At 51.5% G+C, this 115,343-nt stretch carries 63 protein-coding genes, 1 tRNA gene and 1 pseudogene (2 of these 65 running past the window's edge); 33 read left to right on the top strand and 32 right to left on the bottom strand.

Annotated elements, in window-relative coordinates:
- The 3 genes from P8N76_15305 to P8N76_15295 form a co-directional block, all read right to left on the bottom strand.
- On the bottom strand, positions 1-246 hold the 5' portion of the coding sequence (locus P8N76_15305; protein ID MDG2383034.1) for a reverse transcriptase domain-containing protein. Its footprint begins 1,218 nt before the window's first position; only the first 246 of its 1,464 coding nucleotides appear in the window; it begins with the start codon at positions 244-246; the stop codon falls past the left edge of the window.
- Between the two features lie 644 nt (positions 247-890).
- Positions 891-2,345, bottom strand: coding sequence for a sulfatase-like hydrolase/transferase (locus tag P8N76_15300; protein MDG2383033.1), 1,455 nt, complete (start codon positions 2,343-2,345; stop codon positions 891-893).
- A gap of 245 nt (positions 2,346-2,590) precedes the next feature.
- Complete coding sequence (locus tag P8N76_15295; GenBank protein ID MDG2383032.1) at positions 2,591-3,892, bottom strand: YiiX/YebB-like N1pC/P60 family cysteine hydrolase; 1,302 nt, start codon at positions 3,890-3,892, stop codon at positions 2,591-2,593.
- Positions 3,893-4,439: 547 nt separating this feature from the next.
- Between P8N76_15295 and katG the strand changes: the two genes are divergently transcribed.
- The 6 genes from katG to P8N76_15265 all read left to right on the top strand — a co-directional run bounded on the left by katG (position 4,440) and on the right by P8N76_15265 (position 16,489).
- Positions 4,440-6,638: a catalase/peroxidase HPI gene (gene katG, locus P8N76_15290; GenBank protein ID MDG2383031.1), complete on the top strand. Its 2,199-nt coding sequence runs from the start codon at positions 4,440-4,442 to the stop codon at positions 6,636-6,638.
- Positions 6,639-7,004: 366 nt separating this feature from the next.
- The gene (locus P8N76_15285; protein ID MDG2383030.1) at positions 7,005-10,076 is read left to right on the top strand and encodes a DUF1080 domain-containing protein; all 3,072 of its coding nucleotides are present in this window, start codon (positions 7,005-7,007) and stop codon (positions 10,074-10,076) included.
- Between the two features lie 55 nt (positions 10,077-10,131).
- A complete protein-coding gene (locus P8N76_15280) occupies positions 10,132-10,335 on the top strand; it encodes a hypothetical protein (protein MDG2383029.1) in 204 nt (67 codons plus the stop codon).
- A gap of 217 nt (positions 10,336-10,552) precedes the next feature.
- On the top strand, positions 10,553-13,540 hold the full coding sequence (locus tag P8N76_15275) for a PSD1 and planctomycete cytochrome C domain-containing protein (GenBank protein ID MDG2383028.1): 2,988 nt from the start codon (positions 10,553-10,555) through the stop codon (positions 13,538-13,540).
- Between the two features lie 26 nt (positions 13,541-13,566).
- Positions 13,567-15,006: a DUF1501 domain-containing protein gene (locus P8N76_15270; GenBank protein ID MDG2383027.1), complete on the top strand. Its 1,440-nt coding sequence runs from the start codon at positions 13,567-13,569 to the stop codon at positions 15,004-15,006.
- Between the two features lie 199 nt (positions 15,007-15,205).
- A complete protein-coding gene (locus P8N76_15265) occupies positions 15,206-16,489 on the top strand; it encodes a hypothetical protein (protein MDG2383026.1) in 1,284 nt (427 codons plus the stop codon).
- Between the two features lie 131 nt (positions 16,490-16,620).
- Here P8N76_15265 and P8N76_15260 read toward each other — a convergent pair whose 3' ends face one another.
- Positions 16,621-16,959, bottom strand: a complete 339-nt coding sequence (locus P8N76_15260) for a hypothetical protein (GenBank protein MDG2383025.1) — start codon at positions 16,957-16,959, stop codon at positions 16,621-16,623.
- Positions 16,960-17,219: 260 nt separating this feature from the next.
- Between P8N76_15260 and P8N76_15255 the strand changes: the two genes are divergently transcribed.
- Positions 17,220-18,383, top strand: a complete 1,164-nt coding sequence (locus tag P8N76_15255; protein ID MDG2383024.1) for an alpha/beta hydrolase family protein — start codon at positions 17,220-17,222, stop codon at positions 18,381-18,383.
- Positions 18,384-18,399: 16 nt separating this feature from the next.
- Here P8N76_15255 and P8N76_15250 read toward each other — a convergent pair whose 3' ends face one another.
- The 3 genes from P8N76_15250 to P8N76_15240 all read right to left on the bottom strand — a co-directional run bounded on the left by P8N76_15250 (position 18,400) and on the right by P8N76_15240 (position 26,599).
- Entirely contained in the window at positions 18,400-21,360 is a 2,961-nt protein-coding gene (locus P8N76_15250; GenBank protein ID MDG2383023.1) for a DUF1588 domain-containing protein, read from the bottom strand.
- Positions 21,361-21,368: 8 nt separating this feature from the next.
- On the bottom strand, positions 21,369-22,682 hold the full coding sequence (locus P8N76_15245; GenBank protein MDG2383022.1) for a DUF1552 domain-containing protein: 1,314 nt from the start codon (positions 22,680-22,682) through the stop codon (positions 21,369-21,371).
- A gap of 434 nt (positions 22,683-23,116) precedes the next feature.
- Positions 23,117-26,599 carry a hypothetical protein gene (locus P8N76_15240; protein ID MDG2383021.1) on the bottom strand — a complete coding sequence of 1,161 codons (3,483 nt, stop codon included), beginning with the start codon at positions 26,597-26,599 and terminating at the stop codon, positions 23,117-23,119.
- 63 nt (positions 26,600-26,662) lie between these two features.
- On the opposite strand from P8N76_15240, the gene P8N76_15235 reads away from it, so the two are divergent.
- The gene (locus P8N76_15235; GenBank protein MDG2383020.1) at positions 26,663-26,893 is read left to right on the top strand and encodes a hypothetical protein; all 231 of its coding nucleotides are present in this window, start codon (positions 26,663-26,665) and stop codon (positions 26,891-26,893) included.
- Here the strand turns inward: P8N76_15235 and P8N76_15230 are convergent.
- Positions 26,890-28,374 carry a hypothetical protein gene (locus P8N76_15230; GenBank protein MDG2383019.1) on the bottom strand — a complete coding sequence of 495 codons (1,485 nt, stop codon included), beginning with the start codon at positions 28,372-28,374 and terminating at the stop codon, positions 26,890-26,892. The two genes, P8N76_15235 and P8N76_15230, sit on opposite strands and share 4 nt — an antisense overlap.
- A 525-nt stretch (positions 28,375-28,899) precedes the next feature.
- On the opposite strand from P8N76_15230, the gene P8N76_15225 reads away from it, so the two are divergent.
- A complete protein-coding gene (locus tag P8N76_15225; GenBank protein MDG2383018.1) occupies positions 28,900-29,949 on the top strand; it encodes a cupin-like domain-containing protein in 1,050 nt (349 codons plus the stop codon).
- A 292-nt stretch (positions 29,950-30,241) separates the two neighbouring features.
- On the opposite strand, the gene P8N76_15220 is transcribed toward P8N76_15225, so the two are convergent.
- Complete coding sequence (locus tag P8N76_15220; GenBank protein ID MDG2383017.1) at positions 30,242-31,558, bottom strand: hypothetical protein; 1,317 nt, start codon at positions 31,556-31,558, stop codon at positions 30,242-30,244.
- A 491-nt stretch (positions 31,559-32,049) separates the two neighbouring features.
- Between P8N76_15220 and P8N76_15215 the strand changes: the two genes are divergently transcribed.
- From P8N76_15215 to P8N76_15200, 4 genes are all read left to right on the top strand, one after another.
- Positions 32,050-33,150 (top strand): hypothetical protein, encoded by a 1,101-nt coding sequence (locus P8N76_15215; GenBank protein MDG2383016.1) that lies wholly within the window; start codon positions 32,050-32,052, stop codon positions 33,148-33,150.
- Positions 33,151-33,862: 712 nt separating this feature from the next.
- Positions 33,863-34,084: an ankyrin repeat domain-containing protein gene (locus P8N76_15210; GenBank protein ID MDG2383015.1), complete on the top strand. Its 222-nt coding sequence runs from the start codon at positions 33,863-33,865 to the stop codon at positions 34,082-34,084.
- Positions 34,085-34,684: 600 nt separating this feature from the next.
- Positions 34,685-36,328: a radical SAM protein gene (locus tag P8N76_15205; protein ID MDG2383014.1), complete on the top strand. Its 1,644-nt coding sequence runs from the start codon at positions 34,685-34,687 to the stop codon at positions 36,326-36,328.
- Between the two features lie 139 nt (positions 36,329-36,467).
- Positions 36,468-42,881 (top strand): SDR family NAD(P)-dependent oxidoreductase, encoded by a 6,414-nt coding sequence (locus tag P8N76_15200; protein ID MDG2383013.1) that lies wholly within the window; start codon positions 36,468-36,470, stop codon positions 42,879-42,881.
- Here P8N76_15200 and P8N76_15195 read toward each other — a convergent pair.
- The gene (locus tag P8N76_15195; GenBank protein MDG2383012.1) at positions 42,874-43,620 is read right to left on the bottom strand and encodes a thioesterase domain-containing protein; all 747 of its coding nucleotides are present in this window, start codon (positions 43,618-43,620) and stop codon (positions 42,874-42,876) included. The two genes, P8N76_15200 and P8N76_15195, sit on opposite strands and share 8 nt — an antisense overlap.
- A 178-nt stretch (positions 43,621-43,798) precedes the next feature.
- On the opposite strand from P8N76_15195, the gene P8N76_15190 reads away from it, so the two are divergent.
- Positions 43,799-44,803, top strand: a complete 1,005-nt coding sequence (locus P8N76_15190; protein MDG2383011.1) for a hypothetical protein — start codon at positions 43,799-43,801, stop codon at positions 44,801-44,803.
- 55 nt (positions 44,804-44,858) lie between these two features.
- Here the strand turns inward: P8N76_15190 and P8N76_15185 are convergent, their stop codons facing one another.
- Complete coding sequence (locus P8N76_15185; GenBank protein MDG2383010.1) at positions 44,859-46,463, bottom strand: sulfatase; 1,605 nt, start codon at positions 46,461-46,463, stop codon at positions 44,859-44,861.
- Between the two features lie 414 nt (positions 46,464-46,877).
- Here P8N76_15185 and P8N76_15180 point away from each other — a divergent pair, with 414 nt between their 5' ends.
- On the top strand, positions 46,878-47,054 hold the full coding sequence (locus tag P8N76_15180) for a hypothetical protein (protein ID MDG2383009.1): 177 nt from the start codon (positions 46,878-46,880) through the stop codon (positions 47,052-47,054).
- Between the two features lie 550 nt (positions 47,055-47,604).
- Positions 47,605-49,599 carry a hypothetical protein gene (locus tag P8N76_15175; protein ID MDG2383008.1) on the top strand — a complete coding sequence of 665 codons (1,995 nt, stop codon included), beginning with the start codon at positions 47,605-47,607 and terminating at the stop codon, positions 49,597-49,599.
- On the opposite strand, the gene P8N76_15170 is transcribed toward P8N76_15175, so the two are convergent.
- Positions 49,555-50,895, bottom strand: a complete 1,341-nt coding sequence (locus P8N76_15170; protein ID MDG2383007.1) for a sulfatase-like hydrolase/transferase — start codon at positions 50,893-50,895, stop codon at positions 49,555-49,557. The two genes, P8N76_15175 and P8N76_15170, sit on opposite strands and share 45 nt — an antisense overlap.
- A gap of 561 nt (positions 50,896-51,456) precedes the next feature.
- On the opposite strand from P8N76_15170, the gene P8N76_15165 reads away from it, so the two are divergent.
- The gene (locus tag P8N76_15165; GenBank protein MDG2383006.1) at positions 51,457-62,262 is read left to right on the top strand and encodes an amino acid adenylation domain-containing protein; all 10,806 of its coding nucleotides are present in this window, start codon (positions 51,457-51,459) and stop codon (positions 62,260-62,262) included.
- Positions 62,263-62,513: 251 nt separating this feature from the next.
- Here P8N76_15165 and P8N76_15160 read toward each other — a convergent pair whose 3' ends face one another.
- The 3 genes from P8N76_15160 to P8N76_15150 form a co-directional block, all read right to left on the bottom strand.
- Complete coding sequence (locus P8N76_15160) at positions 62,514-63,389, bottom strand: hypothetical protein (protein ID MDG2383005.1); 876 nt, start codon at positions 63,387-63,389, stop codon at positions 62,514-62,516.
- Between the two features lie 283 nt (positions 63,390-63,672).
- A complete protein-coding gene (locus P8N76_15155) occupies positions 63,673-65,034 on the bottom strand; it encodes a tetratricopeptide repeat protein (protein ID MDG2383004.1) in 1,362 nt (453 codons plus the stop codon).
- Positions 65,035-65,434: 400 nt separating this feature from the next.
- Entirely contained in the window at positions 65,435-66,373 is a 939-nt protein-coding gene (locus tag P8N76_15150; protein MDG2383003.1) for a cobalamin-binding protein, read from the bottom strand.
- A gap of 485 nt (positions 66,374-66,858) precedes the next feature.
- On the opposite strand from P8N76_15150, the gene P8N76_15145 reads away from it, so the two are divergent.
- From P8N76_15145 to P8N76_15135, 3 genes are all read left to right on the top strand, one after another.
- Positions 66,859-67,584, top strand: coding sequence for an aquaporin (locus P8N76_15145; protein MDG2383002.1), 726 nt, complete (start codon positions 66,859-66,861; stop codon positions 67,582-67,584).
- Positions 67,585-67,668: 84 nt separating this feature from the next.
- Positions 67,669-69,189, top strand: coding sequence for a sodium:solute symporter (locus tag P8N76_15140; protein ID MDG2383001.1), 1,521 nt, complete (start codon positions 67,669-67,671; stop codon positions 69,187-69,189).
- 47 nt (positions 69,190-69,236) lie between these two features.
- Positions 69,237-70,325 carry a DUF1343 domain-containing protein gene (locus P8N76_15135; protein ID MDG2383000.1) on the top strand — a complete coding sequence of 363 codons (1,089 nt, stop codon included), beginning with the start codon at positions 69,237-69,239 and terminating at the stop codon, positions 70,323-70,325.
- 71 nt (positions 70,326-70,396) lie between these two features.
- On the opposite strand, the gene P8N76_15130 is transcribed toward P8N76_15135, so the two are convergent.
- Entirely contained in the window at positions 70,397-70,762 is a 366-nt protein-coding gene (locus P8N76_15130) for a TerB family tellurite resistance protein (GenBank protein ID MDG2382999.1), read from the bottom strand.
- A gap of 330 nt (positions 70,763-71,092) precedes the next feature.
- On the opposite strand from P8N76_15130, the gene P8N76_15125 reads away from it, so the two are divergent.
- The 4 genes from P8N76_15125 (at position 71,093) to P8N76_15110 (ending at position 76,340) form a co-directional block, all read left to right on the top strand.
- Entirely contained in the window at positions 71,093-71,923 is an 831-nt protein-coding gene (locus P8N76_15125; protein ID MDG2382998.1) for a site-2 protease family protein, read from the top strand.
- A gap of 780 nt (positions 71,924-72,703) precedes the next feature.
- Positions 72,704-73,678, top strand: a complete 975-nt coding sequence (locus P8N76_15120) for a diacylglycerol kinase family protein (GenBank protein MDG2382997.1) — start codon at positions 72,704-72,706, stop codon at positions 73,676-73,678.
- 105 nt (positions 73,679-73,783) lie between these two features.
- Positions 73,784-74,605, top strand: a complete 822-nt coding sequence (gene kdsA, locus P8N76_15115) for a 3-deoxy-8-phosphooctulonate synthase (protein MDG2382996.1) — start codon at positions 73,784-73,786, stop codon at positions 74,603-74,605.
- Positions 74,606-74,627: 22 nt separating this feature from the next.
- Positions 74,628-76,340: a hypothetical protein gene (locus P8N76_15110; protein MDG2382995.1), complete on the top strand. Its 1,713-nt coding sequence runs from the start codon at positions 74,628-74,630 to the stop codon at positions 76,338-76,340.
- Here P8N76_15110 and P8N76_15105 read toward each other — a convergent pair.
- A pseudogene (locus P8N76_15105) lies at positions 76,323-77,113 on the bottom strand (phosphoribosylaminoimidazolesuccinocarboxamide synthase). The gene P8N76_15110 and the pseudogene P8N76_15105 sit on opposite strands and share 18 nt — an antisense overlap.
- Before the next feature lie 297 nt (positions 77,114-77,410).
- On the opposite strand from P8N76_15105, the gene P8N76_15100 reads away from it, so the two are divergent.
- The gene (locus P8N76_15100; GenBank protein MDG2382994.1) at positions 77,411-78,829 is read left to right on the top strand and encodes a hypothetical protein; all 1,419 of its coding nucleotides are present in this window, start codon (positions 77,411-77,413) and stop codon (positions 78,827-78,829) included.
- A 17-nt stretch (positions 78,830-78,846) separates the two neighbouring features.
- Here the strand turns inward: P8N76_15100 and P8N76_15095 are convergent, their stop codons facing one another.
- Positions 78,847-80,823 carry a hypothetical protein gene (locus P8N76_15095; protein ID MDG2382993.1) on the bottom strand — a complete coding sequence of 659 codons (1,977 nt, stop codon included), beginning with the start codon at positions 80,821-80,823 and terminating at the stop codon, positions 78,847-78,849.
- Between the two features lie 242 nt (positions 80,824-81,065).
- Between P8N76_15095 and P8N76_15090 the strand changes: the two genes are divergently transcribed.
- Positions 81,066-82,529 carry an HD domain-containing protein gene (locus P8N76_15090; protein ID MDG2382992.1) on the top strand — a complete coding sequence of 488 codons (1,464 nt, stop codon included), beginning with the start codon at positions 81,066-81,068 and terminating at the stop codon, positions 82,527-82,529.
- Between the two features lie 146 nt (positions 82,530-82,675).
- Positions 82,676-84,106, top strand: a complete 1,431-nt coding sequence (gene purB, locus P8N76_15085; protein MDG2382991.1) for an adenylosuccinate lyase — start codon at positions 82,676-82,678, stop codon at positions 84,104-84,106.
- 95 nt (positions 84,107-84,201) lie between these two features.
- On the opposite strand, the gene P8N76_15080 is transcribed toward purB, so the two are convergent.
- Both P8N76_15080 and P8N76_15075 read right to left on the bottom strand, forming a co-directional pair.
- Positions 84,202-84,933 (bottom strand): hypothetical protein, encoded by a 732-nt coding sequence (locus tag P8N76_15080; GenBank protein MDG2382990.1) that lies wholly within the window; start codon positions 84,931-84,933, stop codon positions 84,202-84,204.
- Between the two features lie 81 nt (positions 84,934-85,014).
- The gene (locus tag P8N76_15075) at positions 85,015-86,499 is read right to left on the bottom strand and encodes a hypothetical protein (protein MDG2382989.1); all 1,485 of its coding nucleotides are present in this window, start codon (positions 86,497-86,499) and stop codon (positions 85,015-85,017) included.
- 428 nt (positions 86,500-86,927) lie between these two features.
- On the opposite strand from P8N76_15075, the gene sthA reads away from it, so the two are divergent.
- A complete protein-coding gene (sthA, locus tag P8N76_15070) occupies positions 86,928-88,349 on the top strand; it encodes a Si-specific NAD(P)(+) transhydrogenase (GenBank protein ID MDG2382988.1) in 1,422 nt (473 codons plus the stop codon).
- An 886-nt stretch (positions 88,350-89,235) separates the two neighbouring features.
- Here sthA and P8N76_15065 read toward each other — a convergent pair.
- Together P8N76_15065 and P8N76_15060 are read right to left on the bottom strand one after the other, a co-directional pair.
- Positions 89,236-89,541, bottom strand: a complete 306-nt coding sequence (locus P8N76_15065; GenBank protein ID MDG2382987.1) for a hypothetical protein — start codon at positions 89,539-89,541, stop codon at positions 89,236-89,238.
- Positions 89,542-91,021: 1,480 nt separating this feature from the next.
- Complete coding sequence (locus P8N76_15060) at positions 91,022-91,819, bottom strand: SDR family oxidoreductase (GenBank protein ID MDG2382986.1); 798 nt, start codon at positions 91,817-91,819, stop codon at positions 91,022-91,024.
- Between the two features lie 440 nt (positions 91,820-92,259).
- Between P8N76_15060 and P8N76_15055 the strand changes: the two genes are divergently transcribed.
- Complete coding sequence (locus P8N76_15055; protein MDG2382985.1) at positions 92,260-93,027, top strand: NAD-dependent protein deacylase; 768 nt, start codon at positions 92,260-92,262, stop codon at positions 93,025-93,027.
- Positions 93,028-93,099: 72 nt separating this feature from the next.
- Here the strand turns inward: P8N76_15055 and P8N76_15050 are convergent, their stop codons facing one another.
- From P8N76_15050 to P8N76_15040, 3 genes are all read right to left on the bottom strand, one after another.
- The gene (locus P8N76_15050; GenBank protein ID MDG2382984.1) at positions 93,100-94,527 is read right to left on the bottom strand and encodes a DUF1501 domain-containing protein; all 1,428 of its coding nucleotides are present in this window, start codon (positions 94,525-94,527) and stop codon (positions 93,100-93,102) included.
- Positions 94,528-94,542: 15 nt separating this feature from the next.
- A complete protein-coding gene (locus P8N76_15045) occupies positions 94,543-97,386 on the bottom strand; it encodes a DUF1553 domain-containing protein (protein ID MDG2382983.1) in 2,844 nt (947 codons plus the stop codon).
- A gap of 438 nt (positions 97,387-97,824) precedes the next feature.
- Positions 97,825-97,898: transfer RNA gene (locus P8N76_15040), tRNA-Val, on the bottom strand.
- 1,055 nt (positions 97,899-98,953) lie between these two features.
- On the opposite strand from P8N76_15040, the gene P8N76_15035 reads away from it, so the two are divergent.
- Positions 98,954-100,687, top strand: a complete 1,734-nt coding sequence (locus P8N76_15035) for a PEP-CTERM sorting domain-containing protein (protein ID MDG2382982.1) — start codon at positions 98,954-98,956, stop codon at positions 100,685-100,687.
- A gap of 84 nt (positions 100,688-100,771) precedes the next feature.
- Here the strand turns inward: P8N76_15035 and tatA are convergent, their stop codons facing one another.
- On the bottom strand, positions 100,772-101,080 hold the full coding sequence (tatA, locus tag P8N76_15030) for a twin-arginine translocase TatA/TatE family subunit (GenBank protein ID MDG2382981.1): 309 nt from the start codon (positions 101,078-101,080) through the stop codon (positions 100,772-100,774).
- A 78-nt stretch (positions 101,081-101,158) separates the two neighbouring features.
- The gene (locus tag P8N76_15025) at positions 101,159-101,389 is read right to left on the bottom strand and encodes a twin-arginine translocase TatA/TatE family subunit (GenBank protein MDG2382980.1); all 231 of its coding nucleotides are present in this window, start codon (positions 101,387-101,389) and stop codon (positions 101,159-101,161) included.
- A gap of 407 nt (positions 101,390-101,796) precedes the next feature.
- Here P8N76_15025 and P8N76_15020 point away from each other — a divergent pair, with 407 nt between their 5' ends.
- The 3 genes from P8N76_15020 to P8N76_15010 all read left to right on the top strand — a co-directional run bounded on the left by P8N76_15020 (position 101,797) and on the right by P8N76_15010 (position 108,077).
- Positions 101,797-103,671 carry an alpha-amylase family glycosyl hydrolase gene (locus P8N76_15020; protein ID MDG2382979.1) on the top strand — a complete coding sequence of 625 codons (1,875 nt, stop codon included), beginning with the start codon at positions 101,797-101,799 and terminating at the stop codon, positions 103,669-103,671.
- Positions 103,672-103,794: 123 nt separating this feature from the next.
- A complete protein-coding gene (locus P8N76_15015; GenBank protein MDG2382978.1) occupies positions 103,795-106,665 on the top strand; it encodes a DUF1553 domain-containing protein in 2,871 nt (956 codons plus the stop codon).
- A gap of 17 nt (positions 106,666-106,682) precedes the next feature.
- Positions 106,683-108,077, top strand: coding sequence for a DUF1501 domain-containing protein (locus P8N76_15010; GenBank protein ID MDG2382977.1), 1,395 nt, complete (start codon positions 106,683-106,685; stop codon positions 108,075-108,077).
- Positions 108,078-108,113: 36 nt separating this feature from the next.
- Here the strand turns inward: P8N76_15010 and P8N76_15005 are convergent, their stop codons facing one another.
- From P8N76_15005 to P8N76_14985, 5 genes are all read right to left on the bottom strand, one after another.
- Positions 108,114-110,057 carry a hypothetical protein gene (locus P8N76_15005; GenBank protein MDG2382976.1) on the bottom strand — a complete coding sequence of 648 codons (1,944 nt, stop codon included), beginning with the start codon at positions 110,055-110,057 and terminating at the stop codon, positions 108,114-108,116.
- Between the two features lie 20 nt (positions 110,058-110,077).
- Positions 110,078-110,488, bottom strand: coding sequence for a biopolymer transporter ExbD (locus tag P8N76_15000; GenBank protein MDG2382975.1), 411 nt, complete (start codon positions 110,486-110,488; stop codon positions 110,078-110,080).
- Positions 110,489-110,498: 10 nt separating this feature from the next.
- Positions 110,499-111,326, bottom strand: coding sequence for a MotA/TolQ/ExbB proton channel family protein (locus tag P8N76_14995; GenBank protein MDG2382974.1), 828 nt, complete (start codon positions 111,324-111,326; stop codon positions 110,499-110,501).
- 29 nt (positions 111,327-111,355) lie between these two features.
- Positions 111,356-114,181 carry a tetratricopeptide repeat protein gene (locus P8N76_14990; GenBank protein MDG2382973.1) on the bottom strand — a complete coding sequence of 942 codons (2,826 nt, stop codon included), beginning with the start codon at positions 114,179-114,181 and terminating at the stop codon, positions 111,356-111,358.
- 621 nt (positions 114,182-114,802) lie between these two features.
- Positions 114,803-115,343: the 3' portion of a TIGR04282 family arsenosugar biosynthesis glycosyltransferase gene (locus tag P8N76_14985; protein ID MDG2382972.1), read on the bottom strand. 143 nt of this gene lie beyond the right edge of the window; 541 of the gene's 684 nt are visible here — the last part of the coding sequence; its start codon lies beyond the right edge, outside the window; its stop codon occupies positions 114,803-114,805.

Here is a 115,343-nt window from a genome sequence, read left to right as displayed (position 1 = left end):
GATGCCTTCTCGCGCCTGGAAAGATCGATCCACGAGCCGACGATGCACTCGGTTCAGGTTCCGATGCCCCGACCTGGCAAAGTCATAAAGAGTTCCTCCATCATGGGAACGCGATAACGCGGCACGCCAACGAAAGAGCGGCTTCGTATAGGTCTTTAAAGCTGCGCGATAAAGATCGATTTCGCTGTAAATCGATGCGAACGTCGCCTTGCGCCGTGAGTAGGGAAGTGAGAAATCAAGTTTCATGCCGACCTCTTGTCCTGATCAAGACAGATGATCTTTTGCACGTGGGCAGTGACAGCCCTGTGCAAAACGGCAGCAGTTTGCCTCTTGGAAAACGGTGTCGTTCATCCGACACGACGTCGATTCAAGACGGAATTGACATCATGTCTGGATTTTGCCACGGCTGACCTCGAAGACGACGCTGACATCGTAACCCATCACGGCACCAAGGTCACCTTTCATCTCCTATTCTTCCCGTAAGTAAAATCAAGCGGATCGGCAGGGCCGTTGTAAAAGCGGGAGAATAGCTAGAAAAGGAGAGGGGAGATCGCCGCGTTTCAATGGAAGGTGGTTGTTGAGGATTATTGCCTGTCGGACGAGTTGATTCAGTGTGATCCTCTAAGATTTGGTCACCGCGACATGATCAGCCGACCATTCATGATCACGGCTCGACGGTAAATTAGTGGCGGCAGATTTAATTTGGGGGGTGGATCAGCGGGAGCTGTCTGGCTTGGGCCCTGACGCGGAGGGGCGACGAGCGAAAGAGTGGGTGGCCTGCGTAAAACGAGGGGGTTAGCAATTGTATGGCAGGGGGCCTCGATCGCTGATCAGCTTCATCCCTACGGTATTTGGAAGCATTGAGCCAGGAAATCCCAGATTCGTTTCCTTTAGTTGTTCGCTGGCAAACGGTTTTCGGTATCCGCTTGAACGTCGTTTGCAAAAGCCCACCCAAAACCGGTGGGAATAATGGGAGGAAGATTTCGGATGCGTTTCGGTAGGGGTGCGACCGGTGGGAGAGTTTCTGCCCAGCCCGAATGCTGTTGTTTCATCGTTGCTACGACGCTCGGAAATTCAGCGGCGACGTCGTGCTCTTCCCGCGGGTCAGACTGTAAATTGAAGAGTTGCCATCCGAGCTGTTTGTGGTGGTACAGCCTCCAGTCCTTCCAGCGAACAGCGATCAATCTTCGGCGGGGTGCGTCGGTTGGGTCATTGTTCATCCAGAAGAGGAACTCGTGGGCATCACCTGTTTTCTCGCCTGTGAGAAATGGCAGTAGATTCACCCCGTCAAGATGTTCGGGTGGCACGACATTGATCGTGCCAGCGATTGTGGTGTAGTAGTCGAGTGTGCAGGTCATGCCCTGATAGGTTTTTCCTTGCGGCAAGACGGTTGGCATGGATAAAATTGTGGGGACGCGTACCCAGCCCTCCTGCTGCGTCCCCTTGCCTTTGCCTCCACGATATGGGGTCGATGTTCCGCCTTCTCCCCCATTCGCTCCGTTATCGCTAGAGAAAATGATCAACGTATTCTCTCGTAGCTGATGTTTCTCGAGCACTGCAAGAAGTTTTCCGACTTGATCATCGACGGAGACGATCGCACCGGCTAGCTTTTTGCGTTTCCCAATCGCGGTCGTGCGCTCGGTGAGTCGAGCTGGCGTTTCTGCATTCGAGGAGTGTACGGCTTCTGGTGAGAAATAAAGGAAGAAAGGTTTTTCTTTGTTGCGCTCGATGAAGCTGACCATCTGATCCCCATTAACATCGGTCAGCCAAGCTTCCTTTCCGTCTTCAGTGATGCAGATGTATTTGGACGCATCTTTCTTCTGTTTGCGATTCTTGTTCTGTTCGCGAATTTGGCTGTATTGTTTTTGGGGCGGTTTCTTGGCGACTTCCATAAAGCCTTGCGTGAGGGGTCCTTGAGACCGTGATCCAAGGTCCCACTTGCCGATCTGGCCGGTGGTGTATCCCTGGTTGCGCATAAACTCAGCGAGGGTTGGCTTGTCTTCCGGGATGGGCAAGCCACGAGACATGCCGTATTTGCCAAACCTTTGACCGTACATTCCCATCATCAAACTGCAGCGACTTGGGCAGCAGGGCGGATTTGTGATATACGACGCGGTTGATACAACACCCTCGTTGGCCAAGCGATCAAGGTTGGGTGTGGGAATGTCCGTGCTGCCGTAAGGACCCGTGTCGCCAAACCCCAGGTCATCGATAAACAACAGCACCACATTAGGACGCGATCGGGTGACTTGTCCTGGCGATTTGGCCGGAAGTCCCCCAATGATCCACAACCCTGCGATCAAGAAGCAAAGGTGTCGTGTTTGTCGAATCTTGGGGTGGGTCATCTGCCTATTACCTCGTGTGGACTTTTGTGTGCCTGATATGCCAAGATCATCCTGCCAACAACAACTGGGGTCCGCGAACATGTAGTTTATCGCAAAGCTGCAGTGAACCGATGTTTCAAGATCGGTGACGAGTAGTTTTAATTCGTCGTTGTGTGGCTGGTTTACGCCGTGAAAGGTGGCGGACGCGTTTGGGTTTCTAGCGAAGTCAGCTGGGTGAGAGGCTCAGTGAGTCAACCTACGACGCTTTAGCGATCTGTGATCGTATTTCTGAGTAGTTCATCAACTGGTTTACCGCGAAGTAATTGCGGAGTCAGCGTGTTGCTGTAGGCCGTAATCGTCCGAAAAGATTTGTTGGCAAGGGCTAGTCTGAGCAGATCTTCTGCCGAGAGCGTTTCTCGCCCAGCACGTCGTGTTAATTCGAAATGCATGCTTCCGAGGCCTTCGTAACTTCGATACACGACCTCGGTGCAGACCAATCGATCAGCACGCGTGAAGTCAAAGTCAAAATCATAGGGTTTGCCGACATGGGAACGGGCTCGCACGATGGCGGTGTTAATTGTTGTGGCGTCAAGCTGGGGTCGAATCACAGAGATTGCATCATTGCTGAACGGAGAGGTTATGTCGCGTTCCATGACTCCGTCCTTCAAGGACTCGACAACACGTTGATCACCCACATACATGGCGGCATGCGGCCAATAACCGGGCAGGAAATAATTGGTGATTGCATATTCTTTACGAGTAATTATCACGTCACCGGGCCTCAGGACGCTTAAGATTTGCTCGCCAATTGGCTTTGGAATCGTTGGGACATGGTTGGGTTTGGTGCTGAGATTCGATACGACACGTGAGCCCAGTTCTTGGATTGCATAGACCGCCCGGGAGGCATTGCCGATCACGAGTCGGTCACGAGCCTCTCGACCCAATTCTGTTGCTCGAGCTTTGAGATAACGTGTTGTACCAACATCGGTTGCCGTACGTTTCGTATCAATTAATTTGAGGATAGAGGCTAGTTCGGAGCGATTGTTCGCCAGATCCCAGAGCAGTTTTTGATTCTCCTCGAAGAATTGGTTAGCGTTCTTGATGTGCAATGCATTACCAGGATCGGTGAGGGAAAGCTGGATTTGGTCAAAAGTTCCAGCCGGTATCCGGAAGTCATCAAACGCTTCGTTTAGCTTTCGTCGCACTAATTCATTTTTTCCGAATAGTCGGCGCAGCGATTGGGCTGCATCGACCAAGACGAGTGTGGCAGCATAGGCGAGAGTGAACTGAGCTATGGTTTCACGAGAGGGTTGGCCCACATCTGTCCGAATCGCGTTTACGATTTCAAGTAAGGCTGCTCTCGCGCTGTGGTAGGAGATCCACAGATGGCCAACCTCTTCATCCTCACTGGGGGTGAAATAGCCGCGTGATCGAGTATCAAAGTTGGCCTGCAAGGTTGTGGCCGCACTACGCAGTTGTAGCATCTGATCGGCAACTGCAAGAACTGTGCGGGTTCCAGCCCTATCGATGATATTGGTGGCAGGATTTGTGGTTGGCGGATCACTCATCGGCTTGTCGGCAGAGGTTCCTCATGAGTCTTGGCTGACGCTCGAATTCTCCAGCGGATCGGCCAGATGCGTGCATTTTATTAAACAAGTTTTCAGGCTTGCGGGGAAGAGGAATGTTTGGGGTTGCAGGGGATGCAAAACGGACAGAAATCGGTTGCGATACTGCGGTCTCCGAGGTGGATGGACGAAGATACTTGATCCAAAGGTTATGATTCTGCGCTGCTCCTGTTCGGCCGTTGTTCGCGTGAAAAACGTTCAGTACATGATCTTGGCGGGGCAGCGCCGGGCAGGGGCAAAACTGCCAGGTATGAGCGAAATGATGTTCGTCCCTTTGGCGGGGCAGTCAGCCAGTAGGCAGGGAATTTCAATTCGATCGTATTTTCGGATCGCGACTCCGATCTGCCGGTGATAGGCGGCTAAATCTACCCCTCAGTTGGGTAACGAGCGACCAAGACCGGAGGAGAAGCTTTTCGGGTCACTACTTTTCAAGCGTTGAGACGTACGCTATACAGCTTGCAGAGAATTCCCAGCCGAGATCGGAGAGAATATGACGACCGAAGACAAGTGTCCCGTAATGAGCGGCGCTCATCGCCAGACGGCCGTTGGGGCGACGGCGAACCAGCATTGGTGGCCGAATCAATTGAACTTGAAGTTGCTGCAGCATGGTTCCGTGCAGGCAGATCCGCTGGGCGGTGAGTTCAATTATGCCGAGGAATTCAAAACGGTTGATCTGACGCAATTGAAGCAAGAATTAGACGCGTTGATGACGACGTCGCAGGATTGGTGGCCAGCTGACTATGGCCATTACGGTCCATTCTTTATCCGGATGGCGTGGCACAGTGCGGGCACTTACCGCATTGAGGATGGTCGTGGAGGCGCTGCCACAGGCTCGCAGCGATTTGCTCCACTAAATAGTTGGCCCGACAACGTCAACCTTGATAAAGCGCGTCGACTTCTATGGCCTCTGAAACAGAAATACGGTCGCAGAATCTCTTGGGCCGATTTGATGATTTTTGCGGGCACTTGCGCTTTAGATTCAATGGGGCTGAAGAGCTTCGGCTTTGCGGGGGGGCGAGTGGATGTTTGGGAGCCTGAAGATGATATCTACTGGGGTCCGGAAACGACTTGGCTGGGGGATGACCGGTACACGGGTGATCGTCAACTCGACTGTCCACTTGGTGCCGTTCAAATGGGTTTGATCTACGTGAATCCAGAAGGCCCCAATGGGACACCCGATCCGGTTGCGGCAGCGAAGGACATCCGCACCACGTTTCAACGCATGGCGATGAATGACGAGGAAACGGTGGCGCTTATCGCGGGTGGCCATACTTTCGGTAAGGCCCATGGTGCTGCCGATCCTGATCAATATGTCGGCCGCGAACCGGAGGCTGCTGGCCTTGAAGAGCAGGGGCTCGGCTGGAAGAACAGCTATGGCACCGGGAGTGGCGACGATACGATCTCAAGCGGATTAGAGGGCGCTTGGACGACGGATCCAATCAAGTGGGACAATAATTATTTCGACAATCTATTTGGTTATGAATGGAAGCAGACAAAAAGCCCGGCTGGTGCAACCCAGTGGATTCCGCAGGAGGCAAGTGCCAAGGATTCCGTCCCGGGTGCCCATGATGCTTCCAAGAGACATGTGCCCATCATGTTTACGACCGATCTCTCGCTGAAGATGGATCCTGTCTACCAGCCCATTTCAAAACGGTTTCATGAAAATCCTGACGAATTTGCCGACGTTTTTGCCAGAGCTTGGTACAAATTGACGCACCGAGATATGGGACCTCGATCTCGCTTCTTGGGATCTTTGGTGCCGGCGGAGCCGCAGTTGTTCGAAGATCCTGTCCCGCCTGTCTCGCATGACTTGATTAATGCTGAGGCGATTGCCGACTTAAAAGTCCGTTTGGGTAAAGTCGATCTCTCGATTTCACAGCTCGTTTCGACTGCCTGGGCATCGGCAAGTACGTTTCGAGGCACCGATAAACGCGGCGGTGGAAATGGAGCACGTCTTCGGCTGGATCCACAAAAAAATTGGGATGTGAACGATCCGAAGGAACTCGCTCAAGTGCTGCAGAAATTAGAGCAAGTTCAGCAGGAGTTCAATCAGTCTCGCTCGGATGGCAAGCAGGTGTCTCTCGCAGACGTGATCGTTTTAGGCGGGATTGCGGCCGTCGAGGAAGCGGCGGGCAAGGCCGGATTCGAGCTGCAGATTCCCTTCTCCCCGGGACGTACGGATGCAAGCCAAGATCAGACGGATGTTGAATCGTTTGGGGTGTTGGAGCCGACGGCAGACGGCTTTCGAAATTACATTCGAAAGGGGCATGGAAGACCGACTGAGCAGTTGCTCGTCGAGCGGGCAAATTTACTCACCCTCACAGCTCCCGAGATGACGGTTCTTGTCGGCGGCATGCGAGTTTTGAATGCGAATGCTGGAGCGTCTGAATGGGGGGTGTTCACCTCACGACCCGAATCCTTGACCAATGATTTCTTTGTGAATCTCCTCGATATGAAGATCAAGTGGCAAGTTTCGTCTGAGTGCGAACACTTGTTCGAGGGACGTGATTGTGAGACCGACAATGTCAAGTTTACCGGTACGGCTGTCGATCTTGTCTTCGGTTCAAATTCGCAGCTGCGAGCGATATCGGAAGTCTATGCGAGCGATGATGGACAGGAAAGATTCGTTCGCGATTTCGGTCGGGCGTGGGCGAAGGTCATGGATCTCGATCGCTTTGATCTTTCCTGATTTCGAGATTGTCGATCGGCGATTAAGGGGCGCGTCAGGCGAGTTGATGCGCCCTTTGGGTCGGCCGATTGGTAGAGTAAAGCACGATGGTGACAGCGAATTGAAACTGCTCACTCAGTGATCTTGCTATCACATGCGTGCGCCTGTCCAGGCAGGCGCTTGCCGGGGCGGTCCACGCAGGCGGTGCTTTTTGAGGGAGTACCTCGGAGTTGAGAGTTTTCTGTACGGCTTGCTGGGATGAACCGGGGGCGGCTGAAACCCTCGGCTCTGTCGAATCCCCATGAAATCGATGACAAACGATTTTTTATTGGCTACACTGCAAGCCAACTTCTGACTTAATTGTTCCTGCCGATAAGTGAGTCGACCGTGAAAACCATTTGCGCCAGCCTTTTGCTTCTGATTGTTACCACTTCTTTCGCGATTGCTGAGCCGCTTGTGCTCGAAAAAGGTGATCGCCTGGCGATTGTTGGTGACTCGATTACCGAGCAAAAGCTCTATAGCAAATTTATGGATGCCTATCTCTTGGCATGTTATCCCGATCTGGAAATTCAATCGTTTCAATTTGGCTGGGGCGGGGAACGTGCGCCAGGATTTGCGGGACGGATGGAAAACGATTTGGTGCCTTGGAAGCCAGATGTCGTTACTACTTGTTACGGAATGAATGATGGTTCGTACCGGAAGTACACCGACCAGATTGGGAAAACCTATGAAGAGGGTATGCGAAAGATTGTTGAACGCATGAAGAAGGCGGGAGCGACCGTTGTCGTTGGCTCGCCTGGAGTCGTCGACAGCTTTACTTGGAGGAAAGATGACGCTGATTTTGATCAGGTTTACAACGACAATTTGGGACGTCTTGGTCAGATCGCAAAGCAAATAGCTCAGGAACATGGATTCCCTCACGCGGATGTCTTTAACGCGATGAAGCAATCGATGGTTGCGGCAAAGGCAAGCCTGGGTGATGAATATCCCGTGGCTGGGCGAGACGGTGTACATCCGGAAGCGAATGGTCAGCTGGTAATGGCTTACGCTTTTCTCAAAACGCTTGGACTTGATGGTGACATTGGAACTGTGGTCGTCGATCTCACATCAGACACGGCTACGGCAACCGATGGACATCAGGTACTTCATGGCGAGAACGGTGCTTTTGAAATTGAAAGTAGCCGATATCCCTTCTGTTTTTCGGGTGATAAGCGAGACCCGAACGGCACCGCAAGCATCCTGCCCTACACTTCATTCAATCAGGACCTTAATCGATTCGTGCTGAAAGTGAAGGGGCTGCAGGCCCCTGGCGCCGACGTGACCTTCGGATCAGGTAGCAAGAGGTTTAGCAAGGCACAGTTGGAAAAAGGCATTAATTTGGCAGCCGAATTCCTCGAAAATCCTTTTGTTGAACCGTTTCAGGACGTTCTGAACAAAGTTGCCGAAAAGCAAGCAGCAGAAACGACGATGATCAAGGAATTCATCACTGACTTTCGTCGACTTCCCGATTCGTTGATCAAAGATCCGGAAGGGTTGGCGGCATTAGCTACCGTACGTCAAAAGATGATGGATGCGAATGATCAAGCGCACGCCAAAGCGAAGGCCGCCGTCAAGCCAGTGCGTTATCAATTGGCTGTGAAGCCGATCACGCAGGGTTGGAATGATTTGTTCAATGGCAAAGATTTGACCGGATGGACTCAACGTAATGGGACGGCCAGCTATCGTGTCGAGAATGACGCAATTGTTGGCACGACTTCGGAGGGCAGTCCCAATTCGTTTCTCTGTACCGATCAAGTTTACGGTAATTTTGAACTGCAGTTTGATGTTAAAGTGGATCGCGAGTTGAATTCTGGTGTGCAAATCCGATCGCAGAGCGTTGGTGGTAAACCGGAGGGCCGAGTCAATGGACCTCAAGTAGAAATCTCTCTCGATGGATTAGCCGGTTATCTTTATGGAGAATCCGCCGGGGGTTGGATGACACCTGATGCCGATCGAAAACCGCACCAGCATTTCAAAGACGGTGAATGGAATAACTATCGTGTTGTCGCCTTTGGCAATCAAATACAAACCTGGATCAATGGACATTCGGTTTCAAATCTAACACATGACGAGCGTTATCAGTCGCACCCCAAAGGGTTCATTGGACTTCAGGTGCACGGAATCGGCCGAGGGGAAGGTCCGTATGAAGTGCGGTGGCGTAACTTGAAGCTCCGCGATCTGAGTAAGTTCACCGCACTCTACAATGGCAAGGATTTGAAAGGTTGGCAGACATCAGGTAACTGGTTGCCTCAACAAGATGGTTCCGTTTTGATACAACCTCGCGATGGTGAGAGAGGTTGGCAGCGCTACGGTGACTACTTGTGGTCGACCCGCCAATACAAAGATTTTGTGTTGGATGTGGAATATTCTTATCCGCCGGGCGGCAATAGTGGCGTTTATTTTCGCGTTGCGGATCGGAAAGACCCAGTGAAACAAGGGATTGAGGCGCAGATCCTCGACTCATCCAAGAAAACCGGCAAACTGAGTGCACATGATCATGGCGGAATTGTTGGTACGGTGGGGCCATCCAAAAATATGTCTCGTCCGCCGCATGAATGGAATCGAATGGTCGTGACCTGTATTGGTAACCATCTTCAAGTTGAATTGAATGGGGAGCCAATCATTGATACTCAGCTTGACGAAGGTGCCATGAAAGATCGTCCGTTGGAGGGCTTTATTGGTTTCCAGGATCACGGGCAGCCGAACAATATTAAATTTCGAAATCTTCGGATTCTCGAAATCAAGACATTCAATAAGGTCGCCACACAGCAACTTCGAGCGATCTTAGAAAGTGGAAGGGCGACGCCGTTCACTGTGACCTCCTGGCTTGCTGCCGGTGCCGATGTGAATTCACCTGGATTCAAAAGACCGAGCCCCGACAACCCAAAACACCGGCCGTTGTTACTCGCTGCGCTCAACGTCAAAAATACCGATCGTGCTGTTGAGGTAATGGGGGTATTACTCGAAGCGGGTGCCGATGTGAATGGTCGGAATCCGGGTGGTTTAACGGCGGCGATGGGTGCGACCTCTAGAAACTCGGGGAGGGATTGCAACACGGTTCTTCGACTTCTATTGGACGCCGGCACGGATCCGAATCTGAAGCAAGAGTCTATGGGTGCGAATTTGCTCCACTGGGTCATCATCGGGAGCAGTTATGAAGCAGTTCAAATGGTCCTGAACACGGATGTTGACGTCAATCAGGCTGACAATAAAGGCAGGACTCCGTTCACCCTCGCTATGCTGTTCATGAGCCCCAAAATCGCCGCTAGGCTGTTGGAGGCCGGTGCGAAGGTTGATCCCAACTTCGTCTTTAAAAACGGTCTGACCGTCCTTGAGTATGCAAGGTCACGACCGAAGAGTTTCAAGGGTACGAAGGTGTTGGCGGCACTTGAGGAAGCTGCTCGAACTGAGACCGACTAGTGCGACCCTTCGATCCTTGTGCGGTCGTAATCTGAGCAAGTCTTTGGAGTAACGCTTGTTGTTGCCGGAGGTCGGTACCAACGCGGTTTTTTATTTGGCAACACGGGCGAAATTTGATGGAGCAGTGGAAGATCCTGTCTTGATACCTGGTCTATGCGCTACCGTCCTTCATCAATTGGATTTGGAACAGGGGGCGTTGAACGATCGACTCGACGGTCGTGATTGCACCTTGCCCGATGGAGGCGGAGTTGTGAACTAAGAGCTCCTTTCGGATTCAAGATGGGATGCCTGAGGGGGTATCGAGATTTGAGTCGGCGTTCATCCTGCGTTTTCCGTTCTGTGTGATATGGGAATTTTTATACTCGCTGTTTCTCGCCCGTTTTGGCATCTTTGATAATGGTGTGACTATGCGTCATACTTAAGTTTATTCAGTCACGGGGAAACCTACGGACGATCGGTGGGATTGGCGAGATACGATGTGGTACGTGATCAGGACGCTTACTCTAGTTGGGATTGCAGCGGCGTCGATAGGCAACGGTGTCAAGGCGCAGCCACGCCCGGTGACCTTTGATCGCGACATTCGGGATGTATTACGGAAATGTATTGGGTGTCATGGTGCTGATCAGCCGAAAGGTGGTCTGGATCTGACAGGACCTTCGCAAGCAATCGAGCTTGCTGCGATTGTTCCTCATCATTCCGAAGATAGTTCGATCATTGATCGCGTATTGTCGGCGGATCCAGAATTTCGAATGCCGCCTGACGAAGCGCTAGCTGATTCGGAAATCAAATTGCTTCGGCAGTGGATTGATGAGGGGGCTGATTGGCCGGGACATTGGGCCTATCGAAAACTCCACGCACCGAAAATATCTGGAACGGTGGTGAGTGATGGTGGGCGAAATTCGATTGATCATTTTGTGCGTCGTGAATTGCGAAGCCACGGACTCAAGCCTTCAGGGGTAGCCGACCGGCGCACGTTGCTAAGGCGATTGTATTTCGATCTGATTGGGATGCCTCCAAGTTTCGCGGAACTTCAAGCGTTTTTGAACGACGAACGCATTGATGCCTACCACCGTGTGGTTGATCGGTTGTTGGCTAGTCCCCGTTATGGTGAACGATGGGCTCGTCATTGGATGGACCTGGTCCACTTTGCCGAATCGCACGGCCACGATCAAGATCGCCCCCGGGAACATGCTTGGCCCTATCGTGATTATCTGATCACGAGATTCAATCAGGATGTGCCCTACCCGCAGTTTGTACAGGAGCAGATCGCTGGCGATGCGTTGTTTCCGCAGGATCCCTGGGCGATTGTCGCAACCGGCTTTTTGGCGGCTGGTCCTTGGGATGAAAGTTCCTTGCGAGATATTCAAGAGAACTCTATCGATCGGGAAATCGGGCGGTATTTGGATCGAGATGACATTGTGATGACGTTGATGTCGACGTTTACTAGCACGAGTGTTCACTGTGCTCGCTGTCATCATCACAAATTCGATCCAGTCACGATCGATACCTATTACGGTCTACAAGCCGTTTTTGCGGGCATCGATAAAGCAAACCGCAGGTACGAACCCGATCAGGCAGTTGCTCAACAACGATCTTCGCTTGAAAAACGTCTCGCTCAATTAGAAACGTGGGTGAAACAGAATGACCGACGTTTACTCGGAGACCGTTTGCGGGGCCTTGTGGACAACTTTGAGCTGAATTCTCGGGGGATTGACGAGGCTTGGTCGCCGGTGGAGTGGGTTCAGGTTACGTCGAATGCAGATACAAAATTGATCCGTCAAGAGGATAACTCGATCTACGCAGAAGGTAGTCGACCCGAAAAAGATTCTTATACACTCTTGCTTCAAACTCGGTTGCCGACGATACGTGCGGTTCGTTTGGCGGTGTTGAGCGATCCGCGATTACCTATGAAAGGGCCCGGTCGAAATGGAAATGGTAATCTCCATCTGAGCGAATTTCGACTGTTCGTCGTTGATCCATCCGATCAGCAAAACAGACGGCAGTTAAAGATCACGAAAGCCTATGCTGACTTCGACCAAATTGAGTGGGATGTTCAGAAAGCGTTTGATGGAAATCCGTCGACCGCATGGGGAATCTATCCACAAGTGGGGAGATCGCATTATGCGGTGTTTGAAATTGAATCGCCCGAGCAAGAGATTCAGGATACTCGGGGTAAAGGGAATTCACCGATCTTGTTGAGGATGGAACTCGACCAAATCCACGGTGAAGGACATTTGATTGGCCGATTTGAAGTGATGGTCAGCGGCCAGGAAGGTCCTTTTGCAATTCGACCGACCGTGCCGTCAGCGATTTCAGCAATTCTGCGCAAGGAAAAACAGAATCGCTCTGATTCCGATTGGATGAATCTGAACGCGTTCTTCGAGCAGCGGCAAATTGAATCGGAGTTAGCAAAACTGCCTAAACCTGCACTCGTTTATTCGGGAACTAGTCAGTTCGAGGCTGACGGATCTTTTCGAGCCAGTCCAGAACCTCGGCCAGTTCATGTGCTTGAGAGAGGTGAAATTTCTAAGCCCCTACGGTTAGCAAAGCCAACGACGTTGGCTTGCGTCCAGGGGGCCCCGTTGGTCGGATCGGAGTTCGAAGGCAGGCCGGAATCCGAACGACGAATAGCGTTGGCCCAGTGGGTGTCGGCGAAGAACAATGGTTTGGTCTGGCGATCCATTGTGAATCGAGTGTGGCATTATCATTTTGGAAAGCCCTTAGTCGATACGCCAAATGACTTTGGCCACGCCGGATCCGCTCCCACTCATCCTGAGTTGCTCGAATGGCTAGCCGGCACGTGTCAGGAGCGTGAGGGTTCGCTCAAGTCGTTACATCGAATCATCGTGACGAGTGCAACTTACCAACAGTCATCTCGATTTCGATCGGATGCAGCCAAGATCGACGCGGGTAATCGGTTGGTGTGGCGCATGAATCGAAGGCGGCTTGATGCGGAAGCGTTTCGCGATTCATTGCTGGAAATATCTCAGACGTTGGATAATCGTATGGGCGGCCCGTCGGATCGACAATTTAACCAGTCAAATGGAGTTCACGTGACTCCAGTGGTGGACTACGCCGGTTTCGATGTTGATCACCGATCCAATTATCGTCGGAGCGTTTATCGATTTATCTTTCGAACGATTCCAGATCCCTTCATGAGTGCGCTTGATTGTCCAGACGCATCTCAGTTGAGTCCCAAAAGGGGAGAATCGGTTACAGCAGTTCAAGCGTTGGCAACCATGAACGATAAACTGGTGATTCGCCAGACCGAGCTCCTCGCCCAGCGGATTACCATTCACAGGAAGTCGATCGAAGACCAAACGGACGAAGCTTTTCGGGAAATCTTGGGCCGCATGCCCACACCCTATGAGCAAAACGAAGTGGCAGCCTATGTGAAAAAACATGGACTGGCGAATGCGTGCCGCTTATTGGTTAATACAAATGAGTTCATGTTTGTGGACTAATGTTTATGTGCCTGGAACCCGCGAAATTGCCGAATCGTAGAAACTTTCTTGCTCAAACGGGCGGAGGTTTTGGAACGATCGCGCTCGCTTCGTTGTTGGCCGATGGGCAATCCTTGCTGAGGGCCGATGACCTGTTGCCAGAACGGCAGCCGTCCCATCAGATCGATTTGAATGGAGGCCTTCATCATCCCGCAAAAGTACGTCGCGTGATCCAACTGTTTATGAATGGCGGCGTCAGTCAAATGGACACATTTGATCGAAAGGAAGAGCTGGAAAAGCAACACGGAAAACAGGTCGATTTTGGGTTGAAGACCGCCGCGACTAGCAAGCCCGGCGCCATTATGAAGTCGCCGTTTAAATTTCGACAATATGGTGAATCAGGTCGTTGGGTGACCGACGTGTTCCCGCAGATGGCAAAGCACGTGGACCAGATGGCATTCCTGATGAGTATGCGATCAAAGACAAATGTCCATGGTCCAGCTAGTTATATGCAGAATACGGGTTTTCTATCCGGTGGGTTTCCTGCGATGGGGGCATGGGTCTCTTATGGACTCGGACGATTGACCGAAGAACTGCCCGCATTCGTTGTTCTGCCCGATCGACGAGGGTTGCCCTACAACAATCGGGGGAACTTCTCGTCTGCTTTTCTACCCGCTGAGCATGATGCGACTCTGATTCAACCGAACTCTAAAAATCCGATTGCAAACCTTCACCCTCCTCAGGTCGCCAAGCATATTACTGCAGCGAGTGAAAGCGATGGTTTGCAGCTGCTGAATCGATTGAATGCGAAGCATCTCGAGGGTCGTGGTCGTGATTCCAACATGGAGGCTCGGATTGCGTCGTTTGAAATGGCCGCAAAGATGCAATTAAGCGCTCCTGAAGCGCTGGATTTGTCCAAAGAAACAGAAGTCACTCGAAAGGCTTATGGCCTTGATCAAAAAGAGACTGAGCATTTCGGCCGCAGTTGCTTGGTAGCTCGGCGATTGCTGGAACGCAATACACGTTTTGTGCAACTTTGGAGCGGCGCCGGAGGAGCCTCAAATAACTGGGATAATCATACGAATATCTCGACAGAATTGCCTTTTATCGCGAAAACAGTTGACCAACCGATTGGGGCTTTATTGCAAGATTTGCAACAGCGAGGCTTAATGGATGATACGTTGGTGATTTGGACAACCGAATTTGGTCGCATGCCGTTTACTCAAGGGGCAACGGGTAGGGACCATAATGGCGGCACCTTCGTCACGTGGTTAGCTGGGGCCGGTGTCAAGGCGGGCGCTAGCTTTGGCAAGAGTGACGACTTTGCTTATCGATCTGCGGAGAATGGTACTTACTGTTACGACTTGCATGCGACGGTGCTTCATCTGATGGGAATTGATCATCGACGTCTCACAGTTCGGCATAATGGAATTGATCGTCGACTTACGGATGTTCACGGGCACGTCGTGAAAGAGATTCTTGCTTGACAAGACTCATCGATGGCAGATCAATTTCATCATCGAGATTGTTTTTGGTTATCATCAAACAGTGATGCGTCGGCAAGGAGGCCAGCCTGCGCTGCTAACAATTGGTCGTATTGTTTGCTACCAAGTCATGCATCACGCCAAAACTAACGTCGGAAAAATTTCTTAGGACGGATCTGCAAGTGGCGAGGAGTAACCTGTTGTGAACAAAAGACTATCACGACGTCATGTAATCAAAGTCGCGGCGACAGCGGCGGTTTTGCCTCGCTGGAAAAATGTTAAAGCAGAGCAGAGATCTGCATTTCCTCCGGTACGCACGATCACAAGCGGTCCGCGGCATCACTGGTTTGGTTATTACGACAAGTTGGAATTTGACTCCACAAATCGCTATGTCTTGTCGAATCAGGTCGATTTCGAGGGGCGAACTCCGCGTGACACGGATGCCATTCGCGTCGGCATGATCGATACGGCCAACAACGATAAGTGGATTGATCTTGGAATCAGTCGATCCTGGGGGTGGCAGCAGGGATGCATGTTGCAATGGCGACCCAAGTCGGATGCAGAAGTTGTTTGGAACGATCGACTTGGTGACAAGCACGTTTGTCACATGATGAATGTGAAGAACAAACAAATTCGTACTTTACCGCGTCCCATTTACGCGCTCAGTGCAGACGGTAAGTGGGCGATCACGGCGGACTTTTCACGAATTCAGCGGATGCGACCGGGATATGGTTACGTTGGTTTGTCGGACCCTTGTGATGCGGAACGCGCGCCAGAAGCTTCCGGTGTCTGGAAGATGAATCTGGAGACCGGAGAATCTGAGCTAATCTTCTCCTTGGCGGACGCCGCCCAAATCGATCATTGGGGCGAATCTCTGGCCGATCAATGGAATTACTTCAACCATCTGCTGATCAGTCCCGATAGCTCCCGATTTATCGTCTTGCATCGGTGGCGACGAAGTACGGGAAATGGTGTGGATGCGGATCCCGTTGGCGGATTTACCACGCGGATGTTTACTGTTGGGATGGATGGATCGGATCGGTTTGTCCTTGATCCTTCCGGTTATACGTCCCATTTTATTTGGCGGGATTCGAAGCACGTCTGTGCCTGGACGAAGCCGAAAGACAAGCCAGCTGCCTTTTATCTGTTCCGTGATCAATCCGATGAAAACGAAATCGTTGGTGAAGGTGTGATGACCCGTAATGGTCACAACACTTACGTTCCCAACACCGACAATGAATGGATCTTGAATGATACTTACCCGGACAAAAAGACACGCGCGCAGAAACCGTATCTTTTTCACGTCCCGACCGGAAGAAAGGTTGAGCTTGGCCATTTTCGATCGCCGCCCGAATATACCGGTGAATGGCGATGCGACACCCATCCGCGCAGCAGTAACGATGGGCGGAGGGTTGCCATCGATTCGCCACATAACGGGGCGGGACGGCAACTGCATCTGATCGATATCAGTCGGATTATTGGTTAGGCGAGTCGCTTGGGGATATGGATTTCGAACTCAAGGGCATGGAAGAGGCTGAGGCAAACCCTGTGTGATGAATCGGTATGCCACACGCCTTGCCAAGCTAAGATTGGCGAAATCAAGGCAGCTCTTAGCCGCTACGCGGTGATCATTGGTTCGGTTACGCTGCGCAAAAGAAAGCTGCTCCCAATCAGAAACGCCCAGCATATCAGTGCGATTAAGAAGGCCTCAATGCCTTGTTTGTCGAAAGCAATCATCACTCCACCAATCAACACGCCGACTGACAAGAAGAAAGCGTATAATTCGAACCCCGGAAGAAACAAGGGTGCGATGGCGGCGGCGCTGACTGCTAAGGCTTTCAGGATCGTGCTCCGGTCGAGTGGCTCGCCCGTGAAGAACAAAGCGCCGGTTAAGGCGGTTGTACTCAGGGTAAGTTGGACGGTAATTAGCAGGATAATGACGATGAATGGAAGCATGAAATCGGTTCCCCTGTTTGTGATCTGACGCGTGAAAGAGCCTAGTTGATTCAACGGTGGAGTGTGACACCAACCGTTGGATGCGAGCCGTGTGTTAAACATGGGAATAGATTTAGAATTCTTTCATAGGCTGTCACGCGAATCGTCCAGCGTTGGCTTCACTTGTTGTTGATCCATTTGGTATGTTTGTGTGAATGGGAATTGATCTATGCCGAGTCAAGAGACTTGGGTCGAGCTGTCGTGTGCAAGGCGATGTATCAATGGGTTTGCTTTTCCGCTATCAATTGTCAGTACTCACCGTAATCATGTTGAGTCAGTTGGCTGGGGCGCAACAAGCGAAAAGCGAACCCTTTGTGCAATACACGGGTCAGGAGGCGGAGTATCTGAAGCGACTCCACAGCCGCGATGGCGCGTTGGCTTGGAGTCAGGCGTTTGACGGTGGTTTTACTGCCTGGCAGACTGCGGCACGTGCCAAGCTGGTCGAGTTGTTAGGCCTCGACCGCATAGCTGCGGACGCAGCGCGACATCGGCCTGCTGTCAAATTGGAACCTCCCATTCCAGAAGACGGTTTCGTGAGGCAGCTTGGAAGAATTGAAACAGAACCCGGGATCGTTGTCCCGTTTTGGCTGTTGACACCAAATAACCGGCCTGCTGAGAAACGTCCACTTGTGATTTGTGCTCACGGACATAATACGAATGGTTGGAACAGCTACGCCGGCGTTTACGATGATTCACAGCATCGTCAAGCGACGCTGGCGAAAGAGGGTGATCCGGGGGTGCAGGCCGTTCAGCGTGGATACGTGGCACTGGTTCCGGCCACCCGTGGCCTTGCCGCCACGAATTCGATATCCGACCTCAAAGGGCGGCATGGAAAACGCCCATGTCGGGCACAACTTATTCATTGTTTGCTTGCCGGGCGCACGGCCGTGGGCGAGCGGGTATGGGATACGCAACGAATCTTGGACTGGGCGTTGGCCGAGTTGCCGAATGTTGATGATGATCGAGTGGTGATGCTTGGCAATTCAGGGGGCGGGGTTTTGACCGTCTATGTGGCGGCGCTCGACGAACGGGTTGCAGTGGCCGTACCGAACTGTTCCTTCACTTCGTTTACGAGTTCGACCGGATTTGTGTTTCATTGTGATTGTTGTCTTGTTCCTCGAATCCAAGTTGAAATCGGCGACATGCCCGATATTGGGGCTCTTGCGGCTCCACGCCCTTTGCTGGCGGTCCATGGTCGGAAAGATTCGCTTCATTCTTCGAACGACGTAGAATCCGCCATGGAACGCGTGCAGGAAATCTACCACGAGGCTGGTGCTGCCAACCGGTTTCGTTTTGTTTGGGGGAACGAAGGGCACAAGTTTTATCCCGATCTAATGTGGCCATTCATTAGGAAGCATCTTCCGCCGGAGCCCAGCACTAACTGAAAATTGTGCGGTTGGATTAGTTTCCAACGAATGCGCGGTGCAAGATGATTTCACGGATAATCGCGCGCAGTGAGTGATCATGCTGGTCGGTGTTGGCGACAATTTCCTCGATGGCGATCGAGTCAGCTGGTGTCAATTCTCGGGCCAGAGCATAACGCAATAGATGCGCGGTGAACGCCTTTGCGAATCGTTGTCTCTGATTCACGAGTGCCTGTTTGAATTGGACCACATTTGAAAAGTCGTATTTCCTCATCAATGTTCCCGTCGCATCGACATCGCGACCATTCTGGTAGCGATCACGCCAGCGCCCAGTGATGTCAAAGTTTTCCAGAGCAAAGCCGAGTGGGTCGAGGCGGGAGTGGCAGCCGGCACAGTTGACGTTTTCGCGATGTTTGGAAAATTTTTCACGGATCGTGAGATTCTTGTCAGCTGCGTCCTCATTTAAAGGTGGGATATCGTTGGGTGGCGGTGGGGGCGGGTCATTGAGGATTACCTCAATAATCCATGCGCCACGTGCGATGGGATGCGTTCGCGTTGGTCCTGACGTCATGCTTAACATGGCTGCATTTGTGATGATGCCCCCGTAACGCGGGTCTTTTGCGGCTGCCCGTTCAAAGAGAGGGGAATGCAACTTGCGACGCAGCTCATCGTCGAAGACGCGCTGTGCGTTTTCTTGGGCCTTCGCTGGATCAACCGATGGAGCGATCCGTTCGAAGGAGGTTTGGGCGGCGGAAATCGACTCGGTCAGATGTTCGAGAGTTCGTTTCTCCTGGTCCGACAAGGCCGTCTGTAATTGTTGTTCCGTCACGTAATAATTGTTCCCACTAGCGGACGCAGCCACTTCTTCGGCAGTCAATGCACGATCGTAGAGGCGAGCCTTGTCGATCGTGACGCTCAGATATCGATCATCAGCCGCAGGCACATGTCGCAATCCAAAGATGACCGAGCTGCGATCTTTTGGGAAAGTTGCTTCGCCGTGACGATAGGGCTTGCCATAGGGTTGTCCATCTCGATACAGGCTGGTGGTTCCATCCGGTGCATAGATCATCACCAAATGTAGCATTTTCTTGATTTTGGTTTCCGGAGTTGACTCGGGGAAGTCCTCTGTGCGGCTGAAACCGTTGCTGCCAGAAATCCAATGTTTGTCCCTCCGTTCCCCGAGCACGATGGTGTCGAAGAAATCTCCGGGCCCTTGAATGCCCATGACGCCCCCGCCTCGCTGATTGAGATCGTGAACCTCGCACCAAACTTCTAATGATTTGGCCTTGAGGTCGATCGGTAAATTCTTGCTCAATAGGTAAGCCTGATTCAGCACAACTTTGTCATCGACAAAGTTGATTTCGCCGTGGGCCTCGAGGTCTAGCGAGCGTATGGACTCAGTGAGATCTCCGTTGAACTCCCAGGCTGCATAAGGCTTTAGGTCGAGCGGCGGCTGCGCCTCCGGGTCTTTTTTGATCTTTTCCAATAAGCGGTCTCGGATTGACTTCCGGAAAGCGGCCAGCGCCAGTTGGTGAGACTGGATGGTGGCTCGGAGTTGTTGGCGGCTTGTTTCTTTTTCTTTGTTTTCTGCAAGGATTCGCTGGCGGTCGACCCCAGGTGGTTTCAATTCCGAGTTGTACCAAGTCTTGAGGAAGTCACTTTGATACACCACCGGAGGGTTAATCAACTCACGAATGGGGCGATTCTCGACAAAGACCATGTCGAAAACGAGCAAGGGTTCTAGTACCATTTGCAAACTGGCGGGGAAGTTGCCGTCGAGGCGGAAGTATCTGTTCTGTTTCGGATCCGGTGTGACGGCAAGAACGTTTTCAAGCTGCATCCATTGCGCCGGAAAGGCGTCGAGAAAACGTTCAATTCTGGCGTCGGAAAACATCCGATCGATTGTCTTGTGAAGGGTTTGACGTTCTTTGAGTTCCCTCGTTGCAGCTAAGTCGAGCAACTGTTGGTCCGGACCGCTATTCCATAGAAAGAAAGAGAGGTTCGAGGCGAGTTCAAATGAATCGGTTTGATCGGATTCACCTGAGGAACGATACAGAAATAAGGGAGAGCTAAGTGCGGCTGAAGCGGTTTTCTTCATGCTGTCGCTGAATGGTAGACCGCGATCCAAACTGGCGAGCGTGTATGCCACGTAGCGGTCGATTGTTTCGTCGGGGACCGCGCTGCGAAACGCAAGCCCAAGGAAGGGTGTGAGGCGATTTCGAATTTCGAGAGTGAGATCAAGCTCTTTTGCAGGAGCTCGGAAAAAAGTTTTCCAGATGCCCACATTTTTCTCGTTGAAATCGGGGCTTTCGAGAATGGATACACTAAGTTGTAAAAAGGTGTCGAGTAAAAGGGGGGAGAGCGTTAATTGACTTGCCTGATTATCAAAACCGTGAGAAGCGCGTAGATCCTTCGGAAACGGATTGACACCCTGCAGGCCCGGTAAAGGTTGCATTGAATGGGATGTTACCTCAACTTGTGCTGGCATTTCGTTGAGATCGGTTTGCAGATATTGAGTTTGCCGGGTCATCAATTTCTCCGGCAGCGAAAATACGTCGCAACGGAGCTGGAAAATATCCTTAACCGCATTGTTGTATTGAAGACGGTTCAGGCGACGCAGGGGTAGGGCGGAGGGGCGAATGCCAGCCACCGAGTCACGCAGTATGGACTTAAATGTGACCACCAATTTGGATCGTTCTGATTCGGAAAGGCCTGGTTCGCCTTCGGGAGGCATTTGGTCGGCTTCAAGTATGTCTAATACGTTCGAAATCAGTTCTGGTTGCGACAGAAGTTGCGATCCCCTGTTGAATTGTTTTAGGTTGATTTCGCCCTTCAACTCTTCCCCGCCGTGGCAGCGTACACATTTCTGTGCCAAGAGCGGTTGGACGAAATCTTTGAATTCGTCCGCGCGGCTCCAGGGCGAAACCTGCAGAAGTGCGGCAACTATCAGATATCTTAGCCAGTGAGCTGGCGGAGTTTCGGTCATGAAACGTGCCATGGAATCACCTAGGTCCAAAGGTCTGAAACGACGCCTGTACTATCGCCAAAGCTGTCAATGGAAAGACCCATTAATTGTGCCATCGTGAGCCAGAGATTGGAGTTGAGCGTGCCGCTGGGACATCGGACGAAACGTCCTTGTTTAATCTTGCCTTGTGCTTTGCCTGCTAGAATCATCGGCAAGTCGTAGTATTGGTGGGTGGCTCCATCGCCTAAGCCTGCGCCATAAGTGACGAGCGAGTTGTCAAGCATCGTACTGCCATCAATCTCCTTCAGTTCCTTCATGCGCTTGATCAGGTAAGCAAATTGTTCCATGTGGAAGAGGTCGATTTTACTTACATTTTTCCAGCCATCCCCTTTTTGATTGTGTGTCATGTTGTGGTGTTGGACTGGATTGTCGAACACGCCCTCGTACAACAATGTGGCGTCCCACCGTTCGGGACCAATCATGAACGTACAGATGTTGGTGATCCCCATTTGAAAAGCCAAAAGCATTAAATCGCATTGCAACTTGATGTAGTCGCCGCGGGGAAGAATCTCGTTGGCTGGCAGGGTGATGTCTGCCTCGGCAATGAGTTCTTGCTGCTTTGCAATTCTGGTCTCGATAGATCGTACCATCTCCATGAACTCGCCCAACGCGTGGCGATCGTCAGGGTTGAGGCGACGCGAGAGCGTCTTGGCATCTGCGAGTACCAGATCGGTGACTTGAGTGACATGTTCCCGATAGCTGTCTCGAAGGAATAGTCGCTCGTATAGTATTTTCGGCTCGCGAATGGAGGGTGCTATCTTGCCGGGGCCATACCAAGAGATGTTGTCGAATTCAATGGCCTCCTTTCCCGCCGTGAATCCGTTGCAGCTGATTTCCAAGGTGTTAAATATTGTCGAGTTCCCCACCGCATCGCCAATTACCTGATCAAGGCTTCGACCGTTCGGGTGTCGGATACCCTGTTTGCTGGCTTGCTCGGGGGAAAGGCTTGTCAGGTAACAAGACGCACCTTGGGCGTGAACATCTTGCCCATTCTTATAAGTACGGTCCAGTCCTGTGAGCATCGTCACATCATCCAGGTGAGGAGTCAGTGGCGTCATCGTGGGCGTGATGTCGAAGGGATAGATGCCAGGCTTGTTCGGTATCCGCCGTTCATTTTTCGTCTTGTCGGCATTAAATCCACCAATGAATCCCGGGATTTCAGTCTGATCCTCTCCCGGAAAAAAAGAACGGCGAACGATGCCGTTGGGGATGTACATGATTACCATTTTTTGAGCGGGCTTGTGGGAGGTCGGCTCAGTGCTACTTGCCAGTGATGGCAGCCAGGGCAATGACATCGCAGCGCCATTCGCATACAAAAATTGTCTGCGCGAGAGGTTCATTTGTTGTTCTCTGGAAGGGGGACAGCAGTATTGGAGACCGCTTATTCTAACCCAAAATAAACGAAAGGGTTAAGTGGCGTTTGGTTTTCTACCCGAGACCGAGAAAGCTTTGTGATTGACTGCATCCCTGCCGCTGAACGACTCAATGTCGGTTGGATGCGGGGAGTCGCAGTGACCTAATTACCAACGACGTGATGCGTCGTGGAGCAACCGATCATCGAAGGAATCCACGCGCATAAGGATTTGCCGTCAGGGCTTCCGCGCGAAGTCGAAGCTCGATTGCCAACGATTTACCGTGTTTCACAAAAGCGTGCCCACATCGGAGGAAATCATCCATGATGAGGCGTCGTCGGTGGATTGAATCTGAGAGATTTGCTCTCGTTGGTTGTTCAGCGAGATTGGGTTGACTCGGTGCGAATGGTTTTACCGTTTCTGGATTCGGTGAGTTTGACGGCGATGCTACTGCCGTCACCTTCGAGTCCGTCGATTCGAATTTGCTGTTCCGTTCCGTCGACCAGTTGTACGTTGAGTTGGTTCGCAGAGGACGCATTCACCTGTTTTATTCGGGCGCGGTCCTCATAGGCTTCGATGACGGTTAGGAATCGTGCTGACGGACCGTGGATTCGCGAACCGTGCACGTAACGGTGTTCCTGAAGTTTTTCCGTTCCGTAGGGGTAATCTGCACCAATCGTGACATGGAGCGCCTTGGCGTTGAGTTGTTGCAGGTCGATTCGAATGATGCCGTTTCCCTGGGGTTGGGCTGAAATGGTTTCCCGATACGGTCTTCCTTGGATTTTGACTTCTCCACCAAAAAAGTCCGTGCCTGGTGCGAGTGGATTGCCGGCGTCAGTCGTCAGTAAAATTCCGTCATACGTGAGTTGTCCCATCGTTTCTAGCTTTGACAAGGGGATGCGTTTACCGTCTGCTGTTTCAATGCTGCCGTTCGCCCAGAAGAGGCTATTAACTCTTGGTGTCGGGAAGTGCCCTTTGCCACGCGCGTCGGTGTTGGTGGTGGCGAGACGAATCACGGATCCACCTTGAATAGGTAGACTCATTTCTTCACGACCAAGAATCCATGGCGAAAACTTCTTCTCTGCGATTAGTTTGTCGTCCAAAGTGATTTGATAGTGTGTCAACCCAGCCCGTCCTTTACCGACGGGCGCAGTCCCGATCATGACTTCATTGTCGATGGGCCAAGCGGAAAAGACGTCCATGTGTAGATTGCCTTCCTTGCCATGAAGGTATCCCCAGAATTGACTCGAATGCCCGTCAAACACGGTACGAAAATTGGCTCGCGAGGTGCCCGTCTTCCTGTACCAGTTGCAATCAGTGATCAGCTGAGGCGCCAGCAACGGGTTTGTGCTCATTTGATCCGAGTGACGTGGAGGCAGTTGAATGTCACCGCGGATGCCCTCAAAGCCTCGAATGTGAACTAGATTGTCAAAGGTGTGATCGACTTGTCCCTGCAAGTAGTCGGCAAGCAGAACGTAGTCGTCGGTAACGACCATGAGTCGTCGCTGCAGGACCGGTTCCGAAAAGTCACCAATGCTCGCGGGAGGCGGAACAGGTGTGGGGAGCGGTATGTAAATATCCTCTTCACGAGCCCGTTGAGGGCCCGTGAAGATCGGAGACTTATTTTTTTGCGGATTGGGATTTCTGAGCGAAAGTCCCATATAGGGTGGGTTGCACCACCGTGCATTGGTTTGCACCGCAGCAGCCTGCATCGCAGAGCCCGAGTGAAACATTAGTCGTTCGGACTCAACTGCCTCCTGATTTCGCGAATCGACGACGACCATGTTGTGATTTGCGGTGGACTGTACGTAAAAGCCATACATGAAGCTTGTGTAACCGTACCACAGCGAATGCCCGTTATAGAAGCTACGGTCATGACGCATCAGTGAGTTGAATGCGGTACGGTCAAAATGGCCATGGTAGGCTCCATGCGTTCCGTATTTTAGCGTCGCAGCAATTTGGTCGCGCGGATGTCGATCGGGTGTTTTTGATCGGAGTGTGGTGAGTCCTATACCGTCAGAGTAAGCCGATTCGGTGCCGATGGGTGGTGTTGTTTGAGGCAGTTCACCCACTCCGTACAACAGGCTTCGTCGCGGGCCGCGTTTGATCACCGAAGCATACTCAGGCTTTCCGTACATCATGTAAGCGAGCTCATACGCATCGCTTTGAGAGAATACCACTTCGACGCCGTCGTTCGCCGCGACCATCGTGCCGTCGTAGGCAAGATGTGGCAGAAAGGAGTCCCAAAGGCGGTCCAGCGTGATACGTGGCTGGATGTGTTTGCCAAACTTCTGGAATGGCTTGCCACCGTGTTCGCGTTTTCGAGTTTCAACGTCTTCGGGAAGCTGACGGAACTCTTTCGAATAACCTGGCGCAAAGAATTGGTCGATAAGGTTGATCCCAAACGGTTCAACTGCCAATGCCATTTTGCAAATGTATTGGGAGACCCAAATGTTGTAGTTTACCGATCCTTCATACCACCAACCATCGGGCAAGATGCCATTGGCCACATTGTCGTAGACCCCATCTGTCCCGCGGTAGAAATAATCAAGCCAGGCAAAATCTTGTAATGCCAAGGCTAATGTAAAACCACAACGAGCCTGCTGGAGTTCGAGATTGGCAACGCCGCTCAGATCGATCGTCTCCATTCGGTTTCGAAAGGCCTCCAGGATCGCAGTTTCTTCTTCTGCGGAAAATACACCCGAATCCTGAATCATGTCGTAAAGTTCGACGGATTGAATGAGTTGTTTCCCATCAGCGTTGGCGGTAATCGCATGTTTGGCACGTCGCGCGTAGCTTGGGTCTCGCGTGAGTTGCCAGGCGACGCCCAACGCCCAGTTTTGTTGAGGAGAATGATCTTTTGGTTGGTGTTCTGTATACTGTTTGAGCCCTTCTCTGGCCCAAGGATACTTTTGAATCTTACGGCGAATCTGTTGCCAACGTGCGGGTGTGTGAACCAGATACGGATGAGGTAAATGGCACGCGGTAATGAATTCGATGTTACCGCCGAGGGATCCGTTGGCTAAGGCAACGATCTGTTGTCGCTCGCGACCGCCCGGCGGCACGCGATCGGTGACGTTGACAATGAAGTTGCACGACTTGGTTTCCCCCGCGTTAAGCTCAAGATAGGGTGGCTCAACCCTTCCCGTCATGACATGTTTGCTGTACCGCGAATGAGTCAATGAAACCGACTGTTTTGAGTCTGAACAGTTCATTACATTGAGCAAAAATTTAACCTGACCATTGCGCTCGCCAGATTTCGAACGGATAGATGTATACAATTTCAGTTTATTGGCGTGGGTCAGTCGGATGCGGCGGAATGTTAGGTTGCCCGATTCACCGTCGGCGAAATGACCACGCAAGATGACCTTGTGAACCTTTTCGAATGTGTCTGAATAAGAGTGGTGATGATCAAAAGCGCTGAACGGAAGGTTGATCACCTGCTGATCAGATCCATGGACCGTAAACGCTGCACGCGTCGTTGCCTTGCTGCTGCGATATCCGCCAGATGCTTTTAAAGGCGGTGTACTGACTTCGATCGTTAGTTTGAGCGGACGTTCCCGAGGAATGGTTAACTCGAGACGTAAACCATCAAAATCGGACCAGTCTACTGCTTTGTCGTACTGGTATTCCGTGCTGCCCGGTAGGCTTAAACGGGCTCCCAGACGCGTTTGGGTGAGACCGGACCATTGGTCGGACGTGAGCGGGCCTCCGACGTCCCGCCAGGGGATGAGGTTTCGTTCACTTCCTTTGTGTACATTTGCCCCACCACGCGACTCTGCGGCATTGCCGGGAGTCGAAAGGGATTGCAGCGTGACGAAAAGGAAGACGGCAATCAGTAAGGAATGGTCGAGTTTCATCGGTGTTGCAATTCAGTCGCTGTGGGAAAATAGGGTTCGTCCGCTGAAACGTAAGCGAATTTAATGGCGTTGATTGATTGTTGCCAATTCAGAATCCCGTCCATTTTAGAGGATGTGGATGGTGACGGGGTAGAGAAAGTTGTTCCCGATTATCAAGGCGTCCAGGTCGTGGAGGGCGCGGATACCGAGTGGGACAATCTTTTACGGTGGCTCGGAGTCGCCGTTTCTGGCGGGGGACGCATTCCTGGATGTCCTGGGCAACGGGAGCTGCTGACGTTGATGCGGAGCGATTAATGGAAATCGGGGGGCGCCGTAATCAGCCCCTCCAACCATATTGCCTGCCGGGGATTGCTGGGTTTGCATAATAAGTGGACATCGCGGTTATTCTTCTCTGCCTCTCGCGCGTGATCGACGGAAATGCCGTAGGTCGAAAACTCTTTCACGTGGACAGTTCCCTTGATTGTATACTCGATTTTACTCAAGTAACGCCGCTTGTTGTCGACATAGAAGTTGGTAGACCGAACAGAGCGGAGTTGGCCCACGGCAAGTTTTCCATGAATTAGCAGCGAGCGACGACGACGACGCGTCAGGAACACAAAAGTGATTATAAGTGTTGAGGCGACCAGCATCGAGATGCTGATCACCACGAATAGTGCAGGATTATTTTTAATGGTATCGCCGGAATTTAAGGCGGTCAGCAGAAAAACGCATCCCGCAAATCCCATCGAGAGAGCGAATAACAGGAGGAAAAGAAAGCCGCAGCCGATGGAGACGAGTGGTTTCGGTAGATTGTGTCGCGGTGGAGGTTGGCTAATGAGTCGTTGGATATCGCTGTGTGCTATTAATGATGCGCGAACAACAGCGCCAGCGATGCCCGGTATCTCGGTAGCAATCTGTCTCGCATTTGGCGTCGGGATTTCATCTCGGTCCGCGGATTGACTGAGTTCGGTTGCTCGGGTTCTCAGTAAAACAAATATGGCGATTGCACTCGCGATCATCGTTTCCATGTCCTCACCGTCGTATACCTCCCCGGGACGGTAGATGACGAGTTGATTCTTCGAGGCATTGATTTGCCAGCCAGCGTGTTCCGAAAAATATTCCAGAAGCTCGCTGTTGAAGAAACCTCTCACGTGATCAGGGGCAGCACCGGAAAGTAGGTATTGTCGTGAGAAATCAGGATGTTCGTCGAAGTTGATATCGAGGTTTCCGACGACTGAAAATAGCAAGTTTGTTAGTTTGCCTTCTGGTGTCATCGTGAAACGGGGAAGCGAAAAACCGGCTGCCTCGATGTATACAATTGTCTCGTCGTTCGTATTCCCAGAATGATGGTTTTGAGGATCGGAAAAATCCAGATCTGCAATCACTATTTTGGCCAGATCCGATTCACGCCGCACCGCGTTGTGAATGTCGACCGTGCCCCGGTTGTCGAATATCCGTTCCAAGGATTCGGCCAATTCGTTTTCAAGTGATTCGGTTACTTGAAAGCCTAGTTTTTGCGCGGCCTGTCTTCGTTCTTTGGCTAATACAGCCGTCGAGAAAGTCTTGAAGGTGGACGCTCCGCTCAGATAGCCGAAGATTAGTGCACCATACCACCGAGAATGATTTTCGAGAAATCCGAGGTCGAAAGCTTTTCCTATCTGTTCAAGAAACATGCTAAAGAAAAACCAGCCCATCAGGCCGCCCAATAGGCTACCGAAGCAGGTGAAGATTATGGCGGAAAGATAAGCATTTAGTTTCCCGGATGATCCCTCAGATTGCGATTTAGAGGTGTTCATGTTTGATCGAGTAACGCTTTGGTGTTTCGTGAAGAGCTTAGCAAGCGTTGTTGCTAAGCGTTGTTGCTAAGCGTTGTTGCTAAGCGTTGTTGTCAATCAGGTTGTCATTTGGCTACTGAGTTTAGCTTGACTGTGATACAGGGTCCAGCGTGGAGATGCAGGGGCCAGCGTGGAGGCTTTTGTTGCGAAGATCCGGAAGGAATGTCACCGAGCATTTTTCTGAATTGGCGTTCCAGGCGAAAAAATGGGCGTCGCGTCGTTTTGTTCTGCTCGTGAAAAGCGAAGTCGAACGTTTGTTCAGCAGAGTGAAAATCTGCATCATCGGCGGCAAAATTTGTGTACAGCTTTTGAATCGTTGCGATGGATTCCGCGTATGTCCGGGAGGGCAATCGCCGGACGAGTCGACAGCAGTATAAATGACTGGAATTTGAAATAGTCCGTGGCTAGTCTGGAGTGAATATAAGATGCAATGACTGACCGTGGGTATGGTATGCGTGGACCGTTTGAAGTGCGGAGTTCAAATTGATGAATAAAGCTATGCGGGCTGAACGCTCGGTTTCCTTGGATCCAAATCGTTTCCGTGACCGCGGGGTGGATGTGGTTGATGTTCGCCACTTAGGCTATGAGGCATTCCGTGAGCAATATGTCAATCCATCTATTCCTTGTATTTTGCAAGGGGTGATCGAGACCTGGCCTGCCTACCATAAATGGACCAAGTCGTTTTTTCAGGACCAGCTTGGCCAACTTCCCATCCTTTATCATCATGTTTCGAATGACGGGCATTCTCTGGATTGGTTGAAAGGGCTTCCTGTCACCACCGTTTCTGACTTAATCGACAGACTTGATCGCGGTGAAGCGGTGAAGCATTTTGAAGTTGCCCATCCCTACTACGATTTCTTCGGAAAGAACCCTTCGCTACTCGAAGACCTTGACTTGAAAGATCTCGATGCGTTGTTTCCGCCGGGGAAATTCTTGGGGCTTGATCGATCCGATTCAAGAGCGTGGCCTTTTGTACCACCTTACACACCCCAGTTATTCATTGCCGGAGCGAACGCCGTTTCCAGCGGGCATTACGATCCAGATCACAGCCATACGCTTCATTGGTGTGTATGGGGGAATAAGACGGTCAAAATGTTTGCCTATGATGAATCAACAAGCGACGCGATACAGGCGGTTTGCAAGCTTAATCTCTATGAAGCGTTGGATGAGGAAACGATCGCCGAAAATCCTATTCTTGAAGATCTTGAGGGGTGGTCGGTAACACTTGAGCCCGGTCAGTTGCTTTTTATGCCAAGTCGGACATGGCACTTTTTTCGATATGAAGAGACTGCGATGTCGTTTGTTGCCCGTTGTCGATCATTTGACGATTGGTCTGGGTATCGAGCTTTTTCGGAAGACTCACAATCGCCGGTTTGCACACTTGCATTTTATGCCCAATTGTGGCGGGCCTGTGAACGACGCGACCGAACCTTGGTGGGGCAGATATTGGCGAGCCAGCCAACGTTGTCGGTACTCCTTGCAAGGTGCTTTTTATTGTTTGTTCGTGTTTTCACTCGAAATTCGGGTAAGTCTTGACTCAGCTGAACGTTCCGTATTTTTAAAGCATCGATAACGTTGTCGGCTCTTTGAAGGTACCCTGCTGAGACTTACGGCCAAGCTTGTGAGTAGGTGTCGGACGCTTTGGATCGAAAACGCCATCCTGACATGCTCACCGAAAAAAAAGGTGGAGCCGTACGAGCCACGTTGCTGAGCGTCGTGGCGTCGCATGGTCTCCACCCTTTGGGTCGTTAGAAGTCTAACGCGATTTTCGACTTCTATCGACAGGCTTGAAAGCTTGGCCCTTGCCAACTCAAGCTTTCAGGGATGCTTAAGCGAACACTCTTTCAAAGATATCGTCGACAGCATTTGGGACCACCTCAAACCCTGGGGGGAATGGGCCTTCGAAATCTTCTTCGTTGAAAATGTCGTCGACAAGGTCGACAGACGAGTTAAAACGAATGGTCGGATCAAACTCGGGCAACGGAATGAGTACGGGAGGTTGGGGCGGGCGAATTCTCGTTTGCTCAAATCCACCGGAACCGAAGGCGAGTACCAGGTCGGATGTCGTGAAGTCACCATCGCGGTCGAAGTCTCCCTCTTCCCATGTGGAATTGTTATTGATGCCATCCTCGTACTCACCGGCTTGCATAATCTGCACGATGTCTGAAGAATTAAAGCGACCATCATGATTTGCGTCACCCAGTTTCCACATCCGGTGTTCGCTGAAGTAATTCGATCGACCACTATCGTCATGGAAGACGTCGTAGGTGCCGACGATGAGATCGCCGCTCTCGAAACGCGAAGTTACGAAAGTTGATTTGAAATCGTGGTCGTAATTCGCAATCGCGTATTCAGGAGTTTGATCGGCAATGGAAGAACCCAGTTCATGCATCTCCGTCGCCCCCCAGTTGCAATCGGTCGGGAAACAGGATCCATAAAAGTTGAGTAACAGGTCTTCTTGGGCTTCTGACGGCGCCGTGTCCGTTATGTCCGCTCGGGTGATACCACCTGTGTGAGGGTTCGAGTTTACCCAGCTTCCTGCGATGACGTTCTGGAGTTCGTTGTTTCCGAAATCTAAGATTTCGTGCATCGATCCATTATTCGACAACCAATATCGCTCGTGGAAATTTTCACGATTGCTGTCATCGGTGAACACATTGTAGAGATCGACCACCTTTCCCAACGGCCCATTCAGATCGATGGTGACGGTTGATTCCTTGAAGTCGGGGTTCCAGGATCCGATTGCATAGTCGGGGGTTACGTCAGTCACTGAGGTTGTCAATAGATCGAGATCGGTTTTACCCCAATCACAGTCAGAAGGAAGGCAGGAGCCCCAGGCTTGAATCTGGGGACCACCTGGTCCATCAAAAATCTGAATCTTGGTGAGACTTCGGGTGTTGTCGTTGGCGTTCGTCCATGTTCCAGCCAGATTTGATGGAATGACGACCAAATCGTCCTTCTTTAAGTTCATACCACTGTTGAAATCGAGCTTTTCCTCGCCTGCCTGGACCAGCATCGTAGGATCGGGCTCCTGAGGCTGCGGCATCGCATCGACGAGACCACCAACGAGGTCAGCAGCCATCAATTGCCGATCTTCCAATCCTTCGATCATTCCAAAACGGCGTTGGTTTGTGCGTGGCAACATGTTCATTTCTCCCAGGATTCAGGGCTACGCGAAGCGATTTCGCATGGGTTCCGCAACGAGGACGAGTTGGACGTTCGACGGTCAGGTCGAGACCGTTGGTTGAAGCGGCCAACACTAAAACGACATCTCTCAGGGAACCGGTCGCGCAAAGGAGAAAATTTTTAGGGAAGTTGGGATCAAGCGGTTTCCGGCAAAAAGGTCGGTTGCATCACCGCAGCGGCTCAGGCCATGTCTGACCGTGGGGCCCGGGGCCGCGGGAGCATCGTAGGAGTAAATCGCACGAATTGAGTGAATTGAGCTGGGTAATCGGTCCGCCTTTTGCGCACTAATCAATAATCCGATTGGAAGCGGTCAGCCCGTATCCTTCTGTTCGCTTGTCCCGGATATGGCTACAAGAAATGGCTGTCGCAATAGATGGTTGAAAAGCTGTGTTGTATTGATCATTTTTGCGATCCGGTAGTACCTGACGAATTTTAACGGTTGGGAAAAAAATGAATTTACAGCGTTCGATTTGTAGAAATTTGGTAGCTCAATGGGGGGCTCGTGTTGTCATTGTCGTCTTGGTGGTTGCCTTTCTGTCCATTGAAAGAAGTTTTGGCGATGATGAATCCTTGCAGTTAAAGGCGCCTGCGTCATGGCAGGAATTTGTGAAATTCCGAGTTGCGTCCGATAGCTTGGGCGTCTGGGTGAGCTCAGGTGAAACACAGGCGATGTGGGAAGGTATTCCGGCTGGAATTGATTACAGCGAAACGAATTCATGGGAACTTGCCAATGGAGGAAACCGCATCGAGTCGTCGCACCATATGAAGTCAGTGGACGGTGACGTGATTACGAGTGGAGCCGGCTACTCCTTTTGGGATGAGGAGCATCGACAGGTGAAATTAATGTATTCTGGTTTTGACACCGGTAAGCCCTTCTCCGGAATTTCGACGTTGATGGGTATCGATAAGAAAACAGGTACCGAGCGTTGGAGCCTTTTCGAGACGAGCCGCGGCGTGACGACTGAATATGTTGTTGAGCGATGGACGGTTGACGCAAATCAACGAATCGGAAAGGTCAAAGCGGTGCAACGCGAGGGGCAGTCGGTTGACGGCAAGCCTTGGACTGTGGCGATGAAACGAGTCAATAAACTTGCCTCCGTTCTCGCCAAGTTTGACATAACGGGGACCTGGGAAGCGGAAATACGTGACGGTTCGAAATTGATCACTAGGCACACCCAGGGCCTTGATGGTCGAGCTGTTTTTGGTGGAAACGAGATTATCAAGGCGGATGGATCCAAGGAAGAAATGGCAGGACACGTGATGTATTGGGATGCGGGGCGAGAGCGTGTCGCTTTTCACGGCATTGGAAAGACAGGCGGGTCGTGGCATGGTGAAATGGTTTCTCTGACGGTCGACGGAAATAAATCGACGATGGTCAGCCGATTTCAGGGCGTTGGCGATCAGGGAGAATCCATCTCAGCCACGGTGACGCGTGTCTTGGAAGGCGACTCGATGACACGTACATTTAGTGACATGTCGTTTTCAAACATGGAAGAAACACCCGCTCGATTTGACCGTCCGACTACTTTCCAACGGATCAAGAAACCTTGATCCGCTAATCCGATCAGATCGTCAGAACGACGGAGGGCTCGGTTTGGCCTCCGTCCAAAAATTTGCGGCCGTTTGGCACGAATTGCTGAATTGACGCATTCTTTTGTCTTTGACCTTTTTCCCGTCAAGACTTTTCTGTTCGACGGAAAGACCCCGTTCGCCGATTCAGTGATTGGTTTGAAAGCTGCGCGTCGTAATGTGTGGAGCGGGAAACAGGTGTAGGGAAGAACACAGAACGCAAAATGATTGGCGACTCGTTACAATGTGGCAAGGCGTTCACCGGTAGATCGATGGCCAGGGTCGTATCTAGCACTCTGCCTCGTGCCGAAGGCAAGGTGGGGACTGCTTGCGAAAAATAGAAAACGATTGTCAAAGAGGTGATGGGTTCGTTCGTTGGGGGAACGAAGGTGACTCAGGTAAGGGGAACGGGAATGACTGATAAGATGATCTCTCATTTCACAGTGAGAGAAATGTTGGGTGCGAGGGCGATGGGGGAGGTATTCCTGGCTCATGATCCAAAACGGGATCGGGCCGTTGCAACCTAGCTGTTGCTGGAGGTTGGGGGGTAATCCCGACGAAGCAGAATATCTGCGGGTTTTGCAGTGCTTACGAAGTTGGGAAATGGGCCGGGCCAGAGGTTGCTCAGCTGATTTTGGCATCGGGCGCGAATTTTAAAGCTCGGAATAATCGTGGCTACGATGCACTGCAGGAATTGGTAGACATCCGTGGCACGGCGCGACAATTCGGGGGGAACGATTTTTCTCGCTTTGCCGTTTCAGATCGTCGACTTGAGGTGGCTGCCCTGTTGGTCAAAGTCGGTATGGATCCAAACGCGAAAAACGGCGACCAAGGTTCGGCCATTCAAATTGCAGAAACGCGAGGAGATGACGAATTGGCCGATCTACCGCGGAAGATGGCGAAATTAATGCCGTAACGGACCAAACGCCAGTCCGGTGCAGACTTCTAAGGCCGACGCCCCTTCTGGCGTGCGGTAATCTCTCCTGATTGAGAGATTCCTTCGCTTGAATGGTGGGATGCGCTCTTTACGGTGGAGATGCGAATTATCCTAACATGTTAATATGAAAAGATTTATCGATCGTCGGGGTCCTTTCCGGACCGCGCGGTAAGGGGGCATGCTGCATCCCAACCTGCCTTCCACTGAGTGTGAAGTGGGCCTGACTTGCTGGGCTAAACAGGAAAGATAGGTGGTTTTGGGGGTGCGAGTGGCGGTAATGCGACATATGCTTTGGTGATTACCGGCTACGGCTGGCCTCTCGGTGGAAGACAAAAAAAGCTGAGAGAGCTAAGTCATGGTCCGGATTGAAAGAAGCAGGTGATCCACGTCGAGGGATGGTGAAATCAGCTTTCAGCTGGCTGTCTGTGATGGCCCCGTGAGGTGTCTGAAGTTCTGCGAGAGTATGAGCTTTTTGATACCCAGGTCGTTTTCTGGCTCGCATCGTGCGTGTGTATCCAAACTGGAACTTGTACGTTTTGCAATTATCAACTCGTTACCTTTTCACGATTTGTTGGGCACATGATTATCAAAGGGAAATCGTTAGACGTTTTATTGATTACCGACGAACACACGGAGGATGAGGATCAGTCGTTCATTACGAACAAAGACATGATTCGTGAAGGCGAGACATTTTTTTCCCAATCGGTAAAAGATAAGTTGGATGGACTGCATGCGAGAAACTCTCTGTTGTTCCCCGTTGAAATGGACGGTGAGCAGGTTTTTCAAATTCGGTTGCCACATCGTCCCTCATTGGCACTCTGTGATTTAGCAACGGTGATCGATCGTGCCGGGTACAGTGTTTGCGTACTTGACAACGTTCGGACATTGCCTTGGCGCTATGAGCAGCTGAGGAGCATTATTCAGCAAAAATCGCCGCGTGTCATTGGGATTTCAACAACCTTTCTGATGGTTTCCTCCTACATCAAGCAGCTTGTGAAAAAGCTGCGAGAAATGGCGCCGGATGCAAAAATAATTCTTGGTGGGCAGACCGTTCGGGAGCTGTCTGAGTTGCATGATTGCGCGGACTTCGCAGTGTTCGGTGAGGGCGAAGTGGCGATGCTTGCCATTCTCAAGTCCCTCGACGGCGATCGCGATCCCAGCACGATTCCCAACATTGCGTTTCTCGACGACGAGGGGCAACTTCAATATGGTTCCAGCATAGAACAAGGGATTATGGTCGAAGTGCCGGGTAAGCCCTTTAAGGCGCGCGTGGATGAGGAGATTCCAATTGCGGATTGGAGTCTCTACGGTCGGAATCGCGATGGCGTTTACAGTATCGAGTTCTCACGGGGCTGTAAGTACAACTGCTTTTATTGCACGTACGATCGAGGAATGAATCTTCGAAGTCTCGACAGTATTCGAACGGAATTGGTACGCAATGCAGAAATGGGAATCACCAAGTATCGCGTCGCAGATGCAAACTTCACCGATGGACCGGGAAGATACAAGCGCTATCCACACGATATCTGCCAGCTCATGATTGATCTTGACCTGGGCCTTCAATGGTCCTGTTATTCGCGAGTTGATGATATGACTGACGAACTTGCGGATTTATTAATGCGAGCTGGTTGTTTCGGAGTCTTTTTCGGCGTTGAATCCGGTGATGACCGAATTCTCAAGCTGATGCGCAAAGGACATGATGTGGCAGACTCCTACAAAGGTATTGCCATCGCCCAAAAGCACGGTCTGTTTGTGCATTCGAATTTTCTGGTGGGATACCCGGGAGAGACTCGGGAAAGCTATGGAAATACCTTGGATTTTATCGAAAGATCTCGGCCGGACACCGTTACTTTGGGGATCTTTTTTCTTCCCCTGAGAGCTCCCGTTAATGGTCCGCAATTCAAGGATTACGAGCTTGACGGTTTTGGTTTGAACTGGCGCCACGCAACGATGGATTCGGACACTGCTAGAAGACTAGTGGCGGAAGGGACGTCGTATTTGGTCGATCAAGGGCTGGTGTTTGGCAATGAGTTTGAGTTTCAGGGCATGATGTCTGTCGGATTTTCTGCTAACGATGTTCAGGGGATTCTTAAGTCTCGAAGTCACAAGCGAAGATCAGGGCTAGCCGTAAGGAAGGTGGCGGATCATTGCCCAAGTTGGCTTATGAAAATGGCGGAACAGAACGGAAGAGACGTGAGAGAAATGGAATTAGTCATTTCTTGAAATTGTTCCGTTGAGATTTGTGTTGATGCAATGTGGTGAGTAAATCGCAGACTGTCGTTGTCTTGTTTGAAATCCAAACAAATGTTGTTTTGGATTTTAACCGGACAGGCAATTATTTCACTGTTGGTGGCGAGAGCTAATGATTAAAGCGAATGAAGACATCGGTGTAATGAATCAGCCAATCGCAGTGGTTGGTATGGCACTACGGGCACCTGGAGCGTACACGCTGGAAGAATTCTGGGATAATTTGCAGCGTAATGAAGATTGCCTACGTAGGATGAGTCGGTTTGAGCTCGAGCAGGCTGCTCTCTCGTCATCGCATTTGACGGATCCCACCATCGTGCATGCCAAACCGATGGTCGATGACCTCGCATATTTTGATGCCAATTTCTTTGGGATCTCGGATTCGATGGCAAAGCAGATGAATCCGACTCATCGATTCTTCCTTGAGTGTTGTTGGGAAGCGATGGAAAACGCTGGGATGAAACCGGGCGATAAAGATCAAACTACAGGGGTGTTTGTTGGGGGCGAATTTGAAGATATCTCGTATTTAGCGAATCAGCTCAACACGGACGATGCGAATATGAGTGACGGATTCGCAATGCAACTCGGGAATTTTCCCGATTATCTTGCCTTGCGAGTTTCGTATGAGCTGGACTTAAAGGGGCCCAGCATGGTCAGTAATGCCACCTGTGCAACTTCGCTGATCGCGGTCCAGCAAGCGGTGCAAAATTTGCGCAGCGGTGTCTGTGATGCGGCTTTCGCAGGGGGGGCCAGAGTTGAGTTTCCCGCTGTCCCTTATTATAAAACGGGCATTCAAGGAATGCGTTCCACGTCAGGTCGGGTGCGTCCCTTTGATGCGGCGGCTGATGGCACCGTGTTTGGGAATGGTGTTGGGGTCGTGTTGCTAAAACGACTCTCAGATGCTGTTCGGGATGGTAATCCAATCCATGCTGTAATTCGTGGTGTTGGCCTCAGTAATGATGGACGCCCAGAAGAAAAGCAGAGTTTTGTTGCGCCGACGGTCTCTGGGCAGAAGCAGGCTATTCGACAGGCATTGAAGGACTCGGGATTTAGTCCGGAAAGCATTGGATACGTGGAATGTCATGGCACGGCGACCGAGATAGGGGATCCTATTGAGCTTCGCTCGTTGACAGAAGTTTTCCGCGAGTCGAGTGATTCGATTGGTCATTGTACAGTCGGCGCGGTAAAGGGACATATCGGTCACCTGGGCGCTGCTGCGGGTATTGCTGGATTGATCAAAGCATGCTTGGTCGTCTCGAAGGGGCGGTTTCCGGCGCTTGCGAACTTTGAAGAACCGAATCCCAAGATTGACCTGTCCGACAGTCCGTTTGTGATTGGGGCAGAGAGTCGCCCTTGGGAGGCAAATGGTCTGCCCAGGCGTGCTGGGGTATCGTCCTTCGGTTTTGGAGGGGCCAACGCCCACCTGATTCTTGAGGAGTATGTAGCTCCGGTCGAAGAAACAGCCTTAGAAAGTGATTTCGATCGCCCACTGCAGATTTTACCTTTTTCCGCAAAGTCGCAGGCTGCACTTGAACGGCGCATAGCGGATGCGGCGTCCTTTTGTGAAAAAAATCCAAACGCCTCGGTCAAGTCGATCGCCCGGACACTACAGAACGGGCGGGTTGCGATGCCCTTCCGAAGCTGTCTTGTGACGTCCTCGAAAACGGGGGCTGAGTTAGTCGGTCAGGTTCGTGAAATACAAGCATCTCGGCGGCCGACACGTTCCAATCGACCGGTCGTGTTTCTCTTCCCTGGCCAGGGATCGCAGATGCCGGATATGGGAAAAGAACTCTATGAAAATCAACCGTTTTATCGCGGAATCGTTGATCGGTGTGCGGAAATCTTAGTTGGAGAGATCGGGTTTGATATCCGGGAAAAGATGTTTCTTCAGGAAGGACAATCCTTTGAAGAAGCGAAAAAGGAACTTTCTCAAACCTTTATCGCACAGCCGGCTTTATTTGTTGTGGAATACGCATTGAGCAAGTTACTCGAAAGCTGGGGACTGCGAGCGGCTGCAATGCTGGGCCACTCATTGGGTGAACTGGTGGCAGCATGCTTGGCGGGTGTCTATTCGTTGGAAACCGGATTGAAGCTTGTTGCACTTCGCGGTCAGCTGATGCAAAAGTGCCAACCCGGCTCGATGCTTGCGGTCTTCCTCTCGTTGGAAGAGTTGGAACCGATCATGCCAGAAAATTTGGATTTGGCGGCCATTAACAGTCCGACAAGTACGGTGGTGGCGGGTCCCGATTCGGCGATTTCAGAATTTGCAGAGCAGTTGGAAGCAAGCGGTATTGGAAATCGTTTGCTTGCGACTTCTCATGCCTATCATTCCAGGATGCTTGATTCCACGCGAGAGGAGTTCCGCACTGAGTTGCGGAATTTCGAATTTCATCCTCCTGTCGGATGTAGTATTTCTAATGTTAGCGGTTTGCCGCTAACCGAAGTTCAGGCGAGAGATCCAAATTACTGGGTAGAGCAGCGTCAGAATCCCGTCAGATTTTCGGAAGGTCTCGGGAATTTCCCTGCTGAGGATTTTCCGATTTTCATCGAGGTGGGGCCTGGCAGAGTACTGAGTCGGTTCGTTGCACAGCATGATTCGAGATTCGATACGATTACCTGCTTGAACGAAGGGGCGGGAGATGTTTCTGTTGGTGCCGCCGCGGTTCTCGAGACGCTTGGTAAAGTCTGGATGCTTGGCGGAGATGTCGATTGGAACACAGCCGCTGCTGAAAATTCAGTTCCAATGCTGAGAATGCCCGTTTATCCGTTCCAACGCAAATTTTATTGGACTGACCGAAATGGAACGAAGGAGGAAACGGATGCGTCGTATCCGCTTGCTTTATACGAGCCGGGTTGGAGCAAAGCAGAGTTCAATGAGAAACCCGTATTGGATCAAGAAAATCAATGGCTTGTCTTCGCCGATGCCTGGGGAGTTGCCGAACAAGTAATCGACCAGGTCGTTGGTTCTGATGAGCGTTGCGTTAAGGTGGAGAAGGGAGATCGGTATGAAAGAATCACGAGCTCTCACTATCGGATTCGACCTGCTTCAAGCGATGACTTCCAGAATCTGCTCAGGCAGATTGATTTTGATACGGACAGTCCGTTACGTGCTTTGCATTTTTGGAATTTGGGCCAAGGCGAAAAACTTGATCTAGAAATCGACGTTTTCCAAGATGCCTGTTCCCGCGGATTCCATACCCTCACCAAGTTGGTTCAGTCTGCACATGGCTGTCAACTTTCCAGTCAATTGACTGTGCAGATTTATGCCGATGGTGTTTCGCAGGTGGACCAAATCAATGAAAGCCTCAGGCCCGAAAATGGTTGTTTGCTTGGTCCCTGTTTGGTGGCGCCTCAGGAGATTCCAGGCCTCGCCATGCGGTGTATCGATTTGCCCGTTCCACCCGCGGGAGGATATGCATCCGACTTACTCGAACGTATTGTGGATGAGTGTCGGTTTGATGACACGAGTACGTTGACAGCGATACGTAATGAATCACGATATGTTGAGCAACTGTTCGATCTCATCGAAATTCCCAAGGGAACCTCGCGCCTGCGTTCTGGCGGGACCGTCGTTATTACCGGGGGCGTCGGAGGGCTCGGAATTTGCATCGCGGAAAAACTCTTCGACTCCTCGAAGGCCCGGCTTGTTTTGACTAGCCGCTGGAGCCCGCCGCCCCGAGAAGAATGGCCGGAATACGCGACTCGAGACGACAAAATCGGTCGGGCAATCCAACGGATCTCTCGCCTAGTGGATCGCGGTGCCGAGGTTCACATCGTTCAAGCGGATGTGTGCAATCGAGAGGATCTGCGTCGAGTTGATGCGGAAGCGAGGGCAAGGTTCGGCGCTGTTCATGGAATCGTTCATGCGGCTGGCATCCTCGATGACGGACCTGTACTCCACAAGACAGTGGAAAGTGCCGATAAGGTATTTATGGCCAAGGTCGGCAGTGCCTACCTGTTGGAGGAGATCTATGGAGACCAATATCTCGATATGTTCGTCCATTTCTCTTCGCAAGCGTCGTCACAACCCAATAAAGGCCAAGTCGATTATTCCGCAGCCAACGCAGTATTGGATCGCTTAGCTCGCCGCAGGTCGCAGGCGGGTCGTGGGCTTGCCTGTGCGATTGGCTGGGGAGCATGGCGCGATGCGGGGATGGCGTGGAGTTATCAGAGGACAGAATTAGCATTGACGTCGTTGTTTGATCAAAAACCGGATAGCCAGCCTCCGCTCGATTCGATTCGCGATGTAACGCATTCGCTCTTGGAAAAAAAAGGTGCGTATCCGAATGGCAGTGTTTTGTTCAGCGGCAAGATGGCGGTCGACAGTCACTGGGTTGGTACCGAGCACGTGGTCAATCAAGATCGATCACAAGGAATTGTTTCTGCAACGAGCATCTATGAAATGGTTCGTGCTGCGTATTCCGAAATTGATCCAGCGGCGCCAGGCATAGGACTGAACGGTGTGGTGTTGTTATCTCCGTTTGTGGTCGGTGCAGAGACAGACTACGAACTGATTTTTGTTCCATTTAGAGAATCCTATCGGGTTGAGCTTCGATCAAAGCATGACGGTGAAAAGAACGGATGGACGATTAACTTTAAAGCAGAAATCAAAACCATTGAATCATCCCCTTCTGTCGCTTCTGAAATCTTGGAGAAATTTGAAGCGTTGAAGAAACAGTCGCTTGAGCCTTCCCGGAAATTTGATTGGGCTGGACCTCGATGGCACTGTGATTGGGTGGCCCAGAGCGATGATGATTCGATTGCCACTCGTGTCCGACTCCCTGACAAGTATCTCGAGGAATTAAACGAGTACGTTCTGCATCCGGCCCTTCTGGATAGGTCTATTCACAATGCAATGGATCACCTTGTTGGCGCATTGATTCCATTTTCTTGCGATGCTTGTCGAATTTACGGAAGCCTCCCTGCTGAAACCTTTACCTACGCCACGCGTGTGGAAGGAGAATCGGCAAACGGATGTAATCTTGTTATCGCGGATTCGTCTGGTAACGTGCTGGTCGAGCTGGACAACTATTCGTTGCGAGCGACTGATGATGGGTGGGGTGGTTTTGGCGCAATTGATGAGGAGAAAAAAGACCACAGTATGGTGGTTGGGAAAATCGGAGCACTGAATTCGTTTGAGCCACGAGATTTGTATAATCTTCCCATCAAACCGACGGAGGTTCGCCTGAGCATCGCAGCGACCGGCTTGAACTTTCGAGACGTGCTGTGTGCCCTGGGCCAGATGCCCAACGCGGAAGTTGAGAGATTGAGACTTGGAATGGAGTGTAGCGGTATCGTGGAAGAGGTTGGCTCCAAAGTGCAGGATTTTAAAGTAGGTGATCGGGTCGTCGCAATCTCGAACAGTTGCTTCGCGACAAGCGCTTTGGTGGATTCCAATGCGGTAAGCTTTTTACCCGAGAGTCTCACTTTCGTCGAAGGCGCGAGTATTCCGATTACCTTCCTGACTTGTGAGTATGCTCTAAATCAGCTCGCGAAATTGGAGGCGGGAGAACGCGTATTAATCCATGCTGCGACGGGCGGTGTGGGACTTGCTGCCATTCAGATTGCCAAACGAATCGGTGCGGAGATTTTTGCGACGGCAGGCAGTGATAAAAAGCGTGCCTATCTTCGGGGACTTGGCATCGAACACGTTATGGATTCTCGAACGCATGATTTCGTCGAAGAAATCATCGGTATCACCGAAGGAGAGGGGGTAGACGTTGTGCTCAATTCTCTGGCGGGGGATTTTATAGCGGCCAATTTTTCTGTTCTCAAGCCGTTCGGTCGCTTTCTGGAATTGGGAAAGCGAGACATGTTTGAACACACTGAGATCGATTTATTCCCATTTCAAAATAACCTCTCCTATTTCGGTGTTGATTTGGGCCAGATGATGAAGTTTCGACCGGAAAAATTTCACGATATGTTTGGTTGCATGATGCTAGATTTTGCCACGGGACGCTATCGTCCCTGTCCGGTGACGACCTTCAGTCTGGCGGATATCGGTAAAGGATTCGAACATATGGCTCGTGCGAAGCATATCGGCAAAATTGTCATCACCACGGAGCATCCTGCTAATGCGGTTGACGATGAGTTGAATCATTTCCGAGCGAGATTTGGTGCGGGAATCAGTTTGGTGGATGGCCTCGAAGTGTTTGAACGTTTGGTGCGTTCCGATGAGACTCCAGCGAATGTGGTTGCCAGCGCGGAAGCGTTGAATGTCAATGGTTTGGTCGAAAAGCATCATGCCGATCAGATCGCTGTCCGGCCCGTTGATACGCCATACCGGGAAGCGACTCGCGAAAATGAAATAACACTCAAGCAGGTTTGGGAAAAAACGCTTGGGGTAGAACCCGTCGGTATCGATGATGACTTCATTGAGCTGGGCGGTGACTCGATTAGCGCCATCATCATACAAACTTTTGTTGAGGAATCGTTGGGGATTAATTTACCGCTCACCGCACTATTTCGAAACACAACGATAGCCAAGATCTGCGATCAGATAGATAAGGAGTTAGTGAAGGTTAGCTGAAACGTATCAAAGCGTCACTGATTTCATTTGCTAACGTGGTAACGTCTGGTGCTTGCAGTATCGAATCGGTGGTGCCGCCGATGAGTCGTTCGATGTAACCATCAGTGGTTAAGTGGTCCCAGCCTTTGAAAACCGTTTCGGGGTGCTGTGTCGTCCTGATCTGAAAAATTGGTGCTGTAATCGGTTTCGCTCGATAGCTGAACGCCAGGTGAAGGTGATGGGTGGTGACGCGGGTAAAGTGATCGCGAATATCGATCGGTAATAGGGATAATTTCGATCCAATTTGCGTAACGATTTCGGTCGCAGCCTTTCCAAGGTCTTCGCCATATTCCGACGAATACAGTTTCAAAGGTTGGGTTGATTCGGCGACGGCGGTTTCAGCTATGCCCACTGAAAAAGACTCGATTAAGATCAACAACGCGACCGTTTCACCTGCGGCTTCCAATTGGGTGACGACCTCCATGGCGGGAGTTGCCCCAAAACAGTGTCCCGCCAAGAAATATGGACCTTCCGGCTGTATCGACTTCATTTCGGAAACGAATTGGGTGCCCATCTCCTCAACGGTTTGTGGTTCGATCCGTTTGTCTTCCAAATCGGGAAACACAAACGAGTGGATCGGCCGAGGCGGAGAAATGGACCTCGCGAGTAGTGTCAACGATAACGAGGTGGTAGCAGCGGAAGGAACGATGAATAGAGGGGGGCCGCTGCAGTTTTCAACGAGTGTAACACTTAGTTTCACTTCGATTTCCTGTTTGTTGCAGAATTATTGGTAGTAGGGATATGCGCCTTCCTGGTTTTGTAGGAAATGCGCTTCATCGGGATTGGTGCACTGCACCCCCATTATTATTGAGCTACATATTGTGGGGAATATCAATAATCGGAAGTTGTCCCTTGTTAGGTCGTTGAGAGTCCGATGTATGGAAAAAATTCTCACTAATACCGCTTTGCGAGAACTTAATCAGCAGGGATATGTGCGTACCGGGCTACGGTTACCGGAACCGCTGATGGCCAAGATCCGAGAGCATTTTTCCGGCGTCTCACCGCAATCGTCAAATTGGTCGTTTTTCTACACGCAATCGTTGGAGCATTATGCGACGTCATGGTGGCGGGCCATGTATCTGCGTTTTAAGAAGACCTTTGGAGCAAAAGCACTCCACAGGACCATTCAGGGTGATCGATACGACAAGACAATTTTTGGTTCCACGGATCTTCTGCCTCTCGTGATCAATGAATGCATGGCGAATGGCTTGAGCAACTTTTTGGGTGAAGTGCCTTTGCTGGTGGGACATGATATTTATTTGGAGAATAGTCGGGATAAGACAACCTTCGGCTTTCATGAAGATGGATTTGGATGGGATATTTTTTATCAGAGCGGCGACGATCTTAGCTTCTACATTCCTCTGGTCGATTTAACGGAAGAAACGGGTGGAAGATTATGCGTCGAACAAAACGCTGACAAAACAATTCGATATCGAGATTGGAATCGTCGGATTGTCGAGTTTTCAGAATTTTGTCAATCGGTTGGAGCGGTTGATGAGCGGGGCTTGGTCACCCGAGAAGCAATTATGAAATCGAGAAGACGGAAGATGATTGCTCAGCGTTTTGTTGCGATTTATTACGGCAGAGCTCTTCTCCCCACGCCAAAAAAAGAGGAGCTTCAGCCAGTCGATTTTAAGGCCGGTGAAGTGGTGCTGTTTAACAATAAACGATACCACGATATTGAACCTTGGTGCGATGATAACCTCCGGTCTGTCTACATTATTCGTTGTGTTCCATTGTACGAGTTTGGCATGGCACCGCCGACTGACTTTCTTAATAAAGTTCCTTGTAACCGATATCTGCTCCGAGATCACGGACGCTCTCTGGTTCCATTCGCGGCTGAAAAAGAACTTCCTCACTGTCATCCAGTACCTGTTGATTAGCGAAGAATTGCGTTAGCCGGCTGTCGGTAAATTCGAGGTCCGATCGGGTCCGAATTCAATCCTTGATTCCCCTCGTTGTCTGTTTTAGATCACCATAGGGTAGCGCGTTTTTGGTCGGCATCCATCTGGCATGTTTTCGCATCGCTTGGGTTCGTGACGAGTCTAACGATAGGTTGTTCCACTCGTTCGGATCGTTGTGATGATCATACAGCTCTTCGGTCCCATCGGCATATCGAATGTATCGCCAACGTCGCGACCGGATGGCGTGGTTGTTGAATCCGTAGGTCATCAAAGCTGGCTGGCTAATGGTGAGTTTGGGATCCTGGATTTGCGTTGCCACACTGATTCCTTCATTGTTCGTATTGGCGGGGAGCTTGCATAAGTCGACGAGAGTTGGATAAAGGATCGTCATGTCAATCGGGCTTTCACACACCTGACCGGCGCTATGCGGAGAACGGGGATCGACGACGATGAAGGGGATGTGCGTTGATTTTTCCCAAAGCGCGAACTTTTCGATATGGTCTTTCTCGCCAAGGTGAAAACCGTGATCCGACCAGAGCACGATAATGGTGTTGCCAGCGTGACCGCTCTTGTCGAGGGCGCTGATCAATCGACCGATGGACGCGTCGGCAAAGGTGCAGCAAGCTCCGTAGGCTCGAATGAAATCCGAATAAGATCCCGGCTTTTGCTTTTCCAAGCTTTCCATGCCTTTCCAAAACCACGTTGTTGGTCTCATTAGCGTGCGGGCGCCTGGGGGGAGGTCGTTCCAATCATCTACTTGCCGCAGAGGCAGCGGAATATCATCTGGATAAAAGGCGTGATACCTTGGCGGTGCGTAGAAGGGCGAATGAGGTTTGAAAATGCCGCACGCCAGAAAGAACGGTTGTGCGGGTTCGCTAGACTTGGCAAGGTGACGATTTCGTTTCAGAAAGTCAATCGTATACTTTACCGAGCGGAAGTCGATGGTTTTTTGCTCGTCCTGATCCTTGGGCCACGCGCCCCAATCCGTGTTCCTTGACCCATAGTTGTCAGCGCCGTTGAGCTTTGCGGGCGGCATGTATTGATCATCCATTTCTCGGAACGTTGTCCAAGCTGCTGGATCGTTGAATCTGCCTTTACCATGATGGTGATAGATTTTTCCAAAGCCGGCTGTGTGATATCCGTATTTACCAAAATATTCCGGTAACGTTAGCCGACCCTTTGTCGCATTCCGCCAATCCGTAGCATTTCCATAAACCCCAGTGGTGGCGGGGCGAAGGCCGGTTAACGTGGCGGCGCGCGAGGGATTGCAAGCTGCCGAGACGCAGTAGGCGCGACGGAAGAATACTCCGCGAGTGGCGAGCTGTTCGATGTGCGGCGTCTTAAAAGGACGATCGTGTCCAAATAGGGAAATCCCGTCATTCATGTCGTCGATCGTGATCAAAAGTACGTTGGGAGGCGAAGTCGCCAAGGCGACGGTGAGGTTACAGCAACCGACGGCTGCAAAGGCACCGAAAAAAATAAGGCCGATTCGAAAGGGCATCTTTCCGGTTCGGACCAACTGCTGATAGGAGCTACCGGTCAAGCGTTGCTCTTTGAAGCAGTCGATTCCTTTTTCGAGCGGAAAAACTAGCTCTTCGTTCCAGGTCTTCTCGGACTTTTTGCTCAGATTCGAAGTCATGTGAACGTTCCATGCGTTGCCGATTTTGCCAAGCTGTAAATACCGTCCAAGCAGAGAGCTTCCGTTTCGAAGGCTTGTTGCCAAATAACCTCCAGCTTTTGCTCGGAGGCAGTAAAAAATTGTAGCTGCTCAAGGAAACCCTCTTTCTTCTGACCTGTTGTTATCCACCAAGGGGCAAAATGAAACTATTCGCGAGAGATGGTGGAAAACAGTGTGGTGTCAAACGACGTTTTCCATGGGGGATTCTACCCGAATTGCTTTCTTGGGTTGGGCAAAATCGAATGAAGAGATAAAGAGCCTAGACCAAAAAAACGATCATTTGGCGTGGGATTTTGGACAACTCTACAAAATGCTTGACGCAAACGCCGATCTTTTGAAGACTCAAATGGACGCTTAAATCCTTCGGAGTTCGAAATGGCCTCTATTGACGACATTTATTTTAAGTTCATCACTGAATCGATTGATCTTGCTCGAAAAGCGCAAGAAGCGGATTCGGCCGATCTCGCGTCAGATCTTTGGAAGCTCTCCGGCCAAGCTGCATCGTGGGCAGCGAAAGCTGCAGACCAATGCCAGCGGAGCGATGAAGACTAAATTTCCGCAGAGGGCATGGTCTGGATCAGAGCGTGAAGCGGCCATCAGTACTTTGTATCCCCTGCGTCGGAAATTACTAAACGGCTTGACTTTCCGAAGCCCTCCATTCTGCATCAACGCTCCTGCAGAGCGAACTCTCATTGCTTTGGCCGGATGCCATCAGTGATTGGTAGACCGTTCGGCAGGCAACTCTTCAGCTTATAGGTGTGCAGGTGGGCGCATGTACCTGAGGAACGCGCGGCAAATCTGTCGCCTGAAAACCCACCGTCAGCGTTAATCGTTTTTCCTTTTTGAGAACGGATGTAAATCACAGCACACAAGAAATGTCTTATCCCAAGCTGATTTGTGCCAGGCTACGTTTTAGAAGGCTATCGATCTGGCCATATTTTTAACCGGCTGGTAATTCGCGGTTGAAATCTTTGCAAGAAAAGCGTGTGCGATGATGGATGGGGTGGTTATGATAAGTCGCCGAATAATTGCTGAAAGCGAATTCGGTTTTCGCAATTAGTCAGGTAAATCCATCTTAACGTTGCACTCAGGACGTTCTTCAATGAATCTTTGTAACTCTTCGCTGAGTTTGAGGCGCAGCCGCAAATCATATCGTCATCCTAGTCGCAAGATCGGCCGTGTTGAACAGTTGGAAGCTCGGCAGCTACTTGCCGCGGCCGAAATTGTCGATGGGTACACCGATAGGTGGACCTATCTTCCGGGGGAGACGGTCGAATTGTATTTAAACGGTGCGACCGAGCAGACAAACGTGGACCTCAAAATTTACGACGCGGCCTTAGAACTTCGAGAGACGATCGTAGTCGAACGGTTGAATCCACAGCAGCCGGCGGAGATCGACCCGTGGAAACACGGTTTTGGTTATGTATCGGAGGCGAGCTATACCATTCCTCAGGATATGGAAAGTGGTATTTACTATTTTGGTTTCCCCAAGAAACTGCGAGATTTTCGCGGCGGAAAACAAATCCCCTTTATCGTCAAACGGCCCAGCAAGCAGTCCGATATTGTCTATCTAACAAGCACAAATACTCCGAACCTCTACAACGAGTCAGGAGGTGAAAGCGCCTACACGCAATATGCGACTGACAAGACGCCGACCGTTAGTTTTGAACGTCCTCGAAACACCCATTTTCGTACACCACACCTCAATAAGTGGATGGCGCTTCAGGACTACGATCATCGAGTGATTAGTGATCGAGAGATGGATGATTATTCGGAGTTGTCGGGTTCTAAGCTATTGATCGTTGCCGGTCACAATGAATATTGGTCTGTAAAAGCGCACGAGAACTTAGATCGATTTGTCCGGGAAGGAGGATCGGTCTTGATTTTGGGGGGCAACGTACTGTACCACCCGGTTGAGTACCCGACCGAAGATACCATTCAGGTGGCTGGTCGCACGGACTGGGACGCCGTTCTTTCCAGCATCGGTATGAACTACTGCTGGGGTGGGCGAGGAAACACGTGCGGGAAATGTGATCCTTCGGTTGGATTTCGTGGCTACAAAGTCGTCGACACCACAGCGCCCTTTTTCCGCGGGCTTGAGCTTGAGCGAGGGGAAATCCTGCGAATTCCTTATAATAGTGAATGCGATGGCTTTCCGAATTTGGGGCTGGATAGTGACGATGCGACCGGATTCCCGATTGTCGACCCCGAGTACTCGAGTGACTATTATTTTTTCGATCTGTACGGGTTCGAGTTCGCCCAGATGTCCTGGAAACCATCACCGGGTCGGACCCTAGGCGGTTGGATTGAATTCCAACACACGCCTAACTCGGGGCGCGTCCTCAACGTTGGTGCCACCGACTGGGGCAACTATGGTTTTACCGGTCCGGATGGTGACGACTTCAAATTGCTGACCGAGAATATGGTCGATTACCTTCTGGCGGCGGATCATGTGGAACCCGAAATTGGAGACTTTGACTTTAATGGGGTTCTTGATGAAGCTGACCTGGATCGATTAAGTGCAGCCGTTCATTCACAGCAGGAGCCGGTGTGGAAGTACGACCTTAATGCGGATAGCCACGTATCTGCTACCGACCGTCAAGCCTGGAGCGACTTGGCTGGCCTGACCTGGGGTGATGTTAATGCAGATGCGTTTTTCAACTCAGGCGATCTAATCTCCGTCTTTGCCGCCGGTGAATATGAGGATGGCGTGCCCTTGAATTCTACTTATAACGATGGTGATTGGAACGGCGATCGAGATTTTAACTCGAACGATCTCATCTTCGTGTTTCAAGCCGGCACCTTCACGGCCAATGAGGTTGGTGTGAAGGCTAGATTCGGGGAAGTTGCGGCGGCAGTTGTGGGTGACACGAAGCGAGAGGATGCGACCTTGGAATCTGGTGACGAGGCAGTGCACCGATCCTTATTCGGATCAAGGCAAGAGAAGGTGTTTGTGCTGGGCCAACCGATTGATCGGGTGTTTGACGACTATCAGCCCAGCTTGAGCGAAGACGAGCTCTCCGATGCCTTACTTGCTTTGGAAGATCCGCTCTTAAAGCGATTGTCGCTTGACGTTCCTGGCCCATTGTTGATGTAGGCTAAGCAAGCGTTTTACGATCCGAGGCTGGTGTTGCAGATGGTTCGTGGCTTCTGGTTCAACGTCAGCCAAATTGAAGAGAGCTTGAGCTTCATCTTTCGCTGATTTTGTTTTTCCGATTAGTTTCCAATCTCCGTCGCGAATTGCCCATTGATTGGCCCAGCCGAAGTGGAGCACGCCGCGGTAGGCCGATGGCAGAGAAGCCGATCGCACAAAAGGTAGCACGCTGTGCCCATCGACGATCGGTGCGTTGGGTTTGCGAGTAATGTTGCACAAGTCCAGGATTGTGGGATACCAGTCCATTGCGGTGATGATCTGGTCACGTGTTTCGTGCTGCGGTAGACCTGCGGGGTAGCTGATAATGGCGGGCACTCGAATGCCGCCTTCCAGAAATGTACCTTTGCAGCCACGCCATTTTCCCGTGTAACCGCCTCCGCTTGCTCCATAGAAATATTCTTTCGCTAATCCGCTAGTGTGGTTGTTGGTGCGTATTCGGTTCGTGGTTTCCTCCGAGTGGCCATTATCACCCATCAGGATCATGATCGTTGACTCTCGGAGTCCATGTTCTTCAATCTTTTGGATGATCTTCCCGATGTAGTGATCCGTGGTCGTCAGCACCGCGTTATAGGAACGTCGGGCTGGGTCCGTTAGATCTTTGTAAGGTTCTCGGAATCGAGTCAGCGATTGTTCCGGGTAATGGGGGATGTTAAAAGCAGCGTAGAGGAAGAATGGACGATGCTTGTTGTGATCGATGAACTTCAAGGATCGCTCGGTCATCAACTCCGGAAAATAGTCTCCCTTTGCGTTAACCCGAGTTGTGCCGTCATAGAGATCTGGAAAACCGTTCCCGTGTAGGAAATGGTGGTTGTAGTTGTCAATGAAGCCACCCCGCAGTCCAAAAAAATGGTCGAATCCCTGTTTCTTCGGTCCGTAGTCCTTGTGGGCTCCCAGATGCCATTTGCCAAATAGACCTGTGGTGTAGCCTGAGTCCTGCAATGCCTCGGCAAGTGTGTATTCATCAAGTGGCATGTTCCGACCAGCTGCGCCGTTCATGTCACCTTGGGTCCAAGTTGTGATACCGCTGCGTTGCGGATACCGGCCAGTCAATAGCATTGCACGGGCTGGGCAACAGACTGTATGCGAATATGCCTGAGTGAAGCGAATCCCTGTTTCCGCTAGCCGATCGATATTTGGTGTTAGCAGGTCACTCGCACCGTAGCAGTTGGCGTCAAGCGATCCATGATCATCTGTGAAGAATATGATCACATTGGGCTGAGGATGCTCGTTTGAAGTCACTTCCGATGCGAGCAAGGCCAGGATAACGATCGGAGCGAAACATGATCGGATCCCGATTCGGTAGCGGAAAACAAAATGGGTAGGGTGTTTTGTCTTCAATGATTTTGGTTGCCTGTGAAAGTGAGTCCCATGTGAAATGCTGCTTCCTGGTGAGGCAGTGCGCGGATGCTGTATCGTCTCCAGGAAAAGCTCGGTGGAGCCGCCGCATTATATCCGTTGAGTGCCCCCCCCCTCCTCCTCCCCCCCCCGTTCATGGTTCGAGCCGGATAACCAGCGGGGCGAAGGCCGATTTGAACGCTTTCTTCGACAATATTACCTGCCTGTATTAACCTGTTCTAAGGACGAAGCAGGATCGGTTTTGCGACCTGGAAATAGCTTTTTTGTGGTTTGTGACTCTCGTGACTCTCGTGACGCGAGCCTGTCGCCCTGTTTTCGAAATTGTGGATCTGTGGAAGTAGGAAGGTGTACTGGATGAAATAAGTTTTGTTAATGGTGTAACTTGAGTTGTTTTTTAACCCTTTGAGGCGGTTTGGGTGCGACGTGATCACTGATTGGTATAAAATGTTTGACCGGAATATTCGAGGCGATGTGGATCGCCCGGTTATTCTCACTAGCGACCGGGCAGCTTTGACGTGGGATGATTTGAATCTGCAATTGTCTGCGGCTCAAGACTGGTGTGCGCGATGCGGAATTGACGGTCGCGATCGAATCGCATTTGCCATACCCGACGGTCCTGAGTTAGCCGTTGCCACAATTTGTTTTTCAAGCGTCGCGGCGTGTGCGCCGCTCAATCCGAGCTGTCGTCGGCCCGAGTTTGATTTTTATTTGTCCGACTTACAGGCCACCGTTTTGATTGTGTGCGAGGGGCATGAAACGCCGGCTCGAGATGCTGCTAAGAATTTGGGTTTGCGGATCGTCGAACTGAGTCCGGATGATACGACGGGCGGAAAGTTCAGTTTGCGAACGGAGAGTAGATCTGGCCCGAGCGAGCTTGCACCCCGTGAACCCGGTGATACGGCGTTGCTGTTGCACACCTCAGGGACGTCAGCGACGCCGAAGCTAGTGAATCTGACTTACGCCAATCTTTTTGCGAGTGCGCAAGACATTGGAAAAGTTCTTGAGTTGGGGCCTGATGATCGATGTTTGAACGTCATGCCACTCTTTCATATACATGGCCTCAGTACCGTCTTCGCGTCATTGGCCTCTGGCGGTAGCGTTGTCTGTGAAAAAGAATTCTCAGCTGCAAACTTTTTTAGGATGTTGGAGCAAGTCAAGCCAACGTGGTACACCGCGTCGCCGACAATTCACCGACTGATTCGAGATGAGGCTCGTAAAAAGGAACACACAATCAGGGGGTCGTCACTCCGATTTATTCGTTCGGCGTCAGCGCCAATGACAAACGACTTAATTGAGGAAATGACCGATATTTTTGGCGTTCCCTTCATTGAGGCGTATGGGATGACCGAGGCGGGTCCGCAGATCTCAAGTAATCCGTTGACGTCCGGAAAGCGTAAGCTGGGGTCGGTCGGGTTTCCTGCTGGACCCGAGGTTGTCATCTTCGACGATGTCGGTGGAATTCTCGCTAGAGAAAATGTGGGAGAAATCGCGATCCGAGGTGCGAATGTAACGCCTGGATATGTTGGCCAAAATCGTGCAGCAGAATCGGTGTCCGAAAACAGTTGGCTTCGAACTGGCGACATCGGGTATTTTGATGATGAAGGCTATCTCTTTGTTGCTGGGCGGAAAAAGGAAATCATTAATCGTGGAGGTGAAAAAATTTCGCCCCGCGAGGTAGAGAGTGTGTTGACTTCGCATCGTTACGTCGATCAAGCCATTTGTTTTCCGATTAATCATCGTGTGTTGGGGGAAGACATTGCTGCTGTGATCGTGTTGAACACGGAGGCTGACTCTGATTCTCGGCCCGATCAGAATTCGAGAAATGTGGCCATGGTGAGCGATGTTCGCGAGTTTGCAAATGCTCGGATCGCTCAATTTAAGGTTCCGCAACAAATTGTATTTGTTAATGAAATTCCTGTCGGGAGCACCGGAAAAGTAAAGCGATCTGGATTGGCGGACTTGTTGGCGGAAGATTTAGAAGGGAGTTCGCTGCAACCGCAAGCCAGTGAAACAATCGATGGTGAACTGCGGTCGTTAATTTCAAACGTCTGGGCGGATGTGATCAGTGAGCGGCCGGTGAATTCTCACGACAACTTTTTTCAGCTGGGAGGGCATTCGCTTGTCGCGACGGAGGTCATCAATCGTCTTAACGATCAACTTGGCATTACCCTGCCAAGTAATCTTTTGTTTGACGCGCCGACCCTAGGGGGATTTTCGGAGGCTGTAGGACGCCAGATTACCAGCTTGCTTTTCTCGGGCAATATGAAGCTAGTTTCCAAAACGGTGGATGAAAGTCGTTCTGATGAATCCGATGGGATTCTGCGAACTTCGGACGCTGATCAAGTCCCTTTGTCGTTCGCGCAGAGAAGAATGTGGTTTCTTGACCAAATGGGCGCGGGATTTGCCTACAACATGGTCCAAGCATGGCGGTTGTTGGGTCGGTTGGATACTCCTGCTTTGTGTGAAGCATTCGATGAAATTGTGCGCCGGCATGAAGCAATTCGCACGACTTTTTCCAAGCAGAATGGCGATGTCGTTCAGATGGTCAACTCTCATGTTCCTTTTGATTTATCTGTTGTCGATCTAAGTGACCTGACAACGGAAGAACAGATCATCAGTATCAGCGAACAGATGAAGGACCAATCGAATCTTCCATTCGATCTAAAACGTGACTTAATGTTACGAGCGTCGCTGCTTCGTTTGGATGAAGAGGAGCACATCTTGTTGTTGTCGATCCATCACATTGCCAGCGATGGTTGGTCGATGAAGGTTTTGACGAAAGAGTTGTCGCAACTGTATGCCGTTTTTTTGCGAGGGCAAGATTCACCGTTGGCAGAACTGCCCGTGCAGTATGCGGCATATACCAAACGCCGACTCGATGAACTCGATGAACTTGATGAACTCAATGAACAGAGTTTCAACGAAGAACTGATTGCCTACTGGCGGCAAAAGCTGGATGGACTTTCTGAGTTGGAACTCCCTACGGATCATCCACGACCTGCACGTTTCAGTTATCGTGGCAATCGGCGAGAATTTGTGTTGGGAGACGAGCTTGTTGAACGACTGATGCTGCTTTCGCGCAGGGAGAGTGTGACAATGCAGATGACACTGCTCGGCGCCTTTCAGACATTGCTTTCGCGTTTAAGTGGACAGCAGGACATTACAGTAGGGACGCCGATTGCCGGACGTCATGCGCTTGAAACGGAAAACCTGATCGGATTATTCGTCAACACAATTGTGCTACGGACAATGTTGTCCAGGGAGCTCTCTTTTCGACAAGTGTTGGACCGTGTACGGGAAACATCTTTAGACGCTTATGATCATCAGGATTTAGCTTTCGAGCGGCTTGTTGAGAAGCTTGCGCCAGAACGACAGCTTGATCGAAATCCGTTGTTTCAAGTGATGTTTCAGTTCACGGAATTTGGCGATCAAGGGTTGATGTTAGCTGGGCTGGAATCCCAGCTGATGCATTTCCCCAGACAAATGGTTCAATTCGATTTGACGATGAGTTTAACGTCCCGGTCAGATGGGATTCATGGAACTCTTGCCTACAGCACGGATCTATTTGAAGTTGCGACTATCGATCGGATTAGTGAGCAGTTCGTAACGATCTTGGAAAGCGTCGCGACTGATCCGGAACAACCTGTTGGTGAAATTGCTCTGTCGACGGATGCCATCAATTGCGTCTTGATTGGCAGAGATTCTTTTGTCCAGCCCTGTGCCGATTATCTCTTGAAACAGGGGCACCGGATCGATGGGATTGTCTCCTCTGGAGCCGCGTGTGAGGCCTGGGCTAACGCTCATCAATTGGAGTTCATTCCCGATGATTCGGACTGGGCGACCGTGTTGTCGAATAAATCCTTCGATTACCTTTTCAGTTTGTACAACACACAGATTATACCGCCGGACGTTCTGCGGCAGCCTCGCCTCGGTGCAGTTAATTTGCATGATGCAATTTTGCCCAAGTATGCAGGGCTCTATGCGCCAAGTTGGGCTATTTGCCATGGTGAAGCGAAGCATGGGATCACGTGGCATCTGATGACAGAGGAAATTGATGGCGGCGATACACTGCTGCAAGAATCCTTTGCTATCGACGATCTGGAAACGGCCTTGACGATCAATGCGAAGTGTTTCGAGGCAACCCTGCAAAGCTTTCCCCGATTGGTGGAGGGACTAACCAAAGGTGATGTTCATCCCCAACCACAAGAATTTGATAAGCGAACTTATTACCGGGCAACAGATAAAATGCAGCCGGGGTGCCTGATACCTTGGCATCATACTGCCGATGAGGTTTGCCGATTTGTTCGAGCACTGGATTTTGGGCATGTGGAAAATCCTATCGGTAAGCCCAAGATTGCTGTCAATGGCCATTGGTACCTGATCGAAAATGTGGAAAAGCTGCCGGCAAAATCAATTCATCCGCCGGGGACGATTGTCGATTGTTCGGAGGCTTGTATTGTCGTCTCAACGGCGACCAATGATGTTGGCTTTCGCAAGATAGGTACGATTGATGGGCAGTCTCTGGAAATCGAATCCTGGTTCGACGAAGTTGAACGGAAACACGGGGCGACACCGATTCAGCAGGATTTCGTGAGCTGCGATCAAATACGAGCTGTTGAGAAACAGTGTGCTCATCGCGAAGCTTTTTGGGGTGCTCGTTTAAGCACGCTCAATCCATTTGCTCTGGAACTCATCAATGAGGTTCCCAGGGTTCGTCCGGACAAGCCAGCCGTGAAGTGTTTGTTGGTTAATTGCGGATCAGATCTCGAAGGGTTCCGCCGAGAGACGGGTTGTTCGACGGCCGCAGTTTGGACCGCCGTAGTGGCAGCTTATCTCGCGAGATTTTCTCAAGATGAATGCTTTGACCTGGGCTTTGTCCGTTCTGAGTTGAACGATCAGTTGAACGGAGTGGAAGGTTTGTTTTCTACCACCGTGCCGTTCAGAGTTGAGGCGCGGGGTGAGCATTCATTCGGTGAATTTGTCACTCGGATCAAGAAAGAATTGCGGCTGCTCGATCGCAATTGTACTTTTGCTCGCGATATCCTCTCCCGATTTCCTGAACTGGTTAACTTGATGGGAACGCCGGTCGAAGATCGGTTGCCGATCCGCGTAGTATGGGATCAGGTCGACAAAATTACGGAATGGGAAACGGAGCAAATTACTTTCGTGGTGCCACCAAGTGGAAACGAAATTCGGCTCCTCTACGACGAATCGCACGTTTCTTCGTCGGTGGCAGCCCAAATTGTGGCTGCTTTATCGATTTTTGCGCGGTCGGCTTTGGGCGAGCCGGAACGGCGACTTCGCGACATACCGGTGACTTCAGGTTCGTTAGTTGCCCCGATCCCACCTGACTCGGCCAGGGCCGTGGGGCAACGGTCCAACTTGTTGTTACACCAATTATTTGAGGGGCAGGTGAGGCGATCGCCGGAATCGGTAGCGCTGGAGTACGATGGTGAAAAGCTCAGCTACGCCGAGTTAAACGGCCGTGCGAATCAACTTGCTAGATTTCTTCAGTTGCACGGTGTGGGCACCGAATCTTTGGTCGGTATTTTTCTTCACCGTGGGTTCGATCAGATCGTCTCGATACTCGCCGTTTTGAAGGTTGGTGCGGCTTATGTTCCGCTGGATCCGCACTATCCTGATTCTTATCTTGAACAGATTATCCAAAAGGCAGATTTACAAGCCGTTATCCAACGCGGCCACGACAAAGATGTCGGGAACGTTGCTTCGGCAAACCGAATTTGCCTCGATTTACAGGGCGATTTGATCCGGTTTGAATCTCGCTTGGATTTAGAGGACGTCGCATCAGCCGATCGCTTGGCCTACGTGATTCATACGTCGGGCACATCGGGCGTGCCAAATGGCGTAATGATCGAACATCATTCCATCGTCCAATTTACCCTTGCCGCGATTGGTTGTTACGGGTTCGGTCCGGCAGATCGGGTACTGCAGTTTGCCTCGATTTGCTTTGATGCATCCCTCGAAGAAATCTTTCCGTGTCTCTGTAGTGGTGGCACTCTGGTGATGCGTAACGATCTGATGTTGGCGTCGGCAGAAAAGTTTATTGACACGATTGCGGAGCAGGCGATTAGCGTCTTGGATTTGCCCACGTCCTATTGGTACGGCGTCATCACAGAGATGAATTCGCTGAAATTACCACTGCCGAACTGTCTGCGGTTGGTCGTCATTGGGGGCGAGCAGGCTCCTGGAGACAGTGGGAAACATTGGAAGCATCTACTTTCATATCGCCAATCGTCCTGCCAGCTTCCGACGTTGATCAATAGTTACGGACCAACGGAAACCACTGTTGTCGCGACTGTCTTCGAGTTAGGGCCGTTGGACGAAGTATCGGACTCGCTTGGTATTCCAATCGGTTTGCCTCTCGGTGACGCGATGGCGGTGATCGTCGATGTTTGGCAGCAGCCGGTGCCTCGTGGTGTTGCAGGTGAATTATTGATTGGAGGGGCTGGGCTTGCGAGGGGCTATTTGCATGATCTTGAGTTGACTCGACAGCGATTTATCGACCCCAATGATGCGCTCGATCTGCTTTTGGAATCGAAACCCCTCAATGAAAGGCGGTTTTACACGACGGGGGATTTGGTTGCTGAACGGTCAGATGGCGTGATGCTGTTTATGCGGCGCATTGATGCCGAGATAAAAGTGCGTGGGTATCGTATCGCGCCCCGGCAAATTGAAACGGCACTCAACGAGCATGCCGATATTCTACAAAGCACTGTTTTGTTGTGTGGCGATGGTGAGCAACGTTTAGTTGCGTATTATGTTGCATCCGGCCAGGGTCCTCTGGATTCTAATGTGCTGGTTGAACACTTAGGAATGAGGCTGCCCGAATATATGTTGCCCGGGGCCTACGTTCGGGTGGATGCGATTCCGCTGACTGGTAGCGGAAAAGTCGATGCGGGAAAGTTACCGCTGCCTGCTGACGTGAATTCCAGTCTCAAAGATATTCTCGATCCGCCGACGACTCCCACCGAGAAACAATTAGCGGCGATCTGGTGTGAAGTTCTTGGGGTTGAAGAGGTCGGTATCCACGACAATTTTTTCTCGCTTGGAGGCCATTCTTTGTTGGCGATCCGTCTCAATGCTCGAATGATGGCCACCTATGAAAGAGAATTTCGTTTGAGTGAGGTGTTCGACCATCCCACGATTGCCCAATTGGCGAGTCAGGTCGATTCGATTCCGGCTCAGGCAGCGTCGAGAATTCAGCCGATTGACCGCAGCGAGCTGGCACGGATCCCCCTTTCGTTTGGCCAGCAGCGACTTTGGTTCTTAATGCAAATGGAGGAAGAACTTACTGCCTACAACATGGCATTGGCGTATCGGATGCGAGGCAAATTAAATCTAAAAGCCTTACGCCGATCGCTAGAAGAGATCGTGCGTCGTCACGAGCCATTGCGCACTACCTTTGAGGTGATCGAAGGTGCTCCAGTTCAAGTGGTTGGCGACCTCGATGATCGGCTTCAGTTCAATATCGAGGATCTCCGCTCGATAGACCCGGCAGAACAGGAACGGGAAGTAACTCGGCGTCGACTGGCCGAAGCCGATAAGCCTTTTAACTTGACTCGTGACCTGATGATACGGCTTGTGGTGCTGCGGACGACCGACGATGAGCAGGTCTTGCTAATCACTTTGCATCATGTCGCGAGCGATGGTTGGTCGATCGGAATTCTGCACCAAGAACTTCAATTGCTTTACGATGCTTACTGTCAGGGTATCGATCCGCAGCTGTCGAATTTTGCTGTTGGGTATGTTGACTACGCAGTTTGGCAACGTCAGATGCTGTCCGATCAGGGCAGTGAATCACTGGTTAGCTATTGGCGAGACCAATTGCAGAATCTCAGTTGCCTTGAACTGCCGACCGACCGACCTCGGCCGCAGGTGTTGACCTATGAGGGAGCGACGGTGGAGTTCGATCTTGCAGCGGGATTGGTCGATCGACTTACCTCGCTGAATCAACAAACTCGCTTGACGATGCAAATGACGCTGCTGGCAGCCTTTCAAATCTTGTTGGCCAGATACAGCGGGCAGCAAGATATCGCGGTTGGTACGACCGTTTTGGGACGCAACTTAAATGAGTGGCAAAACCAGATTGGATTTTTTGTCAACACACTTGTGCTGCGGACGAATTTGTCGGGTAATCCTACGTTTCGGGAAGTAATCGAACAGGTGCGACAAACTTCGTTAGATGCCTATGAGCATCAAGATTTACCCTTTGAGCGGCTGGTTGAGGAACTCATGCCAGAACGGTACCGTGATCGAAGTCCACTGTTTCAGGTGTTGTTTCAGCTGATTGAGCTAAATGTCCAACCGCTGTCACTCTACGAAATGACGGTTCACAAGCTGCCTTCGCAGAACCGAAGTGTACGTTTTGATTTAGAAATGCAGCTGTGCCGGGATGATCACGATATTCGTGGGGCAATCGTCTACCGTACTGATCTATTCGAGAGGACGACGATCCAGCGGATGATTCGTCATTTCACCGTTCTACTCGAAAACATCGTTTCCGATCCGGATCAGCCGATTGATCAATTATCGTTGCTAGATGATTCGGAGCGAAAGCAAGTTCTTCGTGATTGGAATGACACGACGGTTGAATATCCTGATGACAAGTGCGTGCATGAAATCTTCGAGCAACAAGTGGATCGCACTCCAAATGCGATTGCGGTGGAATTTGAAGATCAACAACTGACTTATCGTGAACTCAATGAACGGTCCAATCAGTTAGCTCATCACCTGCGCTCTCTTGGTGTTGCTGGGGAGACGGTTGTGGGACTTTGTCTGGAAAGATCACCGGAGCTGGTGATCGGCATCTTAGCAATTCTAAAGGCGGGTAGTTCTTACCTACCCTTTGATGTGGATTTGCCGACACAACGTAGGGAGTTCATGTTTGACGACGGCGGTGTCAAGTTTTTGGTGACACAGCAGACGCTCGTTTCGAGCCTTCCAGTCGAGGGTTGTCAAGTTGTTTGTGTGGATCGAGATGATCGGTTGATACGAGGTCAGTCTCGAATGAATCTCGCATTACGGGTTGACGCCGACCAACTCGCCTATGTGATGTACACCTCCGGATCGACCGGTGTTCCGAAAGGTGTCGCGATACAGCACGCCAGCATTGCACGACTCGTTTTTGGAAACACCTATATCCGCTTTGCTTCGGACCGCGTATTTCTTCAGTTAGCGTCTACGTCATTCGATGCTTCCACCTTCGAAGTGTGGGGGGCTCTGTTGCACGGTGCAAAACTTGTGATCGCACCGACTGATTTGCCGAGTTTCTCCGAACTTGAGGCTTTGCTCAAGAAGAAGGCAGTGACAACGTTATGGCTAACGGCATCTCATTTGAATCAGATAGTTGACTATCGTCCGGAAATACTTAGCAGTGTTGACGAGGTGTTGAGTGGAGGAGAGCCGTTGTCAGTGCCACATATTCGCAAGGCACAGTTGGCTCTTGGTGACGGAGTCCAATTCGTAAATGGCTATGGTCCCACCGAATGCACAACGTTCAGTACCTGTTATCGGATACCTGCAGATCTCGATTCTGAATTGTTATCGATTCCGATTGGTCGACCGATCGCCAATACGGAGGTCTATGTCCTGGATGGTCGCCTCGAACCGGTTCCGATTGGCTTACCCGGAGAGCTCTACATTGGCGGTGCCGGGCTGGCTCGCGGTTATTGCAATCGTGCAGAGCTGACTGACGAGAAGTTCGTTCCCAATCCGTTTGATGATGAATCCGGCTCGCGATTATATCGCACGGGTGATCGTTGCCGTTGGCTTGCGGACGGCAATCTTGAATTCTTGGGTCGCATGGATAATCAGGTGAAGCTGCGAGGATTTCGCATCGAATTGGGTGAAATTGAGGTGAGGTTGCTCGAACATCCGTCCATCGTCCAGGCGGTCGTCATGTGCCGCGAGGACCGCCCCGGCGATAAACGTCTTGTCGCCTATTATGTGGCAGAGGGTCAGGGAGAGCCGTCTAACGCGGATCTGGTTCGCCACATCCAGGAGAAGTTGCCACAGTATATGGTTCCGACAAACTGGCTGGTGATGGACGAATTGCCCCTTACTTTAAACGGTAAGATTGACCGTCGATCCTTACCAGTGCCAGAAGGTTTTCGGCCCGATCTTGACGTTGGCTATGTCGCGCCTCGAAGCCCCGTGGAACAGCAACTGGCATCGCTTTGGTGCGATGTTTTGGACATTGAAGAGGTGGGAATCGACGACAATTTCTTTGAGTTGGGCGGACACTCTCTGATGGCGGTGAGGTTGTTTGCGCTAATCGAACAAAGCTTTGGTCGGATGCTTCCTCTCGCTTCGGTGTTTCAATCTAGTACGATTTCGCAGCTTGCCAGCTTACTTGATGAAAAAGATCCGACCCATCAGCTCGCAAGTGTCGTGCCGATCCGTCTTGATCGAAGTGGACGACCGCTGTTTGTTTTGCCAACAATTACTGGCGAAACGGTGATATCAACGGCCTTGTTGTCCGCACTTGAAATCCCCGTATTCGGGATTCAGCCGTCTCTGGAGCCAGAGAACCGAGAGCACTTCAGGGGCTTTCGCCAAACTGCGCAGTGTTTGGTTGCAGCCTTGCGAGCTCATCAGCCAAGCGGCCCCTATTCCTTGATCGGATTTTCCTATGGAGGGATGATGGCGTTCGAAGTGGCTTGTATACTTCGTGAAGTGGGGGAGGAGGTCGATCTACTTGCGGTGATCGACACCGGCCCGAGGCGGCGACGAGGCTCTCAGAGTTTTCAAGATCGATGTCTTCGAATGGGGCGGGTGATCAGGAATCTTCCGTTATGGATACGAGAAGAGTTTTGTCGTTTTGAATTTGGGCGAGGAATGGAACGTTTCACTCGTTTCGTTTCTTTTTACCGACGTCGGCTATTCAGCAGAGGACGATCGGTAGCGGAATTTAGTGATATTTGGGATGAAAGTCCCTTTTCGGAACGTCAAAGAGAGGTTTTACGAATCGCGTATCAAGCGGTGTCCAAATATCAGCCCGGTTATTTCGCTGGCGAGTTAAATTTGTTGCGAGCAAAAACTCAGCCATTATTGCGGGGTGCGGCCTTTGATTATGGCTGGTCTTCGTTTACTCGGCGTCTAAATGTTCATCTCTTCAACGGCGATCATGAGAGCATCCTCGAGACGCCGAATGTTCAGGAATTAGCCCGCAAACTAAATGATCTGTTGGAAGCACGAAAGGACTGTCGAGTTTCCACGCGGAGAGAGTGACACGGACCGAAGCGGTTCGAGGATGCGAAACAAGTTCGGTCGCTTCTTTTTCAGATTGTTGCTTTGATAGGGTTTGCGTGCGATGGCGGGCGGAAATCAACTGTTATCAAGACCCCAAGCGATCATCGAAATGTCCCATGTGGGTTGGTGTCATCGAAACTGGCTTGAAGTCGCGGTAGATGGAGTGTTAGCTCTTGATCGAATTCTTCCGTTTTTGTCGTCACGCACGTTGTTACTCGCCCGATCTGATCTCATAGTTGGGATGAAACGCTAACCAGAAAACGTGCTAATCGATCGGATGCCTTCAGCGCATCTTCCTTGAGTTTCCATAGGTCTTTGACTGCGGTTGGGCGATTAAAGATCGCACCGGCAGTTGCGCCGAGCTTACTTGCCAGAGACTTTTGGTCCTTAAGGGTCTCAATTTCGAAGGGAAGTTGGTCGTCCACCGTATCGCTAATTACTCGGACGGAAAGAAAAGAAACCGATTGATTCTGACAGATTTCGGCCACGGCGAAGGTTTCCATGTCGCAAGCAGCCGCAGCGTATTGTTCGCCCAGCATTCGCTTGTCCTGTGGGGTCTGCCTCATTTCGTCGACGGTAAGGAGCCGATCGACATGTAAGCCTTTGATTGATTGAATCGCTGCCGGGTCCATTGCTAGGTGAATCGGATGCTGATTGCCTGTGCAATCAGCCACTGAATTGGTCATCAGAATGTGTCCATATTTGAGTTCGTCGCGAAGCCCGGTAGCAAATCCTGTGGAAATCACGCAAGAAGGTTGATGGATCGCGATGAGATCGTCCGTGGTTTGAGCGGCATTTTGTCGCCCAACACCTGACTCGGCAATCACGATGGACCGGCCTTCGATAGTACCGACATGCTCAAGATAAGAGTCGCAGCGCGTGGTTACTCCGTCTTGTAAGAGATCAATCAATCCACCCGCTTCCACCCCAAGGCCGAACACGAAGGCAATGTCACATGGTTTCGATGTGAATGGACGGGAGGTTTTCGGATCGCTCGGCGAGGCAGTGGATTGTTGCTTTTCGAACGTCGCGTTGGTGATTTCCTCCACGAAACGCCGTCCGGCTGAACTTTGGATGAATTGACTTACTAGATGGCGAAGCAGCACGCGAACATCCGTTTGGGTGACAGGAAGTATGACTTCATCACGAACACTTATCCTATCACGTTCTTCAGGGCATCACCACGGAGATGGGGGGATGAAAAAGGGGAGATAGGCTTGCTCTCTAATGGCAGCCGTTTCAACTACCGAGGCACGCTGTTTCTATCCGTGTTTCATCAAAAGCAGGCGATGTGAAAAGACGATTACTGAAACTTTTGCAGACAGATTGGAGTGAACCGTCTTGGTGAAACCAACAGCGGCACGGTCTTGCGCCGTTTCGCAAGTCACGTCAGGGCACACTTATCTGGAAAGATCGTCCTGCCTGATAATCCATGAGTCGTTGGTTCAGGTAGGGTAAGTCCTGTGGAGGTGCCAGTTGTTTTGCTTTGTTGATCCAGTTCACCGCCGTTTTAAATCTTCCGCCAGCTGCGGAGGCAGCGGCCAGCGTATCCAAGACATGCCAATCGTTTTTATTCAGGTTGTTGGCTGCTTTTGCCAGGTGCATGGCCTCGATTGGGTCTCGGATTTCGGGATTTGGACAGGTTGCCAAAAGCCAGGCAAGATTGTTTTGAGCGAAGGAGTGTTTCGGATTAAGAGCGATCGATCGACGGTAATCGGCGATCGCCTTTTCGTATGCGCCCAATTTGCTCCAGGAGGTACCACGGTTGTTGTAGGCGTGGGCATAGGTTGGATCGATTGTGATCGCTTCGGTGTAATCGTCGATCGCCTTTTGATGTTTACCTTGAGCATTAAGTGCGTTGCCTCGATTGTTGTATGCCAAAGCATAGTAGGGGGCGACAATTAATGCGGCGTTAAAGTCCTGAATTGCTTTGTCATTTTGACGCTGCGCCCTCCAGGCGTTTCCGCGATTGTTAAAAGCGATTGCCGAGGTGGGATCGAGTAAGATGGCGAAGTTGAAATCCTCAATCGCCTTGCTGTATTCACCTTTATCGCTGAATGCTTTTCCGCGACTGTTATAGATAAATGGATTCCTGGGACTCGCGGCAAGTGCTGCGTCAAAGTCTCTGATTGCTCCGTCTGGGTCTCTCAGCGCTAAACATGCCAGGCCTCGATTTCGGAAGTTTTTCGGCGATGGATCTTGATTGATTTTCTCGGTGAAGTGTTTGATTGCGACATCAATGGGTATGACGTCGTCCGCGCTGATCCATCCTCCGACAGCCTGATTTGCCCAAAGGCCGTTTCCTTTTATGCGGGTGACTTCGTAAATTTTTCCGAGCGGTAAATAGCGAATGACGACATTCTCTTGGAAGACTGGAACCTCCCAGTTGATCGTCATCACTACTCGACCAAGCAGTCCTGCAACGCTTTTTTTAGATGCCGTATCGGTCGATGTCTCGGTGGGGTTCTCGGTGGGGTTCTCGGTGGGGGGCTCGGTGGTATCACTGATTCGCTCTTCAAGCGTATCGGTAGGGGCTTCCGCGGAGGAATGCAGATGTTCACTGAGTGGGTCGCGATTGGAAGCATTGATGCTGACTTGCTTCGTTTCGGGCAAGTCGGTGGCGGGTTCGTTCGAAGCTTGAGGGACTTGTTGATCGCTACGAACAGGTGTCGGTGGATTCAAACTGGTGCTGTGGTTGCAGCCGAACCCTGAGCAGGTCAATAGAAAAATCGGGAGCAAAGCATGGCGCATGGGGTGCCTCAGGTTGATTCAAGCTTAGGGAGAAAGCCATGTGAAACTTGTTCAGTAGAAACTTCGCTCCCTGGGGGGGACATGTCAAATGGAACTCTCGTGCATTGTCGATTATGAAGGCTGAATGTTTTGTAATGCGAGAAAACATCGGGTGTCACCGGTCAGAGGGGGGATATCGAACTTTTAAGTCGCCAAAAACCTCCCCTTGGAGTCACTCAAGAGAAAACGGAACTCCATGGCGTCAGCCTGATCTGTTGGCTCACCTGGGAGGCGGGTCTGGAGAGTGAATCGACAAAGTCATCGGGTGACTCGCTGCAGGAACGACAAAGCTGCGCACATGACGCTACTTGGTCACGTTTTATTGTGTTCTCTTGCGAGGTTTTCCTGGTGAGCGCCGCTGTTAGCGAACGGGAAGCGGACAGACCGCATGCGTGTGGATCGGTGGGAAGACGCTCGCGTGAAAAAGACTCGCGAGGATTTCCAGCGTGTCGACCAAACGAGGGCCGCTACGATTCAAATACGCGTTGCCATCTACGGCAAAGACACGGTTCGTTTTCACGGCATTCAATTTTTGCCAGCCAGGTTGTGTCTGTAATGTTTGTGCCTCAATGAGTGTGCGACTGAGGTCAAACCCACAAGGCGAGACAATTATCAAGTCCGGGTTGAATTCAATAATCTGTTTCCAGTCACACCATTGGCTGTGTTGGCCGCCCTTGGTGAGTCCGTTGATACCACCCGCCCACTCGATTAGTTCCGGCGTCCAATTAGCAGCGAGCATCACGGGATCTACCCATTCGATACAGAGAGTGCGGGGACGAGATGCCTGAGGAATGTTCTCTGTAATGCCTCGAACGGTATGGATACGTGATTGCAACTGACCGATCCAGCTTGTGGCCTGTGCGGAAGTATCAGTTGCCTTTCCGATTCTAGCTATATCGTTGAGAACGTCACTCACCGAAATCGGATTCATGGTCAGTACGTGAGTGTCTTGTAATTCTGGATGGCTGTTGACGATTTGTAAAACATCGTCAAGTGGCACCGCGCAGACTTCACACTGATCTTGAGTGATAATCAAGTCTGGTTTTAATGTTAATAAGGTTGGCAGGTCGACGCCGTAGAGAGCTGAACTGGTCTCGGTGAATTGCTGTACTTGCTTATTAATCTCCGCACTTGGCCTAGAGGAGTCAATGTGCGAAACCGTAAGGCGAGTTTTTCGACGCCATTGCGGCGGATAATCACACTCGTGGCTTATTGCCACGGTCTGTTCATCAAGACCGAGGCCGAACAGAATTTCGGTGGCACTTGAAATTAAAGAGGCGATACGAATCGAATTGTTCATGCTGACAATGTGCGCGACTTCTGACGGACGGGCAAGCCCCTCTCGCACGTAGCAGCGATTTGCAGGTTGGAGAGGGTGCGTGGAGGCTCATCGAGAGGTCATGATAAGTCTTCGGCGATCGGATCCAATTCGAATCACCCCATTGGCTCCATCCCGAATAGTTAGCCGGATCTCGGGCTGGAAAATGTCAGCGGTTGATTCGAGAGGCTGGCGTTTGTTGGAAATAACGCATTCGAATTCCAACCCCTGTGGTTTTGGAATGGCCGGCGATTCAAAGCCAAAAACTCAAAGTTCTGGGCGTGAGTCGCTTCGGCAGTCGGTGGTGAGCGACGAAAGTCCACAATATCGACGCTGCATCGCTTGCAGCGGGTAGATGGCGTTGGACTGGATGTCAGTTCGGCGGATGCGTTATTGATCCGATGGGTGGCTGCTGGTAAGTTCCAAATTGAGTAGATTGCTGTGTCGTTCCGACCAGAGATCGGAGCATCTCGTTTGGCGAGTGGAAGGCTGTAAAGATTATGATGGGCAAGTACATTGCTGAATTTCTCGGCACTTTTATCCTGCTTTTTGCCGGGACCGGTGCAATTGTCATTAACAACGCATCGGGTGGGGCAATCACGCACATGGGCATTGCGCTCACTTTCGGTTTGGTCGTGCTGGCCGTTGTCTATGCGTTGGGCGACGTTTCGGGGGCTCATATCAATCCGGCGGTGACGATCGGCTTCTGGGCCGGAGGTCGATTTGAAGGTAAGCAAGTGCTTCCTTATATCGGTTGTCAAATGACGGGAGCGATTCTTGGCAGCTTTACACTGCGGTTGTTGTATCCCGGCGATGTCGAATTGGGCGCAACGCTGCCCAATGTCGGAGTTTGGCAGTCATTTCTGTTGGAGGTCATTCTGACCTGGTTTCTGATGTTCGTTGTGTTGAATGTTTCAACCGGATCACAAGAAAAAGGAATCATGGCGGGAGTGGCTGTCGGAGCAGTGGTTGCCTTGGAGGCGATGTTCGCGGGCCCGGCTTGTGGAGCATCCATGAATCCAGCTCGTTCCTTTGGACCGGCAATCGCGGCAGCTTTGACACCGGTGAATGAGGTATCCGAGCAGCCGCTCATGATGGTTTGGATCTACCTCACCGCACCAGTTTTGGGAGCGCTCCTCGCAGTTTTTACCTTTCGTTTGGTGCGGCCAGAAGAAAATGTGGCTCCCGAGTGAGTTGTCTTTGAACGCCCGGATTCTTCCTGCGAAGCAGTTGGTTGAGTTCGGGTGGTGCCCAATCGGTAATTTGGAGCAACCCCGTTGACGCTTGCAGTCGATCCCGTCGATCTCGCTGTCTTGATTGCCTACCTGCTGGCAGTCGTGGTTTTTGGATTGTGGATTGGTCGCGGCGTGAGGAATATGTCGACCTATCTGCTGGGCAACCGTGACCTACCTTGGTGGGCCATTTTAGGTTCCATTGTTGCCACGGAAACCAGCACGGCCACATTTCTTAGTGTGCCCGGCTTGTCTTATGCAGCGGATGGTGATTTGCGATTTCTGCAACTAGCATTTGGCTACATTGTCGGCAGGCTGTTGGTGGTTTGGTTTCTGTTGCCACTCTATTTTCAGGGGCGGATCTTCACGGCTTACGAGGTTTTGGAAAAGCGATTTGGCGGAGCCACGAAACAAGTTGCTTCGATTGTATTTTTGGTAGCACGTAATTTAGGAGATGGGTTGCGGTTGTTTCTGACCGCGATTGTTCTTGAAAAGGTTGTCGGAGTTCCGTTGCCAGCCTGTGTGATTGCCATTGGACTGGCCACGATGGTTTACACCTATTTCGGTGGAATGACGGCAGTGGTCTGGAACGACTGTTTGCAGTTTGTCGTTTACATGTTGGGAGGAACGATTGCTGCGGCGGTGATTATCTATCGCTTGCCTGGTGGTGTTGAACAAGTGATGGAATATGGCCATGCGACCGAACGTTTTCGACTCTTTGATTTTCAAGGCGGTTTGAGCGATCCCTTTACCTTCTGGGCCGGACTGATCGGAGGCATGTTCTTGACTTTGGGTACGCATGGCACTGATCAGATGATGGTTCAGCGATACTTGTGTGCTTCGAATGAACGACAAGCTGGCTGGGCGCTTGCGAGCAGCGGCTTTGTCGTCTGCGGGCAATTTGCTTTATTTTTGTTGTTAGGTGTGGGATTGGCCTGCTTTTATCATCAGTTTCCGCCTGCAAATTTATTCGAGACCAACGATCACGTATTCGCCACCTTTATTGTCTCGGAACTGCCTGCCGGAATAGGATTGATCGGTGTTGTCTTGGCAGCAGTCTTCGCGGCGGCCATGTCCACGTTGTCGAGTTCCTTGAATTCATCTGCTTCTTCTGCCGTCAATGATCTTTGTGCACCTCGGCTGGGGAGGGCGTCAGACGATCCGGTTCTTTTACGGCTGAGCCAGTTTTTTACTGTTGCGTTTGGTGGCATTCAGATCGTCGTTGCGATTGCCGCCAGTCATGTGACACAGAGTGTGGTGAGTGACGCTTTGGCGATCGCAGGTTTCTCGGCCGGTTTGCTGCTGGGAGTGTTTAGCTTGGCACTTTTCGTTCCACGAGCCGATCAACGCAGCGCTTTGATCGGTTTGGTCTGTGGACTCGTCTGTTTAATCTCGGTTAAATTCGCGTTGCCTTGGCTTGGCCAATTTTATAGTGCAAAATTTTCCTGGGTGCCCTTCAACTTGGCGTGGCCTTGGTATCCTGTGATTGGTTCACTTGCCACCTACGCTGGCGGATGGTGTGCGAGTCGAATCACGGGTTCCTCTAACCATGAAGTTCCGAACTGACTTGATGGCACCAAAATCGCAACTCGGGCGTTAGGTGGTAAGTAATCGTGAACTCTTTCGTTGTCACTGGGTTGGAACAATGCGTTCTGAATCCTCCTCAGGCATTGCGCGGTGAAAAATTCGGCTTGCTGATGAATCAGGCTTCGGTCGATCGGTCTTGGAACTATGCCGTGGATGTGCTGCAAAACGCTTTCCCGGGACAACTTGTTTCCCTGTTCTCACCTCAACACGGACTTTGGGGAGAACAACAAGCCAATATGATTGAGACGCGACACCAAGAACAAAGTCCTTGGGGGGTTCCAATTCACAGCTTGTACAGCGAAACCCGAGCGCCCACTGATGGCATGTTGGAGGATATCAAGCTATTTGTGATCGACCTGCAAGATGTGGGAACGCGAGTGTATACCTATGCTTGGACTGTGGTCAAATGCCTGCAAGCATGTGGGCGAAATCAAGTTCGTGTGGTGATCCTTGATCGTCCCAATCCGCTCGGTGGCACAGTTTTAGAGGGCCCACATCTTCGCCCTGAATTCTTTAGCTTTGTAGGAATGCTGCAGATTCCAATGCGGCATGCAATGACGCTTGGCCAACTGGCGAAATTGGCCCAGTCCGAATTGAGTATCGATGTGGAGCTGCAGGTCGTTGACGTCATCGGTTGTCCCCCTGAAACATTATTTAATGAAACCGGGTTGCCGTGGGCTATGCCATCCCCCAATCTTCCTCGTTGGCAATCGACGCTGCTTTATCCAGGAATGGTGTTGCTGGAGGGAACAAATCTTTCGGAAGGACGCGGTACGACGGTTCCCTTCGAAGTTATCGGCGCGCCTTTTATCGATCCCATGCGACTGGTTCGTGAAATTGGGGACCAGCATGCTGGGGTCTGTCTGCGACCGATTCGATTTCGACCTACCTTTGACAAGTGGAGTGGTCAAAGTTGCGGAGGCTTGGCACTTCAAATCGTACAACCTCAACGGGTGAGATCCTATCAACTGGTTGTCGATGTTTTGTCGACCGTACATCGGCTTTGGCCCGAGACATTTCAATGGCTGCCACCTCCATACGAATACGAGACCGAGAAGATGCCGATCGATATACTGAGTGGAAGTGACGAATTGCGATTGAGTTTTACCGGATGAATACTCCGATTCGGCAACCTTTTTCTGCGACGCAGAAAAAGGAACAATGCGGTGTATTCTCAGTGGAGTGCTCAGATCGCGTCGTCGAGAAGGCTGTCATTCAGAAGGCTGTCGATTAGCCCATTTAGTTCGACGGGCGAGATCCCAAAAGCGGTTGTCGCGATTGCCAACAGCTCTTTTTCCTGTTCGGAAAGCTGTCCATCTGCCGCCATAATACAAATCATCTCTTGGATCAGTTCTGCCCGCTCGACCGGGTCGTGGGGAATTGTTAACTCGGTTTTACCCGCGATGGCGTCTTGAATGGCTTGTTCAAATTCATCATCCGAAATATCCCATTGCGTTGCCCGATCGGAAAGCAGACGTAACTCGGATTCTGTCATCCGGCCATCGATGGCTGCCATGATCAGAAGATTTCGGAATAGCTCAGCTTGCGTCATATCCTGTGACCTTGAATCAAAGAGTTGTCATTTCGCCATTGGCATTGTCGCATCTCACTTTAACACCAACCCTGGTACCGTTCAGTGAAATATCCGGTTTTGGCGGCAAATTCGATCCAAGTCGCAAGCTGTTCCTTGTCCGACTACTTTTGCCTGGGAAGAATTTTTAACATCGCAATTGTTTCAACAAAGAAACGAAAGCAATATTTCACCATTTGCTGCCGTTAAATCAGGATATCCAGGATTGGTTGGCGAACAACCTTTAGTTTTGTCGCGTAAACCACTAACAACTACCCACATTTCATCCCATAAAGAAAGTCGAAATTACTGATGAAAGGTTCTTGGTACTTCACGACGCTTGCTGGCATCGATGTCTCGTTGCATTGGAGCTTCGGGCTCTTAATGTTTTACGTGGCAGCGACAGCCGGCTTGGCTCAGCTAGTGTTTGTTCTGATGCTCTTTGGCTGCGTTGTGCTCCATGAACTAGGCCATGCACTGGCTGCTCGGAGCTTCGGAATTGCGACCCGAGGTATCACTTTGCTGCCGATCGGTGGCGTTGCTCATTTGGAACGAATCCCTCGGAATCCTGCGCAGGAACTCGTGATTGCCTTGGCTGGGCCCGCGGTAAACGTGTTGATTGCTGCCGTGCTGTTTGCGGTATTGACACTGGGAGGCGGCTTTCAGCAAGCGATTGTGAGTCTTGATGGCGGTAGTGGGGCACTGTTGCCTAAGCTACTGATAGTGAACCTGGCACTTGTTGTTTTCAATTTGATTCCTGCTTTTCCGATGGATGGTGGCCGAGTCCTTCGAGCCATGTTGGCACTGATGACCGATTACCTGTCGGCCACTCGCTGGGCAGTCCGTACCGGACAGTTCGTCGCCTGTTTGTTAGCCCTACTTGGCTTTGTTTACAATCCGATGTTGCTGCTGATTGCCGCGTTTGTGGTGTTTGCTGCCGAATCGGAACTGCGTCACGTGATGGCGGAAGACGAATACCGAAATCGTGTTCGACCAGATTTACCAGCTGATGTGGTGGAAGGGCAGGTTGTGGCGTCTCATGGGGCCCATCCTGTGGTGGTTCAGCCGACGCCAAGCCAGCCGGATGGACCAATTACGGCTACCCTTATTTGGCCCGATGCACGCAGCTCGGCGGGGCATTAGAGAACGCTTGACGCACTTCCTCCGCTCCCCCCGAAAGGGGATCGACAGTGGACCAGATTTTTCTGGTCCACTTTTTTTGTGCGCCAAACGCTGTTTTCTCTTGGGTTGTACCCGCTGTCACTGAGATTGGTTGCGAATGGTCAAGACTTGCCCAAGGACGACGGAAGAGGCGTCGATCGTCGTTTGATCCGAGTGAGAAATCAGGAGCGACAAGTGGCAAAAAAAAAGGGGGCCTTCGACGTGCCATCTCACAGACGGCAACACTGGACAGTCAGGGGCAAGGCAACCATCCGGTATACTGTTCGTCAAAGGCCCCGCGGGCCAGCTGTCGTCGGCCAACAAGGCCAACAACAGAAAACAACAAACGCACTCTGCATGCCAATTCCAATAATGAGACAACCGAATAATTGTCTTATTCCGTAAGTTGTTTGACAGAAAAGGGTTCAGTTTTCTTTCTTTTCAGTTGGCTCAATTTGAGACGAGTCGATTCTGGTTTCTATCAGTCCATTCGCCTTAGAGTGCGCTGTTTTTCTGTTGCAATTTGGGACGTATGACTGGAAGTGATTGATGGGAAAAAACTCTTGGTTCAACCGTCTCAAATTGAGAATATTTATCGTTTTACAGCTTGGCAGACCCCATATAGGACTGGTGTGGACAACGTTATAATCCGAGCTTGTATTGTCTCGAATCCCTGATTTTCGGGCGGGTTGTAGTTCCACCTTTTCGTTGAGGGGCGATCGGCTCCCGTCGAATCGCATGCATGTAGACGGACCTTACTCGATGCCCCTAAATACGCGTGAACTCACGGAAGACGCCGATCGAGTCCTCATTCTTAGGAATCCGAAGGCTGGCGCCGGGCCGTCGCGTCAGCTGCTGGATGGGGTCGTGGCATCGCTCGAACAGCGTGGCTTGGCGGTTGATTTGTATTCTGACTTAGACCAGCTGTCGGAGCAGGCGGAGAAGCTCGCTGAGACAGGGTTGCTCCGAACCGTGCTGGCTGCTGGTGGAGACGGGACGGCTGAAATTGTTGTCAATCGTATTCCGGCGAATATCCCGTTAAGTGTCTTTCCGTTGGGTACCGAGAATTTGCTGGCGAAGTATCTGGGGATCAGTGCTGAGCCTGAACAGGTTGCTGAAATGGTGGCCGCTGGTCGGGTGGCCCAGTTGGATCTGGGAGCATTTACGACGGGAGATTCGACGCGTTTGTTCTTATTGATGCTGGGATGCGGATTTGACGCCGAAGTCGTGCGGCGACTGCACCAGGAGCGAACAGGCCACATCAACCATTGGTCTTGGATCAAACCGATTATCGATGCCGTGCGTAATTATGAATATCCTCCGCTTCGAGTGACTTGTCGAGATACGCGTGACGGGCCTGTGGTTGCCGACATTACGGCTCATTGGGTCTTTGTTTTCAATACTCCGTCTTACGCGATCGGGCTCGGGATTTGCCCCGGAGCGAATCCGTATGATGGTCGACTTGATGTGACAACTTTCGAGGGTGGTTCGTTTTGGCACGGGATTTTTCATTTAAGCTCAATCTTCGTTGGACAACATCAAAGTCTTGCAGGTGTCCAAACGGTCAAGTCGCGTTGTTTGAGGATTGAGGCGGAAGAGGGTGTGCCTTTTCAGGTTGATGGCGATCCGGGCGGTTTGTTGCCGGTTGATATTGAGGTGTTACCTGGTCGTTTGACGATGATCGTGCCTCGCCATTGGATTGAGGATTGTGAAAGCGGGCAACAAGACGTGTCGTGAACTTGCGTGTCGTGAACTTGCGCGTCGTGAACTTGGATGTCCCTAGGCAGTTACCAGGCAGTTACGCCAACGGTTAGAATGCATCAGGGAAGAAGGAATGACGTTGTGAAGATTGCAAAAGTCGGGCCGTATCGGGTGGGTGATGGTCAACCATTGCTCTTAATTGCTGGACCATGTGTCTTGCAGGAGGGGCCTGTTTTGATGGAAATCGCCGAGCACTTGAGTCGACTGGCGCAGCAGTTGCCGATTCAGTTGGTCTTCAAAGCTTCGTTTGACAAAGCGAACCGCACGAGTGTCGAATCGGATCGGGGGCCTGGCATTGAAAGAGGATTGCAGCAACTGGAGCAGATTCGGCATGAGTTTCAACTGCCGGTCACAACCGATATTCACGAGCCCGATCAGGCCCAGCAGGCGGGCTCGGTTTGTGATTTGTTGCAGATCCCGGCCTTTCTCGCACGGCAAACGGACTTGTTGTTGGCGGCAGCGAAAACGGGGCGAGCGATCAATGTGAAGAAGGGCCAGTTTATGGCTCCCTGGGATATGAAACACGTAGTGGCCAAACTTTCTCACGCCGGTTGCGAAGACATCTTATTGTGTGAGCGAGGAACTTTTTTTGGCTATGGCCAGCTTGTGAATGACATGCGAGCATTGGTGCAAATGCGAGAATTTGAGGTGCCAATCGTGTTCGACGCGACCCATAGCGTCCAGCAGCCTAGTCGCGGAGCTACCACGGGTGGCAATCGTGAAATGGTCGCGCCGTTAGCTCGTGCGGCTGCCGCTGTTGGCATCGACGGTTTGTTCCTGGAGACTCATCCTCGTCCGGATGAGTCGCCCAGTGACGGTCCAAATCTGGTTCCACTCGACGAAGTCGAATCATTGCTGCAACAAGTCTTGGCGATTCGATCTGTGGTCGCCGATCAGGCTTGAGTTTCACGTTTGAGGTTAGTTCATGACAAATGCTTCTAAATTTCGGATTGCTGCCGCCGTTGGGGCCGTCGCATTCATTGGCCTACTTGCGTTTTTTACCAGCAGTGGTTCCGACCAACCGATGCCGGTTGTCGCCCCCCAGTTCAGTTCTAGCGATGCGAGTCGACGCCGCGATTTTGAGCAGGGGTTCGATTTTCTGAAGCGACTTGACGAATTTGAACTGGCCGAGGCTCGGCAGAGAATTCTTTATCACCTTCGTCAGTGGTTGAAACGCCAAAGGGCCGATCCGAATTGGACCGTTGACGTGCTTGCTGAGCAACAGGGGCTTGTGAGTAACGAACAGCTCGCACCACTTAATCTTGAAAACTACGACGTGCAGGTCCTGCAGGAAGCCACTTGGATGCGAGACGTTGCTCGAAATGTAATCCAGGAGAATAATCCCTCGCCCGATCTTCAGCGTCTGATCGATACGGCTGCTCAAAAACTTGATGAAACCACGGCCAGTGATTTATCTCATGTGACTCAGCTGTTTGATTGGACGGTTCGAAATCTTCTGCTCGATGTTGAAAACGCGGTTGGAGATACTGATCGCACGCCATCGCCCGTTATTTTGCAAGCGTGGGAGTCGCTGCAAATGGGGCGTGGAACGGTTCAGGAAAAGTCGCGAGTTTTCATTCTGCTGGCACGTCAGATTGGTCTGCCGGTCGTCATGTTGGCCGTGGAAAAACCGAGCGGCGACATTGAGCCGTGGTTACCCGCAGCCTTCCTGGGCGACCAGTTGTTTCTGTTCGATATGAGACTTGGCACGCCACTGCTCGGAGCTGACCTTAGCATTGCCACGTTGGAGGATGTGATTGACGATCCGGGCATTCTGCACCAGATGGGGGAGCAAAGTGGAAGCCCCTATCCGATCGAAGGGAAAGAGCTGTCAAATGTGGTCGCTTTGATTGATGCGACACCCGGCTACCTTTCCCAACGCATGGCAGTGCTGGAGCAACAATTGATGGGCGCGAACAAGATGGTACTTACGGTCGCTCCAACACTACTTGCCCAGCAACTGGCGAAAACTGAAAAAATTAAAGCTGTTGGGATTTGGCAAATGCCCTACGAAGGATTTGCCATCCGTGAGTCACTGGTTTCGATGCCCGATTCAATCCGATGGTTATCGTCGGAGTATCGACTGTTTGACCGTCGCACTCCGTTAGTTCAGGCGAGGATCTTGCATTTGCGTGGAAGGTGTGACCCAACGGAAGATCTGCCAGGGGCTCGGCAATACTATCTTGAATGCCGACGGCCGAATTCGGAGATTGAGGCCATCGACAGGATTCCCATCGGTGAAGGAAAGACGCCTGAAGAAGTTGCCGCTTATCAACAGCGGTTGGATGAGGTTCAGTCCTTGATGGTTCGAACGAAACAAACCGCCACTTATTGGCTGGGATTGATTGCTTTCGAGCGGGGAGAGTACGAAGTCGCTGCCAACTATTTCGAAAAACGGCTGATCGATGCCTATCCGGGCAGCATGTGGATTTCAGGTGCGAAATACAATTTGGCTCGATGTTACGAAGCAATGGGGGTTCGAGACCAGGACAAAGTGAGTGTGGATAAAGCGATCGAGATCTACAAATCGGTACAAAACTCGCCCATGACGCCCGCCTGTACGTGGCGGGCCATCTGGCTTGAGAGTCAAAATCAAGGGCAAGATGCGGCGGAAGCCGAACTACTTCCACTCGAATGAACTGCCGGTGAGGCATTCAAACGCATCAATGTACGTCTCGCGGGTTTTGGCAACGATTTCGTCCGGCAACGCTGGGGGAGGGCTGTTCTTATCCCAGTCCGTTGTGCTTAGCCAATCTCGAACAAACTGCTTGTCAAAGGAAGGCTGGCTTTTTCTTGATTCATACTGGTCGGCTGGCCAAAATCGTGAGCTATCGGGTGTCAGCACTTTATCGATCAAAATCAATTTGTTGCCATCCGATCACCATTCGAACTTTGTGTCAGCGATGATGATTCCCTTTTTTATCGCCAATTCGGCGCCTTGTTGATAGATTTCGAGACTACGTTCTCGAAGTTCATTCGACACTTCAGAGCCAACCTCTTCGATCATACGTTCGAATGAGATATTTTCGTCATGGCCCGTTTCGGCCTTCGTCGACGGTGTGAAAATTGGTTGATCAAATTTCGAGGATTCGGTTAGGCCGCTTGGTAACTGAATAATCCAAACGGAGCCATCTCGCTGATATTCCTTCGAGCCAGAGCCGACGAGGTCGCCGCGAACCACGCACTCGATCGGGACCACTTTTTTTTGACCCGCATGGTACGACCATCCAACTGGCTAGGATCGGCGTCCACCGGCAATTGCATATCCGTCAGATCGGTGGAAATCAGGTGGTTTTCTTGAGAAAGTTGGTCGAACCAAAAACGGCTGATTGGGGTGAGGACTCGTCCCTTATCCGGTATGCCTGTTGGTAGGACCAAATCGAATGCGCTGATTCGATCCGTGCTCACCATTAGCCTATTGGTCGCCCAAGTTATACATGTCACGGACCTTACCGCATTTTACCGAAGGTTTTACAATGCAGTTTCCATCAGCACGGGCCCACCTCTCTTGAATTCCTTCAAATTAAAGCCATGCGAATCAATTGAGACGATTTGACGAGCCTCAAAGCATTGCAAAGCGACGGATATACCGAATACCGACCCGTTCGAAATCGGGCGTCGGTTGTGGAGCCTTGCCCGGTCGTTTAGACTCGAAACGCCGGGTTACTCTTCGGGTCTTCACCAGCGCAAGGGGAAAAAAATCTCAAGATGAGGTCCATCCATTTTCTCATTCCGCCGCAGTTCCATTTCAACGCAAATGCGCTGGATTGTGCCTATATGGTAGGAAGTGATGGGGTGCCCTGGGAAAGCAGGGTGGAGCTGGACGGCAATCGTTTGGTCATTACGCGTGACACGGCCGAATCGGGCCGTTTGGTAATGCTTTGGCACGTTGAGGGGCATGGGGAACTGGCCCTCTCCACCAGCACCTTGTCTCCAGGAGATCGCCACTATTTTTTGCCGCTTGAATTGGCTCGCGGTTGCTTAGCTCGACTCCAGACTCAACTTAATACGGCGGAAGTTCATGGATTTCGGTTCTCCGATGACTCGCGGCAACTGCTTCGTCGAGCCATGAGCCACTTTGTCAACGCGTCATTGGCTCAACATGACCTAGAACGGTCGTCTCAGGAGGCTCACGCGTCACTCGCCCATGCCCTGACGTTAACTTCGCTGATGGGGCAAAATGAACGAGTGACAACTTCCCCCGAATGCCGGACAGGCTCGACGGCCGTGTGGGGCGCCGTGGTGCATAATTCGAGAGAGGCGGCTCATGCGGATTCCATCGATCGAATTCTCCCTAATGTTGTGTTGATCGATCGCAATTGGGGTGATCTCGAAATCAATCCGGGGGAGTGGGTGTGGGATGAGTTAGATGAAATCGTCCGGTCATTGGATGCCGATCGGTTTCGAGTGGGTTGTGGACCGTTACTAACGCTGGATCGGAGTGGTTTACCTGACTGGCTTTACTTGTGGGAGAACGATGTTGAGGCAATCCAATCCTACGTGATTGCGTATGTTCGCAAAGTCGCGGCACGCTACGCGGGGAGATTTCGTTTTTGGCTCTGTACCGCCGGTACAAACATCGATGGTGCACTTGGACTTTCGGAGGAGCAACGTCTGCGTCTGACGGTGGATGTTCTCGAAAGTGTGCGACAGTCTGATCGGCGTACGCCGGTCCTCGTCGGTGTGAAACAGCCGTGGGGCGAATACCTGGGGCGGGAGTCACAAGATCTTACGCCATTTCAGTTCATCGACATTTTGGTTCGAGGTGACCTTGGTCTCTCAGCGATTGCGTTGCAAATCCAAATTGATTCCTGTCCCGGCTGCACTTTGCCACGAGACCTGTTGGCGTTCAATCAGATGATTGACCAATGGAGTCAGTTAGGGTTGCCTCTGGTGATCCTTTTGTCCGTTGGAAAGAAAGGCCAGGAGATATCGGCCAAGAGCCAACATTGGGAACGTGTGACGCAATTGCTTGAACTCTTCTCGCGCAAGTCGTCCATCCACGGAGTCGTTTGGGAGCCCTTCCTGGACCAGGCTGATAACGCCGGCGGGCTGCTAACTGACAAGGGTCAGCCGAAACCCGTTTTTGACATCGTGGAACGCATTGCGGTAGGACGAAAGACCTAACCAGGGAATGCTGGCAACTAGTGGGTCTTGCTTGGTTCTTCTTCTTCGAGTTGAGCCGTGATTGCCGGTTGCTCCACGCCGTCGACGTAAGCGGCTTGTTTGTCGAGCAGACAACCGCTGGCAAACCAGCCGTTGTCTTCCGATCTCACAAAAGTACCCGAAGGGCCCAGGTAGCGGCGAACCGCCTGATACTCAGGCAATTGGCTGCCGTCGATCTGCTGATCACGTAGCACGCCGTCCTCGTCCGGACCGAGCATCCGATTGAGCAGCTTTCCTAGCATTGATTCCGATTCTGGCATCCGGCCCTGGCGAATGAGTTCGTAGGTGGGCCGGTAGGCTTCGTCGGTTCGTGTGAAAAAGCGAACACAGTCCGAATTCGCGCCAATTTCCCGCAGATGCTTTTCTACCAGACGGAAATCTTCACAGTGATTCAGCTGATCGGTTGCGGGACGCGATTCCAAGATCCGACGCAAACAGTCGACGTGGGTGGCAACCATCAGTTGACCATGGGCGACCGTGATCGCTGAGTTTCTGAGGAGGTTTTCATCTTCCGCAACGTCGTCGTAGACTTCGGTATCACCAATCGGGTCAATGCCCTCAAGTTCGAGCTCCAAGTCGGGAGCCGATTCATCTTCTTGGTCGATAATCTCCCAGATTGTGTGATCTCCCACGTCAATTGGACGAGCGTCCGGATCGTTATTCAGCGCCTTGTGAACTGTCTTGCGAACCGCTTCCGGATCCGTCAAGGCGACGGCAACCAACAATCGTTCGGATTTTGGCGTGATCGGAAACATGTGATCTGACATGACCGTCACGTTTTCACCCAAGTAGCTCACGAACTCTTTCTGCACATCAATTTGTGGGCCGTTGGGATCATCTTTGATACTGCTGAGCAAATCATCAAAAAAGCCCTCGCTGCCCGCAATCGCGTCGACGAGTGTTTTGGAGTAACGGAACGCATCTTGTGCTTTCCATCGAAAACTTGTCGCCGAAGCAAGTTCACGGGGTAACCAGTTTTGCCAATTCCATTGGGTGTCGTTGGGGAAATTGAGCATCCGAGCCGCCAGTCGATAACGCTCCGAGCCCGACTCCTCAACAGGAGGAGCATAAACCATTGTGCGATGCAGCATTTCATGCTGTCCAGTGGCCATGTGTACGTAGCCACCGATCGCCTGAACCGCATCAAACCCTTGTGTTCGCAGGATGCTTAGCATGTCTTTGCCTCGCTTTTTGCGACCCCCTTGGGCGGCACGAACAACCTGAGCGTAGTCAAACGGATCAATGTACCAGCGGATTTGTGGTGGTGTATTTCCAGCCTCTGCGCTAACTCGGTCCATCACTTCTACAAATGATTTTAACGTGTGCAGCGTATCGGCAGAATTTCCGTCGACAAGATGCTTTAGAACTTGTCGACAGACGGGCTCGTCGTTGCTTACGACGAGGGTATCATCGACCAAAAAGCGGATGACGCGATTCGCTTGAATCTGTCCCTTTTCACGCGGGAGATCGTGGATCACCAACTCGTGGTCACCTGCCTTGACGACGCTTCGCTTGGCCCCCTTTTTGAGCAGCTGGTCACTGATGTCTTTGATCACGTTTTGCGCTTGTTGTTGACGTCCCTGGACATCAACAATCATGACGGCAGCATGCTTCTCCGGATCGTTGTCCGGTTGAACACTGGCGACGCAAAATTCCCCACCACAAGCCTCGGCTAGCTGGTCCCAGGAAACGGCCACGTGAAATCGTGAGTTGATAATTCGATCTCGAAATTGTCGTTGTAGATCGTCTGCAAACGGCTTCATGATGGGGTCCGCACTTAATTTCCCCAGTTGCATGTTGTCCCAACGCTTTCGAAAGTCGTCCACATCAGGAACCGAAACGAATCCTTTCGTGGTTGTCGGTAGCAATTGATCAGCCGGTGGTGAGGCGAGTGACGCGGTTGGAAAGGGCATCACAAAGAAGCTCAGACAAGCAATAACAAACAGTCGGATCACAACGCGGACTCCTTTTGCCACACAAGGGGGGCTTCGCAGGCTGGTGAACGTGTATCTGTCCGCCATTCCTGCACGTGCTACCTGCGGTTCTCTTATCATCGGCGAGGAGTGAGTCGAGCAAAAATCGCTTTTCTCAGCTCCCTCTAATGGTTACAGAACGAAAAGTTAAGGTGCCGGTAGCCTATTGATTTGCAAGCCTACAGGCAATGGCTTTTTGGGTCTAGGAAGGATAGGGAAAAAAAATGAACTTTGCGGGTTGCTGGACGTGCTACCACTACTTGCGCAATAATTCGGCCATGAGCCAAGAATATCAAGAGAATCTCAGCTACGACCCAATTCACGGATACATTGCTTTCACCGCCGATGCGGCTGAAGGGGAGCTGTCTGAGCGAGACATCATTGATCACCCCTGGGTCCAACGACTGCGGCAGATCCATCAATTGCAAACCGCTTGGTGGGTCTTTCCTTCTGCCGAACATACGCGTTTCCAACATGTATTGGGGGTAATGCATTTGGCCAGTCGGGTAATCGAGCAGCTTTACGACAGTCTGAAGTCGAGTTGCCAAGCGTCGGGGGAGGAAATCCCCAGTCGCGGATATGTGGAATCTCTCCTCCGCATGGCCGGCTTGCTTCACGATGTCGGTCACGGTCCTTTCGGACATTTTTTTGACGAACATTTTTTATCTCGGCATGAACTCAATCACGAGATTCTTGGCGCGCGCATCATTCGAGATGAGCTAGGTCCTCTGTTGCAGCTCGTCAGACGGAATCCCAACAGCAGTCTGGCGGATGATGAGACGCTTGATCCTGACCAAATTGCTTGGGTGATTTGTCGACCGAAGGGAGAGCAAGATGCGAAGGGGCGACCTCGTTGGCTGACGTTAATTCGCAGCTTACTGAGCGGAATCTACACGATCGACAATTTGGATTTTGTGCTTCGCGATGCCTACATGTCAGGGTACAGCCAACGGGCGTTTGATCTGGAACGCCTGCTGCATTACAGCTTTTTCACCGATCGGGGATTGACCATCCATGACCGGGGGATTGAAGCGTTAATTCGTTTCATGTCAGCACGAGCTGAGTTGTTTCGAACTATTTATTTTCACCGAACGGTTCGAGCCATCGACTTGACCTTGGCGGACTTATTTGTTGAAAGCCGAAACTATTTCTTTCCTGAATCTCCGTTAGAGCAACTGCAAGCTTACCAACAATTCACCGAATCATCGTTGTTGGTCGACGTAGCTCGCTGGGATCAAAGTAGCGATGCAACGCAACGCGAATTGGGTTTGCGTTGGAGAAAACTGCTCCGACGCGAGATTGATTGGCAGATGGTCTGTCAGCGGAGTCTGGTATTCGATGAACAATCGACCGAGAGCAGCAGTGTCTTTAATCGTCCGGAATGGGTCGAGCAAAGTGTTCGTCGTGAGTTACCAGCAGCGTTCCAAGATGTTCCGCTACGAATTGACATTGCTCGACACATCTATCGTCCCCACACCAGTGGTCCTGCCAAGCGTCAGAACTTCCTCTATGACTCGGCACGGGATGAAGTGCGGCCCTTGAACGATAATGAGCTGTTTCGACACTTACCCGTTAGTCACCGGATTTGTCGTGTCTATGCGCAGGCGGCTGAGTTAGCTCCGGTCGTCGCTCAGGCCATCGATCGCTTATTGGGACGACACGTGGTGGATGATGTGACGAACATGTAGTGGCCTTTGAGGGTCTCGCGAGAAATTGGGAAACGGTTAAAATAATCTCCTCTGGGTAGCTCATTCTGGGATGACACGTGGTGGGCCAAATTGCTTGGGGCACGTGTCGGTGAGTGGATTTGAAGTTGGAAATAACAAGGCGTCCTATGACATACGACGAATACCAAAATCCTTTGATTTCTCGCTATGCCTCGAAGCAGATGAGTGAATTGTGGGGTGCCCGTCGGAAATTCACCACTTGGCGCTCTTTGTGGATCGCTTTGGCGGAGGCGGAGGCTGAGTTGGGACTTGACGTCAAACCTGGCCAAATTCAGCAGATGCGAGATCAGCTGGACAATCTTGATTTTGCCGCTGCCGAATCCTATGAGAAAAAATTACGTCACGATGTGATGGCTCACGTTCACGCTTTTGGCGATGTGTGTCCCGATGCGAGGCCAATCATTCATCTTGGTGCAACGAGTTGTTTTGTCACGGACAACACGGACTTGATTTTGCTTCGAGAATCGTTGGAATTGGTGCGAAGTCGTCTGTTTAGCGTTATTGATCGACTTACTGACTTTGCCGAGCAGCACAGGGAGATTCCTTGCTTGGCGTACACGCACATGCAGCCTGCCCAGCCAACAACGGTTGGCAAGCGGGCCACGCTTTGGGTTCAAGATTTATTGTTGGACTTGGAGGACATGGATCATCGGCTTGATCGGTTACGTGCGCGAAGCGTAAAAGGGACAACCGGGACGCAGGCCAGTTTTTTGGAGTTGTTCAATAACGACGGTGAAAAGGTGCGACAATTAGAGCGGTTGGTGGCCGAGAAAATCGGCTTCGAACAGGTCTATGCGGTCACGGGCCAAACCTACTCGAGAAAAGTGGATGCTCAGGTCCTCGATAGCCTTTCGGGTATCGCTCAAAGTGCCCACAAGGCTGCGACAGATCTTCGACTTCTGGCCAATCGTAAAGAAATTGAGGAGCCGTTTGAAAAACATCAGATTGGGTCTTCCGCAATGGCCTACAAACGGAATCCGATGAGGAGTGAACGCATCTGTGGCTTGGCGAGGTTTGTGACAAGCCTGCAGTCCAGTGCTGCTCAAACGATTTCAACCCAATGGATGGAACGTACCTTAGACGACAGCGCCAATCGCAGGCTTGTGCTGCCTCAGGCTTTTTTGGGAATCGATGCAATTCTGATCATCTATCAGAATGTAGCGTCGGGGCTTGTTGTGTACCCTGAAGTGATTGCTCGCAACCTGCAAGAAGAACTGCCTTTCATGGCAACCGAAAATATCATGATGGCAGCGGTTGCTCTGGGAGGAGATCGCCAAGACTTGCATGAACGTATTCGAGTGCATAGTCAGGCCGCTGCAGGTGAGATCAAAAATTTTGGTCGGTCGAATGACCTTTTACAGCGGTTGCAAGCCGACGATGCATTTCAGGGCGTCGATTTTGACTCCGTGACCGATGCGCGGCAATTTGTCGGGCGAGCGCCCGATCAGGTCGCTGAATTTGTCAAGGCAGAGATCGCTCCAGTTCGATCGCGATTTGCGAGTCAGTCACAAGTTCAGCAAGAGGAACTGCGAGTTTGATCGTTTAGTGGTTAGCGGGCAGTTCCTGCATTGAACAACTCGTCGTGGGCAACGTTAGTCTTGTTTGCCAGACCGCGGTGTAATCGCACCAACAATCAATCGAATTCTCGGCAAATTCCCTCATTGCACATTTGCAACAGCTTTTTTTCACTGCTGCGGGAGCGATCGGTTCGTGATCTTGAAGTCACGTCGGCCAAATACAACGTGATGGACACTTTGAGTCGTTCTCGGATTCCTTGAAGTGTTTTTAGATAGTGTTGCACTTCCCCGAGTTGTTGTGCCGAGTAATCTTTACCCGCTGAAACGTCTCCTGAAGCACGTAGAAAAGCTGTTGCTATATTCATTCTGCGCAAGTAAGTCAGGGTTAACGGATTCGCTTGAAAGCGACGTCTCAGCTTCGCGAAAATTGGATCGCTCTTCAGGCCCCAGTAGTGCGTTCTTGCCCCATCTTGGATCAATTCACGATACTCGTCGATGTCATAGCCTGTACCGGCAACAAAATGAAAGGGGGCCCGGTGTTGCGTGAAGCCGGCGATTATTGCGGCCAATTCGACGCGTGCTAAGGCGGTCACCCAGCGAAAACCGTGCCGACTGTAATCATCGTCCTCTGAATCGGGAGATTCGATGAGCGTCGTATCGGGAGGTTGCATCTTTCTCGCAAGATTCGTGTAAATTTTGAATTCTGGTTCCGACGTGACAATCTGATCAATGGCCTCGAATTCCTCTTCGGAGGCGATGCTTGCGAGTTTATCCAGATGTTGTAATGCGTTTGCGTACTCGGTGTAGCCAACCACACGATAGGCTAAATTGGGATTTGACTTGGGCATGAAATGGCCCGTGTAGGTTGTCGTTTTTCGTGTGGTTTCTTTCGTGGCAACCGTCCAGATTGCAGCAGGGGGTAACTCACCTCACCAGAATTGTCCTTCAATGGTTCCGTCAAAGTGACCACCTTGGAAGGTGTCGTTAACATCACGAATTGCGACTTCTTGGGTTTGTCCTGCCATGTATTCGCGAAAGTCTCGGTCTTGAAAAGCCCATGAATAATGATGCCTCCGATCGAAAGTGGGGATTTGCCCCATTTTTGCCTTCATGGGGTCACTCGGCGTGGGTGCGATCGTCGGCATGAATAAACCGATACGCGCACCAGCATTGGTCGCTGCCGCTGGTCCCTTGATCAAACCCATCGCAATGGGGCCACTGCCGTAACGCCCTCGTCGCCACCAATGCAACCCGGCAAACAGGAGCCGACTTTTGGCCACCAAGTCACCCGCTTTTTCAACGCCTGAGTGCATCTCCGCTTCAAGCGTATCTAAGTCGACTTCGTTCAAAAAGGAACGATTAAATTTTCCGCGGTCTTCATCGAGTAATTCAATGAGATCGGGACCATCAACGCCAACCGCGTAAGCGGCGAGGAAGCGATCTTTCGGCGATTCCGATCGGGTCAGAATGCGAACTGCAAATCCGATGCGTTTGACACGTAACTCAAGACTTCGTTCCTCCAAATCGTTATACGCGTTACGGAATCTTCGATCGGTCTTGCGAAAGTCTGTTTTGAGGATCTCTTTCCGTTCTTCGCTCAAGTTCTTCGTGCGGGAAAGCCCTTTTTTTCTCTGGATCATACGGCCAACCCCAACCAATTGCTTGGCCACCAAAAGTCGATTTCGATCCACATGGGTGGTCCAGAGCAAATCACGAAAATCGCCCAGCTGTTTTGGTTTGGGCAACGGATCTTTCATGATTGGATTGGATTCGATTTCCTGGAGGAACTCGTCCAGACGACGCTGCACCTCGCCGATCACTAATATCGATTCGATTAACGATGATTTAGGAGCTCGTCTGCCGGCTAATTTTAACGTTTGAAGCCTTGCGTCCGTCAAAATTGCAGCCAGCGAAGGAGCGTCATTCTGTTTTAAGAGCCGATCAATCTCTTGAATCTGTTCGTCGGTTGCACGTGCGAGCCGAGTTTGCGCCGTCTGTAAAATGTATGCCGATTGCTGCGCGTTGTAGGCCGGAATCAACTGTTGTTCCACAAAGTTACGAATACCTTGGGAGAGTTGAACGCGATTTGCGTTGTCTTGAACCGGCTGTCGATTGTTCGCAGCCGCTGCTTGACCATTTTGTTGCCGTCGATTCTGTCGCTGGTTGGGAACTCGTTGGTTGCGCAAACGGGGATCTCGCAAACGGGGATCCTGCAAACGGGGATCCTGCAAACGGGGATCCTGCAAACGGGGATCTCGCAAACGGGGATCTCGCAAACGGGGATCTCGCAAACGGGGATTGGGCGGTAGACGAACTTGGGCTTCGCTTCGTCGGGAAACGATTCCGCCCATGATGACAACGAGGACGAGCAGGCAGAGGGTTGCTTTCCAGACGGGGTCGACTCGATGCGCCATCGTTGACTCCTCGTTTGAGTTGTTCCGAAACAGGAAACGTGAAAGTCGGTGGCAGTAAGCGTTTGACCCTCCACTTTCATCCTAATTCTTCTGACGCAAAGTGGCAACATTTATGGTGTTCGCCGTGAGGGAAAAGGAAGGTGACCTTCCTCTGGCTGATTTTAATCGTCGATTCTCGACAATGATGAGCCGCGATCTGAGCCTTCAACATGGCATGAGGGGGCCCGTTTGTCAGATAATTACTCGATTCCTTGCTGTGTATGGAGGAAACACCCTCTAGGTTAAGCGGCCATTCTTTTGTTATAAATCGCTGCCAGCTAACCGCAGTTGGCTTCACCAGTGAAGTCTTTTGGGACTTGGGACGCGAAGTCTGGCGGCACGCTGTCCCCTCAGCATTGTAATTCAGCGTGATTGAGGAGACGGCTAATATGAAGGAATACGACTGCGTCGTGATCGGTACGGGGCCTGCAGGTCAAAAGGGAGCAATTCAGGCTGCCAAGCTGGGACGCAGCGTCGCCATTGTCGAAAAGACCAATGTGCTTGGCGGCGCGCAGATCAATACAGGGACGATCCCTTCGAAAGCACTTCGCGAAGCAGCGCTGCACCTAACGGGAGCCAATAAGCGAGGCTTCTTTGGCCAAGCCTACCGGGTAAAACGCGACATCACGATTGCAGACATTGTTGGTGTTTCTCAGACGGTGATTCGGCATGAATGGGATGTGATCCGCAATCAATTCGAACGCAATAACATTGATCTCTTGTGGGGGACGGCGCGCTTTGTCGACCCTAATACGCTGGCGATCGAAGGTCCTGACGGCGAACAGTTTATTCGCGCCTCTCGTTTTCTAATTGCCGTTGGTACCCGTCCTGCGCGACCGACTCACATTCCCTTTAATCTCAATTCTGTCTTCACCAGTGATGAAGTCCTAACTCTCGACAAACTTCCGAAAACGATGATTGTTGTTGGGGGGGGAGTCATCGGCACGGAGTACGCTTGTACGATGGCCACGCTCGGGGTTCGGGTCACGCTTGTCGAGGGACGTAGTCAACTGCTGGGATTTCTGGATCAAGAAATTTCCGGCGCTTTTCAATATTTCTTGAGACAACGCGGGATTACATTGCGCCTCGGTGAACGCGTGGATGGTATCGAGGAGATTACGGAGGGCCAGGACTCTGAGAGGGCTGCAGCACCTCTCGTGTTGGCGAGACTTGAATCAGGAAAAACATTACGCGCGGAAACACTGCTCTATGCGGTGGGACGGCAGGGAGTCTGCGGCGCTCTTGGCCTTGATAAGGTTGGCGTCGAATTCGACGATCGGGAACGTCTGCAGGTCGACGACAATTATCAAACGAATATACCGCATATTTATGCTGCAGGTGACGTTATTGGATTTCCCGCACTCGCCTCGACATCGATGGAACAGGGCCGACGCGCGATTTGTAATGCATTCGGCTGCGATGAAGTCGGTAATTATAATACATCGCTGTTTCCCTACGGCATCTATTCTGTTCCCGAGATTTCGATGGTTGGAAAAAACGAGGAGGAGTTAACTGACAGCGGTATTCCGTATGAAGCAGGAATTGCACAGTATCGGGAAATCGCGCGAGGGCAACTGTTGGGAGACGACTTGGGAATGCTCAAGATGTTGATTCATCAAGAGACTCACAAGATTCTTGGCGTTCACGTCATTGGAACGGGTGCCACCGAGCTAATTCATATTGGTCAAGCTGTTATGGCATTGGATGGAGACGCAGAGTTCTTTATCAATAACGTGTTCAACTTCCCGACTCTAGCTGAATGTTACAAGGTGGCTGCTTACAACGGATTGAACAAACTGAATCACGTCTAGTTGACTTCGTGTTCTACTTGCGACGATGAGAGAAGTGTCGCATTGCGCACAGGGACAATCCGATGACTGCTTCGCGAAAATTGTAAGTCGCTTCGGTCAACTTTGTGGGATAGTCTCGCAGCCCCGCTAACATCGATGATTTGCAGCGTGAGTGTGGCGGGACAGCTTGTTGCCAGTCGATCGCGATCAGGCCAAAATGATTCGCCTGCACGGCCGGGCCGACTACCCGATCGATGTCGGGTTCGACTGTTTCCCATTCTTTAGTGATTCCACTCGCCGTGATATCGTGCAGGGGGTTAGGTATGCGGTGATTTTCGCATTGAAATCTCTCCCCAATGCACATCTCCCGAAATAAAAACCATGCCAGCTGCCTGCGTATCTCGAATTAGGTTGAAAATTTTTTCCCGCTCGCGGCGTAGGTTGGTCCAAGATCTCCATCCGTTGTATTGATGTGCGAATTGAATTGATGAACTGATAATGCGGAGATCTGCCGGTTTCAGCAATTGCGTTCTGAGCCCTTGCCATAGGGTTGATCTGATCAATGACTTACCCGGGGCAGTGTTCGGACGGTAATCATTCTTGTATTTTGCCTTCGGAGGCAATGGGTTGGAATTTCGCAATAAAGGATCGCGAAAGGTACGCGTATCTAAAAGGATGATTTGGGAAGCTCGATCTCCACTGACAAACCGGTGAGCTCCATCGATGCCTGGCCGTTTGCGACGCGGACTCGTTTGCGGAACGTTCCAAAAGTCCAGGAAGATCTCTCGTGATGCCTCCTTCTGAGGGTATTCACGTCCCGCGTCATTCTCACCGTAATCGTGGTCGTCCCAAATCGATAAGAGGGTGACGTTTCGCCGTAAAGCTTGGAATGCTTCCTTGCGACCGACTACTGGTACTGATTGCGCAGTTTCCTCTTGTTACGTGTGTCACCCGATACGTTGTCGCCAAGATAGATGAAAATATCGGGCTGCGATCGGAATGCTGTCTTCAGGACTGGTTGCGGTTCCGTTTGATTTGCACAGGATCCAAAAGCGATCCTGACGGGTAAACGATTGACCGTTTGCTCAGGCAAGGGCAAAGCCTCCTGTGTGATACCGGCCGTTTGATTGATCGTGAACAAGAGTAAGAAAATAAGTAGGCGTCGAAATATCGAGGAGACTTGGAACGGTTTCAAAGGGTTAGATGCTGACAAGGCATAACTTACTCGAAGCAACCAGCACGGGAATGCCGTGTGTGAACGGCAAGAATGCCTTCGCAACGATGATTGGACAGCGTTAGGTGAATCGTCAAGCGGTCGGTCGCCTGCCTGGGAGCGAGCGATGCTAATGATCGTTCGCCGCCGTTAGTCGCTAAAGCGATCGACATGCAGCTAAAGAGTAGGCTCGCCCCGTAACGAGCCGTGACTCTTCACTGGATTTTGCGAAACGAATCACAGAGTTGTGAATGAATCGCTGTCAATTCGTATCATTATGACTTTGTTCCAACAGTTTGATTATCTCTCTCCATGGTTCTGTGGTCTCCGCCCAATGCTTCGCCCAGCGTTGCGGAGTGCAAAGTCTCCGTAGATACGATTCCAATTCCATTCGTCTCGTTCGCTCCATTTCCAACCGACGATATAAATCGTCCGTCGAATCTAACCTGCGATTACTACTGCTAAATGCTGAAGCCATCGATGTGTCCTCCATCGAGCTTAAAGGATTATCTTATTTTATTTCCCTCAAGGCTCAGTCGCTTTCATCTCTGCTGGCTACCTAAGATTTATTTTAAAGTTGTCTACTAGGCAGCTGATCGAATAATCGAGTGAATGCCTGGCCCCCCTGTGTCGTACTTGCCTTCCCCCCAAGGCGATCGTGTTTCGTGTGTTGGAGTAACAAATCGGTCGAAGCTTAAACGCACAACCGCTCATTTTCCAATTTGCAAGATACTCTATGGTTAGATTTTATACGACCAAATCTTACTGTGTTAACTTAGAGGGATTGGATCTGGATAATTATCATCATAAGTGCCCCCATAACGAGTGTGTGAATTTTAGTTGTTATGACCAGGTGTAGCATTTTCGGCGGATGAATTACTAATCGATATATAACTCGTAACGGAAGATTGATGATCTTCTTTCGATCCGGTGGTGGCGGGAGTTCGCCGGTTGGACACTTTTGTTTTTTTATTATTCATGAATATCGCGAAGCGTGCGACGCAGATGATTGCGTTTGCCGACAGACAAGTATCGGTCGACGGGGTGCTCGAAAGACGCACTTGAGAATCTGCCTCGCATCATCCGGTAAGTGTTGGGAAGTCAAGCAGCGAAGAATTGGGCACGACGTGATGAGGTTGTAATTTACTGATGCGATCGGTTACCGAAGAATCGTTGACTGACTCATCTGCGATTTCTGGAAAATGAAAAAGAATGTGCTTAGAAAGGGGCAGGTGATCTTCCCCACCATTGTGGCGCCGGGAGGTGAAAAAAGCTCTTTTTTTAAGCGAATTACAAGTCAAAGCGAGGTTGTTTGATGATCGAATCGCTACAGTCGTGTCCTCACGATTTGTGCGATTCTGATGCGTTTCATCAGGGTAGCCTTAACGGCGAGTAATCTGGGCGGAGAAGTTTGACCGGAGACGGGTTACTCGGGGCAGAAATTATTCGAAGAAGTCCGCTGCAACTGTCACGATTTGTGTTACCAGGCGGTCCAACCCCCATCAACGACCAGATTGTGGCCGGTAATGTAACTGCCTGCGTCGGAAGTCAACAATAGCAAGGCGCCTTTAAGTTCATCGGGTTGCCCCATGCGATTCATGGGTGATTTGGTCTTCAGTCGTTCGACGATATCGGGATTCGCATTGGGATTCGGAAATGGACCGGGACTCAAACAATTGACTCGAACGTTGTCACCTGCCCAATACACTGCCAGGTGGCGTGTCATTTGCAGCGTCGCTCCTTTGAGGGCATGGTAAGCAACCGAACTGGCGGTTCCCAGGCCTTGGTAAGTATCGGGATAGGATCCCACGGTTCCATACATCGATCCGATCATAACGATGCTTGCTGGGGTACCGAGTTCGACGGCATGGTCCCGCATTTTGCGCGCGAGTTCAAAATAGCCCGCATTATTGGCTTGATGGCGGGCGAACCCTTCGAAATCGATGTCGTTCAGATCCTGTTTGACGAGTTCCAGTCCGTTGTTGACCAGGATATCGAGCCTTCCCACCGCTTCAATTGCAGCCGCAAAGCTCGATTGAATCGAGTTTGGATCCATTTGATCAAGTTGCAATGCGATGTGTGAAAGGTCATCGTGGGTTGCCAAGCTATTGGCGACCTGGCGAGCTCGATCAATTTGGCGGCTCGTCACGACAACTCGGCAGCCTGCTTCGGCCAACGCAGATGCCATCGATGTTCCTAGCCAGCCTGAAGCGCCTGTGATCAGCGCCGTTCGACCCGAAAGGTTGAATAAATCAAAGATCGCTTGCTGCTGATTCATAAGGAATCTCGTTTCCGAATCGTTGGATGGTGTCTTTGCTTACCGGAAAGATTGGGATTAGATGAAATTGGTGTAAGTTATCCGCATCGTGCACTGGTGATCGGATGCTGCGAATCAATCAGTCTTTCAATATACGTTGATTGAATTGAAGACCGAAAGGAGGCATGTCGTTGGTAATTTCGATGACGCGAGCAAAACAGTCCATTGGTTTCTGTGATCGGGTGCTTCGTGATTGGTATCTGGCGACACAAGCCAGCTAGAAGCAAGGGCGTGATGAGTCGTGCGAGGTCGTTTTTATGGGGTGGCTGGAAGAGGATGCATTCAGACGTCTTTTGTGAGAAACTCGTCAATGAGAGTGAAAGTAACGCGGCTTTCACGAAACCATTATTTCGACGTAATTGAAGTTGACAGCCTGGAACGGAAGTGGAGGGTCGTGAATCGTGGTCGATGATCGGGATGTTTCAAAACAAATTGCCTCTTGGCTGATGAAGGCGAACAAGCCCGTTGTCTTTACTGGGGCGGGAATTAGTACGGAAAGTGGCATTCCTGATTTCCGTTCGCCCGGTGGTGTCTGGACCAAGTATCGGACGGTCTACTACGAAGAGTTTCTAGCAAGTCCAGAGGCTCGCCACGAGTATTGGCGGCAAAAATCAGAAGGTCATCGTGCTTTTGCTGATTCGCAACCGAATGTAGGGCATCAGATTATTGCAGCTTGGGAAACGCAGGGGTTGATCCACGGTGTGATCACCCAAAATATCGATGGGTTACACCAATTGGCCGGTTCGAAGCAGGTTTTGGAATTGCATGGGACGGCTCGAGAAATCATCTGTTTGGATTGCTCTGCTCGCTACGACGCCGAGCCTCTTGTTGAGTCTTTTTTGACGCATGATCAGGTTCCAACTTGTTCGAGCTGCAGTTGTTGCCGTCTCAAACATGCCACCATTTCGTTCGGGCAGTCGTTGCCGCAAGATATTTTACAAGAGGCTGTGCAATGGTGCGAAGAGGCATCGTTGCTATTTGCCATCGGTTCATCATTGGTGGTGACTCCAGCTGCCGAATTGCCGAAATTGACCAAAGTGCGAGGCGGGAGATTAATCATTATTAATCGCGATGACACGCCACTGGATTCGCTTGCGGATCGCTTGATTCGTGAATCAATTGGCGAATCGCTTCAGGCGATCGAACGGGAGCGAAAGAGATTGGCGTGATCGTTTGGACTAACTTTGATCTTTTGTAACCGTGTTTTGGGCATTTTTTACGCATCGCAGCGTTTGCTTAGGCTACGTCATAATCTCCTTGACCAGCGCCCCGTGGACATCCGTCAATCGAAAGTCTCGCCCTGAATATCGGTAGGTTAGCTGCTCGTGATCGATTCCCAGCAGGTGCAGCAACGTCGCGTGCAAATCGTGCATGTGGACTTTGTTCTCAACTGCCTTGTGCCCAAACTCATCCGTGGAACCGTGGGCGAAACCGGACTTCAAGCAATTGCCAGCGAGCCATGTCGTAAATCCATCGGCATTGTGATCGCGGCCCGTGCCATCTTTTTCAGCGTAAGGCGTGCGGCCAAACTCACCGCTGCACCAGACGATAGTGTCTTCCAACAGTCCACGCTGCTTTAGGTCCTGCAGCAATCCTGCGATTGGCTTGTCGACCGCCTTTGCCTGCATTTCGTGTTGGGGCAATTTTGAATGTTGATCCCAATTGGGAACCTCACCCGAAGCGCCCGAGGTGACTTGTACAAAACGAACGCCGTTTTCGCACAGTCGGCGCGCCATCAGGCACTGGCGGCCGAAGTTGTCAGTCGCCTTTTCACCGATGCCATACATCGCCATCGTTTTCTGTGTCTCTTGGCTTAAGTCCAGCACATCAGGAGCATGGTTTTGCATCTGCCAGGCCAACTCGTAGGAGCTGACGAGCGCCTCAAATTCAGAGTCTTGACTTCCCCCCTTTAATTGCTCTGTGTTGAGACGTTGCAAAAATTGGAGTTGTCTTAGTTGGTCGTTATTCGACAAATTCGCGTTGCTTAGGTTCCTAATCGTTGCGGTCTGATCAAGCATCCCGTTCTTGCCAATGGCTGTGCCTTGATTTACCGCGGGAAGAAAAGCGTTACCGTAATTGCGAGCACCGCCAGATGAGGTGATCGGTCCCAGGGACATGAAGCCTGGCAAATTCTCATTCTCTGACCCCAGGCCATAGGTAACCCAGGAGCCGAATGATGGTCGCACAAAAGTGGTTGAACCACAGTGCAGGAACAACGTAGCCGGTCCGTGTGCCACACCTTCGGTGTGCATTGAGTGAATAAAGGTGAGGTCGTCAGAATGCTTCGCTGTCTCACAGAATAAATCAGAAACCTGTCGGCCCGACTCTCCGTATTGTTTGTACTTCCACATGGGTTTCATCACACGCTGAGAAGTTGCACGCTTTCCCGTCTTCGCGATTGTCCGCGCGTCATCGAACGGCATTTGTTTGCCGTCATTTTTGTAGAGCAACGGCTTGTGATCGTACGTGTCGACGTGACTTGGCCCACCCTGCATAAACAGAAAAATAATCCGTTTCGCTCTGGGGCGGAGATGTGGCTCTTTGGCTTTGAGCGGGTTTACCGCTTGAACAGAGTCAGCACATAATCCGGCCAAAGCCAAGCTGCCGAAACCGCAGGCCGCTTGCTGAAGTGCTGCTCGTCGAGTGATGCGATTATAAAAGGGAGGCATGAAATCTCACCTTGGTCAACGGATGTAGCGAAATTCGATAGTTGAAAACAGGGATTGCACCATCTGTGTCCAGGCCGCGACTCGGCCGCTTTCAGTCGTGTCATTCACCGAACTCAAAAACTGGTGGCAAATTGCGATCTCTTCTTCAGTCGCATGGCGTCCGAGAATTAGCAGATAGGCGTGGTCGATGCGATTCGCTTTTTCGGGTTGCGATTCGTTTAAAATACTTTCCGCAGTGAGCTGGGCTTGCGAGCGAACGAATGCATGATTCATCATAAACAATGCTTGCGGAGCAACTGTGCTGACGTGGCGGCGACCGGTCACCATGCTGGGATTGGCAAAATCGAACAATTCAAACAGCTCAGGCAAACTACTGCGAAATACGGGGACGTAAACACTGCGCCGTGGTGTCTGGAACTGAAAGCCGACGTCTGTTTTAAGAGTGGCGGGAAAAGTGGCACCTCCCATCTCGAAATTCAATGTGCCACCAACCGACAGCATCGTGTCACGCAGTGACTCGGCATCCAGCCGGCGACGATTCATGTGAGCCAATAGTCGATTTTCTGGGTCTTCTGGTTGCTCGCCTCGCATGGATGAAAGGCGGTAAGTTCTGGAAAGCACAATCGTCCGGATCAGTTTCTTTACAGACCAGCCTTGTTGCACGAATTGGACGGCCAGATGATCGAGTAACTCGGGATGCGAGGGCGATTCACCCGTTGTGCCAAAGTTATCGACAGTGCGAATCAGCCCCGCGCCGATCAGCCAGTGCCACACGCGGTTCACCATCACGCGGGCTGTCAGCGGATTGGCCGGATCGACGATCCAGTGGGCCAGTTCCAAGCGGCCGCTTGCGTTGGTGGGCATCTTGGGGGCAGGGCCATAGTGGGCGACCTGCAGAATACCGCGAGGAGCGATGGCGCCCAAATTATCGATACTGCCACGGATATGAATCTTTAAGTCCGCCGGCTTCGAGTTTTCAACGACGGAATTGACCAGTTCGCTGTCCGGTGCTCGCTTTTTCAGGGCGGAAAGCTCCGTCGTCAGTTCGGTGATTTGCTTCTTGAGGGCCTGTCGTTCGGCAAGTGAAAGCCCCTTGACTGATTGAGATATCGGAGGAATTGTCACTTTGCTGTCGTTGTCGACCGGCAGAAACTGAACTGCATCGGCAACGACCAGGCCACCGCTATCCTGGACCGAAATCTCGACCGCATCCGATTGGCCTGATGGAAATGCATAAGAACCCAACGATTGAAAATAGCCATCCGAGCTGGACTCGTTAAAGTTGCCCGGGTTCTGTCTCTGGTCGATGCGAAAGGATTCTTTTCCGTTCGTATGGTGAACGATGACGTGGGCCTGAGGGGCACGGTTTGCGTGCTGGGCAATCGTAATACGTACTTCGTATTTGCCTGCCCCAGGAAAGGTCACGGGGTAAATGACTTTGCTGCCAAGGGTTTTAGACACGAGGTACTCAGAACCTACGCGGTTCAAAATGCCGTTGGATTTACTCCACTTGCCGATGACTTTTGCATCTGGGTTGTCCACGACAAAACCGGGTAGGTCTTTTACCTGCAATGGGAGCAGGTCGTTTCCGGCTTCTTTTAGCTTTAGCGTTTTGATTTCGCTTTGCAATTTGGCGACTGTCGAATTGTGGATCTCCAGTTCTCGTTTTGCCTCCTCCGAAATTGGTAAGGGGATTTCGATCGACTTGGAGACATTGGCGTGTGTCAAACCTTGAATGTTTTTGAGAATCCCTGCCAGAGCGTAGTAATCACTGGTGGGAATGGGGTCAAACTTGTGATCGTGACAACGCGCGCAGGTAATCGTTTGGGCTAATAGCCCTTTTCCTATTGCCTCGAGCTGTTCATCGACAACATCCATGTCGAGTTGGCTCTTGTCTTGGTTTTCCAGGAGCGCGTCACCCATTACCAGGAACGTTGTGGCGATCAGATTCTGCCGCTGTGCGTCGATTGACGATGCGTCCAATAAATCGCCTGCGAGCTGCTGTGTGATGAACTGATCGAAGGGCTTATCGTTATTGAACGATTCAATTACGTAGTCGCGATAACGCCAGGCATGTTTGAGCAAGGCTCCACGCAACGACATTGACTCGGCGAAACGCGATACATCGAGCCAGTGACGGCCCCAACGTTCACCGAAGCGGGGTGATTCCATTAATTGGTCAACGAGGTTCTCATACGCCTCGGGCGACGTGTTGTCCACGAACCGAGCGATCTGCTCCGGTGTGGGAGGCAGGCCGATAAGGTCAAAGTGTAGCCGACGGATCAGGGTGATTTCCCTCGCATCGGGACCGGGTGGCAGTCCCGCCGACTCCAGCCTGGCGAGGATAAAGCGATCGATGTCGTTGGCAGGCCAGGCGGCATCCGACACTTTGGGGATAGCCGGTGTTTGGAGCGGCTGATAAGCCCAGTGCTTCCGGCCGGCTGCGATATCGATGGATTCCGGCCTGATCACCTGCTTCGTGGTGTCACGTGGATCAGTCGCTCCGTCCTCAATCCATTTTTCGAAATCAGCAATCACCTGCTGGGATAATTTGCCTTTCGGAGGCATCTCGAAGTCATCATGCTTCAGAGCGGAGATTAGCAGGCTTTCTTGCGGGGCGTTTGGCACGATAGCAGGACCCGATTCGCCACCCTGCAGTAAACCTTGCCGGGAATCAACGAGCAAACCGCCACTTAGCTTCTTCGAATCAACGGCGTGGCATTCATAGCACTGTTTGACGAGGACAGGACGGATCTTCGATTCAAAGAAATCGAGTCGCTCACGTTCGACGTTCCGATCGGAGGCGCCGACTGAACTCGCAGCAAGCAGAATTGCGATCGGTAGAATTCTGTGATGCATGTGACAACATCTTTTGGGCTATGACCATTCGTTTGAAACGCGTCACGACAGAGACATTTTGCTCATCGCAATTTGATGATCGGTAAATGCTTCGCACCTCGATTATATTCGACCTGACGTGCGAAACTAGCTGCAAGCCACCCGCATCGATACTATTTTGCCAACGGAACAAAGTGATCGATTCACCACCTAAAACCTCGTGTCACTTCCGAAGCCGTTCGGTTCGGGCATTGCTGATACGATCTTCCGATATCACGACGCCCACCTCGCCAACGAGCATTTCGAGGCTGCTCGACGCCACACCTCGCATCGCAGCTCAGTAAAGTTCGTGAATGTACGAAAAACATGGCAGAGAAATCGGACTCTGAGCAAATTACTCACAGTCCTTTGAAAGCAGTAAATCTATGCCGACTGGCAGAAATCAGAGCAAATTCTAAATGGGCGATACGGGATTCGAACCTGTGACCTCCGCAATGTGAATGCGGCGCTCTAACCAACTGAGCCAATCGCCCTGATCGAGATCGAAAGTGCGGACTCTCCCTTAAAGGACTCTCCGACTTTCTTCGTGTGTCGGGGTAGTCTAACCCGTGTCATCCTGTTTGCAAAGATATCCCTATGCAATTACCCGGATGCTCGACGTTGCTCTGGCTTGAAGGGGCAAAAACCTGTTCCTGCTTATCTCTCTTGCCAAATCCGTAATGGATGGTGAAATCGAAACGAACTGCTGGAAATGAGGGATCGCGTCGCGAAGCAGAAGACAACGCTGGCAATTCCTTCAGGACATATCCGAGTGGTCAGGTCGAGCAGAACTGGACCTCTTCAACAATTTAAGTTGTGTCAAGATTGAGATTCCGAAACTTGCCCCTATCCGAATGTTGTGTGAAGGTCGTGCTTGCCATGAGGCACTTTTCCACGTGATAAGTGCTCATCTCGCCGAAGCGGATTAGTAGCTCGCAGGAACACTTTTTGTTCCGATAAAGTTGAACGGTTGTTCCGACGAAGTTGCAACGGTTCGAGAAAATGTTGAGTTCAATGGCGCGTGAATCTAACCAGTGCCCGTTCGTTGGGAGGCTGGGATTGCCAATTCTTTTGTCGTATCGGTCGTGCATGGCGCAAGCCGTCGGCGGATGAATGTCTGGGGCCATTGTGATGTGGCGTCTATCCGATCAGCGGCGATTGTCCGATGGGGTTTTTGACTTGTGAACAATGAGCCGCACGGAACAGGAAAGCTGTTTGTGTGGGCCGTGCGGATGATGACTTATTGGGGGTAGTCGGAAGTCAGGTCGGATAAGTCGCCGAGAATTGCGCTGCGTTTTACATTGGGCGGATCATCACAGCAGATTTTTCAGGGTTTGTCCCCGGGTGGCGAATTAGTGCTGGGTGGGTGACGGAAAAACGTAATGATTCGGTCGGATGTCGACAGATGTTCGACTCCATTCCAGAAAAACGTTGCACGTCGGCTCTGTGTTTTTCTATAACTTTGCGGGTTCCTTTTACTTTGCTTCAAAAGCAACGCGACGCGCTGTTTCGTGCAAAGATGGCATCGTTCTAAGTTGAGGAGTTGACCATGATCCGATTGCAAAAATCAAAAACAAGCGACTGGCCACTGTTGATTTTGTCTTGCGGTCTTTTTGGGCTCGCCGGATTGTCAAATGTTCGTGGCGAGATCTTACATCAGGAAACCTTCGAAACAGACGGAGACGGTAGTCGATACGAGCTGAACGACCCAGGTTTTGAATTCACAGGTGATTCGGGGCCCGGTGTTTTTGGTTTGAACTTTGACGCAGACCAAATTGGGCTTCAACAAAACGCGCCCGCCAAGCGTGCGGCCATTTTGTGGTCGCACGACATGTTTCCGGAAGACCCCGCCCCCGAGTCGCTCGAAGTATGGTTGTCGCTTGTCGAATGGGCTGTCGAAAATAAGCCGGCCGCCAAGGTAGGTTTTTTTCCGGGGTATGAGTTTGCCGATGGCTCGCTGATCATCGCCGAATTGTTGGAAGCGTCAGGATACGAGTTAGAGGAAGTGATTGATCCTGCTGATGTGTCTGATGATTTTGATGTGGTAATTCACACGAGCGAGGCTGCCTCGACGGCCTTTTCTGAATTGCCAGTGCCGTTGATTTCCTTCAGTGGTTCGGATCACGATGATACGGCCATCGCCGGTATTGGATCTGCAGTCGAGTTTTTGGATCCGGTGGTATTGACCGTACCGACAGAGCACGAGGGGCATCCCGTGCTGGGAGGCAAGACGGGAGAGATTCCTTGGACGACAGAGTTTACGACTCTGCAAACGATTGGAAAGCTTCATAACGGTGGGAAAGCGATCGGGATTACCGAGGATCCGGACACGGGTGAAGATACTGCCGCGCTCTTTGTGATCGAAGCAGGAGATCCGTTGCTCGGCGCTTTCAACCCGGACCCTGAAGGCGAGGGCTACTTGGTCGGGGCAGCCCTGAACAAGTTTGGTGATGGTGGCGAACGTACTTTAGAAATTGGTCCGCTCTCGGTCAGTGGCAAGGACGACCTGAGTCTGACGGCTGCTTTGGCAGCGACCGCCGCGGATTTTGAGCCGGGAGACTATCTGAGGGTGGAAGTGGAACTGGATGGCGATCCAATCGTCTTGGATGAATTTTGGGGAGTAAGTCAGGCGGGTGATTGCTTGAAGGGCTTGAGTAATGGTGAGGTTCCTGGCGAGGAAGGCGAGATTTGTCTTCCTGAAACTGAATTCGAAGATTTTAGCTGGACAATCCCTGCCGGTGGTGATGAGCTAATCGTGCGCTTCGCAATGTTGAGCACATGGGGAAACGAAATCATTGGTATTGACAACGTGAGACTTGCCAGCGGAGGCATCGGACCGACGGGAGATTTCAATGGAAGCGGAGATTTGGATGCCGGTGATCTGGATGCGTTGGCCGACGGGATGTTAGCCAATGATCTTGCCTTTGATTTGAATGCCGATGGTGGGACCGATTATGAAGATAGGAAAGTGTGGGTCAAGGAACTGAAGCGAACCTGGATTGGTGATTCTAATTTGGACGGCCAATTCAATAGTTCTGATTTCGTGTTGGTGTTCCAAGAAGGAAAGTTCGAAACGGGCGAAACGGCGGGCTGGACCCAGGGAGACTGGAATGGCGACAAGGTCTTCGACAGTGGCGATTTTGTCGCAGCTTTTACCGATGGCGGTTTTGAACGAGGTGTCGTGCCCGCAGTCAACGCGGTTCCGGAGCCCTCGAGCGCGGTGTTGCTAATCATTGCTACGAGTTTGTTGGGCTCACGAATCCGACGACGTCATCGATCCTAGGTCCAGGTAATGGTTGTCGTAAACGAAGAAAGGCTCGAGCTGTCATGCTCGAGCCTTCTTTTATTCACAAATGGGCGATCCGAATTAATTGGCTCCATCACCTGAATCCGACGACTCACCTTGTGGTTTAGGTAACTCGAATTTTGGCGCCGTCGGTTCTTCGTAATCGTCTACGTCTGCGTCTTCGTGATAGGAAGGTGTCGCAGAGCTTGGGGAAGGAGCTTGGTAGGAGTTGCTTGAAAAGTCCATGGTTGATTGAATCTCGGATAAGCCTTGCCGAAACTCCTTGTAGCTCGAGCCCAACGACCGAGCGACTTCCGGCAAGCGTTTGCCAAAGAGGACTACTGCGACAACACCGATCACGATCAGTTCTTGGATTCCTAGACCAAACATCGATATGACTCGCTCGAGAGATTACGGGGAGAGAAGAATCCGAGAGGCTGCATGCCAGCCAAGACCTATCAAATGGTCTTAGCTCTCGTCTGTTTTCGTGTCTTTTCCCGCCGACTCGAGTTCTTCCTCGACGCCATGAACGCCCCGTTTGAACTCAACAACACCACGTCCGAGAGAACGCATGACACTTGGCAGTCGGTGTCCGAAGAACAATAGCAGGATCGCCATCACGACCATCAATTCCAGCGGTCCGGGCATTCCGAAGGCAAGCAGCGGATTTGATACGCCAGTAACAAAGAAAGTAGACATCAATTTCGCCCTCGCACGTAACGAGAAAAAAAGGGGGAACGTCATTCATGTGCGGCGAAAGCGGGCGTGGTGCCCTGAATGGGCTGCGCCAGAACCGACGAAGTTGGGGCTGCCGACTGCGACTCTCGCTCATCCGACCGCTCAACTCTATCTCATTGTATCTCCGGATTACCGAAGCTGTCAAACGGTCGATCGGACTAAGCTCCGTTGTGCCTGGAGCTTGAAACGCTGTGGGATCCCTCTGTTTTTACTGAAATCTCGCCCGTTGATCTTGGCTGATATTCCCATTTCACGATAAATTTGCTTGAAATCCGGGCGGAATAGCCGAGTTAAGCGGCAACGGTTCCGATAGTAGTTAAACTGGGGGGGTGTGAGATCGGCTTTACCGAATTGAATCGATGTTAAAAATGGCATTCATGACAGCTCGCTCCAAACCAATTCTGACCAGTCTTATTCTCAGCCTCTTTCTCGCCGGCAGCGTCGCGGGAGATGAGCCGCCCGAACGGAGCCGTCGTGCGCCGATTTGGTCCCAGTCGGTGATTTGGTATCAGATTTTCGTCGAGCGATTTCGGAATGGTGATCCCACGAACGACCCCCGCCTCAGGGATGGAGAGGGAGCTTGGCCTCATCTGAAGCCGGTTGGTTGGCGGCCCACTCGCTGGCAGCAGGATTGGTATGAGTTGGAGGATTGGGCCCGACCCGATCAGGATTTTTACAAGACGGTTTACATGCGCCGATACGGGGGTGACTTGCAAGGAGTCTCGGATCAACTTGAGTATCTGCGCGACCTGGGAGTGACGGCTATCTATCTCAATCCAGTCAACGATGCTCCGTCTTTACACAAATACGATGCAAGGCACTATCGGCACATAGATCGTAACTTTGGACCGGATCCCGAGGGCGATGAACGCTTAATGCAGTTGGAAGATCCTGCAGATCCCAAGACGTGGCAATGGAGTTCAGCCGATCTCTTGTTCTTGGAGGTTATCGACAAAGCTCACAAGCTTGGCATGAGGCTTATTGTTGATTATTCGTGGAATCACACGGGCACTACCTTTTGGGCTTGGCAGAATCTCGTGCAGGAGCAGCAAGCGTCGGCCTATCGGGACTGGTACGAAGTCAGCGTTTTTGACGATCCGCAGACGTCGGAAAATGAGTTTGCTTATCGGGGCTGGCACGGGGTGCCTGATTTGCCTCAGTTCAAGCGGCACCAACGGGATGATGGCCAAATGGATCTTCATCCGGATGTCAAGCAGCACGTGTACGCGGTGACTCGAAGATGGCTTGATCCCAATGCTGATGGGGACCCGAGCGATGGTGTCGATGGATTTCGACTTGATGTCGCAGCAGAACTTCCGCTGGCTTTCTGGAACGATTACCGCGGGTTTGTCAAGAACATCAATTCCGAGGCGATTTTGTTGGGGGAGATTTGGTGGGACAAGTGGCCTGTGCGGCTCGCAGACCCCGCGCCTTGGTTGCAGGGTGATGTGTTCGATTCGGTTATGGACTATCGGGGCTATGTTGCTTCGCGCGGCTTGTTCGCCAATGCCATTCCTCGCGAAACGCCCAGCAGCTATGTCAAGTTGCTTGCCGAACAGCGTCAAGCTATTCCTCCGGCAACTCAGCGGGCATTGATGTGCTTGGTCTCCGGTCACGACAGTCCCCGCAGCTTGACTTCGATTTACAACCCCGGCTTGTACAAATATCGAACGGACCCACGCAGTGATCGGCAGTATCGTGTGGATCGTCCTGATTCGGTTGCCCGTCAGAAGCTGCGAATGATCCTCCTACGTCAATTTACTGGAATCGGATCGCCGCACATTTATTACGGTGACGAGGTGGGGATGTGGGGGGCAGATGATCCTGACAATCGGAAGCCCATGCTATGGGCTGATCTGGATTACGACAACGAACAAATGGACCCGTTCGGTCGGCCTCGTTCCAACGATTCGGTACAACCTGATTTGCAATTGTTGGATGAGTATCGGCGACTGATTAAATTACGAAGGGGAAATCTCGATCTGTTCGTTGAGGGGGACGAGCAGATTGTCGAGGCGAATGATGACAAAGAATGGTTGGTCCTGGCTCGCAACGGGCAGCGGCGACGGGCTGTCATTATTTATAATTTGGGCAATCGGAAACGGATTTATCGTTTGCACGGTAGTCGGCAGGCACGAGATCCTTTGACCGACGCACAATTTAAAGCCGCTCCGCATGTAAATTGGCTTGAGATTCCCGTTGTAGGAGGCTCGGGCCGTGTTTTGATCTCTGAGTTCGATTGATCGGGCCGATTGGCAGGAATGTCTTTGAGTTCTAGCCGCATTCCGCTTCGAGATTTGGTTGGCCATTTGTTATAATTGGTCAGCCGTTTTGTCGTTCTGCTCCCCATCAAAGAGTGCACCTGGATGTTGAATTTAGCTCTTTGCTATCGTATTTGCTGGCGTATTTGCTGGCGTATTTGCTGGCGGCTCGTCTCGAGTGTGGCGTTGCTTTTGTTGCCCGCGATGACTTGGGGGGAAGACCAAGCCGCAGAGCTTGAATTCTTCGAGCAGAAGATTCGGCCGGTTTTGGTTCAGCATTGTTATGAGTGTCATGCTGCTGATTCCGAGGAGTTGCAGGGAGGGTTGCGATTAGATGATCGGGCCGCGATCCGAGCGGGAGGGCCGTCGGGGGCCACCGTGGTTCCCGGCGACCCGGACAAGAGTCTGATCCTTTCCGCGTTGCGTTATGAAGATTTTGAAATGCCGCCCAACGGCAAGCTTCCGCAGCGTGTGATTGATGACTTTGAGGATTGGATAGGTCGAGGTGCGACGGACCCTCGTGATGGTTCATCCTCACCCGCTATCCATCAGTTTGATTTGGAGGCCGGCCGTCAATTTTGGGCATTCCGTCCCTTGCAGTCCGCCACGAAGAGAGGGTCCACCGAGAACGCAGAGGTGATTCGATCACCCATTGATCGATTTGTGAATGACCAATACCAACGATTTGGGGTTAACCCGAACCCGGTGGCGAAACCTGTTGAACTGATCCGACGTCTTTACTTCGATCTAATTGGGATTCCGGCGACGCCGAGCCAAATAATGGAATATGTTTCAGACGAATCCCCCGATGCCTACGCGAGACTTGTGGATCGCTTGTTGCTTTCGGCCGATTTCGGCCCTCATTGGGGACGCCACTGGCTTGACGTTGTGCGCTATTCGGATTCAAGCGGTGGGGGAAGGACTCGTATTTTTCGGGATGCTTGGCGGTATCGAGACTATGTGATTACTGCATTCAACGAGGATCTTTCTTACGACACGTTTGTTACCGAGCAGATTGCTGGCGACCTGTTGCCCTTTGCGTCTGATCATGATCGCAAACGTCAGTTGACGGCGACTGGATTTCTTGCGTTAGGCCCCACCAATTACGAGCTGCAGGACAAAGAATTGTTGAGAATGGAGGTGGTCGACGAACAACTCGACACCTTGGGACGCTCGATGTTGGGAATGACCATCGGTTGCGCCCGTTGCCACGATCATAAATTCGATCCAATTGCATCGTCAGATTACTATGCACTGGCGGGTATTTTTCGCAGCACCCAAACGCTGGTCCATGCCAACGTATCAAATCCCATTGAACGGGAACTGCCTGTCAAGCAGTCACATCGTCGCAAGCTTGAAATGTATGGGACTGTAGTAAAAGATCTCAAGGATCGAATCGCCGCAAGCCAAAAACAGTTGGAGCAGGATTCTGCTACTGCGATTGCTTCCGTATCGGTCAAGTCGCTGCCTGGCGTGATCGTGGACGATCGTCAAATGGAAATGACGGGATCTTGGATCGAGTCGTCCCACACATCCAGGTATGTAGGTGTCGGTTACCGCCACGACGGCAACCAAAACAAGGGCGAGTCACAAGCGAAGGTTCGCCTTTCCGATCTGGAATCTGGCGTTTACGAAGTGCGTCTTTCTTATTCCCCAGGGAAAAACCGTTGCTCGAAAGTGCCCGTTCGGATTAAGCATGCCGACGGGGAAGAGCGTGTCATCGTCAATCAAACGCAGACGCCCGCTGTGGACCAACTCTTCGAGAAACTCGGTCAATTTCACTTTGAATCCATTGCTGAAGTTGTGATCGAGAACGGGCAAACAGAAGGGCATGTGATTATCGATGCGGTTCAGTTCCTAAAACAACCCTTTACCGAGGTGGCTGAGGGAGCTGAGCCAAACTCAGGTCAAGCGGCGACGATCAAAGCCGAGCTTGACGAACTCAAGGCAAAATTAAAGCAACTTGAAGCGGAGGCTCCAGAGCAACCCGACAAGGTAATGTCCGTCCGTGATGAGAAGAGTCCAGAAGACGCTTGTATCTGCATTCGTGGCAACGTTCACAATCCAGGTCCGCGCGTGGCACGCGGGTTCCTGCGAGTGGCTGACAAGGTCGAGTATTGGCGACTCAATCCAGAGGAGAGCGGTCGGCGAGAACTGGCAGCTTGGATTTGTGATGACAAGAATCCGTTGACAGCTCGGGTCATTGCGAATCGGGTCTGGCATCATCTTTTGGGGAACGGTCTGGTCACGACGCCCGACAACTTTGGCAGCACAGGACAACCGCCAACACATCCTGAGTTGTTGGACTATTTGGCGGCTGAATTAATTCAGCACGATTGGTCTTTAAAGCACTTGATTCGACAGGTGGTGCACTCTCGTACCTACCAGTTGTCGTCTACGATCGACGTTGAGTCGGCTGCGGCCGATCCCGAGAATCGTTCACTTTGGCGTGGCCACCGGCGTCGACTCACGGCGGAACAGCTGCACGATGCGATTCTGGCCTGCAGCGGGCAGCTGGACCGAAGTTTGGGCGGCCCGTCCGTTTCCCCGGCGGCAACTTCTGAATTTGGTTATGAGTTTTTGGGGGTTCGTCGCGGCGCATATGTGCCCGTATTTCGCAATTCGTCTCTTGATCTATTCGATGTATTCGACGTTGCGGATGCAAATATCGTTGTTGGCCGACGCAATGTGAGTACACGAGCGACTCAGGCGTTGTTCATGATGAATAGCCCGTTCGTGATCGAGCAAGCCTCTCGGTTGGCAGAATGGATGTTGGTCGATTCGGAAGCAACACTCCAGCAGCGGACACATTGGCTGCATTGGCGAGTTCTGGGTCGGCCAGCGACGACGGATGAATTGTCGCAGACAAAACATTTCGTCGAAGAGGTACAAGCCGAGGGCGTGATGCTCGGTGATACTTGGGCGATGGTGGCGCAATCGCTTTTCGCTTGCTTGGATTTTCGGTATCTCCGTTAACCGTTGAGGTGGTTTTGATGAGTCGATTGGCTTCCAGACGAGAGTTGTTGCAGTCGGTAGGCTGCGGGTTTGGCTCATTGGCCTTGGCGGGCTTGTGCAATGAATCAGCGGCGGCTCCCTCGATGGCGGGCAAAACACCCCATTTTTCCCCGCGCGCAAAGCGAGTGATTTTTTTGTTCATGCAGGGAGGTCCAAGTCAGGTCGATACCTATGATCCGAAGCCAAGGTTGAATCAGGATGACGGGAAAGAGATTGAGTTTTATGTGGCGCGAACGCGCAAAGTCACTGCCGAACGCGTCTTTAAATCACCTTGGCGATTTCAGCAATATGGCGAATGCGGTCAAGCTGTTTCCGAACTCTTCCCACACATGGCACAACATGTCGATGATTATTGCGTTATTCGCAGTATGCATACCGAAGGTGTGGCTCATGGACCGGCAACCTTGTTTCTGCATACGGGCGCTACCAATCTAATTCGCCCGTCCGTCGGAGCGTGGGTGAGCTATGGTTTGGGTACTGAAAACCAGAGCCTGCCTGGATTCATTACCATCAGTCCTCCCGCGACAAAGGGCGGGCCCCGCAATTACGCGAATGCCTTCTTACCCACGGTTTACCAGGGCACGGCCATGGGGCGTGCTGGGGTGGCCATCAACGCAACAGGGATAGCCAATCTTAATAATCCCCGTTGGCAAGACGAACAGCAACGGCGGCAATTAGCCTACCTGCAAGCGATCAATCAAGGGCAGTTGTTGAATCAGCAAGATGATGAACTGGAGGCGACTATCGCGTCGTTTGAGCTTGCTTATCGCATGCAAAGCGAGGCGCCTGGGGTGTTGGACATCAATCGAGAGTCGCGCGCAACGACTGAACAATATGGGATCGGAAATGCTGAAACCGACGAATTCGGCAGGCAGTGTTTGATGGCGCGTCGGCTGGCTGAGGCTGGCGTACGGTACATTCAAGTGAACTATGCCGATAACAAGAACACGCCACGATGGGATCAGCATTCAAATATCAAGCAACATGAAAAGCATGCGATGGCGATCGACAAGCCTGTTGCTGGGCTGCTTCAGGATCTGAAACAACGTGGCTTGCTCGAAGATACGCTCGTTTGGTGGGGTGGCGAATTTGGGCGAACACCGTTTGCGCAAGGCCGAGACGGACGAGATCACAACCCGCGTGGATTTACTGTATGGCTGGCGGGCGGGGGTGTTCGAGGTGGGATGGCCTTCGGGGAAACTGACGAATATGGCTATGAAGCGGTTGAAAATAAAGTGCATATGCACGATTTGCACGCGACCCTGTTGGATCTGATGGGACTCGATCACAAGCGATTAACATTTCGAAATGCGGGACGAGAATTTAGGCTTACGGATGTTGCCGGCCGGGTGGTCCACGAAATCATGGTCTAACCATGATTCAGCTTTGGGTTCCCTCCAGCATGGTCGTTAACGCCGTTGGGGATTCGCTAAGCTATGGTTTGCAGTTCTGACTTGGGATTTGTAAAACGGCAAGTAACGGTAATAGCTTTCCAGACAGAGTGTCGCCAGGGCGGTTGAATAGACGCGGCCTCCCGTCCGCCCCCAACGACTATCAGCGTTCCAGCTGCCCTTAAGCTTTCCTGGTGTTGTGCACTGGCTGCTGACCAGTTTTTTGCTGACGGCTTGGTTCCAAGCCGTCCAGCGGTGGTCTTGTAGTTGGTGCAGCGCCAAAGTCGCGTAATAGAGGTAGTAGAGATTTGTTGGCGCTTGTCCTAGTCCATGATGTGACACGTCGTTAGCAGCCTCTTCGATGGCGGCTTGATTTGCAGATCCTTGCAAAAAAATGCGGCACATCAAGGCTTCAGCGGTCATCGTGTGAGACGGAACCTTACGGATCGGGTTGTAGCAAGCGAGCCCACCATGCTTACCGAGTGATACCTGTTGGAGAAAACGGTTTGCCCCTTGCCAGGCGTGTTCTGGGATTTGGATGCCGGCCGAACGGGCGCTGATCAGAGACATGAGCTGCCAACCGAATTGGCTCGTGTCTCCCGTATCGCCGGGTTTGTACCTCCAACCGCCCGTCCTGGGATGTTGTGACTTCAGCGTGAAGTGAATTGCTCCATCGAGATGGGGACGAATTCGTTTGTCGCCTGTTAGGATGTAAGCTTCACTGATGGCTAAGGTGGCAATGCCGTGACAATACATTGCCACGAACGGCCCTGCGTTACCGGCCAAACTGCCTGTCGAGGCCGATTGTTGGCTGAAGAGGAACTGGATTCCCTGCTCGATGTTCTCTCGATAGGGGCTATTGAGATGTGTGTGGCCAGCGCCGAAAAAACTGAGTAACGCAAGGCCGGTGAGTGCCGTGTCCGCATGAATCATCCGCGAGGAATGAATGTTGGAAAAATCTCGCGTTTCTTGGCCGCCTCCCCAGGCTCGTGTGCTCCAGCGACCGTCACCGGGGTACTGAGCTGACGCGAACCACTCCAAGGCGTCTTCGACTGCTTGCTCGGTCTCCCGCGATCCGCCTTGAGCAAGAACGCATTCGAGTCGCTCTTCGCCTTGGCGGGCTCGATACAAGTCTGGCACGGCCGGTTGGCGCGGCCTACCTGCTATCTGGCTCGCCGTTTTCGTATTCGCACTCGCAAGTCCGGCGGTTCCTACAGATGCCAGGGATGCTTGAGTGCGATCTTGCCGACTGACACCGATTTCACCTTGAGACGCATCTGGTTTAACGTCGGATAGAGCTTGGACTTGTGCGTTTTCTTGTTGGGATTCTTCGACCGCTTGCTCTGCTAAGTTTTCGACCCCAGCCGTCGATTCCGAATTGTTGGCCAACGGGGTAACTGAGTCCGCTTGCGCTGGGTCGAGATAGGGTTTATCGAGGGCCGCCGCTTCGGTGGCTTGAGTTACTTCCAGGGTCGGCTTGGGTTCCGTCGGAACGTCTGCAGGCAATAAATCTGAAATGTCGGTCTCAAATTCAGTCAGCGTGATGTTCGGGGCTGGCACTTCGACAGTAACAGGTGGCTGTTCGGGGTGGAGCTCAGCCGTCTCTACGCTGGTAATCGGTTGCGCTTGCTCCCACGGTTCGCTGCCAGAACGCAGATCTTGACTTTCGTCCGAATCGATATAGGTGACCTTCATTCCGGGACCTCTTCCGGTCGGCCGTGGGTCTTGGAGAAAGTTTGAGACGTAGGCGAATCCGAGCAGCAGAAAGTGGGCATAAACTGAAAGGATCACGCACTTCTGTACCGGGCGAGCGTGTCCGAGTCGCGACAGCATCAATACCAACAACGCGATGCTCAATCCGCCAAAGCCGATCCCTAGCAACAGCCAGGGGAGCTGGATCTGACCGATGCGGAACCAGTGAGCGAAGAGCAGGTCGATGTGAATGATGTTGATAGTCTCCATCGTGAATGGGAACGGCCGTTTTAGCGGGTAAGCCGTACGGATATCGCCATGTCATCGATGCCGGAGTGCCGGCAGGCGCTAAGGACGGAGGCAACGTTCTGGAATGCTCCCTGAGCATCACCGCGGACAATGATTCCTAAATTGGGGTACTGTTCGGTGGCCGTGGTTAATTTTGTTTTTAATTCGTCGATGGACATTGTTTGGCGATCAAGCACGATCGAGCCGTCGTTGTAGACGTTAATGATTCGCTTCTCAGGTGCTGGAGTTAGTGCGCCCACCTCTCCCACGCTGGGTACTTCTAGCGGAACGGTCTGCTCCAATTCGGCGAACTTTGTTCCAACCATGAAGAAAATGATCAACAAGAACACGATGTCAATCATCGGTGTCAGGTTGAGAGTCGGTTGTTCATCCTGAAATGTCTTCAATGGCATGACGAAGCCCTCACGCGGCCTGTTTGCGTTCTGTTTTCCGAGCTGTTTTTTTGACGGTTGGTTTTCGCCACCCATCGGATGCGATGGAATTGACGACTTGCTGTCCGAGATCATCAATTTCGATGATCAACCGATCGACTCGGCTGATGAAATGGAGATGGGCCACGATAGCGGGGATCGCAACCGTCAAACCAGCAGCTGTCGTCAACAGTGCTTGGGCGATGCCGCCTGCCAACATCTCCGGGCGACCCATCGCATCTGCGGACGCGATTGAATTGAACGATGTAATCATGCCGAGTACGGTGCCCAGCAGGCCTAGCAGCGGACTGATCGTGGAAATTCCGTTGAACAATCGCAGGTATTTTCGCAAGCCAGTTGCAACTCGTTCACCCGTATCCAAGACGGCCTGTTCGACTTCGACGGAGGGGCGGCCCCATTTCTTGACGGCGGCAGCAAAGACCTGCGCCACGGGGCTTTGGTTTTCCTCGCAGAGTTCCAAGGCTTCCTCGGGCTTGAGCTGCTGCTCTTGCAATTGCAGTAGGAACCGCTTCACAAACGGCTTGGGAATGACGCGTCCGCGACGCAAGCTAATCGATCGCTCAAAGACAAAGATACACAGGACGAAAGAACACATGCTGATCAAAAACAACATGGGACCGCCGTCTCGAAGCACGCTGAATAAGTCGCGTGTTGCAATGACACTTTCTTCATTCCCGGTGTTTGCTGCAACCGGATCAGCCGAGTTTTGCGCGATCGCGCTTGTTGCTAGTAAGGGCGACATCATCGTCAGTGCCACCAGTCCGAGGAGGACAGCAACTCGAGAAAGCTGGCGATACATGATACGCCTCCGTTGATTGGAAAGATGGTTCATGGGATGTCATTTTTTGGGGGGGGGATGCTTAGCCGATTCAGTCGTTTGCGAGCAGCCGCGTGGAATGATGTCTTCGGCAGTTCATTGTCGATACGTTGATAGACCTTCCGGGCTTCATCCACTTGCCGCGTGTGCTCGTAGCATTTTCCGGCCTGGAGGAGAGCAGCGGATCGCCATTGCGGATAGTCGTAGACCATCTCGGTTTTTAGATAGGCACGCAAGGCGTTGGGGAAGTTGTTTTGATGCATGTACGATTCGCCAATCATCCACTGAGCTTTCGCTGCGGTTTCCGTAAACTGACCGTCACTCGAGTCGATGGTGCGTTGGAAGGCTGTTCGAGCCTTCACGAAGTCACCCGCAGCTGAAAATTGTCGCCCGTCGAGATAGTCGACTTCGTAGGTGCGGTCGAAGTCAGGGAAATCGGTCCGCAGTTTGTTAATCAACTCACGGACTTTCGGCCAGTCTCGCTCGGATGCTTTGATTTGAGCCATTCTCAGCAGCACAAGCGGCTGCCAGGACGACGATTCCGAGCCATTGGAATTTGCCAGCTGCTCGAATTGTTTCATCGCCTGACGAAAGCTACGCTGTTGGTAATACGCTTCGGCCTGCAAGAACTCAGCGGTGGACACAATCGAGCTGGATGGGAATTGTCGGATCAATCGGTCTGACGAAGCAATCACATCGGGCCAGCGTTCTCGTTTCAACGCGATCTTTGTCGTCAAGTAAATAGCGTAGGGTGTGATCCGCGGATCTGACTGGCCAGGAGCTTGCTGAGTGATTGTTGTTAACAGTTTGGATGCTTCATTGAATCGATCCGCATTAAAGGCCGCTTCGGCCAAACGAAAAGTTGCGTCGGCCCAGTATTCGCTTTCAGGGTATTCGTGATGGATTTTGCTAAAAGCCGAAACGGCTTCGTCCGCGTGGCCCTGTTTGTGCATAACCCAGCCAAGTTGATACCAGACCTGATCCATCCGATCGTTCAGCTCTTGGTGGCGGATGAGAAGTTCTAGGAGTCGATTCGCTTCCTCCAAGTCATTGCGTTCGTCCAACAAACTTGCTGCTGCTAATGTTGCCATGGACCAACGGCGATCCCGTTCTGGCTGTTTGACGATTTCGACATAGGCCGTCAACGCTTCCTCGAACTGGCGCAGCCGTTGCAGGCTGCGAGCGCGGGCAATCTTCGCTTCCTTGGCATAAATCGAATCAGGCGCTTGTTGGATTAAGCGATCGAAAAAGTTGACCGCCTCTTGGTCATTTTTCAAGCGAAAATGACACCAAGCCAAGCCCGTTAATCCACGGAGCCGAGTCTCGTCCTGCTGCCCGTTTGCGAGCATCGTTGCGTAGTTATGGGACGCGATTTGATAGCTTTCCTGCTGGAAGGCTGAATCGGCCAGGTGCTGCAAAGCAATTTGTAGCAATTCCGTAGGGGGATCCGAATTGGTTTGCCAGTCACGAAGAACGTCCTGTGCTTCTTCGAGTTGGTTCGTTTGCGTGAGTGCATGAATCAGCTGGGAGCAAATTCGCTCGTGCAGTGTTGGAGTGGTTGCGACGCGAATTGCCTTGCCCAATTCGGTCGCAGCATCTTCATATCGGTCCAGCGAGTTCAAAGCCGTGCCGCGTGCCAACAGAAGCTGTGCCGTAAACACTTTGTTATTCTTCTGCGGTTCAAGCTGACTGATCGATCGCAAGGCTGCTTGAGGGCGATCCATTCCCAACAGCACAACGGCCAGTAAATACTGGTTGGTTGCCCTGGCTTTTTCGGTGACCTTCGAGTCCTGTGACAAAGAATCAATGATGGGCAAGGCTTGCTTGAAATCCCGACGCTTAATCAAAGATTGGACATGCAGTTGTCGAACCTCTGAACGGCGACTGCTTTGGCCATGCTGGGCTTCAAAGCGATTTGCTAAGTCATCAACAAGTTCAAACTGTTGCTCCTGCATGGCAAGCCGCATCTGGCCAATCATTGCGTCATCGGCCCACTTGTTTTGTGACTCGCTTGCCAGCGATTCGAACTCGGTAGCGGCCTCCTCAAACTTGTTTAATCGTCTCAATGATTCGGCGGCGAAATAGCGGCTCGCCAACGCTTGCACGTGTTGGGGGGCGCGTCGCCTTACTCGAGCGAACTCATCATGTGCTTCTTGATATCGACCCTTGTCAAATTCTGCCATGCCAACCCAATAGATCGCGTCGATTGCGAGCTTACTGTCGGGGAATTCATTTTGGAGTCGGATCAGCAGTAGGATCGCCTTATCGTACTGTCGCTGTTGGTAAGCTTGGTGCGCCAAATTAAGAAGACATTCGTCGGCCAGTGGGCCGCGTGGATGTTTCTCGATCGATTCCCGAAATGTCTCGGCGGCTGCATCGGTGTCGCCCAGGGATCGCAGTGAATTCGCCAAATAGGGCAGGGCATACTGGATTAATTCGTGCTCCGGGTACGCGGCTGAAAATTCTCTTAGATTGGTCACGGCTCGATGGGGCTGGTCTGCCAAAAATAGACACTCGCCCAAACGGAACATCACACGCGGACGGCGTGCAGATGTCTCGTGTTTTAGGAGGAATGCTGTAAAACGTTTTGCTGCTGCCTCGTACTGATGCAGCTGCAACAAAGACTCAGCAGCGAAAAAATCTGCGTCCTCCACACGAACGTGCGCTGGCTGGTCTTTTACGAATACGTCGAATTCATCAACCGCCAGCCGCCAGTTTTGCTTCGCATAGTGTTGAGCCGCAACCGAAAACTGCGTATCGCCAGTTGCTGCCGACAACTTTTGTGGAGTCGCAGCAATGATGCAGACCATCAGGCAGATAGATAGATTGGCTCTCACAGCAAGCGTCCTTGCCTTTTGCCGATCAAGAGTTGCGTTGCGAAACGATATTTCGAGGTGAACCAAATCCATTCGGCTCAATGTGCTCTTCCCGTCGAGAGTTACGGGCTTTCACGTAGGGTGAGATAAATGGGAACCGCTTGGATCGCTCAATCACTCACTGGTTTTTTGGCGACCCGTCTTTTCAGTAAACCGTCTTTTCAGTGAAGCGTGCACTGATCTTTGTTTTCATTTCTTGCGTGAAACAAATCAGTCAAATCGATCCCGCCGAATGAGACGGGATCCAGACTGACTAGGTTGCAGGCGATATCGAAGAGCTGTCAGGCCCAAGTATATTGTCAAGAACATGGCTGCAGTCACCAACGGATGAGCAGCGATGTTCGGCACAACGCTTGTGGTTGCTGACAGTAGACTGCCTGCAAGCGACTCGATCCAAGGGGCTGCCAGCATGAACATAGCCTGATTGACTCCTACGCGATTTGTTCACCAACTTGTTAGCTCTATCGGGATAGTACGGCTTACCTGTCGAGTATGCTCGACAACGCCGTCAGGATCGGTAGAAAGCGCAAGCTTGCCGCACCTTGCGCTGTTTTACATCGAACGATTCCACACGTGATCGGATCAACGTTTTCCACGTATGAGCAATTGATGACAAAGCTGCGATAGCACGCGAGTGGCTTCAGAATCTGGTTTTGACTGGTCCAATTCGTCAACCAGTTGCTGGAGCCCTTCTAGCGTATCGATATCATACCACTGGGGTAAAACTGCGAGAGAAATCTCTGTTGGGTTCGACTCGATTCGCTGTAAAGTTTGACGCCACACTTTCTCGGTGCTCCAGTCAATTCTCTCAAAGAGAAATCCCAGTGGTTTTTGCATTCCAACCAGATAGTAGCCGCCGTCGGTAGACGGGCCCAAAACGGCGTCATGGGTTTGAAGATGCCGGAATGCATCTCGAACGTATTGAAGCGGCAGAGAGGGGCTGTCCGAGCCAATTAAGACCACACGGGAAGCGCCTGCCTGGAACCTTTGCTGAAATAATCGGCTGAGTCGGTCCCCCAGATTACCAGAAGATTGTGGAGTTAGCTTCCAAGCTGCGGCGCCGGGAAGCTTTTCAAAATCACGCCGATGTTCACTCGGTGCGAAGGCGAGGATTCGCTGATCC

Source organism: Pirellulaceae bacterium (assembly GCA_029243025.1).
Classification (GTDB): Bacteria; Planctomycetota; Planctomycetia; order Pirellulales; family Pirellulaceae.
The sequence above is the reverse complement of the archived record's forward strand: the minus strand, read 5'-3'. Positions and strand labels throughout refer to the sequence as shown.

Excerpts from the sequence above, each read along its gene's own strand:
- P8N76_15300 (MDG2383033.1), bottom strand. The coding sequence starts at position 2,345 with ATGACCCACCCCAAGATTCGACAAACACGACACCTTTGCTTCTTGATC.
- P8N76_15295 (MDG2383032.1), bottom strand. The coding sequence starts at position 3,892 with ATGAGTGATCCGCCAACCACAAATCCTGCCACCAATATCATCGATAGG.
- katG (MDG2383031.1), top strand. The coding sequence starts at position 4,440 with ATGACGACCGAAGACAAGTGTCCCGTAATGAGCGGCGCTCATCGCCAG.
- P8N76_15275 (MDG2383028.1), top strand. The coding sequence starts at position 10,553 with ATGTGGTACGTGATCAGGACGCTTACTCTAGTTGGGATTGCAGCGGCG.
- P8N76_15260 (MDG2383025.1), bottom strand. The coding sequence starts at position 16,959 with ATGCTTCCATTCATCGTCATTATCCTGCTAATTACCGTCCAACTTACC.
- P8N76_15255 (MDG2383024.1), top strand. The coding sequence starts at position 17,220 with ATGGGTTTGCTTTTCCGCTATCAATTGTCAGTACTCACCGTAATCATG.
- P8N76_15250 (MDG2383023.1), bottom strand. The coding sequence starts at position 21,360 with ATGGCACGTTTCATGACCGAAACTCCGCCAGCTCACTGGCTAAGATAT.
- P8N76_15245 (MDG2383022.1), bottom strand. The coding sequence starts at position 22,682 with ATGTCATTGCCCTGGCTGCCATCACTGGCAAGTAGCACTGAGCCGACC.
- P8N76_15240 (MDG2383021.1), bottom strand. The coding sequence starts at position 26,599 with ATGAAACTCGACCATTCCTTACTGATTGCCGTCTTCCTTTTCGTCACG.
- P8N76_15235 (MDG2383020.1), top strand. The coding sequence starts at position 26,663 with ATGGCGTTGATTGATTGTTGCCAATTCAGAATCCCGTCCATTTTAGAG.
- P8N76_15230 (MDG2383019.1), bottom strand. The coding sequence starts at position 28,374 with ATGAACACCTCTAAATCGCAATCTGAGGGATCATCCGGGAAACTAAAT.
- P8N76_15225 (MDG2383018.1), top strand. The coding sequence starts at position 28,900 with ATGAATAAAGCTATGCGGGCTGAACGCTCGGTTTCCTTGGATCCAAAT.
- P8N76_15220 (MDG2383017.1), bottom strand. The coding sequence starts at position 31,558 with ATGTTGCCACGCACAAACCAACGCCGTTTTGGAATGATCGAAGGATTG.
- P8N76_15215 (MDG2383016.1), top strand. The coding sequence starts at position 32,050 with ATGAATTTACAGCGTTCGATTTGTAGAAATTTGGTAGCTCAATGGGGG.
- P8N76_15205 (MDG2383014.1), top strand. The coding sequence starts at position 34,685 with ATGATTATCAAAGGGAAATCGTTAGACGTTTTATTGATTACCGACGAA.
- P8N76_15200 (MDG2383013.1), top strand. The coding sequence starts at position 36,468 with ATGATTAAAGCGAATGAAGACATCGGTGTAATGAATCAGCCAATCGCA.
- P8N76_15190 (MDG2383011.1), top strand. The coding sequence starts at position 43,799 with ATGGAAAAAATTCTCACTAATACCGCTTTGCGAGAACTTAATCAGCAG.
- P8N76_15185 (MDG2383010.1), bottom strand. The coding sequence starts at position 46,463 with ATGACTTCGAATCTGAGCAAAAAGTCCGAGAAGACCTGGAACGAAGAG.
- P8N76_15180 (MDG2383009.1), top strand. The coding sequence starts at position 46,878 with ATGGCCTCTATTGACGACATTTATTTTAAGTTCATCACTGAATCGATT.
- P8N76_15175 (MDG2383008.1), top strand. The coding sequence starts at position 47,605 with ATGAATCTTTGTAACTCTTCGCTGAGTTTGAGGCGCAGCCGCAAATCA.
- P8N76_15165 (MDG2383006.1), top strand. The coding sequence starts at position 51,457 with ATGTTTGACCGGAATATTCGAGGCGATGTGGATCGCCCGGTTATTCTC.
- P8N76_15155 (MDG2383004.1), bottom strand. The coding sequence starts at position 65,034 with ATGCGCCATGCTTTGCTCCCGATTTTTCTATTGACCTGCTCAGGGTTC.
- P8N76_15150 (MDG2383003.1), bottom strand. The coding sequence starts at position 66,373 with ATGAACAATTCGATTCGTATCGCCTCTTTAATTTCAAGTGCCACCGAA.
- P8N76_15130 (MDG2382999.1), bottom strand. The coding sequence starts at position 70,762 with ATGACGCAAGCTGAGCTATTCCGAAATCTTCTGATCATGGCAGCCATC.
- P8N76_15125 (MDG2382998.1), top strand. The coding sequence starts at position 71,093 with ATGAAAGGTTCTTGGTACTTCACGACGCTTGCTGGCATCGATGTCTCG.
- P8N76_15120 (MDG2382997.1), top strand. The coding sequence starts at position 72,704 with ATGCCCCTAAATACGCGTGAACTCACGGAAGACGCCGATCGAGTCCTC.
- P8N76_15110 (MDG2382995.1), top strand. The coding sequence starts at position 74,628 with ATGACAAATGCTTCTAAATTTCGGATTGCTGCCGCCGTTGGGGCCGTC.
- P8N76_15100 (MDG2382994.1), top strand. The coding sequence starts at position 77,411 with ATGAGGTCCATCCATTTTCTCATTCCGCCGCAGTTCCATTTCAACGCA.
- P8N76_15090 (MDG2382992.1), top strand. The coding sequence starts at position 81,066 with ATGAACTTTGCGGGTTGCTGGACGTGCTACCACTACTTGCGCAATAAT.
- purB (MDG2382991.1), top strand. The coding sequence starts at position 82,676 with ATGACATACGACGAATACCAAAATCCTTTGATTTCTCGCTATGCCTCG.
- P8N76_15080 (MDG2382990.1), bottom strand. The coding sequence starts at position 84,933 with ATGCCCAAGTCAAATCCCAATTTAGCCTATCGTGTGGTTGGCTACACC.
- P8N76_15075 (MDG2382989.1), bottom strand. The coding sequence starts at position 86,499 with ATGGCGCATCGAGTCGACCCCGTCTGGAAAGCAACCCTCTGCCTGCTC.
- sthA (MDG2382988.1), top strand. The coding sequence starts at position 86,928 with ATGAAGGAATACGACTGCGTCGTGATCGGTACGGGGCCTGCAGGTCAA.
- P8N76_15060 (MDG2382986.1), bottom strand. The coding sequence starts at position 91,819 with ATGAATCAGCAGCAAGCGATCTTTGATTTATTCAACCTTTCGGGTCGA.
- P8N76_15050 (MDG2382984.1), bottom strand. The coding sequence starts at position 94,527 with ATGCCTCCCTTTTATAATCGCATCACTCGACGAGCAGCACTTCAGCAA.
- P8N76_15045 (MDG2382983.1), bottom strand. The coding sequence starts at position 97,386 with ATGCATCACAGAATTCTACCGATCGCAATTCTGCTTGCTGCGAGTTCA.
- P8N76_15035 (MDG2382982.1), top strand. The coding sequence starts at position 98,954 with ATGATCCGATTGCAAAAATCAAAAACAAGCGACTGGCCACTGTTGATT.
- tatA (MDG2382981.1), bottom strand. The coding sequence starts at position 101,080 with ATGTTTGGTCTAGGAATCCAAGAACTGATCGTGATCGGTGTTGTCGCA.
- P8N76_15025 (MDG2382980.1), bottom strand. The coding sequence starts at position 101,389 with ATGTCTACTTTCTTTGTTACTGGCGTATCAAATCCGCTGCTTGCCTTC.
- P8N76_15020 (MDG2382979.1), top strand. The coding sequence starts at position 101,797 with ATGGCATTCATGACAGCTCGCTCCAAACCAATTCTGACCAGTCTTATT.
- P8N76_15015 (MDG2382978.1), top strand. The coding sequence starts at position 103,795 with ATGTTGAATTTAGCTCTTTGCTATCGTATTTGCTGGCGTATTTGCTGG.
- P8N76_15010 (MDG2382977.1), top strand. The coding sequence starts at position 106,683 with ATGAGTCGATTGGCTTCCAGACGAGAGTTGTTGCAGTCGGTAGGCTGC.
- P8N76_15005 (MDG2382976.1), bottom strand. The coding sequence starts at position 110,057 with ATGGAGACTATCAACATCATTCACATCGACCTGCTCTTCGCTCACTGG.
- P8N76_15000 (MDG2382975.1), bottom strand. The coding sequence starts at position 110,488 with ATGCCATTGAAGACATTTCAGGATGAACAACCGACTCTCAACCTGACA.
- P8N76_14995 (MDG2382974.1), bottom strand. The coding sequence starts at position 111,326 with ATGTATCGCCAGCTTTCTCGAGTTGCTGTCCTCCTCGGACTGGTGGCA.